The sequence below is a fragment of the Treponema sp. C6A8 genome (genome assembly GCF_000619925.1).
GTDB lineage: Bacteria > Spirochaetota > Spirochaetia > Treponematales > Treponemataceae > Treponema_D.
Genome location: NZ_JHVB01000006.1, coordinates 1 through 115,343, shown reverse-complemented (window position 1 = coordinate 115,343; position 115,343 = coordinate 1). Strand labels below are relative to the sequence as shown.

General features: G+C 38.2%; 110 protein-coding genes and 4 tRNA genes (1 of these 114 running past the window's edge). 50 read left to right on the top strand and 64 right to left on the bottom strand.

The genetic code is table 11. From position 1 onward, the window contains the following. The 18 genes from T530_RS0106505 to proC form a co-directional block, all read left to right on the top strand. Positions 1-446: the 3' portion of a DNA replication/repair protein RecF gene (locus tag T530_RS0106505; RefSeq protein WP_027728313.1), read on the top strand. 655 nt of this gene lie to the left of the window's left edge; the window shows 446 of its 1,101 coding nt (coding positions 656-1,101); the start codon falls outside the window, past its left edge; the stop codon is at positions 444-446. Further along, positions 439-993, top strand: a complete 555-nt coding sequence (locus T530_RS0106500; RefSeq protein ID WP_027728312.1) for a DciA family protein — start codon at positions 439-441, stop codon at positions 991-993. The genes T530_RS0106505 and T530_RS0106500 overlap by 8 nt, the downstream gene beginning before the upstream one ends. Before the next feature lie 80 nt (positions 994-1,073). Next, positions 1,074-1,229, top strand: a complete 156-nt coding sequence (gene rpmH / locus T530_RS0106495) for a 50S ribosomal protein L34 (RefSeq protein ID WP_009107591.1) — start codon at positions 1,074-1,076, stop codon at positions 1,227-1,229. Positions 1,230-1,238: 9 nt separating this feature from the next. Beyond that, a complete protein-coding gene (gene rnpA, locus T530_RS0106490) occupies positions 1,239-1,610 on the top strand; it encodes a ribonuclease P protein component (protein ID WP_027728311.1) in 372 nt (123 codons plus the stop codon). A 2-nt stretch (positions 1,611-1,612) separates the two neighbouring features. After that, on the top strand, positions 1,613-1,834 hold the full coding sequence (gene yidD, locus T530_RS0106485; RefSeq protein ID WP_038073912.1) for a membrane protein insertion efficiency factor YidD: 222 nt from the start codon (positions 1,613-1,615) through the stop codon (positions 1,832-1,834). A 10-nt stretch (positions 1,835-1,844) separates the two neighbouring features. Continuing rightward, a complete protein-coding gene (gene yidC, locus T530_RS0106480) occupies positions 1,845-3,614 on the top strand; it encodes a membrane protein insertase YidC (RefSeq protein WP_027728309.1) in 1,770 nt (589 codons plus the stop codon). Between the two features lie 147 nt (positions 3,615-3,761). Further along, complete coding sequence (gene jag, locus T530_RS0106475) at positions 3,762-4,463, top strand: RNA-binding cell elongation regulator Jag/EloR (protein WP_027728308.1); 702 nt, start codon at positions 3,762-3,764, stop codon at positions 4,461-4,463. 122 nt (positions 4,464-4,585) lie between these two features. Further along, the gene (locus tag T530_RS0106470; protein ID WP_027728307.1) at positions 4,586-5,359 is read left to right on the top strand and encodes a DUF6675 family protein; all 774 of its coding nucleotides are present in this window, start codon (positions 4,586-4,588) and stop codon (positions 5,357-5,359) included. Positions 5,360-5,379: 20 nt separating this feature from the next. After that, positions 5,380-6,447, top strand: a complete 1,068-nt coding sequence (locus T530_RS0106465; protein WP_027728306.1) for a peptidylprolyl isomerase — start codon at positions 5,380-5,382, stop codon at positions 6,445-6,447. A 93-nt stretch (positions 6,448-6,540) separates the two neighbouring features. After that, the gene (locus tag T530_RS0106460; protein WP_027728305.1) at positions 6,541-6,762 is read left to right on the top strand and encodes a tautomerase family protein; all 222 of its coding nucleotides are present in this window, start codon (positions 6,541-6,543) and stop codon (positions 6,760-6,762) included. 27 nt (positions 6,763-6,789) lie between these two features. Further along, positions 6,790-7,146, top strand: a complete 357-nt coding sequence (locus T530_RS0106455; protein ID WP_027728304.1) for an arsenate reductase family protein — start codon at positions 6,790-6,792, stop codon at positions 7,144-7,146. 24 nt (positions 7,147-7,170) lie between these two features. Beyond that, positions 7,171-7,416: a DUF1653 domain-containing protein gene (locus tag T530_RS0106450; protein WP_027728303.1), complete on the top strand. Its 246-nt coding sequence runs from the start codon at positions 7,171-7,173 to the stop codon at positions 7,414-7,416. 27 nt (positions 7,417-7,443) lie between these two features. Continuing rightward, a tRNA-Ala gene (locus tag T530_RS0106445) sits at positions 7,444-7,517 on the top strand. 131 nt (positions 7,518-7,648) lie between these two features. After that, complete coding sequence (locus tag T530_RS0106440; protein ID WP_027728302.1) at positions 7,649-8,170, top strand: hypothetical protein; 522 nt, start codon at positions 7,649-7,651, stop codon at positions 8,168-8,170. A 63-nt stretch (positions 8,171-8,233) separates the two neighbouring features. Beyond that, positions 8,234-9,481 carry a glutamate-5-semialdehyde dehydrogenase gene (locus tag T530_RS0106435; RefSeq protein WP_027728301.1) on the top strand — a complete coding sequence of 416 codons (1,248 nt, stop codon included), beginning with the start codon at positions 8,234-8,236 and terminating at the stop codon, positions 9,479-9,481. 91 nt (positions 9,482-9,572) lie between these two features. Beyond that, complete coding sequence (proB, locus tag T530_RS0106430; protein ID WP_027728300.1) at positions 9,573-10,373, top strand: glutamate 5-kinase; 801 nt, start codon at positions 9,573-9,575, stop codon at positions 10,371-10,373. A 4-nt stretch (positions 10,374-10,377) separates the two neighbouring features. Beyond that, complete coding sequence (locus T530_RS0106425) at positions 10,378-10,761, top strand: hypothetical protein (RefSeq protein ID WP_215904673.1); 384 nt, start codon at positions 10,378-10,380, stop codon at positions 10,759-10,761. A 45-nt stretch (positions 10,762-10,806) separates the two neighbouring features. Beyond that, positions 10,807-11,604, top strand: a complete 798-nt coding sequence (proC, locus tag T530_RS0106420) for a pyrroline-5-carboxylate reductase (protein WP_027728298.1) — start codon at positions 10,807-10,809, stop codon at positions 11,602-11,604. 72 nt (positions 11,605-11,676) lie between these two features. On the opposite strand, the gene T530_RS0106415 is transcribed toward proC, so the two are convergent. Together T530_RS0106415 and hrpB are read right to left on the bottom strand one after the other, a co-directional pair. Beyond that, a complete protein-coding gene (locus T530_RS0106415; RefSeq protein ID WP_027728297.1) occupies positions 11,677-12,516 on the bottom strand; it encodes a YdcF family protein in 840 nt (279 codons plus the stop codon). Between the two features lie 44 nt (positions 12,517-12,560). Further along, positions 12,561-15,119, bottom strand: a complete 2,559-nt coding sequence (hrpB, locus tag T530_RS0106410; RefSeq protein ID WP_027728296.1) for an ATP-dependent helicase HrpB — start codon at positions 15,117-15,119, stop codon at positions 12,561-12,563. 37 nt (positions 15,120-15,156) lie between these two features. Between hrpB and argA the strand changes: the two genes are divergently transcribed. Then, complete coding sequence (argA, locus tag T530_RS0106405) at positions 15,157-16,467, top strand: amino-acid N-acetyltransferase (protein ID WP_027728295.1); 1,311 nt, start codon at positions 15,157-15,159, stop codon at positions 16,465-16,467. 25 nt (positions 16,468-16,492) lie between these two features. On the opposite strand, the gene T530_RS0106400 is transcribed toward argA, so the two are convergent. The 12 genes from T530_RS0106400 to T530_RS0106345 form a co-directional block, all read right to left on the bottom strand. Continuing rightward, positions 16,493-17,656, bottom strand: a complete 1,164-nt coding sequence (locus T530_RS0106400; protein ID WP_027728294.1) for a GGDEF domain-containing protein — start codon at positions 17,654-17,656, stop codon at positions 16,493-16,495. A gap of 90 nt (positions 17,657-17,746) precedes the next feature. Next, on the bottom strand, positions 17,747-18,619 hold the full coding sequence (locus tag T530_RS0106395) for a TatD family hydrolase (RefSeq protein ID WP_197018248.1): 873 nt from the start codon (positions 18,617-18,619) through the stop codon (positions 17,747-17,749). Between the two features lie 81 nt (positions 18,620-18,700). Then, positions 18,701-19,108 (bottom strand): (deoxy)nucleoside triphosphate pyrophosphohydrolase, encoded by a 408-nt coding sequence (locus T530_RS0106390; protein ID WP_027728292.1) that lies wholly within the window; start codon positions 19,106-19,108, stop codon positions 18,701-18,703. 17 nt (positions 19,109-19,125) lie between these two features. Then, entirely contained in the window at positions 19,126-21,591 is a 2,466-nt protein-coding gene (locus T530_RS0106385; protein ID WP_027728291.1) for a DUF2357 domain-containing protein, read from the bottom strand. 28 nt (positions 21,592-21,619) lie between these two features. Next, positions 21,620-22,423 (bottom strand): KilA-N domain-containing protein, encoded by an 804-nt coding sequence (locus T530_RS0106380; protein WP_027728290.1) that lies wholly within the window; start codon positions 22,421-22,423, stop codon positions 21,620-21,622. Positions 22,424-22,458: 35 nt separating this feature from the next. Continuing rightward, positions 22,459-24,510 (bottom strand): McrB family protein, encoded by a 2,052-nt coding sequence (locus T530_RS14715; RefSeq protein ID WP_051537867.1) that lies wholly within the window; start codon positions 24,508-24,510, stop codon positions 22,459-22,461. Beyond that, the gene (locus T530_RS0106370) at positions 24,503-25,450 is read right to left on the bottom strand and encodes a PD-(D/E)XK motif protein (RefSeq protein WP_027728289.1); all 948 of its coding nucleotides are present in this window, start codon (positions 25,448-25,450) and stop codon (positions 24,503-24,505) included. Before T530_RS0106370 ends, T530_RS14715 begins: the two co-directional genes overlap by 8 nt. 4 nt (positions 25,451-25,454) lie before the next feature. Continuing rightward, on the bottom strand, positions 25,455-27,596 hold the full coding sequence (locus T530_RS0106365) for a Z1 domain-containing protein (RefSeq protein ID WP_027728288.1): 2,142 nt from the start codon (positions 27,594-27,596) through the stop codon (positions 25,455-25,457). A gap of 2 nt (positions 27,597-27,598) precedes the next feature. Continuing rightward, positions 27,599-29,227: an ATP-binding protein gene (locus tag T530_RS0106360; protein ID WP_027728287.1), complete on the bottom strand. Its 1,629-nt coding sequence runs from the start codon at positions 29,225-29,227 to the stop codon at positions 27,599-27,601. A 5-nt stretch (positions 29,228-29,232) separates the two neighbouring features. Next, positions 29,233-30,519, bottom strand: a complete 1,287-nt coding sequence (locus T530_RS0106355) for a DNA cytosine methyltransferase (RefSeq protein ID WP_027728286.1) — start codon at positions 30,517-30,519, stop codon at positions 29,233-29,235. 16 nt (positions 30,520-30,535) lie between these two features. Beyond that, positions 30,536-32,317: an ATP-dependent endonuclease gene (locus tag T530_RS0106350; RefSeq protein WP_027728285.1), complete on the bottom strand. Its 1,782-nt coding sequence runs from the start codon at positions 32,315-32,317 to the stop codon at positions 30,536-30,538. After that, positions 32,310-33,413, bottom strand: coding sequence for a DNA cytosine methyltransferase (locus tag T530_RS0106345; RefSeq protein ID WP_051537866.1), 1,104 nt, complete (start codon positions 33,411-33,413; stop codon positions 32,310-32,312). The genes T530_RS0106350 and T530_RS0106345 overlap by 8 nt, the downstream gene beginning before the upstream one ends. A gap of 195 nt (positions 33,414-33,608) precedes the next feature. On the opposite strand from T530_RS0106345, the gene T530_RS13745 reads away from it, so the two are divergent. Then, the gene (locus T530_RS13745; protein ID WP_051537865.1) at positions 33,609-34,064 is read left to right on the top strand and encodes a very short patch repair endonuclease; all 456 of its coding nucleotides are present in this window, start codon (positions 33,609-33,611) and stop codon (positions 34,062-34,064) included. A gap of 103 nt (positions 34,065-34,167) precedes the next feature. Here T530_RS13745 and T530_RS0106335 read toward each other — a convergent pair whose 3' ends face one another. Beyond that, positions 34,168-34,989, bottom strand: a complete 822-nt coding sequence (locus tag T530_RS0106335; RefSeq protein WP_027728282.1) for a DUF72 domain-containing protein — start codon at positions 34,987-34,989, stop codon at positions 34,168-34,170. Positions 34,990-35,067: 78 nt separating this feature from the next. Here T530_RS0106335 and T530_RS0106330 point away from each other — a divergent pair, with 78 nt between their 5' ends. Next, the gene (locus T530_RS0106330; RefSeq protein ID WP_051537864.1) at positions 35,068-35,511 is read left to right on the top strand and encodes a peptidyl-tRNA hydrolase; all 444 of its coding nucleotides are present in this window, start codon (positions 35,068-35,070) and stop codon (positions 35,509-35,511) included. 1 nt (position 35,512) lies between these two features. Here T530_RS0106330 and arfB (T530_RS0106325) read toward each other — a convergent pair whose 3' ends face one another. Beyond that, positions 35,513-35,923 carry an alternative ribosome rescue aminoacyl-tRNA hydrolase ArfB gene (arfB, locus tag T530_RS0106325; RefSeq protein WP_027728280.1) on the bottom strand — a complete coding sequence of 137 codons (411 nt, stop codon included), beginning with the start codon at positions 35,921-35,923 and terminating at the stop codon, positions 35,513-35,515. Between the two features lie 95 nt (positions 35,924-36,018). Between arfB (T530_RS0106325) and T530_RS13740 the strand changes: the two genes are divergently transcribed. The 3 genes from T530_RS13740 to T530_RS0106310 all read left to right on the top strand — a co-directional run bounded on the left by T530_RS13740 (position 36,019) and on the right by T530_RS0106310 (position 37,875). Beyond that, the gene (locus tag T530_RS13740; protein WP_038073909.1) at positions 36,019-36,531 is read left to right on the top strand and encodes an O-acetyl-ADP-ribose deacetylase; all 513 of its coding nucleotides are present in this window, start codon (positions 36,019-36,021) and stop codon (positions 36,529-36,531) included. A 438-nt stretch (positions 36,532-36,969) separates the two neighbouring features. After that, a complete protein-coding gene (locus T530_RS14710; protein WP_051537863.1) occupies positions 36,970-37,389 on the top strand; it encodes a helix-turn-helix transcriptional regulator in 420 nt (139 codons plus the stop codon). 42 nt (positions 37,390-37,431) lie between these two features. Continuing rightward, positions 37,432-37,875 (top strand): peptidyl-tRNA hydrolase, encoded by a 444-nt coding sequence (locus T530_RS0106310; protein WP_051537862.1) that lies wholly within the window; start codon positions 37,432-37,434, stop codon positions 37,873-37,875. Here the strand turns inward: T530_RS0106310 and T530_RS13730 are convergent. Both T530_RS13730 and T530_RS0106300 read right to left on the bottom strand, forming a co-directional pair. After that, positions 37,844-38,176 carry a hypothetical protein gene (locus T530_RS13730; RefSeq protein WP_051537861.1) on the bottom strand — a complete coding sequence of 111 codons (333 nt, stop codon included), beginning with the start codon at positions 38,174-38,176 and terminating at the stop codon, positions 37,844-37,846. The two genes, T530_RS0106310 and T530_RS13730, sit on opposite strands and share 32 nt — an antisense overlap. Before the next feature lie 153 nt (positions 38,177-38,329). After that, positions 38,330-38,406: transfer RNA gene (locus tag T530_RS0106300), tRNA-Met, on the bottom strand. 169 nt (positions 38,407-38,575) lie between these two features. Between T530_RS0106300 and T530_RS0106295 the strand changes: the two genes are divergently transcribed. After that, a tRNA-Ala gene (locus tag T530_RS0106295) sits at positions 38,576-38,649 on the top strand. A 1-nt stretch (position 38,650) separates the two neighbouring features. Continuing rightward, positions 38,651-39,157, top strand: coding sequence for an O-acetyl-ADP-ribose deacetylase (locus tag T530_RS0106290; protein WP_027728278.1), 507 nt, complete (start codon positions 38,651-38,653; stop codon positions 39,155-39,157). A 3-nt stretch (positions 39,158-39,160) separates the two neighbouring features. Here T530_RS0106290 and T530_RS13725 read toward each other — a convergent pair whose 3' ends face one another. The 27 genes from T530_RS13725 to T530_RS0106165 form a co-directional block, all read right to left on the bottom strand. Further along, complete coding sequence (locus T530_RS13725; RefSeq protein WP_051537860.1) at positions 39,161-39,721, bottom strand: RloB domain-containing protein; 561 nt, start codon at positions 39,719-39,721, stop codon at positions 39,161-39,163. Positions 39,722-39,723: 2 nt separating this feature from the next. Beyond that, complete coding sequence (locus tag T530_RS0106280) at positions 39,724-40,995, bottom strand: ATP/GTP-binding protein (protein WP_027728277.1); 1,272 nt, start codon at positions 40,993-40,995, stop codon at positions 39,724-39,726. A 24-nt stretch (positions 40,996-41,019) separates the two neighbouring features. Beyond that, positions 41,020-41,151 carry a hypothetical protein gene (locus T530_RS15300; protein ID WP_256380935.1) on the bottom strand — a complete coding sequence of 44 codons (132 nt, stop codon included), beginning with the start codon at positions 41,149-41,151 and terminating at the stop codon, positions 41,020-41,022. Between the two features lie 314 nt (positions 41,152-41,465). Beyond that, positions 41,466-41,894, bottom strand: coding sequence for a hypothetical protein (locus tag T530_RS0106275; RefSeq protein ID WP_027728276.1), 429 nt, complete (start codon positions 41,892-41,894; stop codon positions 41,466-41,468). After that, positions 41,891-42,460: a hypothetical protein gene (locus T530_RS0106270; RefSeq protein WP_156011564.1), complete on the bottom strand. Its 570-nt coding sequence runs from the start codon at positions 42,458-42,460 to the stop codon at positions 41,891-41,893. Before T530_RS0106270 ends, T530_RS0106275 begins: the two co-directional genes overlap by 4 nt. 457 nt (positions 42,461-42,917) lie before the next feature. Continuing rightward, on the bottom strand, positions 42,918-44,345 hold the full coding sequence (locus tag T530_RS13720) for a P-loop NTPase fold protein (protein WP_252507356.1): 1,428 nt from the start codon (positions 44,343-44,345) through the stop codon (positions 42,918-42,920). Continuing rightward, the gene (locus tag T530_RS0106260; RefSeq protein ID WP_027728274.1) at positions 44,308-47,454 is read right to left on the bottom strand and encodes a type I restriction endonuclease subunit R; all 3,147 of its coding nucleotides are present in this window, start codon (positions 47,452-47,454) and stop codon (positions 44,308-44,310) included. Before T530_RS0106260 ends, T530_RS13720 begins: the two co-directional genes overlap by 38 nt. A 4-nt stretch (positions 47,455-47,458) precedes the next feature. Next, a complete protein-coding gene (gene fic / locus T530_RS0106255) occupies positions 47,459-48,337 on the bottom strand; it encodes a protein adenylyltransferase Fic (protein ID WP_027728273.1) in 879 nt (292 codons plus the stop codon). Between the two features lie 64 nt (positions 48,338-48,401). Continuing rightward, positions 48,402-48,551 (bottom strand): RhuM family protein, encoded by a 150-nt coding sequence (gene rhuM / locus T530_RS15235; RefSeq protein ID WP_081773682.1) that lies wholly within the window; start codon positions 48,549-48,551, stop codon positions 48,402-48,404. A gap of 12 nt (positions 48,552-48,563) precedes the next feature. After that, positions 48,564-48,812, bottom strand: a complete 249-nt coding sequence (locus T530_RS15230) for a hypothetical protein (protein WP_081773681.1) — start codon at positions 48,810-48,812, stop codon at positions 48,564-48,566. 106 nt (positions 48,813-48,918) lie between these two features. Beyond that, positions 48,919-51,339, bottom strand: a complete 2,421-nt coding sequence (locus T530_RS0106245) for an AAA family ATPase (RefSeq protein ID WP_027728272.1) — start codon at positions 51,337-51,339, stop codon at positions 48,919-48,921. Between the two features lie 10 nt (positions 51,340-51,349). After that, on the bottom strand, positions 51,350-52,504 hold the full coding sequence (locus T530_RS14975; protein WP_081773680.1) for a restriction endonuclease subunit S: 1,155 nt from the start codon (positions 52,502-52,504) through the stop codon (positions 51,350-51,352). Beyond that, a complete protein-coding gene (locus T530_RS0106235) occupies positions 52,505-53,371 on the bottom strand; it encodes a Bro-N domain-containing protein (RefSeq protein ID WP_027728271.1) in 867 nt (288 codons plus the stop codon). An 11-nt stretch (positions 53,372-53,382) separates the two neighbouring features. Further along, a complete protein-coding gene (locus tag T530_RS0106230; RefSeq protein ID WP_027728270.1) occupies positions 53,383-54,948 on the bottom strand; it encodes a class I SAM-dependent DNA methyltransferase in 1,566 nt (521 codons plus the stop codon). A 24-nt stretch (positions 54,949-54,972) separates the two neighbouring features. Next, entirely contained in the window at positions 54,973-55,650 is a 678-nt protein-coding gene (locus tag T530_RS0106225) for a retron system putative HNH endonuclease (RefSeq protein WP_051537856.1), read from the bottom strand. Continuing rightward, on the bottom strand, positions 55,647-56,870 hold the full coding sequence (locus T530_RS0106220) for an AAA family ATPase (protein WP_027728268.1): 1,224 nt from the start codon (positions 56,868-56,870) through the stop codon (positions 55,647-55,649). Before T530_RS0106220 ends, T530_RS0106225 begins: the two co-directional genes overlap by 4 nt. A gap of 55 nt (positions 56,871-56,925) precedes the next feature. After that, entirely contained in the window at positions 56,926-57,132 is a 207-nt protein-coding gene (locus T530_RS0106215; RefSeq protein ID WP_027728267.1) for a helix-turn-helix transcriptional regulator, read from the bottom strand. Positions 57,133-57,197: 65 nt separating this feature from the next. After that, positions 57,198-57,704 (bottom strand): hypothetical protein, encoded by a 507-nt coding sequence (locus T530_RS0106210; RefSeq protein WP_027728266.1) that lies wholly within the window; start codon positions 57,702-57,704, stop codon positions 57,198-57,200. Positions 57,705-57,707: 3 nt separating this feature from the next. After that, complete coding sequence (locus T530_RS0106205) at positions 57,708-57,917, bottom strand: hypothetical protein (protein ID WP_027728265.1); 210 nt, start codon at positions 57,915-57,917, stop codon at positions 57,708-57,710. A gap of 3 nt (positions 57,918-57,920) precedes the next feature. After that, positions 57,921-58,121, bottom strand: a complete 201-nt coding sequence (locus T530_RS0106200) for a hypothetical protein (protein ID WP_027728264.1) — start codon at positions 58,119-58,121, stop codon at positions 57,921-57,923. 193 nt (positions 58,122-58,314) lie between these two features. Further along, positions 58,315-58,578: a hypothetical protein gene (locus T530_RS13705; RefSeq protein ID WP_038073905.1), complete on the bottom strand. Its 264-nt coding sequence runs from the start codon at positions 58,576-58,578 to the stop codon at positions 58,315-58,317. 11 nt (positions 58,579-58,589) lie between these two features. Then, positions 58,590-60,185 carry a hypothetical protein gene (locus T530_RS0106190; protein ID WP_156011562.1) on the bottom strand — a complete coding sequence of 532 codons (1,596 nt, stop codon included), beginning with the start codon at positions 60,183-60,185 and terminating at the stop codon, positions 58,590-58,592. Positions 60,186-60,411: 226 nt separating this feature from the next. Beyond that, positions 60,412-61,113 (bottom strand): ATP-binding protein, encoded by a 702-nt coding sequence (locus tag T530_RS14700; protein ID WP_027728262.1) that lies wholly within the window; start codon positions 61,111-61,113, stop codon positions 60,412-60,414. A gap of 27 nt (positions 61,114-61,140) precedes the next feature. Next, entirely contained in the window at positions 61,141-61,854 is a 714-nt protein-coding gene (locus tag T530_RS0106180) for a helix-turn-helix domain-containing protein (protein WP_027728261.1), read from the bottom strand. Next, the gene (locus T530_RS0106175; RefSeq protein ID WP_027728260.1) at positions 61,832-62,029 is read right to left on the bottom strand and encodes a hypothetical protein; all 198 of its coding nucleotides are present in this window, start codon (positions 62,027-62,029) and stop codon (positions 61,832-61,834) included. Before T530_RS0106175 ends, T530_RS0106180 begins: the two co-directional genes overlap by 23 nt. Further along, the gene (locus tag T530_RS0106170; RefSeq protein WP_027728259.1) at positions 62,029-62,277 is read right to left on the bottom strand and encodes a helix-turn-helix domain-containing protein; all 249 of its coding nucleotides are present in this window, start codon (positions 62,275-62,277) and stop codon (positions 62,029-62,031) included. The genes T530_RS0106175 and T530_RS0106170 overlap by 1 nt, the downstream gene beginning before the upstream one ends. A 364-nt stretch (positions 62,278-62,641) precedes the next feature. After that, positions 62,642-63,280 carry a hypothetical protein gene (locus T530_RS0106165; protein ID WP_027728258.1) on the bottom strand — a complete coding sequence of 213 codons (639 nt, stop codon included), beginning with the start codon at positions 63,278-63,280 and terminating at the stop codon, positions 62,642-62,644. A gap of 421 nt (positions 63,281-63,701) precedes the next feature. Here T530_RS0106165 and T530_RS0106160 point away from each other — a divergent pair, with 421 nt between their 5' ends. The 5 genes from T530_RS0106160 to arfB (T530_RS0106140) all read left to right on the top strand — a co-directional run bounded on the left by T530_RS0106160 (position 63,702) and on the right by arfB (T530_RS0106140) (position 66,923). Next, positions 63,702-64,031, top strand: coding sequence for a helix-turn-helix transcriptional regulator (locus T530_RS0106160; RefSeq protein WP_027728257.1), 330 nt, complete (start codon positions 63,702-63,704; stop codon positions 64,029-64,031). 107 nt (positions 64,032-64,138) lie between these two features. After that, positions 64,139-65,317 carry a hypothetical protein gene (locus tag T530_RS0106155; RefSeq protein WP_027728256.1) on the top strand — a complete coding sequence of 393 codons (1,179 nt, stop codon included), beginning with the start codon at positions 64,139-64,141 and terminating at the stop codon, positions 65,315-65,317. Between the two features lie 18 nt (positions 65,318-65,335). Then, on the top strand, positions 65,336-66,166 hold the full coding sequence (locus T530_RS0106150) for a metallophosphoesterase (RefSeq protein WP_027728255.1): 831 nt from the start codon (positions 65,336-65,338) through the stop codon (positions 66,164-66,166). A gap of 11 nt (positions 66,167-66,177) precedes the next feature. After that, a complete protein-coding gene (locus T530_RS0106145) occupies positions 66,178-66,498 on the top strand; it encodes a hypothetical protein (protein WP_022932411.1) in 321 nt (106 codons plus the stop codon). Beyond that, positions 66,495-66,923, top strand: a complete 429-nt coding sequence (gene arfB / locus T530_RS0106140) for an alternative ribosome rescue aminoacyl-tRNA hydrolase ArfB (protein ID WP_081773678.1) — start codon at positions 66,495-66,497, stop codon at positions 66,921-66,923. Before T530_RS0106145 ends, arfB (T530_RS0106140) begins: the two co-directional genes overlap by 4 nt. A gap of 66 nt (positions 66,924-66,989) precedes the next feature. On the opposite strand, the gene T530_RS0106135 is transcribed toward arfB (T530_RS0106140), so the two are convergent. The 8 genes from T530_RS0106135 to T530_RS0106100 all read right to left on the bottom strand — a co-directional run bounded on the left by T530_RS0106135 (position 66,990) and on the right by T530_RS0106100 (position 73,905). Next, the gene (locus tag T530_RS0106135) at positions 66,990-67,568 is read right to left on the bottom strand and encodes a GNAT family N-acetyltransferase (RefSeq protein ID WP_027728253.1); all 579 of its coding nucleotides are present in this window, start codon (positions 67,566-67,568) and stop codon (positions 66,990-66,992) included. 180 nt (positions 67,569-67,748) lie between these two features. Then, on the bottom strand, positions 67,749-68,138 hold the full coding sequence (locus tag T530_RS0106130) for a hypothetical protein (RefSeq protein ID WP_156011560.1): 390 nt from the start codon (positions 68,136-68,138) through the stop codon (positions 67,749-67,751). Positions 68,139-68,624: 486 nt separating this feature from the next. Further along, positions 68,625-69,203: a hypothetical protein gene (locus T530_RS0106125; protein ID WP_156011558.1), complete on the bottom strand. Its 579-nt coding sequence runs from the start codon at positions 69,201-69,203 to the stop codon at positions 68,625-68,627. A gap of 76 nt (positions 69,204-69,279) precedes the next feature. Then, positions 69,280-70,506, bottom strand: coding sequence for a hypothetical protein (locus T530_RS0106120; protein WP_027728250.1), 1,227 nt, complete (start codon positions 70,504-70,506; stop codon positions 69,280-69,282). A 323-nt stretch (positions 70,507-70,829) separates the two neighbouring features. Then, positions 70,830-71,642, bottom strand: coding sequence for a ParB N-terminal domain-containing protein (locus T530_RS0106115; protein WP_027728249.1), 813 nt, complete (start codon positions 71,640-71,642; stop codon positions 70,830-70,832). 15 nt (positions 71,643-71,657) lie between these two features. Then, positions 71,658-73,004: a site-specific integrase gene (locus T530_RS13695; protein ID WP_081773677.1), complete on the bottom strand. Its 1,347-nt coding sequence runs from the start codon at positions 73,002-73,004 to the stop codon at positions 71,658-71,660. A gap of 130 nt (positions 73,005-73,134) precedes the next feature. Then, positions 73,135-73,207: transfer RNA gene (locus T530_RS0106105), tRNA-Met, on the bottom strand. A gap of 23 nt (positions 73,208-73,230) precedes the next feature. Beyond that, entirely contained in the window at positions 73,231-73,905 is a 675-nt protein-coding gene (locus tag T530_RS0106100) for a PrsW family glutamic-type intramembrane protease (RefSeq protein ID WP_027728248.1), read from the bottom strand. A 79-nt stretch (positions 73,906-73,984) separates the two neighbouring features. Here T530_RS0106100 and T530_RS14695 point away from each other — a divergent pair, with 79 nt between their 5' ends. Further along, positions 73,985-74,545 (top strand): shikimate kinase, encoded by a 561-nt coding sequence (locus T530_RS14695; protein WP_051537854.1) that lies wholly within the window; start codon positions 73,985-73,987, stop codon positions 74,543-74,545. A 55-nt stretch (positions 74,546-74,600) separates the two neighbouring features. Here T530_RS14695 and T530_RS0106090 read toward each other — a convergent pair whose 3' ends face one another. The 4 genes from T530_RS0106090 to T530_RS15100 form a co-directional block, all read right to left on the bottom strand. Continuing rightward, complete coding sequence (locus T530_RS0106090) at positions 74,601-75,140, bottom strand: peptidylprolyl isomerase (RefSeq protein WP_027728247.1); 540 nt, start codon at positions 75,138-75,140, stop codon at positions 74,601-74,603. Between the two features lie 27 nt (positions 75,141-75,167). Then, positions 75,168-75,437: a NifU family protein gene (locus T530_RS0106085; RefSeq protein WP_027728246.1), complete on the bottom strand. Its 270-nt coding sequence runs from the start codon at positions 75,435-75,437 to the stop codon at positions 75,168-75,170. Positions 75,438-75,741: 304 nt separating this feature from the next. Then, positions 75,742-77,967 (bottom strand): flagellar assembly lytic transglycosylase, encoded by a 2,226-nt coding sequence (locus T530_RS0106080; protein WP_027728245.1) that lies wholly within the window; start codon positions 77,965-77,967, stop codon positions 75,742-75,744. Between the two features lie 29 nt (positions 77,968-77,996). Continuing rightward, the gene (locus T530_RS15100) at positions 77,997-80,108 is read right to left on the bottom strand and encodes a LysM domain-containing protein (protein WP_038073893.1); all 2,112 of its coding nucleotides are present in this window, start codon (positions 80,106-80,108) and stop codon (positions 77,997-77,999) included. A gap of 134 nt (positions 80,109-80,242) precedes the next feature. Here T530_RS15100 and rbr point away from each other — a divergent pair, with 134 nt between their 5' ends. Further along, the gene (gene rbr, locus T530_RS0106065; protein ID WP_027728244.1) at positions 80,243-80,782 is read left to right on the top strand and encodes a rubrerythrin; all 540 of its coding nucleotides are present in this window, start codon (positions 80,243-80,245) and stop codon (positions 80,780-80,782) included. A gap of 164 nt (positions 80,783-80,946) precedes the next feature. On the opposite strand, the gene T530_RS0106060 is transcribed toward rbr, so the two are convergent. Next, a complete protein-coding gene (locus T530_RS0106060; protein ID WP_027728243.1) occupies positions 80,947-81,777 on the bottom strand; it encodes a hypothetical protein in 831 nt (276 codons plus the stop codon). 66 nt (positions 81,778-81,843) lie between these two features. Here T530_RS0106060 and ilvY point away from each other — a divergent pair, with 66 nt between their 5' ends. The 6 genes from ilvY to T530_RS0106030 are packed head-to-tail and all read left to right on the top strand — an operon-like array spanning position 81,844 to position 86,757. Continuing rightward, positions 81,844-82,737 carry an HTH-type transcriptional activator IlvY gene (gene ilvY, locus T530_RS0106055; protein WP_027728242.1) on the top strand — a complete coding sequence of 298 codons (894 nt, stop codon included), beginning with the start codon at positions 81,844-81,846 and terminating at the stop codon, positions 82,735-82,737. After that, positions 82,730-83,548 (top strand): hypothetical protein, encoded by an 819-nt coding sequence (locus T530_RS0106050; RefSeq protein ID WP_027728241.1) that lies wholly within the window; start codon positions 82,730-82,732, stop codon positions 83,546-83,548. The genes ilvY and T530_RS0106050 overlap by 8 nt, the downstream gene beginning before the upstream one ends. 10 nt (positions 83,549-83,558) lie before the next feature. Beyond that, on the top strand, positions 83,559-84,203 hold the full coding sequence (locus tag T530_RS0106045; protein WP_027728240.1) for an HAD hydrolase-like protein: 645 nt from the start codon (positions 83,559-83,561) through the stop codon (positions 84,201-84,203). Then, positions 84,200-85,372: an SLC13 family permease gene (locus T530_RS0106040; RefSeq protein WP_038073888.1), complete on the top strand. Its 1,173-nt coding sequence runs from the start codon at positions 84,200-84,202 to the stop codon at positions 85,370-85,372. Before T530_RS0106045 ends, T530_RS0106040 begins: the two co-directional genes overlap by 4 nt. Before the next feature lie 42 nt (positions 85,373-85,414). Beyond that, the gene (locus T530_RS0106035; protein WP_027728238.1) at positions 85,415-86,026 is read left to right on the top strand and encodes a hypothetical protein; all 612 of its coding nucleotides are present in this window, start codon (positions 85,415-85,417) and stop codon (positions 86,024-86,026) included. After that, positions 86,023-86,757, top strand: a complete 735-nt coding sequence (locus T530_RS0106030) for a hypothetical protein (protein WP_156011555.1) — start codon at positions 86,023-86,025, stop codon at positions 86,755-86,757. The genes T530_RS0106035 and T530_RS0106030 overlap by 4 nt, the downstream gene beginning before the upstream one ends. Positions 86,758-86,808: 51 nt before the next feature. Here the strand turns inward: T530_RS0106030 and creD are convergent, their stop codons facing one another. Next, positions 86,809-88,137, bottom strand: coding sequence for a cell envelope integrity protein CreD (gene creD / locus T530_RS0106025; RefSeq protein WP_027728236.1), 1,329 nt, complete (start codon positions 88,135-88,137; stop codon positions 86,809-86,811). Positions 88,138-88,307: 170 nt separating this feature from the next. Between creD and htpG the strand changes: the two genes are divergently transcribed. Continuing rightward, positions 88,308-90,287 (top strand): molecular chaperone HtpG, encoded by a 1,980-nt coding sequence (gene htpG, locus T530_RS0106020; protein WP_027728235.1) that lies wholly within the window; start codon positions 88,308-88,310, stop codon positions 90,285-90,287. 102 nt (positions 90,288-90,389) lie between these two features. Continuing rightward, a complete protein-coding gene (locus tag T530_RS0106015; RefSeq protein ID WP_027728234.1) occupies positions 90,390-90,704 on the top strand; it encodes a hypothetical protein in 315 nt (104 codons plus the stop codon). 2 nt (positions 90,705-90,706) lie between these two features. On the opposite strand, the gene T530_RS14690 is transcribed toward T530_RS0106015, so the two are convergent. Next, positions 90,707-91,564, bottom strand: coding sequence for a GNAT family N-acetyltransferase (locus T530_RS14690; RefSeq protein ID WP_027728233.1), 858 nt, complete (start codon positions 91,562-91,564; stop codon positions 90,707-90,709). Between the two features lie 91 nt (positions 91,565-91,655). On the opposite strand from T530_RS14690, the gene T530_RS0106005 reads away from it, so the two are divergent. The 7 genes from T530_RS0106005 (at position 91,656) to T530_RS0105975 (ending at position 100,025) form a co-directional block, all read left to right on the top strand. Then, the gene (locus T530_RS0106005; RefSeq protein WP_027728232.1) at positions 91,656-92,324 is read left to right on the top strand and encodes a TetR/AcrR family transcriptional regulator; all 669 of its coding nucleotides are present in this window, start codon (positions 91,656-91,658) and stop codon (positions 92,322-92,324) included. After that, on the top strand, positions 92,324-92,959 hold the full coding sequence (locus tag T530_RS0106000; RefSeq protein ID WP_027728231.1) for an epoxyqueuosine reductase QueH: 636 nt from the start codon (positions 92,324-92,326) through the stop codon (positions 92,957-92,959). Before T530_RS0106005 ends, T530_RS0106000 begins: the two co-directional genes overlap by 1 nt. A 34-nt stretch (positions 92,960-92,993) precedes the next feature. Beyond that, positions 92,994-93,512: a hypothetical protein gene (locus T530_RS0105995; RefSeq protein ID WP_027728230.1), complete on the top strand. Its 519-nt coding sequence runs from the start codon at positions 92,994-92,996 to the stop codon at positions 93,510-93,512. Positions 93,513-93,550: 38 nt separating this feature from the next. Further along, positions 93,551-95,275 (top strand): carbon starvation protein A, encoded by a 1,725-nt coding sequence (locus T530_RS0105990; protein ID WP_027728229.1) that lies wholly within the window; start codon positions 93,551-93,553, stop codon positions 95,273-95,275. Positions 95,276-95,502: 227 nt separating this feature from the next. Beyond that, the gene (locus tag T530_RS0105985; RefSeq protein ID WP_027728228.1) at positions 95,503-96,960 is read left to right on the top strand and encodes an NAD-binding protein; all 1,458 of its coding nucleotides are present in this window, start codon (positions 95,503-95,505) and stop codon (positions 96,958-96,960) included. Positions 96,961-97,001: 41 nt separating this feature from the next. Then, positions 97,002-98,447 carry a TrkH family potassium uptake protein gene (locus T530_RS0105980; protein ID WP_027728227.1) on the top strand — a complete coding sequence of 482 codons (1,446 nt, stop codon included), beginning with the start codon at positions 97,002-97,004 and terminating at the stop codon, positions 98,445-98,447. 75 nt (positions 98,448-98,522) lie between these two features. Beyond that, entirely contained in the window at positions 98,523-100,025 is a 1,503-nt protein-coding gene (locus T530_RS0105975; RefSeq protein WP_027728226.1) for a hypothetical protein, read from the top strand. Positions 100,026-100,083: 58 nt separating this feature from the next. Here the strand turns inward: T530_RS0105975 and T530_RS0105970 are convergent, their stop codons facing one another. The 4 genes from T530_RS0105970 to rsmI form a co-directional block, all read right to left on the bottom strand. Further along, positions 100,084-100,917, bottom strand: coding sequence for a TrmH family RNA methyltransferase (locus tag T530_RS0105970; RefSeq protein ID WP_027728225.1), 834 nt, complete (start codon positions 100,915-100,917; stop codon positions 100,084-100,086). Between the two features lie 26 nt (positions 100,918-100,943). Next, on the bottom strand, positions 100,944-102,092 hold the full coding sequence (locus T530_RS0105965) for an iron-containing alcohol dehydrogenase (protein ID WP_027728224.1): 1,149 nt from the start codon (positions 102,090-102,092) through the stop codon (positions 100,944-100,946). Positions 102,093-102,213: 121 nt separating this feature from the next. Then, a complete protein-coding gene (locus tag T530_RS0105960; protein WP_027728223.1) occupies positions 102,214-102,504 on the bottom strand; it encodes a flagellar biosynthesis anti-sigma factor FlgM in 291 nt (96 codons plus the stop codon). Positions 102,505-102,527: 23 nt separating this feature from the next. Then, positions 102,528-103,235 (bottom strand): 16S rRNA (cytidine(1402)-2'-O)-methyltransferase, encoded by a 708-nt coding sequence (gene rsmI, locus T530_RS0105955; protein ID WP_027728222.1) that lies wholly within the window; start codon positions 103,233-103,235, stop codon positions 102,528-102,530. A 209-nt stretch (positions 103,236-103,444) separates the two neighbouring features. On the opposite strand from rsmI, the gene T530_RS0105950 reads away from it, so the two are divergent. Together T530_RS0105950 and T530_RS13675 are read left to right on the top strand one after the other, a co-directional pair. Further along, positions 103,445-114,868 carry an Ig-like domain-containing protein gene (locus T530_RS0105950; protein ID WP_027728221.1) on the top strand — a complete coding sequence of 3,808 codons (11,424 nt, stop codon included), beginning with the start codon at positions 103,445-103,447 and terminating at the stop codon, positions 114,866-114,868. Positions 114,869-115,005: 137 nt separating this feature from the next. Continuing rightward, a partial coding sequence (locus T530_RS13675; protein ID WP_156011553.1) for a helix-turn-helix domain-containing protein occupies positions 115,006-115,343 on the top strand: 338 nt, incomplete at its 3' end.

The window sequence follows — 115,343 nt, the reverse complement described above, 5'->3', positions numbered from 1 at the left end:
ACGATCCTTCCTGGAAAGAGATTCAGACAGAAGACGGAAAGCGCTTCCCTACCCCATCGGATATTTGCAATCTGCTTGGAGAAAAACGCGAAAATGATAAATATCTGGAAACTACAATGAGCGGTCCGCACCGCGACAGAATTAATTTTGTTCTTGATAAAAAACTCTTTGTTCCGGTTGCATCAACTGGTCAGTGCCGCCTGATTTCGCTGCTGCTACGGGTTGCCCAGTCAGTTTATTTTACGCGGACAACGGGTCTAAAGCCCGTGCTTTTGATGGACGACGTTCTTCTGGAACTTGATCCGAACAAACGTGCAAAACTTACAGCAATGCTTCCAGAATACGACCAGCTTTTCTGTACATTTTTGCCGGGCGAACCTTACGAGCGCTACATGAAAGAAACTACAAAAATCTATAAAATTGAAAACGGAGAATGGCATGAGTGATTTTAATATTGTAAACGCTGCAGATATAATTTCCGCCGTAACCGATTTTTCAAAACGCGATGACAATGACTTGGGCTGCGTATGGACAAAAGTAGTTTCAAAAATCGGATATAAAGAAGGCGTTACAGATTCCGAAAATAATTTTATTGGAAGACGCCTGGCTTCAAATTCAAAAGTTGTAGATTTGAAGAACGGTGTTGTTCTTGTGGAAACAAATCATTCTGGATGGATTCAGTATTTAAGAATGTACCAGAATTTTATTTTGAAGGGATTAAAATGGGCATTACCAGACCTTAAAATCTCTTCTCTTGCATTCAGGGTGCGAGGTACAGAAGCAAGTTTAAGCGACGTTTACGAAAATCATCTGGAAAAAGCAAAAGTCTTTATGGACCAGAAGATTGAAAAAACGGAGAAGGAACTTGAAAATAAGTTTGCCCAGAATTCATCGTCAGAAAAAAAAGATAAAAATTCGGCAAATTCCGGCAAACTTCCGCAAGATTTGTTCAAAATTTTGGAAAACATGAAAAATGACATGTTGACCAATTAAAAAAATAAATGATATATTTTATTACTATTTTTATATCATAATAGAAATCTTTTTTTTAAATTATATAAGGAGCATGTTCCATGAAAAGAACTTATCAACCAAGCAAAGTAAAGCGTAATAGAAAATTCGGTTTCCGCGCTCGTATGGCTACAAAAGGTGGACGTAAAGTTTTGGCTCGCCGCCGTGCTAAGGGTCGCGCAAAATTGTCTGTTGCAGACGAGCACAACAAGTACTAATTTTTAGGGATGGAAACAGATTTAATAGAAACAGGATTTTTTGGACGTTTCGAACGAAAAGAGCGGATAAAAAATCCTGTGGATTTTAAAACGCTGTTTAAAACTGGAAAAAAGATAAGTATTCCGGGAGCTAAATTATTTTTCTTGGAAAATAATCTTGGAATGAACAGAGTTGGTTTTCCTTTAATTCGTGGCTACGGTAACGCGGTTGAAAGGAACTTATCAAAAAGATACAGCCGAGAAGTCTATCGTTTATTTAAATCACATCTGAACACCGGTTATGATATGTTATTTTTAATCTATCCCGGAAATGATTCGTTCCACTCGCGATGTGATCAAATTCGTCAATTGTGTCAAAAGGCAGGATTAATTCGGGAATAACTATGAAAAATTTACTGTCTAAATTTTTCTGTTCTCTTATTCGTGCTTATCAAATTTGTATTTCTCCTTTGCATCCGCCGTGCTGCAGGTTCACCCCGACGTGTTCTGAGTACGCAATGGAAGCAATTAAAAAATATGGACCAGGTAAGGGTCTTGTTCTTTCAGTTAAGCGAATTTTAAGATGCAATCCGTATTGCAAAGGCGGTTACGACCCGGTTCCTTAGGTGACAAAGAATGGATAAAAATACTATTTGGGCTATTGCCCTTTCTACTCTGGTAATTATTGGTGCTTTTGTTATTCAGCCGATGCTTTTTCCTCAGAATCAGCAGATTGTTCCTGAAAATCAGACAGCACAGATTGAAGAGACAGCCGGCACAGAGACTCCGGATTCTTCAATGTATGATGTAAATGTAATTTCTGCAGCTGATTCAGAAGAACAAGTTGAAGAAAAAACTTTTACAGTAAAAACAGATAAAGTTGAAGTTATTTTTACAAACAAGGGTGGAGACATCCTCAGCTACAAGCTTTTAGATCATAATGACATTGATACTAAAGATTTTGTTCAGCTTTCTGACAACATCACTGATTACAACAGAACTTGTTCTCTTGCAATCGGAAGTGCTGATGCAGCAATTTTGAACGAAACTTTCAATACAGAAGTGATTGATGAAAACACAATCCTTTTCAAACGTTCCCTCACTTACGACGGACGCAAAATCACACTTGGTAAAAAATATACTTTCAAACCTGGTGAATATCTTTACCGCCTGGACATCTTAGTTCACTGTGATGACAACTACGGTCTTAACAGAAACGGTATTGCCTACACTCTCCGCACATCCCCACAGATTGGTCCTAAATACGATCCTAAAAAGAACCGCTACGAAAACCGCCAGTTTGTAACTTACAACGGCACAAAATATAAGCGTGTAATTTTGGGAACAAATCAGTTTAAGGCTTATGACAAAGACATCAACTGGGTGGGAATTGCCGGAAAATACTTTGTTGAACTTGTAATTCCAAACGATACAACTACCATTGCAGACAGCTGGTATTCATCAAAAGTTGAAACTGGAAATTATGCAAACGCTCAGGCATTTGTAGAACGCGCAGCTTTCAGCGGAAGTGACATGCAGGACACTTACTACATGTACTTTGGTCCTCGCAACGACAAGGATTTGAAGCGTTACAATGTTGCTGAAAATAACGCATGGAAGTTTGGCGGTCACAAAATTTCTGACTGTGTTCAGTCGAGCGGATGGCTTAACTGGCTTGAAGCTATTTTGAAAATTGCTATGGAACTTTTGAACAAGGTAATCCATAACTGGGGCGTTACAATCATTGTTCTTACAATCATCCTTAAGATTCTGCTCTTCCCTCTTTCTAAAAATCAGTCGATGGGAACTTTGAAGATGCAGGCAATTCAGCCAAGAATGCAGGCTATTCAGGAAAAATACAAGAACGATCAGACCCGCATGCAGATGGAAGTACAGAAACTCTACAAGGAAGCCGGTTACAATCCTGTAAGCGGATGTCTTCCAATGCTTTTCCAGTTCCTGATTTTGTTCGCTATGTATAACCTCTTCAACAACTACTTTGAGTTCCGCGGAGCTATGTTCATTCCAAATTGGATACCAGATCTTTCAACAGGTGATTCAATTTTTACTTGGGAAAAGAATATTCCTATCATTTCAACTTTCACATTCAATCATTTCAGATTACTTCCAATTATCTATGTAATTTCTCAGCTTTTGTTCGGAAAAATTACTCAGTCTTTCCAGCCAATGGGAGCTAATCAGAGTCAGGCAAGCATGAAGATGATGATGTACGGTATGCCTCTCTTCTTCTTCTTTATTTTCTACAATGCACCTGCAGGACTTATCCTTTACTGGACTGTAAGTAACGTATTCTCACTTTTCCAGCAGATTATTATCAACAAGATGATGGCTGAAAAGAGAGCTGAGATTGCGGCTTCAGTTAATAAAAAGATTGGAAAGAAGTAATTTGTAAACCTAAAAATTGCTTTCGCAATTTTTTTAACGGTTTGCTATTGAACAGAGCGCACCAGTGCGCTCACACACCTTTGCTTAACTTCCGCTTCGCGGAAGTTGTTGCAATGTATTAAAGACATCTATTTTAGGAGATATAAAATGACTTACGAGTACGAGGGAAAAACAGAAAAAGAAGCTATTGAGCTTGCTGCAAGCGAACTCAATCTTGAGAGAGATCAGTTTGATGTTGAAATTTTGGAAACACAGAAAAACAGCCTTTTCAAAAAAGGATATGTAAAAATCCGCGTTCACACTCTGGACGACGATGATGACGATAAAGGTTCTTACAAAAAGGATTTCAGCGAAAATCACACAAGAATCGTTGCTGACCCTCTTCCACAGGGCGAATTCGAGCAGAAGCTTGTAGAATTCATTTCTTCTATCGTTGAAAAAATGGGTTACGATATTAAAGTTTCAGTTTCTTACCGCGAAGAAAAGAAAATTGGTGTACGCCTTGAATCATCACATTCTTCAATTTTGATTGGCCGCAAGGGAAAGAATCTGGACGCTCTTCAGCTGCTTGTAAACATTTACGCAGGCCGCCTTGGTCACGAAGAAGTTCGCGTAATTTTGGATACAGAAAACTACCGCATCCGCCGCGAGGAAACTCTGGTTCGCCTTGCCTACACAACTGCCGACAAGGTTCGCTCATCACACAAATCAATTTTGCTTGAGCCGATGAATCCTTTCGAGCGCCGCCTTATTCACACAACTCTGAACGATATCCCTGATGTAGACACAAAGAGCGAAGGCGAAGGTGTTTACAAACAGGTAAGAGTTCTTTATAAGGGAATTCGTTAACCTTTTGATGAATTGAGTGTTATTTAAGTAAAAATATGTCATTCCCGTGCCAAACACGGGAATCTTTTTTATAGACAGATTATCGGGTCAAGCCCGATAATGACATAATTTCAGGAGGAGAAATGAAAAAACTTATTTCATTAGCGATTGCTGCAGGGCTTTCTGCCTGCCTTTTTGCTGAGTTGAATCTTAAGAATCTGGTCAATCCAAAGTATTATGACGAGCTGATTTCTAAGGGACAGGTTACTGTTGTTCACGATGATGAAAAAGATGCGGGAACTGTGCTTTTTCCGAACGATGCTACAAAAGATATTTTTGTAAAAAATGCGATTAAAAAGGATCCGAAAGGTTATTCTTATTTCCACGAGTGTCTTTTTTACAAAAATAAGGCTGATTTGAAAAAATCCGGTGATGTAAGTCTGGATGAAATTGGAAAGATTATCCGCTCGGTTTCTAAAATGCAGGGTATGACTTACGTTGACAAAAACGGTAAGGAAAAGGTTCTTTATGACAAGGCCTTTATGATTGCAAGTCCTGATAATACTGCTCCGATTGCTGATAAAAACACAGGTAATGCGGACGGTCAGGTTTCTTACAGCCTTCAGAATGATACAAAATTCGGTGTGTGTCGTTACAAAATCAACTATTATCAGACTGCTGATACTTTCTATACAATGCTGAACAATCTTGATGATTATAAATCGCTTGGCGTTGTTGGAATTCCTGCTCAGAGACTGAATTTTACTGTAGTTGCCTTTGACTGTGGCGAGGGCATTCTTGTTTATTTGAGCGCTGATGCTGACTGTAAAAAGGTTCCTACAATCAAAACTCAGGTTCCTGAATCTATGGGTCAGCGAATCGGGGCAATTTACAACTGGTTTATCAAACAGTTCTAGGCAAAATTAGTGAGGGGAATATGAAAGCAATTAAAAAAATAATTTTAGGAATAACATTCGGAAGTTTGATGATGGGCGGGCTTTTTGCTGCTCCTAAGGCTTCTAATAAGGGGAACGCAATGGACGTATTAAATGGAAAAGAAGGTATTTTTGCTGTAATCGATACTGACGGCGGCGAAATTGTATTGAACTTGTTTTACAAAGAAACACCTATGACTGTAACTAACTTTGTTGGTCTGGCAGAGGGAACTTTGGATGCAGCTAAGGGAAAGCCTTTTTATGATGGTTTGAAATTCCACCGTGTTATCAGCAAGGCTAACGGCGACGGTCAGGACTTTATGATTCAGGGCGGTGACCCTAAAGGTAACGGAACTGGTGGTCCTGGATACAAGTTCATCGATGAATTTGTTGACGGTTTGACTTTTGATAAGGGCGGAAAGCTTGCAATGGCTAACAGCGGTGCTAACACAAACGGCAGCCAGTTCTTTATTACAATCGTTCCAACTGAATGGCTCAACTACAAGCACACAATTTTTGGTGAAGTTCTTGCGGGCCAGGATGTTGTAAATGCTCTTAAACAGGGCGCAACAATGAAATCTGTAAAAATTATCCGCCAGGGTGATGAAGCTAAGAAATTCAGCGCTACTCAGGCTGATTTTGACAAGCTGCAGAAGGAAGTTGCTAAGGCTAACGAAGAGCGCGAAGCAAAAAAATGGGCTGAAGTAATTGACGGTTGTACAAAACATGCAAGCGGTGTTTACTACAAGGTTCTGGAAGAAGGTAAAGGCGCTGTTGCAGGAAAAGGTAAGAATGTTTCTGTTGATTACAAAGGCTACCTTACAGACGGTCAGATTTTTGATGCATCACGCGGTTTCCATCCACAGGGACACGAGCCTCTTGATTTTAAGACAAACGGCGGTCAGATGATTCCTGGTTTTGATATGATGGTTCAGGAAATGAAGGTTGGCGAAACCCGCAAAATGGTAATTCCACCGGAGCTGGCTTACGGTTCTCGCGGTATTCCACAGGCTGGAATTCCTGGCGGTGCTTACATCTGCTTTGATGTAAAATTGCTTTCTGCAAAATAAGCTTGCATATAAGTAAAGTCGTAATACAATGATTTTAGGGCTGTCCAAAGGGGCAGCCATTTTTTATAATACAAGAAAAAAGCGAGGAAAACTATGCCACACATTACAATTCAGATGTACCCTGGCCGCGATGACCAGACAAAAAAGAGACTTGCAGATGCAATTCTGGAAACAGCTTCAAAAGAACTTGCCCGCGGTAAAGAGCATTTTTCTGTAAGCATCGTTGATGTTCCCCAGGATGAATGGAAAGCAAAGGTTTACGACAAAGTTCTGTCAGACAAAAACACAATCATCCAGCCTGGATATAAGATGTAACTTCCGGGTGGAAGAAAGGAAATTTGAATGATAAAAGTTTACTGTTATGACCGCTGTTCGACTTGTAAGAAGGCTCTGGCTTGGCTGGATTCTAACAACATAAACTATGAAAAGATTGATATTAAAGGTCAGCATCCAGATGAAGCGACTTTGAGGGAGCTTCATAAAAAGTCTGGACTTCAGCTGAAAAGATTTTTTAACACAAGTGGAATTCTCTACCGCGAAATGCAGCTTTCTTCAAAACTTCCTGTAATGAGTGAAGACGAACAGTTTGTCCTACTTGCAACTGACGGAATGCTTGTAAAGCGACCGCTGCTTGTTACAGATGACGCTGTAATTCCGGGATTTAAGGAAGTGGATTGGAAGAAGGAACTAAGTATCTGACTGTAAAATATAGAAAAGGAAGAAATGAATACATTAAAAATACACGGAATTTACAAGCATTTTAAAGGTAATCTTTATATTGTTGAAGATGTTGCGCTTCATTCGGAAACAAAAGAGGAATATGTTGTTTACAGAAGGCTTTATGATGATTGTTCTCTCTGGATTCGTCCAAAAGAAATGTTTTTAAGCGAAGTAGACCATGTGAAATATCCTTATGTGAAGCAAAAATACCGTTTTGAGCTTCAAAATATTGACGCTAAGAATAAATAGTAATAATTTTAACTATCTAGTATTTTAGGGGCTGTAGCTCACCTGGCTAGAGCGTTTGAATGGCATTCAAAAGGTAGTGGGTTCAAGTCCCATCAGCTCCATTAATAATTTTGAACACTTTTACTTGTAACAAGCGAAGGTTGCGACACACGCCCTTATTCTTACTTATAACAAAAAATAACTATTTTTTATGGTAGTTGAAAAAATCGGGGAAAAACTTTATAGTAACGGCATGACTAATCAAGAAGAGTTTATTTCTGAATTTTTGGATGAAGACACAGTTAAGGCGCTACCGAAGTTTATTGCTGAGCCGGATAATTTTTATGAGGCTGCGGATGCGATTGCGGTTGCGTTTGGGGCAGAAAAAGGCTTTTCCAAGATGCCGGAAGACGGCGTAAATAAACTTGTAATCAGTTTTAAAAATAATCTTACACTTCTTATTCAGAAAACATGGGTTGAAAAATCTGATATTGCTTTGAAGGATGAGCTTTTGTATCGTCTGGAAAAATTTATTACTGAAGACGGCTGGAAGGACAGCTACGAACTTTTCCGCAATATTATTAATCAGGCTGTTTTCCTTATGTTTGGTCAGTCTACTGACTCTCCTGATTTTGCTGAATACACTATGCGTATTGATCCGGAATTTGGTATTTTCTGGTGGTATATTTCTAACCTTCCTCCCAAAACTGAATGGTCTGAAGAAAAATCCCGGATTGCAATGATGGTGGGAATGTATTTCCTTGCCAACTACTAATTTTGATAGTTAGATGAGAATGCCGGGGCTGAAAAAGTTCCGGCGTTTTTTTTAGGAGTCAGTATGGATATAAAAAAAGTTTGCGAAGGATTGAGGGCGTCGAGTCAGAAGCTGGCGATGCAGAATGCCTGTGAGAAAAATGCGGCTTTGTGTGCTGTGGCTGATGCTCTGGATAAAAACCGGGCTTCGATTATTGCGGCTAACGATGTGGATGTGAAGAATGCGAGGGCTGCCGGAATTTCTGAATCGGTTATTGACCGCCTGATGCTGAATGACAAGAGGATTGACGGCATTGTTGCAAGCCTTCGCGAGGTTATCGCTCAGACTGATCCTGTTGGCGAAGAGGTTGCCGGCTGGATGACTCCTAACGGAATGTCTATTCGTCAGGTGCGTGTGCCGCTTGGTGTTGTGGCTATCATTTACGAAAACCGCCCGAATGTTACTGTTGATGCTTTTAGTCTTGCCTATAAGAGTGGAAATGCGATTTTGCTTCGCGGTTCTTATTCATCATATAATTCTAATAAAGAGATTGTCCGCGTGATTAAGGGAGCGCTGTCTGGTGTTGCCGGCGGTCTTCCTGAATCAATTGAGCTGGTTGAGGTTCGTGAGCACGACCACAGCGATGTTGACCAGATTTTGAATGCGGTTGGCTTGATTGACGTTTGTTTGCCGCGCGGAGGAAAAAAGCTTATTCAGAATGTGGTACAGAATGCGCGCGTTCCGGTGATTGAAACTGGCAGCGGTGTGTGTCACTTGTACGTTGACAGCGAGGGTGACCTTGATATGGCTTGCCGTGTGGCTGAAAATGCTAAAATTCAGCGACCTAGCGTTTGTAATGCGATTGAATGTATTGTAGTTCACAATAAGATTGCGGCTGACTTTTTGCCAAAGCTGGAAGCAACTTTTGCGGGTCGTGTAAAGCTTCATGCGGATGAAAGGGCGATAAAGTATCTGAAGGACGCTGTTCCTGCAACGGAAGCGGATTTTGGAAATGAATATCTTGATTATGAGTGCTGCGTAAAGGTTGTTGATTCGATTGAAGAAGCAATCAGCTATATTAATGCGCATAATACAAAGCACAGCGAAAGCATTATTTCTGAAAGTCGGGCTAATACACGTTTGTTCCAGGCTATGATTGATGCAAGCTGTGTGTATGTGAACGCAAGTACACGCTTTACAGACGGCGGCGAGTTCGGATTTGGAGCAGAACTGGGTATCAGTACACAGAAGCTTCATGTGCGTGGGCCGATGGGAATTAAGGTTTTGACAACGACAAAGTATTTAATCGATGGAGAGGGTCAAATTAGATAGTCAACTTTACGAAGTAAAGTTGATGTGCAGCCGAGGAAAAATAGCGTTGTAGTGACGATTAAAAAGGCTGCACAAGGGAAGGACAGATAAGATGAGTGAAAAAATTGCTGAAGTAATTAAAGGGTCGCGAAAAATTGTTATAAAGATTGGTTCGAATACGCTGGCACTGCCGGATGGAACTCAGAATACGGAGTTTATGGCTAGTTTTGCGGCTCAGTGCGCGGAACTGATTAAGCAGGGAAAGCAGATTATTCTTGTGTCTTCGGGGGCGCAGGTTGCCGGAGTTTCTACCACTAAGGAATGGGCGCGAAAAAAGGACGTTCATTATCGTCAGGCGCTCTGTTCGATTGGGCAGGTGGAGCTGATGCATCAGTGGAGAAAGGCTTTTCAGAAGCAAGGACTTCATATCGGGCAGCTGCTTTTGACTAAGGATGATTTTAAGAACGAGCACCGCTCACTTAATATCCGTAATACGCTTTTTACTCTTGTTGATGAGGGTGTTGTTCCTATTATCAATGAAAACGACAGCGTAAGCTTTGATGAAATAAAAATCGGTGATAACGATAACCTGAGCGCTCTGACTGCGATTTTGTGGAGTGCGGATCTGCTGATTTTGTTCAGCGACATTGACGGCGTTTATTCGGATAATCCTAAGACTAACCCGGATGCTAAGCTGGTTGATGAGGTTACTTCGATTCCGGAACTTCGTAAAGAGATTAAAATCGGCGATACTAATGCCTTTGGAACTGGTGGAATGGAGACTAAGCTTCAGGCGGCTGAAAAGGTTACGGCTTACGGAATTCACATGCTGCTGGCAAACGGCTCCAAGGACGAGGTTCTGATGAAACTGGCAGACGGCAGTTCTAACGGAACGATTTTTCTTGCGGAATAGGATGATGAAATACAAACGAAGTCTTTTTGGAAAAGTTGTTCCCAAAAATGAAGATAGAAATCGTATAAAACGCAGTCTGGAGCATAACCCGGATCCTTACACTGAAAGAAATATAATTCAACTTCATGGTCTTGTTGGAGTTCTTTTTGTATGGTGTATTTATATTCTTTTGGATATGCTTTTTGGAATTGAAATCCAAGTTCCGAAAGGAAATGCTTTTTTGGCATTTTTATGGGTTATGGGAATACCGGTACTTTTTGGCGTAATTAAAGTAAAAATTATTGATAAGTTTTTGGACACTTTTGATTACAGAATCAAATGGTTTTTTATGATTTTTGTTTTTGTACTGTTTGCAGCGCTGATTGTAATTTTGGTGAAATCAAAATAAGATAAAAAAAGAAGAAGGACAGCTTCTTCGCTCAGGGGGCTTAAAATGAAAGCAAAAATTTCTTGTATTGGTACTGGTGCTATGGGCGGTGCGATTATGCGCGCAGTTTGTAAAAAGTTTGATGCCTGGAATGTGGCTGTGACAAGCAAAAATCCGGAGCACGCAAAGGCATTTGCTGAAGAAAACGGCTGTAAGAGCTTTGAAAAAAATACTGATGCTGTAAAAGATTCAAAATATGTTTTTATCGGCGTAAAACCTGTAATGGTAGAAGCCGTACTTAAAGAAATTGCCCCTGCCCTTTCTAAGGATGCCCTTGTAATTTCAATGGCAGCAGGAATGTCGATTGAAAAACTTGAAGGCTTCGTAAAGGGCGTTCGCTTTGTAAGAATTATGCCTAATGTTCCGGCTCAGATTGGTCAGGCAATGACAGCCCTCAGCTGCGGTTCGAATATCAGCGAAGAAGAGCTTGCCGAAGTGAAAGTCATTCTGGAAGCGGCTGGTAAAGTTGAACAGGTGCCGGAAAAACTGATGGACTGTGTTACTGCCGTAAGCGGTTCAGGCCCGGCTTTTGTATTTATGTTCATTGAAGCTCTTGCCGACGCTGCCGTAAAGTGCGGAATGCCACGCAGCCAGGCTTATATTTATGCAGCCCAGACTGTGAAGGGCTCGGCTGAACTGGTGCTGGAAAGTGGAAAGCATCCGGCTGTATTGAAGGATTCTGTTTGTTCGCCGGGCGGAACTACAATCGATGGTGTAGCGGCTCTGGAGAACAAGGGATTGCGTGACGCAGTGATTTCGGCAGTTGTTGCGGCTTATGATAAGTCGTCTAGTATGGGGAAATAGATTATAGGCGCTAGCCAAATAATGACAGGTGAATAGTAAGAAAGGTGATGACAAAAATGTCATCACCTTTTTTTATGCCTCTATCTTTTTTGGTTTGCCGGTCAGAAGGATGCGGAGGTTTAGTTTGATGTAAGCGCAGATTTCGCGGGAATAGGCGTCTAAGAGTTTGATGGCCGGGGTGCGAGAGCCTAGGCCTGTGGTGCGGGTAAAGCCCATGCGGCGGGCAAGATGCTGTGATCGGGCCAGATGGAAGAAGCTTGTTACGATAAGTACGTCACTGTTTAGAATTTGCGACTGCGGACAGTTGTAATATTCTGAAAGGACTTTGCAGCTGTACTGAAAGTTCTGGATTGTGTCGCGGGCATTTGGTTCAATGAGAATTCTGTCTGCTTCAAGTCCTTGATTTATCAGATATTCTTTTGTAGCGGGTGCTTCTGCCGGGAGGTTTTTAAGTGCGCCTCCTGTTGTAATTAAAATGGCATTTGGATTGCTTTTCATGTAATCCATGGCGGTTTTGCAGCGGGCTTTAACTGCATCCGGGAGTTGACCGTTTTTATCGATTCCGCCGCCAAGCAGGATTACGATATTTGCATTCGGGGTTTTTGCGATGGCAGGATGACGGATAAAATAAAGGTTGATAGCGGAAATCGTTATTCCTGCCCCAAAAATGACCATGAATGACACTTTTTGCCACTTTTTTAATGCAAACCAGAAGGATTTCTGATGATTTTTGCGATAGGTTGAAAGGAAAATTAGCAGTGCGCCAAGAAATAGCCAGATATTGCTGAAAGAATACAATTCACTGAGAAGAGTTCCTGGATTTATAAAGTGCAAAATCATGCAGTAGATGATGAAAAGTTCGCCAAGAATAAATTCTGAAAGATAGATGATTTTTGATTTATTAAAGTTCATGGGGAAATTTTATATCTTTTTGAGGATGACGTCAAAGGATAGCACTAAGAATCCTTTTTCGACAGATCCCAGTTATGCTTGGGATAACGTCCCTTCATTTCCTTGCAGATTTGAGGCCAGGTAGATGACCAGAAGTTTTCCAGGTCGTCGGTGATTTGCAGGGGGCGCTGGGCTGGGGAAAGTAAACGGAATAGGACTTTCATGCCGGCGATTTTTGGGGTGACGGTGACGCCGAAGGCACGCTGGATTATGATTTCGATGACCGGACGAAGAACGAGTTTTGTTTTGTCTTCCGGGGATGCCAGGCTTTCGTATTTTACTTTGGCGCGGTTTCCGTTCTGCAGGGTGATTTGAGTTGGAACGGTGGTGTCTATATTTTGATAGGTGAAATACCAGGTCAGGGCGTTATATACCATTTCGGCTGTGAGGTTTGTGCCGGTGATAAAGGGTAAAAGCCATTTTTCAGGTGAGTCCGTAAGTTCAGTGATTTTTTGAGAAAGCTCTGCATCATCAGGATTTTGCTGGGCCAGGAAGTTCAGGCGTTCTAAGAAGGAAGTGATTTTTGCCTCCTGTGGAAGCGCAGGAATACCTTTTGAGCGGATTTCTGTCAGCCAGGCTTGGGCGTAATCTTCCTTTGATGACGGAAGCTTTTTGGATGACAAAACGAGTTCGCCATAAGCGAGGTTTTCAGTCTTTATGATTTTTCCGTTTTCGAAGCGGCAGCTCTGACTTGTGCTGGCGTGAGCATAAAGCCAGTTTTCTGCGGCCTCTGTGTCGAGTTCTTCAAAGTCAAAAATTAGGCCTTCTGTCTGACCGGCCATAACTTCTGGGGCAAGTATCCATTTTGAAGAGGTGTGCTTAGAATTATGGATAACCGCTTTACGGCCGCTGGGGAACTGATATTCCGGGATTGGAGTTCCGTCCGGAGATTTTTTCATTTCTGATAAACGAAGGGCGATTCTGTCAGGGAATCCTGAAAGCAGCAAAATTGGCGAGTTTTTTTGATTAAAATCGGCTGAATTTGAGCAAATTTTCTGAAAATCTGTGAAATTCTGGCAAATTTTTGAGAATTTTTGTTCAAAATTTCGCAAAAACTGCGACTGAATATTAGCCGGACTTTGCGAATATTGACCGTATTTTATGAGAAATTCTGCGGCATTTTTAGCTAAGACTGGCGATTTTGATGAGTTATTTTTATCAAATCCTGTCATTCCATCGATGCCAATGCAGGCTAATCTTACGGAAATTCCAAGCTGTAATGTCGCCTTCCCGCGCGGCAGAATGTGATTTTTATCATCAATACAGCCTAAGCTTTTCAGCAATTCGGCGGCACTTTTCCAGGCATTTGGCTGCGGGGAATCCAGCCAGACGATTTTTGAAAGATCGTAAATGCCGCGGTCGCAGCATTCAAGAACCAGCTGAGTCAAATCAGTGCGGAGAATTTCGGGCTGCAGGGATTTGGCGCGAACGTCAAACTTGTTCCATAAACGGATGCATTTTCCAGGGCCTTCTCGGCCGGCGCGGCCTGTCCTCTGTGCGGCTGAAAATTCACTTTCATTTTCGGTTACGAGGTTTTCCATGCCGGTGGAAAGATTTATGCGGTTGACGCGGGAAAGTCCTGAGTCGATGACGACGCTGACGCCAGGAACGGTGAGCGAAGTTTCTGCGATTGCGGAAGATAAAATAACGCGGGTAATTCCGGCTGGCGGCGGTGTGAGAATGTGCTTCTGCTCGGAAAAAGAAATTGACGAATGAAGGACGCAAAGTTCGACGTCTGAGCGGCCAGTTAGTTCGGCGGTCAGATTTGCCTGCACTTTACGGATTTCTGAAATGCCGGGAAGAAAAACTAAAATGCTGATGGGGTCATCTTTTGCCGCTTGCCCCGGGGCACTGCCGGCCGGGTTGTGACTGATACGTTGGAGTTGGCCTAAAACTACGCTTTCGCAAGAAAGCTTATCATCATAAATAATATCAACCGGGAAAGTGCGGCCCGGGATTTCAAGGACAGGGGCACCGCCGAGAAAATCAGCAATTTTTTTGCTTTCGATTGTAGCCGACATTATGATGACAAAAAGGTCGTCGCGGAGTTCCATGGCCTCGCGTAAAAAAGCAAGAGCAAGGTCGGTGTTTACGGAGCGCTCGTGAAACTCGTCGAGGACAACAAGATTTACGCCTTCAAGGGCCGGGTCAGACTGAAGCATGCGGATTAAAATGGCCTCGGTCATCACTTCAAGGCGGGTCTGAGGGGAAACGCGGTTTTCAAGGTGGATACGGTAGCCGACGGTGGAGCCGGTCTGCTGGCCCAGGAGTTCTGAAACGCGGTTAGTGACGCCGACAACCGCAAGACGACGCGGCTCTGTCATAAGGATTTTTCCCGGGGCGGAAGGGGCACTGGCGGTGGCAGTTGAACTTCCCGCGGAGTTGTTGCCCCCTTCCCCGCCCGCGAATGCCTGCAAAAGTGCCAGCGGCAATACGGTAGACTTTCCCGCACCAGTTTCTGCCGTCAAAACCAACGCCCGGGAAGGCGACGCTTTCAAAGTTGAGCAGATTTCTTCAAGATGTGCAGTTATTGGAAATTTTGAAATGGATTCGGGAAAAGTCATGCTGAAATTATAGCATTTTTTGTGATATAATAAACTTATGAGCGTCAAAAGTGCAGAAAATATTCGTAATGTAATCCGCTATTTGCAGAAGTTTAAGAATGCAACGGTCGTAATTTATCTTGATGATAAAACGATTGAGTCTCCGCTTTTTTCAAGTCATATCCGCGATATTGCCCTGCTTCATCAGGCGGGAATTAAGGTTGTAATTATTCCGGGGGCCCGCAGTCGAATTGATCAGCTTTTAAAGGCAGAAAAAATTGAGTGGACTTACAAAAACGGCTGCCGTGTTACGGAAACTGATGCCATGCCGGTTATTAAAATGGCGGCTTTTGACGTTTCAAATATCGTGATGACAAGTCTTGCGGCTAACGATATTAACGCGATTATCGGGAACTGGGTACGTTCACGTGCCAAGGGTGTTCTGGATGGTTTTGATTACGGAACTGCCGGTGAAATTGATAAGCTTCAGGCAGATGCAATAAAAAAAGTTCTGGATGATGGTTTTATTCCGATTTTCCCTTGCATCGGATGGAATACCAGTGGACGTCCTTACAATATTTCTTCTGTTTCACTTGCCCAGGCGGTGGCAATCAGTCTGAATGCGGATAAGCTTTTTTACGTGATGGAAGGTAAGACTATTAATTCGGCCAACTGTCATGTGCCGGAACACTTTGCCCTTGCTGCTAACGGTGATGTTCCTGCTATGAACCTGGAAGAAGTTGACGAATTCTTGAGCGCTAACGAAGATGCTGATTTTGATGTTATTTCGGTTTTGAAGCTTGCAAAGGATGCCTGCCGACGCGGAGTTACCCGTGTTCACCTTGTAGACGGAAATCTTGACGGCGTTCTTCCTTGCGAAATTTTCAGCGATCTTGGTTCGGGAACCATGATTTATACCAGCAACTACGGCAAAATCCGCGCCATGGAACAGACAGATATTCCGGCAGTTTTGGGAGTTATGCGGCCTTTTATGGAAAGCGGAAAGCTTTTATCGCGAACGGAACAGCAGCTTGCCAGTGAACTTTCTGATTTTGTGGTATACGAGATTGACGGTGGTGTTCACGCCTGCAGTGCCCTTCATTTTTACGGCGATGGCCAGGCAGAAATTGCGGCTGTTGCGGTGGATGAAAACTTTGCCCACATGGGAATCGGCCTCAAGCTGGTAAAGCATCTTATCAATATGGCAAAGATGAAAAATGCCGCCAGCGTCTTTATTATGACAACTCAGGCTGCAGACTGGTTTGAAAATCTGGGATTTGAGCTTGGAAATATTGACGACCTGCCGGCAGAAAGAAAAGCCATCTGGAATACAAAGAGAAATTCAAAGGTTTACAGACTGAGAAAATAAGCGGGTGGCACTTTTGGCCGCCAGTTTAGTTAGCCAGCTTTTTATGTTCCTGCTTGTTGTGATACATTGCTTCGTCGGCGCTTTTTAAGAGGTCAGCAACCGTAGAGTTGTTGTCGTCTTTTTTGGCAAAACCGATTGAAGCAGAAATTTTGTATTTCTTTTCTGTATTGCTGCTGTCCTTCATAATCTGATTTCTGATTGTTTCAGAAAGATTTTCAGCAAGGCTATCATTTTCTTTTTCCGTAACAACAACAAATTCATCACCGCCAAGACGCGAAATAAAGCAGCTTGTGTTTGCGGCAACCTTTTTAAGGGAATCAGCAACAAGTTTAAGGGCAAAATCACCTTCCATATGACCGAATTTGTCGTTTATGTGCTTAAAATCATCAACATCAAGCACCATCAGATAGAGATTTTTAGAAGAATCATTTCCATTAAAGGTCTTAAACTTTTGTGAAAGATATTTTAAAAGCTGGGTTCGGTTGTTAATCTGGGTAAGCTGGTCAATCGAAATGATGGAATTTCGGAGTTCAACATAAACGCTGAAAAGCGCCATTACAAGTCCGATTTCTATTGTCGGATAGCCCGGAATGCAGACCTGAATCATCTGCGCGGTGAAAGCCCATAAAATCAGTGTGGAAATAGAAATATATTTCTTTTTCATCGCGATTTCGTTTTTATCAAAAAGGCGGATAAGGCCCTGAATGCTTGTGATGATAAAGTAAATATTCATGCAGAAAACCTGAAGAATGTGGTAAGGGCCGCGCTGGTAAACATTTGCATCATCAATGTAAAAAATATAGTGTGTGAGAGGCGAAGAAAGAGACATAAGGAAAAGAGCCAGGAAAGGAAGATGGAGAATTACAAGAAGAGGTTTATTTTTCTTAAAATCAAAGCCAAGAATAAACTCGCAGAACCAGAACCAGGTAATTCCAATAAAGGCCGATGAAATAAAATAAACAATGTTAATCAGATAATTAACAAAAATATTGCCCGGAAAAAGCAGGGAAGTAAAAATAATCCAGCCCGCATCAGAAATTGTAAAAATTGTTGTAGAAAGCAGAACATAAGAAAAAAGGCGGGATTCATATTGCGATTTGTAATCATAAAATACAGTTCGCCAGAGTTTAGCCATAATCAAAAGGCAAACAAGGTTTACTTGAAAATAGAGCCAGTCGACTTTTTCCATTTTATCTCCAAATTTTGCTACTTTAATTTTATCACACTTTGGAGAAAGGACAAATTTTATGAAATCAGGACTTTTCTTCTATATAAATAATTACTTAAGCCCGAAAAGAGTCTTAAAATTCGTATCTACGATTTCGCTGAGTTTGCGGCTTGTGAGATTTCTTTTTGAAGCAATGTATTCATAGATGTATTTGATATTTTCAGGAACGTTTGAACCGCTTTTTACAGGAACCGGCGGATAAAAAGGACAATCTGTTTCAATTAAAAGGCGGTCTTTTGGGACGTAGTTGAGCAAATCTGACATATCAGTGAAGTTCTTTTTGCCGGCATAAGTGACAGTTCCGCTGAAGCTGATATACCAGCCCAAATCAAGGAAAAATTCCAGTTCAGACTGACTGTAGGAAAATCCGTGAAGGACTCCCCTATTCCATTTTACAGCTTTTAATACGTCGGAAGTTTCTTTAAATCCCTTGCGGCTATGAAGAACAAAAGGCATATTGAGTTTTTTAGCCAGAGTCAGCTGAAGGGCAAACAAATCTTTTTCATCATTTACAGTATCATAGTCAAAATATTCGTGGTCGCGGCCTTTAAACTCAAGAGAATCCCAGTCGTGGTCGATTCCGCCAGGCCCGATTCCCACAAGATGAGAGGCAAAAATGCTGTCGCTTTCCTTAAAATCATTGATTACATTTTCAAGATTTTCGATGACTTCAAAGCGATTATCCACAGAATCAGAATCAGGCATAACACCGGCCGTAAAATACATCATGTCCTGGATATGCTTTTTTTGAATGTCATCATCGATTAAATCAAGGCATTCTTCCACGCGTGCAGTTCGCGCCCAGATGTCATCCGTGTGAATTCCGCTATCCAGTGCAAAAGTGACGCCATTTCCTTCCATCTCAAAAAGGCTGTCTGCCCCCTGCTGCGTGCCGAGTTCTTCCGTAATTTGAAAAAAATTCATCAATGAATCAGAATACATAAAACTACTCTATTAAAATATAACACGCATTACCCGCCAGAGCAATTTTTAAAAGCGGAGATTTTATTGCAATATTTCTTCGATTTTATCCAAAATCAGCTGGTCTGCCGGGAGCCAGTTAACGGAACTCAAAGTGTCGCGTGTGAGCCAGCGAGCCGCTTCGTGTTCCAGAAGTTTAAGTTCGCCCGAAACGATAGTGCATAAAATGCAGTGCATAGTCAGGTGGAAGGCCGGATAGTCGTATTCGACCACGCTAAGGATTTTTTCAGCACGGATTTCTGTTGCCAGCTCCTCGCGGATTTCACGGACAATGCAGGCTTGAGGAGTTTCTCCGGCTTCAAGTTTACCGCCGGGAATTTCCCACCACCCTTTCCAGTCGCCGTAGCCGCGCTGGGTCGCGAAGATTTCTTTTTGGTGGGTAGTTGGATTTGTGCGGAGGATGATGGCTCCGGAGACGGTGATGTGGTTCATATACTTATCCAGTTATTTTAATCTTGTAATTCAATAATTTTTGGAGAATAAGGGCTTATAGCCATATTTCCAGAATCTTTCTGTGAAATCATATCTCCGCTAATTTTTAAATTCTGCAAATTTTTTAATTTTACCAAATAATAGAACTGAGCTTTGAATTCATTATTTGGAACATATCCGTTCCCGTTATTCATTTCTTTTAACTTTCTACCTAAGTCGTCGGCAGAAACAAGTTGCGTAGAAATAATATCTGCAAGGAAAGGAAGAATTTTATATTTTGAGATATCTGTTTCTGTTCCGAAATCTGTTGTCGAGGCACAGAATTTTGTTGCTTTGGAAATATCTTTATGTAATGGATAAACATATCCATCGCGAATTGCATGATAATAAAAATAAATCCCGTCTTCTAATTTTGTAAAGTTATTGTCAGTTTCGTTTGTTGGAATTAAATGATTATTTTTTAGCCATTCAAAATAGTCATTTCTCAAGAATCCAAGCATACATAATTCTTCATTTTGAAGCGGCTTTACAGCTGTTTTCTCAGATGCAGAAGAGAGTATCATGTTGTCAAAATAATTCTTTCTTGCTAAACGACCAGCAGGATTTGATTTAAAATCTATGATTTTTTTTATAAATTTCTTGATTTCATTATGTCCTGCATCTTCATTGCCAGGCCTGATTGCAAAAGCTCCAACACCAGGAAGAATTTCATCATAAGAAGAAGATACTTCATTTTGCCCTGAATTGTTATTATTACCAGGATAAAGGACATAACTACCCACGGTTTTACGGATTGCGTCATTGTAAGTATGCATTTTTAACAAATCACCGCGTTTGTAGGTATTTATGATTTCATCATTCTTTTCTTGAACAATTTCTTCGTTTTCTTTGTCTGAAATTTGTTCTTCTGTTTTTTCTAGGACTTCTTCTGAAATCTGCTTTTTATCTGAATTTATGAATTGAGTTAGATCTTGGATTCTATATTTTGCATCAAAGTGAATGTAAGAAACATTTCCATCTTTGATAGCTTCAATTTCTTTTTTATATTTAGATGAAAAAATTGCCAGTGTATAATCAGGGCGGAATGGGCGGGAATAGGATCCCCAATAAACAGAGCCGTTGAATTGAGATGGCGAAAATGTTCTGTTGTAATAAAGATTTATAGTCAACTTTTCATTTTCAAAGATAAAACTTTGTAAAGAAGAATTTCCCTGCTGTAAAGAAATTGTTAATCCATTTGTATCATTAATGAATTGAGTATATGGTTCAACAGCATTTTTAGTTTTATCTTTTCCAGAGAGTTCATGTATTATTTTACGAAGTTCAAAGAAAAGCCAGTATTCATACAACAATGCTGTATTCTTTGATTCCCCTGAATACACATCATCTTTGCCTTTCCAGTATAATTTCAATGCCAGGTCAACCATAGAGAATGCATTAAAAATCTGGCTGTACCCTTCTCTTTTTTCTAAGACCTGATTGTTTACAGGCATTATCGTCAGTTCATTAATATCATCAAAAAAGGAATCATTCAGAATATCATCTATCTGATTAAGAATCTTTGAGGCTTCTGAATAGTATTCAATCCCATTTTTATCGATGAAAACTTTTTCTAAAACTTTTGTGCAGATTTCGCTGAATGTGATTAATGCAAATTTTATGAACCTATTTGCAGAGGTATCATAACTGTCATACTTATGAATGGTTGCAACTTCACTTGGTAAATAATTGCCATCAGCTGTTTTTATCCAGCCACGGCTATGAGTAAATGGATTTGAAAAGAATTTTTGGGAAGGAATGCCTGTGCCAAAAGGTTTGAGTTCTTCTTCTTTTACGAGAATTCTGTCTGGATTTCTTTTTATTGATGCGAAAAGGCTTTCTAAGTTATCTGAAAAACAGAACTGACGTAGAAATATAAACTGCTCAAGTATGTTAGATTCTTTGGATGAATCTTGCTGAAAATTTAATGAAGTAGGACTTGTATAATCAAGTAGTAAAGCAGAACATTCTTCTGCTATTGCTTCTGTAAGTTTTACATAATCTTCCTCATAGTTAATCTTATCAGGAACGATTTCAAAATCGAATGAACATTCTTTTTGCCCGTCATTAAAAAGTATGCTTGTTTTTCCAAGATAATTAATAAACTGAAAAGTGAAAGAGTTTTTTTCATCACGTTCAATTTTTAAAAGCTTGTTTGATTCATTTTTAAAATGAGGACTAAAATTGTCAGAGTCATCTTCTGATTCAATTCTGCATTTATAGCGGACAGTTTCCTTTAATCTTAATGGATGAATGTTCAGTTCTTCAGCATTAGAAAATTCGATGTAATTTTCTTTACACTGGCTTTCCTTAAAATTATAAAAGGCAAAGTATTTTTCAGAAAATGTCGTTGATGTCCAGTCAATCTTATTATTGAGCCCTGCTGGAAAAATCCTTATACAAAGAGAAGAATCTACATGATATAACAGGCCCGCAAAATTCATTGTCTTCAATTACCTAATGCTTAAATTCCTAATTTAACAATTTTCTCTCTTCAATATTATTCAGAACCTTCATCTGCTGGATAGCAATAGTATTTAATTCACGAAGTCTTTCACTTTGAGGCATTCCTTTGTTTATAAAAACAGCATTTATGTTCTCAAGATTTGAAAGACAGATAAGCTGATTTATAGAAGCATAATCTCTGATGTTTCCTTTTAACTCTGGATTTGATTTCCTCCATTCTAGTGCTGTAATTCCAAAGAGAGCAACATTCAATACATCAGCCTCTTCGGCATAAACATAAGCTATTCTCTGAGGAGAAAGTTCCGGTGGAATGAGGTTTTGTTTTATAGCATCCGTATGAATATGATAATTAAGTTTTGAAAGTTCACGCTTTACAGACCAGCCAAACTGTTGCTGTTCTTTTTCTTTAAGGCGGTCAAATTCTTTGATGAGATACAGCTTGAATTGAGGCGAAACCCAGCTTGCAAATTCAAAAGCAATATCTTTATGCGCATAAGTTCCACCATAACGACCAGCCTTTGCAATTATTCCAATTGAATTGGTTTTTTCAGTCCATTGTTTTACAGAAAGAATAAATCTGTTCAAACCTGCTTCATTTTTAATTCCCTCGAATTCGGGGGAATTAAAATTAGGATTGTACATTTCTTCCCAGATACCAAGAAACTCTATGGTATTTTTATTGCGAAGCCATTTTTCAATGAGGGCAAGACCGTTCTCAATGCCTTTTACCATATCTGTCAAGGAAATATAGTCTTTTTCGTTAATTTCAATAACAGTAATTTCAGATTCTTGAACTTTTATTTTTGACATATTCTGCACCCTCCACTAGGATTTTTTATTTTTAACTAGATAAAGCTTGTGTACTGGTATTTTTCAAGTTTATCAATCATTGAATTAACTTTTTCCTGGCTGAGTGTTAGTTTTTCATATTTTGACAGCATCTCTTTTAATTTGAACAAAAGTTCTCCTATTTGTTTCTTGTTTCCATGTATTTTTGGTAAAATCTTTTGAACAATTTGATGATCAATAATATCTAATGTAGTTAATTCATTGTTAAGAGATTTTGCTGCACAGTAATAAAGTACAATTTCTTTTGTAGTTCTGTATGCAAATTCGAATCCTGCTGGTTTTAGAATATCATATAATTCACCAAATATTCTGTTTAACTCAGCACCAGCATCAGTTAAAGGAGCATTTTCAAAGTTACTGATTTTTTCAGAAAGTTCTACAAAAGCTTCTGCCATGCCATCTGGTGCTGGTTGAATTTCCTGGATATCTGGTTTTTGGCTGAATATTTTTAGAACATCATCTCTATTTGGTGTAAATTCAATGACATTTGCTCTATCTAATACTTTTGGACTGAACATATAAGTTGTTTCATCAATATTTACAGTTCCAGTTACAAACAGATTTTTCGGAAGTGTAATTGTTTCGTCTACAGTTGATTCGCAATTCTCTGGCTTTTTGTATAAAAGAATTGGTTTACCAGATTCCATGGCACTTAAGAAGTCTGAAAAATAGCGTTCTACATGGGAAAGATTCATCTCATCAAGAATCAGAAAGAAAGGAATCTTTGAATTATCTTTTGCGAGTTCTATAAAATTTAAAACTTCAGATTTTATAAAATCTCCAGTTCCATTATTTGCAAGAGGATTAAAATAACCAAGAATTTTTGTGTTATCAGTCCAGTCTGCACCAACCGGAACAAGAAGGGTATTCCTAAAGTTTTCATAACGAACTTCTGATTTATTTTCTAGAACTTTTTTCGCCATTACACGAATTGTTGCATCAAAACCGTATAAAAATTTGTCAAATCTTGCATTCGGAGACTCTTTTATAAGATTTCTATCTTCATTTCCTTGTTTAGTAAGATATTCAGGATTTGTTGCATAAAAATCTATAAATTCTTGAAGTAAATCTTTTTGAATTGGACGGAGTCTTGCAGGTTCTTTTTCATTAGAAAGATAAATAGTATCATCTGTAATATTTCGAACAGTCCATTCATTCAATGAATCTCCTATTTTAAATAAATCATCAGGATTTCTTTCATTGACACTTGGAACATTTAAATATTGTGCTAACTGTAAAGCAATTCTTGTTTTTCCTGTTCCAGAATTTCCTGTAAGAATAACAAATGGTTTTGCTAATAAAGAAGCTGTAAAGCGATTTATATATTTATTTTTTTCAAATCCTTTTAAGGTAAATGGAATTGCTGGTGATGATTTGAAATAAACTTTAGTTTCATTAGATGTGTCAAACTCATTATCTTCTATAGCTAATTCTTTATCAGTTTGATTCTTACCTTCATCAGATTCTAACCATTCATTCCAAAGTTCAGAAGAATAATCAAATAAGTTTTTACCATGAGCCTGTGATATTAGATATGATTGTATTTGTGAAATAGGTATTTTTTTATAATTTTCAAGACCATGTTTCTTTGCAATAAAACGAATACCTACTTCTTTAAAAAAATTAAGCAGGGACATATTAGAATAGAGATATGCAATTTTCCATTTATAGCTACATCCTAAATCAATTGTATCTATAATTGAATATTCTTTATTTTGAGCTGCTTCGGCAACTTTTATAATATTTGATAGGACTTTTTTATAAGCTTCGTCTCTTGTATTTCCATATTTTTTATACCAGGCATATACACCATCATCCATTGTCTTATTTGATGGTTTTATTTTTCCAGATGCCTTGTAGATTCCAAATTTATATGCTGATCCACCCCCAAAACTTCCTAAATCCTCTGTTTTTGTTTCAAGCCAATAACAAAATGAATCATCCCGATTTAAATTCGTATATTCTTCAATAGGCAAATTTTTTAATTTTTCAATTGGGAATTGTTTATGGAAATCATTATAAAGGGATTTCGCTTCTTCTTTAGTCATTTTCTTCTCCAGTAATTAAATTAATCCTATCTACAAAATCGTTCGTTTCTAAAAAAGATATGTTTTCTAAAGAACAATCATATTCAGCTTTTGATACACCAGATGGCGTTTCTTCTTTAAATTTAGGAATATCAAATGCTTTAAAGAAATGCATATTTTCATCTGTGTAGATTTGATTATATTTTAATTCTTTTAGATGTTCGATACTTGTATTTTTCTCTAAAAATGTTAATCTCATATACAATTCTTTGTTATTTGAAAGAATTGGTTTTACAAGATTTATTAACTCAAATAAAGATAGTCCAGTATCATCGTATCTAAACATATAGGATAAAATAAATATTTCAAAATATTTAGAGTTTAACTGTTCATGTAAAAAATGATGCTGACGAATTTCTTTTGTTGTCGCTTTAATTTCTAGCTTAACTTTTTCACTAAAAGAAAAATCAAATTTTAATCTATCTTTTGATTGCCAATATTGTTCAATATTTAGTAATTCATGGAATTTGTATATCGTATATAATTCAGCATAAAAACCGCTTAATTCATTATCACTTAACTCTTTTTTACTCGAAAAAAAATTTTGTAATGTATTAAAAACTTCTATAATATATTTATCTGAATAGTCATCATTTATAAAGAGTTTTGAAATCTCTAAAAAGATTTCCTTCTCTTTTGTTGTATGTAAAAGGCATTTCAAAATATGGACAGTTTCTTTATTTTCAGATGAAAATGAAACTTTTGCATTACATTCTAATGTTAGAGATTTTGTCGATATATTGTAAGGTCTTCCATTTTGGTTATTAGGTTTAAAAACAATTACAATATTATTTTCTTTATCAATTCCAACAAAAAAATTCTTTTCATATTCTGCAATTTTATAATCAGAAATATTGTCTACTTTAATAAAATTTGTTTTGAAAAAATCTATAATTTCCATAATTTTAAATATCCTTTTGTACGATTAATCCTGTTAGTTTTGAAATTATTTCATTTGGTAGATAGATTGCTAGCGTTGGACTTATAAATCCAGTTTCTTTATTTTCAATCATATGAATCTGTAATTGCATTGTATTAGCTCTAATGAAATGTTTGTCATCGCCCTCATAATTAGCAGGTTTAGATAAGTCTTTAGGGTTTCTACCAACAAAATAATTTGAAATAATTTTTGTTTCATTATTTACAGGATGCTTTGAAGTTTTCCCATCTCGCATCCAAATTACATCAATATTTGGAGTTAGGTTTTTATATTTTAAAAGTTGATATAGTTTTGCAAGTATACCTTGGTTAAGTTTAGATGCTTCTGGAAAAATAAACTTTTCTAAAAATTCAGAATAAACTGAAAAATAATCAGCATCTCTGAGAATTAAAAAAGGAGCTCCATTTCGTTGATTAATAGTTTGAAGTTGTTGTTCATTATTTTTTTTATATCTGTTAATGATATTTATGTTGCTTTTTGTATATGCCTCATCATCTTGGAAAACTCTTTGTTTATTCCAAGAATAAAATGTATAACTTTCTACTTCTGCTACTGAACTTCTTGTAGGCTTTAGATTGTCGCTAAGAGAAAAAATTCTAGGCATATTTTTAAAATCAATTCCTTGAGAATTTGTCATTTCTATTGTTTGCCATAAATCTTCTTCATGATCTCTAATATCCATAAATTCATTTAAAATTTTTGAAACAGCAAAAATTCTACATAAATCTAGATATTTAGTTTTATAACCGAACCATCTTGCTCTTTGTTGTACTGTATCCACATTTGATGAATTTTTAGCAGTTCTTGTTATGTATGTAATACATAGACCTTTTATAGTTAATCCACGACCAAGCATCGTACCGCCAACATAAATATTATAATCATAGAATTCATCTTCACCGTTTAAGGTATTATCTCCATTGATTTTGTGAACATGACTATTTTTTATAGCAAAAATAATTTCATCTTCAATTTCATCAAATTGCGGAAAGTCTCTTACAACTCCTTTTTCATATTCCTCATATGCATCCTTCATTATTTTGTAGACAGATTGATATGATATATCTTTTTTGTTACTTGTTTTTTGTGTCCACTCATCTATTAATGTTTGTATTTTTTCATATTCCACATTATGATCTTTTTTGAACTGACTAATATGAATAAGCATTGAAAGTTTATCTTTTCTGTGTGTTCTATGACCTTGTATTGCACAAGCCACAAAAAACATTGCTAATGATTTTTTTAATGATGCTGGAATTCCTACATCAATTAAAGGTTCCTCATTTGCCGGGATTGTAACTGTGTAGGTATTATCTGTATGAAATACATCCAAACCACAATAGCCCTCTCCTGGTGGTACTAGAACTCCAAAATCTGGAGAAAGTTCATCAATTTTGTTGATTAGTAGATTTGCCTGTGGCGTTGCCGTTACAGAAACATAACAATGTTTTTGTAAAGTATTCTTAAAACTAAGAATTGCTGAATAAGTCGAACTTTCCTTTTTCTGTTTTACTTTAGTGTTTAAGGAATACTCATCCCCTTCATCATCAATTATTAATACAGGTTTTTCGCATAAATCATTATTTTTAAAAATATTTATAATTGCATTGATATGTTTTACATGTTTCAAACCAACGATGATTATTTTCTTACCCCTTTGGATAAATTTTCTTATATTCTCCTCTGTTAGATGATCTTCATTTTCTTTTGTATTTAAAACAAAGACTTCATTTTTAATTGACGAAAAATATTCTTTAATTCTATCGGAATTCTGCTGTAGAAGAGGTTTCTTTGTTCCACCAAGTACTATTGCTATATCATAACTATTATCAAATGCAAGAGATATCAAGGATATAAAATTTGATGTTTTTCCGCTTTGTACCTTACCTATGACAATTCCCGTTTCTTGTTCATGAATTATTGTATTAGGATTGGGACAGTAACTAAGAGTTTTTGCTGCATTTGAGAAAATTGTAGAAATTCCTTCCTCCGGTATTCCGGTTTCATTTAAGTATTTCTTAATATTATCGGAATAAAAACCTTCTAAAGAAATATTCCATGCTTCTGAGAGATTATTTACATAATTCATATCAAAAAGATTTGTCATTACTAACTCCTAATTACAGCTTTTAGAGTTTCATTCATTTTTTCTCGAATATCAAAAGGTGAAATTTTAATTTTAGTATAATCTATATCTGCAGGAGAATCTGATTTTAAAGTTTCAGATGACGTGTAAGTTGATTCAATCTCTGATAGAACTAATGCAAATACAAATTTTTTCATGGAGTCAAAATTCTCTTGTGTTACAAAACAAGATGTAAAGAAAGGATGAACAATATTCCATTCTACATCTACTTCTATTGCAGAATTATTATTTTTCTTTGGCGATACAACTAACCATTTTTCATCTGAATTATTTTTTTTAATGGTGAAATTTAAGATGTACTTTCTGCTTGAAATCTCAAAAGAAATTTGTGTATTATCATTTCCTTCAACTCTAATTTCATCCATTTGGGGAAATAATAAACAACTATCTGATTCATCTTTAGAAGGAATTTGTATAACAGATTCTGTTTTTTCATCTTCTTTTTCGATTTGTTTTACAATTGCATTTTGAATTAATCCCGCATAGGCAAATTCGTTGATTGTTGTATTATCTATTCCAACATTCACAGTTTTTTTAGGTGGATTTTTATTTTCAAGAGCTTTGCGCTTAAAATCAGTAGAAACTTCTACAAGTTTTTCAATTAATTTGTCTTCAAGTCCATTATACCAATCAAAAGAATCCTTTGTCTGTGTTACAGGCCAATCGTCAAGATTTAATTCTCCAAATAGGCGTTGATAAGCTCCTGTAGTTGATGATGAAAAAACTTCTCTTGGACGATAACAATCTTCATAACCACCCGTTATTACTCTTCCTCGACGAATGAGAGTAAATCCAGCACCATAAGTATCACCTTTTTGTAGAATACCTATAAAACCATTTACATGATAAACCTTATAATTATCACCAATTATTTCAAAGGAAATATCTTTTTTCCATTCTTTTACATTTCCATCTGGAAGAGTTTCTTTAAATATTTGGGGAGTCTCGTATTTTAGAAGTTCAATTCCATTTCCCCCATTATAATAAATTCTAATTTCTTCCGTTCTTAAATCGACTCGATACATACCTCTCAGTTTATCTTTTGTATTTTGTATTTGTCGACCGAAAAGTTTTCTATTCAAATTCCATATTCTAATAATAGTACCATGTTCGTTTTTATCGCATTCGATTTCTTCATATGATATTTCTTCGTCTTTTGTTCGACTAAGTTTTTCTACATCTACGGAAGTTTTATACTTCTTACAACTATTAAGTTCTACTGTTTCAACACTCCAGTTAAGTCCAAACCAACAAGCCGCAGTTTTTAGTCCCATTCCAAATTCTGAACGTGTTGATTTTTCTGGTTTACTATCTAATATAATTGCACGCTGAAAATTCTTAAAATTCATACCATATGCATTATCTTTTATTTCAATAAAAGGATTTCCTTGAGCATCTTTTTGATAAGTTATATATATATCAAGGCTGTTCCAGTCTTTTAATGCTTTTAATTCTTTTTCATGGTCATAATAACTCTGTGTAGAATTATCAACGAATTCTGCTATCGCAGTCCATGCATCATATTTAATATTTTTGTAGGTTGCATATACACCAGTTGTCGGTCGGATATTTATAGTTTTTGTATTACCCATGTTTATCACTCCGATATATTGAAAAGTCCTTCTGAAATTATTTTTATCACTTTTACATTTACAGAATTTCCAAGCTGCTTATAAGAAATATTGTCATTATCAGAAAACTTGAAATCAGGGTCAAAACTTTGAAGTTTTGCACATTCTTTAACTGACAAATAACGATATTTGTTTATATGGAAATCCCAAATAATGGGTGTATTATTCATAGCGACGAGTGATGGGAAAACAGAAGGACTTTTTACTCTAACTCCTGATTGGCGAATTTGAATTATTCCTTGCTTTATGGATTGGCAATCTTTTGAAGCATTCCATTCGAATTTTTGATGTATTAGGAATTTCTCTGTCATATTATATTTCTCAACCCATTTATCAATGAATTTCTTATTAGATGTGTACATTATTCTTGACTTAAAAAGTAGGCATCGTTTCCATTTTGGGATTTTCTGCCAATCATATTCTTCGGAAAATATGTATTCCAAATTATATTGTTTTCCTACACCAGCATGGAAAAGCCAAAATGGTGATTTTATTGTATTCGTTTTTCTAAGTTCCTGTAAAAACTCTTCCCACAAATTTAATACTTTTGCGATTTCTGTATTATTGTCAATTATGTATTTAGGATTAACAAATTTATCAATTATCCAATCTATACAATTTCCACTAAAATATTTATGTTGTATATCGATTTTTAAATCATTCCGTGTAATTTTATCCTTTCCAGTTATAATACCTTTTTTTATTCCAAGTATATAAACTCGTTCTCGAGTTTGAGGAACATTAAAATTCTCTGGAGATTCTATAATGGGTTCTTCAGTTATTATAAAGTTTTGATTTTTTAATTCAGAACATACGATATTCCAATTGTCTTTATTGTCAGCCAAATTCCTAACATTTTCTAATATGAAATATTTACATTCTGTATGCTCTTTAAGAATGTCAATTATGCGAAAAAATAATTGTCCGCGTTCATCTTTTTCACCGTTTTCTTTTTCAACAATATTAAAACCTGTACGATTACCTGATTTTGAAAATGTTTGACAAGGAAAACCTGCACATAAAACATCGAATTGTGGAATTATATTATTTTCAATTGCTTTTTTAATATCCCCTTCAAGTATGAATTCTTCATTTGGACAAAAATTTTTTTTATATACTTTACGACAATCTGCATTAATATCACAAGCAAACACACATTTTCCACCAAGTTTTTTCATTGCTTGATGAAATCCGCCAATACCTGCAAATAAATCAATAAAAGTAAAATTTGTTTTTTTATTATCTTCATTCATTTATAAACATCTCTTATTATTTTCCCATTAAAACTATTTTGATAATCTTCATAAATTCTTTTATATATTCATTGTCAAAATCAAGACTCTTACATAATCGCTTTCTGTATGTTTCAATATCAGTGGATTTTACGTCTTCTCCGATTTCGCTCTCAACCCAATTCTTTATACGCTCTTTATAATTTTCTTCTGTTAAATTAGGTTTTTCGCACTTACTCGCATTCCATATAATTTCTTCTGGAGTATCTGCTGGGATAAAGAATAAATGTGTTCTTAAAAAAGAAAGATAGTTTCGCTTTTCAAGTTCTAATTGATTATTTGATTTTCCACTATCAGCTACAAATCCTAATTTATTTGTCTCAACACCTGTTATTTCTTTTATTTTAGAATCCAAGTTTGACGTAGCAATATCTTCATTGTTCGGAATACTGCACTTATTCATATCACCATCAAGTATTAAATAAACATTTTTTTCATCCAATCTTGATAATATAACAGCTTCTTTTAATATATCCTTTGCGCCACCAGCATGATATGTAACATCAACAGATTTTTCCGCCTCAGCATCATATAATTTTAAACAAGATACAACTAATTCTTTTGCAGCATTATCTTCAACTATTATTTTTGCTTTTTGCGTATTTGTGTGTCCAATATACTGGAATGTCAAATCTGGTTCGATTCCAGATTTTGGTAAGAACATGCCATCTGGAGTTTGATGTAAAAGAACTATAGCTTCTTTTGGCAATTCTTCTACAATAGCCGGACTATGAGTTGACAAAATAACTTGAAGCCCTTTTAAGAAAACTTGATTTAATAAAAAATCTAATAAGCGCTTTTGTGCACCTGGATGAAGAGAAACTTCGGGTTCATCTAACAAAACAAGAGACCCTTTTTTTGCTTCATATACCTGATGTACTAATTTAACAACTGCAGATTCACCACTACCAGCAAAAGCTTCTGTGTAATTACCATTAAAAGTCTCTGTATTGACATTTTTTAATTTAAAATAAACACTGTTTCCCCATTGTTTATAAAAGCTATGATTCATTATTGTTATTTCTAAATATTTCTTATCAAGAATTTCTGAAATAATACTAACTTCTTCGGTAGATAACTTAGAAATATTATCAACTTTTTTAACATTTCTATAAGTAAAACCAGATTTTACCCAGCCATCAATAATGCCTTTTAAATATACAGAATAATAACGAATATAATCCTGCTTGGTCTTTAGAGTAATGGTATTAGGTTTATCGCCAAAATAAAAATATTTATCAAATGCACTTAATTCTCCACGAAAATCCAAATATATTACAGGTCTTTTTGTTCCATTCCAACGAGTTCCAGATGCCCCTGCAGTTTTTGCCATTTCCTTTGGAAAAGGTTTCATTCCGTATTTTTCAACAGGACGAGATGGTTCCCAATAGTCAGGATTATTATCATGCTTTATGCGAGTATTCAGAACTTCAACATTTTTTTTTGCAAGTAAACTATTGTATGAATACCAAAATGCAGGACGTGGATTCTCAGGTATCGGATCAACTCTTGTAGAAAACCATTTTTGAGAATAAGAACTTCCTCCTGGTGCCGTTTCCAGCGCCTGTAATACAGAAGTCTTGCCACATCCATTTTCACCAACTAAGACAGTTAATGGAAACTGAAACTTTATTTCTGAATAGGGAACAAGCCCCTTAAAGCAAGGAAAGTGAATATCCGTTATAAAATCTGGAAACTTTTCAAAAGTGTTATCATGTTCAAAAGTTTTTTTTATCTTTTCTATTAATTCTTTATTCATTTATTAATTCTCCGATTTTCCTTGCAAATTTTGGGGGTACAGCATTTCCTATCAGTCTAGCAGCAGTAAGAAGACTTTTTGTTTTAAATTGATAATTAAAAGGAAATGACTGCAAAGTCGCTCCTTCTCTGATAGATAGACCTCTATTCTGGGCTGGATGCCCAAATCTTCCGTTTGAAATACTTAAAAATTTTGTTGTTATAGTTGGTGATGGAGAATCCCAATATAGTCGCCCATAAACATCTGTAAAAGATTTATCATGACCTATGTAGCATCTTTGAACTAAATCTTTATTGTCTTTGTAAGAAAGCCTTGTTCCTCCATCTTCAGGAGTATTTTCTAGTCTCGTGATATTTAAGTCCGATAATTTTTTTGCAGAATGAAATCTTGCAATATTAAAATCTAATTCTCCAGCAGAAATTGGCGGAAAAAGATTTTGATTACCTATGGTTTCACGAACAGTGTAGATATGATTTTCTGTTTCTGGTAAATGAACTTTTCTATCTAAACGAGTAGCAATTAGTGAAAATCTTCTTCTATTCTGCGGAATGCCGTAATTCTTCATGTTGACGACATCATAAACACAACGTCCATTTTCTTTGTTGCCGTAGCCCAATTCATCAAGTTTCGCCAAAAAATCATTTAAAATTGTTTCTTTATTACTCATGATTCCAGGAACATTTTCAACCAAAATATACCCCGGGCGGTAATATTCAATGAACTTTTCAAAATATAAAAGTAAATCTTTTGTTTTCCTAGATTTTTCTTTTGAAGAACGGATAATGCTGTAGAACTGGCATGGACTGCAACCTACAAAAATCATTTCATCATCGTTACACTGAACTCCGAATTCGTTTTTAAAATATTCTAATGGAAGTTTTGTTATATCAGCATTTACAAAAGTTGCACCATGATTATTATATTCATAAGTTTCTTTTGCTTCTGGGTCTAAATCCACACCTGCAATGACTTCTATTCCAGCCTGAATGAGTCCGTTTGTCATGCCACCGCCACCGCAGAAAAAGTCAATTGCTCGCAAGATATTATCCTCCAATTTAATTGAACTTATTATATCACTAAAAGTGTGTTTTTGCATATAATATTAATATAGTAAACTTATAAATAGTAAAATATTTTATTTGAAATAACTTGCTACAAATTTTTAGCTATAATGGCGTTGCGGGCAGCGATTGATCCCGCTTGTTGGAAAGAGGAAAACACAGATGGCGTTTGAAACTAGGGGGGGCCTTTCCTTCTTAATAAATCGGGAATTCTGCATTATACTTTCCTTATGGACACCCTGTCTCCTGAAAGTCGTCATAAGAATATGTCTCGAATCCGGTCGAAGGATACTAAGCCGGAAAAAGTTATCAGGAAGGTGCTTTTTAGGGCGGGATTTCGGTATAGAATCTGTGACAAGAGGTATCCGGGGAAGCCGGATCTGATTTTTCCTCATTATTATGCGGTGATTTTTATAAACGGGTGTTTCTGGCACGCGCACGAAGGCTGCCGGTATTTTGTTTTTCCTAAGTCGAATCAGGAATTCTGGAAGAAGAAATTTGAGCGTAATAAGGCTCGGGATGCGGAAAATATAAAGTATTATAAGGATCAGTGCTGGCGGATTTGTGTGGTTTGGGAATGTGCAATCCGCGGGAAAAACTCCAGGCAGAAAATTGAAAGGGTCACTGAGCAAATTATCCAGTGGCTGGAACTTCCGGAAGAAGCATTCCTGGAAATAAAGGGATAATAAAACGGGGCGTTGCGGGGTGTCCCCGCAGAGGGGTTAGCGGAAAACGGGAGCGCGCTTGCGTGCGGACGGTTGGAGCGAAGGGGAGACTTCCCCTTCCTTTCTAAATATTTAACAGTTCTTTCAGCTCCTGGGCATTTTTGGCGCCGTGGCCTTTGGGGTGGTTGTTGAAATAGACCTGGACTTTGCGGCCTTCGGAGAGGGCGGCGCGGATGACGGGGACGAAGTTTTGGAGTTCGGCGGGGGAATAGTCATATTCGTAGCGGGCGCTTGGGTTGGGAGCTGGCTGGGCTGGAGAGGGGGAAGAAGCGTACCAGGCAGCGGCATTGCGGCCGTGAAGTCGGATGTAGGCGTTGGGGCCGATGAACTGGGAATAGAGGCTGGTTTGAAAATCGGCATTGGGGAGGGCTTTCAGCAGGGGCATATCGCAGAAGGCAATCGAGGCTTTTCTTTGAATCAGGCCGGCAAAAACGGTTTCGCGGATCCATTCCTTGTGGCGGAACTCGATGACGACGGGGAAGCCTTCAAAAGCGGCGATAAGGCTTGCAAGGTAGAGTCGGTTTTCCTTTGTGTAATGAAAGCTCTGGGGAAACTGGAAAAGGACTGCGCTTAGGGTGGATTTTTCCTGCAGAGGATTGAGGGCCAGCTTGAAGTCGCTGGCGGCGGTCTGCCAGTTTGGGGCGATTTCGTGTGTGAGGAGGCGGTTTGCCTTGATGCTGAAGTGGAGTTTGCCCTGGCTTCGGTCGTAAAATGAAAGAAGGCGGTCGGCGGTGGGCATGTTGTAAAAGGTGGAGTTGAGTTCCACAGCGTCAAACTGTGTTGCGTACCAGGCGAGAAAATCTGCTCTTTTTAATTCCGGCGGATAGAAAACGCCTTTCCATTCGGGGTAGTCGTAGCCGCTGGTGCCGATCAGGATATGGGACATAGGGGTATTATAGGGGATTTTGAAAATATAAAATATTGCTGAGGGTATTATTTTTCTAAAATCTATTATAATGGACTTATGGGAATGCGACGTTTATTTATCATCAGAAAAGATTTGCATCTTTCTGCGGGAAAACTTGGTGCAATGGTAGCGCATTGTGCGGAGGGATATTGGATCTGGCTTATCCGGAAAAATCTTTCAGAGCAGAATGGGCGCGTTCATGTTTCTTTTGATTTGGATCGCGAAATTTATGACGATTATTTGAACGGACGGATTACAAAGACGATTTGTGAGGCAAAAAATCTGAATAAACTGCTGCAGGCGCGCGATATGGCACTGGAGCTGGGCCTGGTTGAAAATCAGGATTTTGGGATGATAAACGATGCCTGCCTTACTGAGCTGACTCCTGAATGGGTGGATGAAAACGGCGAAGGCCGATGCACTGTGGGAATCTGGTTTAAACCGCTTAAGGATGAAGTTGCTCATATCATCAGCAAGAAGTTTCAGCTTTATAGGGATTAACCTACCAGATTTTACCGCGATTTTTCTTGATTTCGCTGCGGATTTTCTTTAGTTTTAACTTTCGTTCTTTGCTTGCACGGGTCGGCTTTGTTTTGATTCGCTTTTTGGGAATGACCAGAGCCTGCACGATCCGGTTTTCCAGGCGGGAAAGTGCGATTTCACGATTGCGTTCCTGGTAGCGTTCGTCGTCAGCGTCGAGGAAAAGGCAGTCTTCTTTATTAATGATGGCGGCAAGCTTTGTGCGAAGGCGAATAAGTTCTGTATCGGTAAGCCCGCCGAGTGAAGTAACTGGAATTACCAGATGAACTTTTGTGTTTACTTTGTTTACATTCTGCCCGCCGTTACCGCCACTGCGTGCAAAAGTCATTTGAGAATTATTGATTATGGATTCGTGAAGTTTTGTTCGGTTCATTTTGTGATTTTTGAATTTAATTTAGCAAAAAAAGTTTGATTTGTCATTAAACTGTTGGTTTTAAAAATTCTCCGGACATGTGATATAATGTGGATATGGGAAAAATCAAAATTATCAGAGGTGACATTACTAAGTTAGCTTGTGATGCAATCGTAAATGCTGCTAATTCAAGCCTTCTTGGAGGCGGCGGTGTTGACGGTGCAATTCATTACGCAGCCGGTCCGGAGCTGCTTGCTGAATGCCGTACACTTGGCGGTTGTAGAACTGGGGAAGCTAAAATTACGAAAGGTTATAAGCTTCCGTCGAGATTTGTAATTCACACTGTTGGGCCTGTTTATTATGAGCATACTCCCGCAGAGGCTGAGGCGCTTCTGACTTCCTGTTATGAAAATTCGTTGAAGCTCGCTATGGAGAAGGGGCTGAAGACTATTGCATTTCCGCTGATTTCTGCCGGGGTGTATGGTTATCCGCAGCGAGAGGCGATAAAGGTTGCGGTGGAGACGATGAAAATACACCAGGGGGATTTTGAGGAGATTACGCTGGTGCTGTTTGGGGAGAGGGAGTTTGGAATTGCAGAAGATGACTATCCTGAGTTTGTAGAAAAATAGCGAAAAGCTTGCTTTCGGTTCTAGCTTTTTTTAACTTGTAATAAATTGTAGGTGTCTTAGGGCAGAATGCCACTATTTTTGGTCTTATTTGTCTATTGAGGTTCAGTAAGCTTCATGTTAAAACAAAAAACCACTCATTTATGAGTGGTCTGTTATAGCGAGGGCATGACTCGAACCTGCGGCCTCCGGGTTATGAGGGGCTTGGAAAAGCTCTCAAAACCTTTTCACATGTTTCAGCATGTCACAATATGCACAATTTAGCATCGTTTTACATATTTTTCAACTCAAAAATTTCAGTAAATTTCAGAAAACTACATTTTTTGCTTAAAATGTTTGCTTAAAATGCTGAAGCCTTCGGGCTAAAACCCGACAGTAGTCTTCTAATTTTAAACTAACAGTTTACTGTTTCTTTCTGCAGATTCCTTTTATAATGTGCGTATGGAATATTCATATTCAATTCAACCAGCAAAACGGACTGTTGTTGATATACCGGCAACCTCGAGACTCTTAAAAGATTTGCGCAATAAAAATGGATATAGCGTAAAGCAGCTGCAGGAAATTTTTGGATTCGAGACGCCAGTGGCAATTTACGCCTGGGAAAATGAAAAGTGTAAGAATATTCCATGCATCGAAAACTTTGATATTTTGTCGAAACTTTATAAATGCCATGTTGAGGATTTGTATGTTCTGAAGCAGGTTGATTTTTCTGATTTGCAAGTGCGCGAAAATACTCCTGAATATAAAACTTATAGAACTCTAGTTAATCAATTGCTTGAAGGTCTGGCAGATATTGAAGAAGGTCGGGTTCAGGATTTTGAACAGGCGATGAAAGAGATTCGGGAAGAGCTTGTAATATGAACCGGTCACAATTTGTTACCAGTTGAAAAGGAAAACAACTTTATGGGAATGCGAAGATTATTTATCATCAGAAAGGATTTGCATCTTTCTGCAGGAAAGCTTGGGGCAATGGTTGCTCATTGTGCAGAGGGATACTGGATATGGCTTATCAAAAGAAATCTTATGGAACAGGATGGAAGAATTCACGTCTCTTTTGATTTAGACCGCGAGTTATATGATGACTATTTGAATGGCCGCATTACAAAAACAATTTGTGAAGCAAAAAATCTTAATAAATTACTACAGGCTCGTGAAATGGCTCTGAATCTTGGGCTGGTTGAAAATCAGGATTTTGGAATGATAAACGATGCCTGTCTTACAGAGCTTACTCCTGAATGGGTGGATGAGAATGGCGAAGGCCGATGCACCGTCGGAATCTGGTTTAAGCCTCTGCAGGATGAAGTTGCTCATAGCATCAGTAAGAAGTTTCAGTTGTATAAGGATTAATTAATTCGGTTTGCTCGTAAACTAATTCATCAATTATTCTAAAATCATAGATACTATTTTCAATGCAGAATTGATAAATAGTATCTATAGTGTCTACTGGTGAAAAAGCGAAGCCCGCTCTTGATAACAAGTCTTCTGCTTCCACCAAATTAAGATGTAATGCAATAATCAAAGAAAGTATTGTTTGTTTTTGCGGATGATAATCTGCATCGGAGCGGATTTTAGAAAACAATCTGCGGTCGATATTTGCAGTTTTGTAAATCTGGATTTCAGAAAGACCTTTATTCCAGATTAGATGCATAAGCCGTTCCTGAAAAGTTTCATTTTTTCTGGCTAAAATGTTTTGCAATGAAGGATAGTTTTCAATAAGACTCTTTTGTTTTCTTAAAATGCAATTTGTGAATACCTAATCTCCTTATGAAATGAAAGTATCATTTTGAAATAAAAAAATCTATAGCGGGTGGAAGAATCGAACTTCCCCGACGTCGAGCTTATGAGGCTCGTGAGCCACAACCAGTGCTCCAACCCGCTGTGATGTCTAAACTATAATAGATTTGCTTTGTTTAGTGGTCGCCACGGTGGGGACATTTTTTAAGATGAAGTTTGCACTTTTTAAGTATGGATTTAGTGCATTTTTTGCACTTTTGTTATTTATAAAAAGTGCAAATATACCCTATAAATGTGGTATAATAAAATCATCGGGGCTGTAGCTCACCTGGCTAGAGCGTTTGAATGGCATTCAAAAGGTAGTGGGTTCAAGTCCCATCAGCTCCATATGGGAAAAATCAAAATTATCAAAGGTGACATTACAAGACTGCGCTGCGATGCAATCGTTAATGCTGCAAATTCTTCGCTGCTGGGTGGCGGCGGTGTTGATGGAGCGATTCATTATGCTGCCGGGCCGGAACTTCTTGCTGAGTGCCGTACACTTCATGGGTGCCGAACCGGCGAAGCTAAAATCACAAAGGGTTATAATTTACCTGCCAGATTCGTGATTCACACTGTTGGGCCGATTTATTTTGAACATACTCCATCTGAAGCAGAGGCTCTTCTTACTTCCTGCTATGAAAATTCTTTGAATCTTGCAAAAGAAAAAGGACTTAAGACAATTGCTTTTCCTCTAATTTCTGCCGGTGTTTATGGTTACCCGCAGCGAGATGCTATTAGGGTGGCAATTGAGACGATGAAACTGCATCAGGATGATTTTGATGAGATTACGCTGGTGCTGTTTGGGGAGCGGGAGTTTGGATACGCTAAAGAAGATTATCCGGACTTTGTTTAGTAGTTAGGACTTATTCTTTTCTTCTTCAAGAATATTAATGAACTGATAAATGGTACTGTAAGTTTTATTTACTTCTGTTTTATCCTGCATATTTGTAACAGCTGTCATACGATTATCCCAAAGCGAATCCTGCTGTTTGATCGTAAGCACTGCCTTTTTATACTGTTCCCATCCAACAATTGAACATAATTGTTTTACACAAGCCTCACTGGCAAGTTCTGTTTCAGGAGCTTTCTTGTAATGCGAAATAAACCAGATTTCAATGCACGGTTTACTAATCAACATGATACCATCACATTTTTTTAGAGAATCCAGCACTTCTGGAACATCTCCATCATACATTAGGAATGTTTTGATTTCAGATGGATTTCCAGATAGTTCTTCTTTATGTTTCTTAATTAAACGGGGAGAAATATTGCTTCCTATAATCTTAGAAACAATTTTGATAGGAAGTCTGTATCGTTGTTTCAGAAAGTTGATGTATGCTTCTTCAGTTTCTCCTTCACAGAGAACAAGAAACTGAGGACGCATTTTTCTAGGATTTGATTTTCTCTCTCTTCCCATGCTTATTCCCCCAAAAGATTTTTAATAATACTGATGGAAGAATTAATGTAAGGCACAGCATCGAATCTTCCCTGGAGATAACATTTTTCGGCATCCATGTTTTCCCTAAAATCTTTGAAATCAAAAAGAGAATATACTTCTGTGGAACCATCTTCTTTTTTGTTTGTAAAAAGAATCTGATCCCTTCTCATCTTTTTGATGTCCAGGAGATTTGTATTATGACTTGTAAAAAGGAATTGAGCTGATTTAGATGCATTTACCATATCGAGAATGAACTGAGCCAGTTCAGTGTGCAGGCTAGCATCAAACTCATCGAGGATAAGTGTTTTTCCATTTTTACAAACATCAAGAAGAATTAAGAGAAGGTTGAATATTTGAATTGTTCCGGCGGATTCTTCTCCTTCAAGATGGAATGAGATATCAGGATTCCGTTTATGAGTAGTATAGAAGTTGATTACATCTGCAACTTGAGTCACTGTATTTGATGGAACAGGGATGCCATTTCTTGTTACTTGAGGTGTAACTGAGAATAATGGAGTTCTTTCTATTTTGACATTAATATCTGTGATATCACTATCTGCCATTTTTAATGCCTGAAGAATTAAATCTTTGTTCTGCTTGAATAATTCAACTGCATATTTTCCAGAAAGCTGCGGAAGACCAATTAATAATTCTGTTCTGAAATAGTTGTAAATTTTCTTTGCAAGCTCTCTGTCCATTTGACTTGCCCTACTAATGAACAAAGTATTTTTTCCAGTACTTTGAGCTACATCCAAAGGTTTTACAAACTGTCCTTCTCCAAAAGAATAAACATCGGTTTTAGATGGACCTTTGCTTTCATCTCTTGTAAAAATCTTTACCTTTCTTTTATTTGGATGATAGTACAGTTCCTCTGTAAGAATCGCATTTCTAGTTATAGAGAAGGAATATTCATATTCTATTCCATCTGTTATGAAATCAATATAAAAAGTACTTGGCTTTTCAAAATATCCATCAAACTTAAAAGGCATAAAGTTGAAAATAGTACCTTCATTGTTCTGGAATGAATCCAAAACCAGGAGTCTACAGAACATTGCTGCTTTTAGAATACTAGATTTTCCTGAAGCATTAGGTCCAAAAAGTCCCTGAACCTTTATGAGTGTTTCATCATTAAAAGAGAAGATATTATCTGATAATTCTTTTGCACCTGCTGTATTGATATTGCCAGCCTTAAAATCGATGCAAACTTCATCTTTGATAGAAAAGAAGTTACTAAATCTCATTTCTAAAAGCATAAACACCTCGTATTTGTAGGATTACTACAAATATAGCACTTTTAGACGGATAAAACAAGGATTAAGTATTGTATTTTCGAATTTTACTATCGTTTCATAACTTTCATCTTTTCCAAAAGTTTCTTCGTGATGTTCTTGCAGATTATTCTTTTTCATACAGAAATTGTAATTTGATTGAAAAAGAAAAGATATAAACTGTTAGTTTAAAGATGTAAAAATTTTTATGTCCCGAAAAATATACAGTTTTCGGGACATAAACATACTTTGCTAATAAAAATATACAAATTATGTGATTCTTCAGCGATAACTTCATTTTTTTGACACTTATCGCTGAAGAATCTGCATATTTTATGAGAAAATATTAGCACTTATCTTCCTGATGATGACAATTTCAGTTTGTGACAATTTGTCACAAACTCACTTCCCTCTGATTTTAAGTGCTACTTTGTTCTGGATTTCTTCCTATAAGGTCATAGACTTTCTACTTCTTCGTAAATCTCTTCAAAATCGTAGCAATCAGATGCATCTGCTATTCTTTTTTCAAAACTTTCTTTATCCATATATTCCATCTGCCAGTGATTAGTACATCTTTTGCCATTAAAATATTTACATAGTGGGCATCTTTTTAATTGCGGCTCAATTATATCAGGATTCTTTTCCAGTTCTTCTAACTCTTCTTTTATGCTTTCGAGAAACGAATCATCACCGTAGTCACCACTTAAAAGCCATTCAACATCATGAGAATAAACCTGCGCAATTTTCAAATATTTTAAGGCATCTTGGAATTCTGAAAGCACTTCTGGAGACCACTTGTTTTTTCCCCATTTTATTTCTTTAGAAATCTTTTCAAGAGGTTCATCAAATCTGCTATAGAAGTAATCTAAACTTCCACCGCTCATAAGACCACCTGATTATCCATATTTAAGTCCTCAATGCTAAATACAAATCCTTCGCAAAAAGTTTCTCCTCTATATTTTGCAAAAAAAGATTGATGAGGGATTTCTGTCTTATATGTCCATGGTATTACTTCTAAATTCTCTGCTGTTTTATTCTGGTCATACCAGATTGCTGAAATATTGTTACAACCATTTCCTTTTTTCAAAAGCCACTCGTCATTGTATTTTTCCAGATGAAAATTTTCTCCATTAAAACAGTCTCCTTCCTGTTTAATTGCTCCATCAAGTTCAATTAAATCATCAGAATATCCTGTGACTATTACAAGATTATTCTTTTCAGCACATTTTAGTTCAAATCTAAAAAATCCATCTTCTAATTCCCGGTTGCTAAGTGCTGCAGCGAAAGCTTTTGCATTAAACTTTTCATTTTCCAATAGAAGGAGATAATCAATTAATTTTGAATATTCAGAGCCAAATCGTTCTTTGACTTTTTTCGTAATTAAGTTCTTGTCATTGCAGACAGCAGAAATACCTTCGATGAAATATTCAATATCATTTGCTTTATTCATTAAGTAGCTCATTTTGTTTTACCTCTTTCATCATTTTATAATATGTAAAACAAAATTCATTAAACCTATAATTTAAAATTTTTTTTACAACTCACTTAGAATATTTTAGAAATTATTGTAAATTTACAATTGAATGGTAGAATGTCTTTGTGTCGCCGGCTGTCGTCTTCTATGTCGTCTGGTGTCATTTCCTTATAGAATAGGTTCTGTTCCTGTTTGCACCATTTGAGATAATTTTTCCTTCTCCAACAAGTTCTGCAAGATAGTCTTTTGTTCGAGATTGCTTTAATCCTATAAAAAACGCAATATCTTGTGTACGGGCCTCTGGCAAAGAACTCAAATAAGCACAAATTTTTTCTTTGTAGTTTATCGCCGATTTGTGAGTTTATCGCCGATTTATCGCCGATGCTTTTATATGATGGACGATAAAAGTTCACACGGAGCATATCACCAATTTTTAAAAGTTCTTTAATATTTCCTTAAAGTATTTCAAAAAATCTCTTTCAGAATTAAAAACTTCATCCATCATATATACTTGAGGCCACTTCGTTGCAACATAATATTGTTTAACAAAATAGTTCATTAGCTGTGCAGATCCTTTATCACAACTAAAAGCAGATAATTGTTTATCTTGTGCTCTAGGTCCTAAATAGACATCATAAACTGTTGTGTATTCATTTCTAAATATTGATTCAATATTTGAAGAAAAAAGTTGTGGACTAATAATTTCACATTTTAAACTTGTACTACAAACTCTTAAATTGTAGATTTGGCCTTCTTCTTTAAGAATTTCAAAGTCTGAGTTTTCCCTTAAGATACAGTATTTTATGCAGTACATTAATTCACAGCAGAGAAGCCCATAAGAATAATATTTCATTTCATGTCCGCTTAGAACTGTTAATTTATGAGTTAACGAAACTTGTTTACAAATATACTCCTGAGTTCTTGGTGTAATTCCATTCATCAGTTTTTTATAAAACTCAATTAAGTATTCTTTGTTGATTACTATAGCATCAGAAAATCCCTCATCAATTCCATTAAGAATATCGTCTCCATTATTCAAATTTCCATTTGTCAAAGGAATAAATAGTTGAATAAATTTTTGTAAATACTTATCAGCAAATTTTATTCTATCAATTTCTGGATTATTCATTCCAAAAACTTTAGTAATTCCAAAAGACAAATCTTTTTTGTTTATTGCAAGAATCTGAATTACAGGTATTTCATTACATATATGATGAAGCCTTTCTAAAACCTTAATAGCATATTCAGGTAAGCAACGGTCTAATTCATCTACTATAAAAATAATTTGCTGTTTAACTGCTAGTTTATTAAGAACATCTTGTATTTGTTTTAAAGCATTTTCTAACGAAAGCATTTTATTAAAATCAGATTTTGTAAGTTTTGCGTCTGAAATATTTTTTCCTGAATCTTTTACTGAATCAATAATTTCATTAGGATTTAAATTATATTTTGCTTCAATTATTGAACCAGCAATTTTTGTAAGAGTTGTAATAGAAGACGAAAATATTTTCCCTAAACTACCTTTTTCTTTTAGGCTCTTATTTTGTAATTTTAATGTTTCAATTATTACAGAAAGAATTGCAACTAGCGGTTCATCATAGAAATCATTTTCCCAGGCATTGTAGTGAAAGATTAAATATTTATTTTCTTTCTCTTTTAAAAGCTGTTTTTCAAGCTCCTGTAAAATCCATGTCTTTCCAGAGCCCCATTCACCGTCAATCGCAAAAGAATAGCCGAATGGATTTTTACTCTGATTAGCGATGATTGATTTGAGAAGGTTAAGATATGGCTGACGGGAAAGGTAATCCTGCTTCATTATTTTTCTATTCTGCATACTTCTTAAAGTTTTCAGCCTGTTCAAAGACCTCATTGTAAACTTCGTTACGAGGTACCGGTGGATAACCATTTTCATCCAGAAGAATCATTAAGTCGGCTTCCATTTCAGCTTTTACATCAATTCTCTGGTCCCAATCAGTATACTTTGTCTTATCATCTACAAGAGCTTTAACTTTCTTTGCAAGATCTTTCATCTTTTCATCTGGATATTGATTCTCGAAATGGAACTTCTGAGCACAGCTAACAAGAATGTCATAGAAAGCTTTTTCTTCAAAACTGATTCCTAGTTCCTTAAAGTGTTCTTTATCTTTCTGAATATCATTGAGCAATTCATTTAACTGTTTGGTAACTTCATCAAGAACCTGAACAGTAAAATCATCAAGGTGACGGTTGTTGTATTCTTCAACTAGCTTCTTCATTCGCTCGCTGAATTCCATAGCCTTGATTTTATTTGTGCGTTTATAATCTGCAATTACCTGCTGAAGTAGCTGTTGCAAGATTTTGATTTTGGTATTTGGAAGTTGAATAGCATTTATCTTTTCAAGATATTCTGGTGTAAAGATGTCAAAGTTTACATTCTTTCCAACTTGGAAGAGTTCTTCTACTCCGTCGGCTTTAATTGCTTCATTTATCAACTGTGCAACATGATGATTCATTGTTGTAATATCTGGAGCATCACCTTTTGTGAGCTTAAACAAAATTGAACGAATCGCAATATAAAAATTGATTTTATCTTTATCACTTTTGGTAATATTCTCGCTGGAAGAACAAAGGTTAAATGCTTTTTTCATTCTGCGAACTGCATCCATAAATCTCTTTTCTAATTCTTCACTTGCCTGAACAAATTCAACTGCTTTATTCAAACATTCAAGCTGCTTAAGTGGACTTTCATTGTAATAATCAGAAGAATCAAACTCATTAAACATTGCATCCAGAACGCTAATCTGGTCTTTTACAATTGCAACGGCTTTATCTGTATCTTCAAACTCTTCATTATCATCGCCGGTATATTTTTTGAGGGCTTCATTCATGGCTCGTTTGATTCCGATGTAGTCTACAATCAAACCGCGGTCTTTGCCTTTGTATGTTCTGTTTACACGGCTGATTGTCTGAATCAAAGTATGCTTCTGCAATGGCTTGTAAATGTAGATTGTATCAAGAGAAGGAACATCAAAGCCTGTTATCCACATATCAACTACAATTGCAATCTTAAAGTTTGATTCAACCTTCTTAAACTGGCGGTCCAGTTCTCTTCTGTATTCATGATTTCCGAGAAGTTCAAAAAGTCCTTTTGTATCTTTTGCCTTGTTCTCGGTCATAACCATTTTGATTTTTTCGATTGATTTATAGTCTTTGTCGCCCCCTTCGACATGCTCAGGGAGTGCACGAGGAACATTCCATTCAGGACGAAGCTCAACAATCTTCTGCCAGAGCTTATAAGCAATCTCTCGGTTTGAGCAAACAAACATTGCTTTGCCTTCAACCGTTGCGCCTTCACGGACACGAGTTTCATAATGATTAATAAAATCCTGGGCAACTTCTGCAACTACATCATCATCACCAATAATTGCATCAAGATTTGCAACTGCCTTTTTACTTGCGGCAATCTGAGCTTCGTTTGCACCTTCATCCTCGCACTGAGCATAATACTCTTCAATCTCGCGGACTTTCTTCTGATCCAGAATTACTTTAGCGGCACGACCTTCATAAACAAGATTTACAGTAATTCCGTCGGCAACTGATTCTTTCATCGTGTAGGATTCAACAACATCACCAAAGACTTGAGCCATTTCATCAATTGGAGTTCCTGTAAAACCGACATAAGTTGCGTTAGGAAGTGAATCATGCAGATATTTTGCAAAGCCGTATTTGTGTTCAACGCCGTTATCTGTAATTACAGTTTTCTCTTCAAGATTATTCTGACTACGGTGAGCTTCATCACTAATACAGATAATATTAGAACGCTCAGAAAGAAGTTTTATATCCTCACAGAATTTTTGAATTGTAGTGAGGAAGACGCCGCCACTTTTTCTGTCCTCAAGTTTTTCTTTTAATAGTGCACGGCTTTCAATACATTCAACATTTTCATCGCCAATATAGTTTTTACTTTCAATAAAGATTTTGCTAAGCTGAGCATCCAAGTCTGTTCGGTCAGTAATTACAACAATAGTCGGGCTGTTCAATTCGCGCGACTTCATCAAAAGCCTGCTTAAGAAAACCATGGTATAGCTTTTACCACAGCCGGTAGCACCAAAGTAAATACCGCCTTTACCATTTCCATTTGGTCGAATTGCAGAACCAATGCTTTTATATAAAGATTCAGCAGCAAAGAACTGAGGATAACGGCAGACAATTTTTGTTTCCTTATCGCTGGAATCAGGAAAGTAAACAAAATCTTTTATAACTTTTACAAGCCTGTCTTTTCGGAAAAGCCCTTTTATCATTGTGATAAGAGAAGAGATTCCATCAACTTCCTTGTCTGTGCTTTCAACTTTACGCCAGGCATAAAAATATTCGTAAGGGCTAAAGAGCGAGCCAATCTTATTATTTACTCCATCGCTGATTACAACAAAAGCGTTATATTTGAAAAGTTCTGGGATATCGCGGCGGTAGCGGATTGTAAGCTGTTTATAAGCATCTTCAATTGTTGTGTTTTCTTTGATTGCCGACTTAAACTCAAGAACCACAAGAGGAAGTCCATTTACATAAACAATACCGTCTGGAATACGGAGCTGTTCCCGCCCCTGAATCTCAACCTGATTTACAATTTCAAAAAAGTTTCGTTCAGGCTCTTCAAAATCAATAAGCTGAATAAAAAGGTCTTTCTGCCAGGAACCTTTGGTTCCTGTGTCTTCCCGGCGGAAAGTAAAACCGTTGCAGATTAAATCCAGCATCCGCTTATTTGCATCGTAATCAGAACCGCTTATGTTTTTGAGCTGAGTAATAATGGAAGAGATTTCACTTTCAGACAGAAAATCAGTAGCATATCGATGGCGCAAAAATGTCGCAAGCAATTCAGGCAGAAGAACATCAGTCTTTTGGCGGTGAATATCCTGCCCAGTCTGGTGAGTATATCCTTCGTTTTCAAAGAGCTCCATTATGGAAAGTTCAAGACTGTGTTCGGTGAATTGCATGATTTTACTCCTCCACTTCCTCATAATAATATGAATAATCAATGCCTTTCATAAACATTTCGCGGTCATCAATTTTATCGGTCAAAGCGTTTTTTAAAAGGTCACGAATCTTTGTACTGTCAGAATGACTTTCCATCATAGCCTGTAAATATTCATTCTTGCCAATTTTACTCCAGTCTACGCACTTTTTAAGGCGTTTTTTCAAAATCAAATCAAGCCATATTCGTGTGCTGCGACCATTTCCTTCCATAAAAGGATGAGCCACATTCATTTCTACATATTTATCTACAATTTCATCAAAAGAGTTTTCGCTCATTTTGTCTATATTCGCCAATGCCTCATTCAGATACTGAGCAACGCAAAAAGTAAAATCCCCTTTGCTTATAGTTTTTGTTCTTATTTTTCCTGCAAAATCATAAAGACCGCCAAAATTATACGCATGAATCTGTTGTAAAGCCTTTGTAGTTCCAACATCTTCATCCGAAACCAAATCACTATTTAAAAATGTATAGGCTTTTTTCTTGCTTTGTCCGTCAATCGTGTTGTTGCTGTAATTGAACCAATCAAGAAATTTGACGGCATTGTTATTAGGAAAATGCTTTGCAAGAATCTGAACACAGTCATAATCAAGGGCATCTGCCGCACGCTTTTTACCGTCTGGAGCTGTAAATTTGAAGTCGTGAGTGATACTCACGAGTTGAACTCCTTCTGAGCTAAATTTCTTTTTTAGCCATCGCCAGTAGTTTCCTGCCTTTACATAATCTTCTTCATTGTTTATTGCCCTTATAATATCAATCGCAGAAAACCACCATTTAGAATTCTCCTCATCCCAAACAGCGCGAACTTCGCGGTCATTAAAAAAGCGAGTTGAAATTTTACTCATAACATCAGTCTCCCTTTATTCCTTCTTACCCTTATTTTCAATACTCTTTAATTCTTTAAGAGTTTCAATATAAATGGCTGATTTTACCAGCTTCTTTCAGCCGTTCGTCGTCCATAGTAAAGCCTTTGCGGATATATTCATTTAGTCGTTTTGTTGCCCACTGGCGGAACTGAGTTCTCCTCAAAGACTTAACCCTATACCCAACCGAAATTATTACATCAAGGTTTTAGTAATTGGTAGGCTTAGTAGAAAAATCGGAATTTCCGATTTTTCTCACTACGTTTTCCTTTTCAAGCTCTCCTTCTTCAAAAATATTCAGAATATGCTCATTTATAGTTGAACGAGATTTTTCAAAAAGAGAAGCCATATCGTCAATAGTAAGCCAGACAGTTCCTCCTTCAAATCTGACATCTACTGAAACTTTGTCATCTGAGGTCTTAAAAATTACAATTTCGCCAGTTTTATTTTCTGCCATTTTCATCCTCTTTTTTTTTTAGGAGGGGGAAGTCTCCCCCTCGCTCGCACTTCGTTGCTCGCTACCCCTTCTAGCGGGGATACCCCGCAACGCCCCTCTAATCTAATTAACTAGATGTAGATTCTACAGTGACGCCTATACTATTTAATAACGCATTATATTGTTCTAAATCTAATGCTTTTAATCTATTTAGAATTAATTGTGCATCTCTTTTTATTTCTGGGACTTCTATCGGCAAGGTTGCTCTTTCTATATCCCCATTTAAATGTGAGTATTCATTGTTTATCCGCTCGTTCAAAAATACTGGTAATTCAGATGAATTAAAAAACTTTTTTTGCTTTTCACGATCATCTGAGTTATCAGGAAATTTATAAAACAAATATATCTCTAAAAATTTTCTTGCATTATTGCCAAAATTAAATATTGAAGAATAGTTCTCATCGTTTGGATTTTCTATATTTGCACATTTATAAACTTCGTTAAATAAATAATTAAATTCAGTTACAAAGTCTTTCATATATTGAGGCATCAATTTAATTGTTGATGTGTTGCCATTTCTAGAAATTAAAAAAAACGCTTTATTTGTAGGTATCAATCTAGCATCTTGTTGCAAAAAATTACATTTTAACCTTTTCAAATATTTCAAAAAATCCAAGTTATGTGTAGAAATAAATAATTGTTCAAAATTTTTATTTAAAGCAATTTTCTCAGAGATAAGAGAATACATAAAGAATATATGATTGCTATCTAGACTAGAAATTGGGTCATCAATCCAAATAATTGGCTTTTTCCCATTTGTATTTATATCCTCAAGTTTTGCCATAAAATAGCAGAATGCAACTAGACTACATTCTCCTTCACTCATATTATAAGCTTTTTCTCCATTTCTTTGGATTTCAAAGTACAAATGCCTATTATCATCTTCTTCTTGAATCTCTTCTTTGCGTACAGCTTTTAATTGTAAAGAACTATTTCCAAAAAAATTAGAGAGATATTCATTTACTTTTCTTGCTCCCTTTTCTTCATCATTTAGTTCTTCTTGTTTTTTTGAAATAGCATCTAACTTTTTTAGAATTATTATGTTTAATCTGTCTAATTCTGCTTTCTTTGAATTAGCTGCATTCAACTTTTTGCATATATCTTTTTCTAGCTTTGTATAATTTATTGTCTTGATAAAATTATAGACCTCATTAAATTTTAGATTTTCTCGAGCTTCTTTTTTATTTGAACTTAGTTTTTTTGCATATTCGTTTGTTTCAGAAACTAAATTATTATAAGAATTTTTAATATTTTCAAAAGTCTCTGAGAAATTATGCATATCCGTAAATACAACAGTATCAAAAACGTGTTCTTTCTTATAAACAACTTTATCCATTAATTCTCTTATAGCTTCTTTGTATAAGCTTGAAAAATCTGTAAATAATTGTTTTATTTCATTTAAAGTAGACTGTTGAGCATAATAAAAGTCTTTTTCATCAATACTACATATTTTATCAATGTTTAAGATTTCGCTTTCTAATTTCTTAATCAATGAAACCGAATCTAAATCTAATTTTTCGACTTCTTCATTGAAATGTTTTTGTAACAACTCCCAACGTTCATGAGAAATTGGATTCCCACAAAAAGCACAAACGGTTCTACCTTTTTGAAGTTCTTTTCCTTTCTTTACCCAATCATTCAAAAGAGAATTTTCAACTAATTCTTGAATTTTTTGAGACGATTCTATTTTACGTTCAACTAATTCTTTTACACTTTCTGAAAGTGATAAATACTTTAAAATGTCCTCTTTTTCGCTTATTGTTGGTTTTATTTCTTCCTTTAATAATGCCTTAAATTCTTCTACTTGTTCAGTTGTCAAAGGAGTGTAGGTATTTTCCAAAACTGTTTGAATATCATTTTTTAGCTTTGCAATTGTATAATTCTGATCACCGTATAAATCTGACTGATATTTTATTCCCTTTTGGGTATCAAGAGCCTCAATTTTTAGCATATTTTCTAAACCTTGAGAGGCAGTTTTATATTCATCATCTAAATTTTTGTATTGGGATTGTAATTCTTCTAATGTTTTATACAATCCAGTCTTTTCTTTTCCTTCTTCATTATCCCCAAGCTCAGATTTGAGCACATCTATTTCGCCTAGTATACGATTATTATCATCTCCTAATATTGCAAATGATTTTATATCCTTTTCCGAATCAACTATAAATGATAAATTATCTTTTATAAAATCTTCATTAAAAACTCTGAAATCTTTTTTATTTGAAATATCGTTTTGTGTTAGTTTTGTATCTTCACCCTTCAGTTTTAATGAAAATTCTGGCAGTGTGTATTTATCAGAAATTGAACCTGTTTCAAATGCTCTAAAAATTCTAGACAGTGTTGTTTTCCCTGAATAGTTTCTACCATAAAAAATATTTATATCCGATAAATTTACTTTTTGACCTTCTTTTGTTTTAACAGAATTTTTCCAAACAAAATCCTTAAATACAGCAAGATTCTTTATATTGATTTCTTCAATCTTATTCATATATTATCCCTTACATTCCGCTTATGCGAGAAATTACCAGCTGCCCAAAAGATTGTAATTTTATAATCTCTTCCAAATTATTTGAAATACAAATGAAAGTTTTTCTTAAAAAATCATTGTATTCTTTTATAATCGAATCTTCGAAAAATGGAATATCCAAATTCAGAATATTTTTCAAAGGTAACTTTGCTTGAACAGCTCCAACTGTTGCTTGAGAAATTGCAGATTGTCCAGCTTTAGTTCTCAAATAGATGAGAACATATTCTGGAATAAGTTTTTTCATCTTTGTAAGTTTTACACAATTTTCCGTAAGATTTGCTTTATCAAGCGATTTATGAACTAGCGCGGTAAGTCCAATTGTACCTACAATCGAAATCAATAAATCATTAGTTTCTGTTATATATCTTGCAATTTCTTTTTGGGTTTCTTCATCAACATATAGAAATTCTTTGTTCAACATAACAAAGCAATTTTCTTTTAAATCACGAATTCGTATATACGGATGAGAATTCCTATTTTCAATTAAGTCTGAATCTAATGGTAATCTCTTGCCACCTTTTACTTCACAAATTGATTCGACCTTAATACTTCTCTTTTCAAGAGACTCATTATCAAGCATATTCTCAAATTTTAGTATTGCCGTCTTTTCCAGATTTTCATTTATCTTCTGCTTAAGGTGGATGCGTTTTGTGATGGTGTTGTAGGTTTTTACGATTTTTTCTTGTTCTTTTAGGTCGGGAACTGGAAGCTCTACTCGGCACATTTCATCCCAGTCAAAAATTTCACGGACACTTCCGTGAGATTTATAGCGGGCATATCGGTCAAACTCTGGGCGGCTGAACCAAAGCATAAGATATTCGGGCAGAAGTTTTGTCGTATCAGTGATTTCGAAAACAGAATAGGAACTGGAAATAATGCAAACATCGGCTTCTTTCAAAAGCGCAATTGTAATTTTATCACCATTGCGAGAAGTAACTGGGCCATAGGCAAACTGGCCCCTTTTGACAATTTTGTATGGTCTAAAATCAGTTCCGATTGTATTTGCAATAGATTCGATAAAACATTTTTCTATGCTTAATCCAAGCAAATGAGAAACTTTTAAATCAGAATTGCGTACATCAACAGTCTGTATATAATCCCCAAGTTTTTTATAATTTGCACTCATCTACTTTTCTTCCTCATCTTCCAAAAAAACAGAGGCCTTTGTATCTTCTGTAAGTCCGATGCCGTCTCTTGCATTGAGTGGCGTAACGACTTTCTTACCTGTTTTCTGCTCGAGTTCAATGCGGGCATTTTTTGCAATACTTGCGCCGTCTACTGCATTTTTTACATGGTCGCTAAAATTTTTAGGGTCGTTGGATTCAGAAATTTCTTTTGTAGAAAGTTCTGCCAGCATATTCAAGACAAGTTCCTTGTTTGTCATGTTATCGCGTAGATTCTCTTTTTTAAGCCCTTTGTATTCCTTGTATTCTTTTGCAGTTTTGCCTGCCCAAGTTTTGTAAATAATGTCGGTAAGAGTGGCAAACTGAACGCCTTCTTTTAGGCCGCGCTTTTTCCATTCGTCAGTAAGGTCTTTGCGAATTTCTATAGATTTGAGTCGCTGATTTATCCAGTTTTCCGAGTATCCTAAAGCCCGGTATTCTGCCAAAGCCCGCTGAATTCCCTGCTCAGGATCCTGCATTTCATCAAGACGTTCTTTTGCTACCTGCGCCATCCAGAGTTTAAATGGTTCAGCCTTTGGAGAAGGAATTGACTGAATCAGGCGAAAAAGCTGCTCGGTATTAAGGCAATCCGTAAGACGCATTTTTCCATCTGGAGCTGGCATTTTCAAAGCGTGACAATTTGTCACGGTTTCATTTCCTTCTTCTTTGAGACGCTGTTTTAATTTTCGCCAATAGGCTGGAGCATCTTTGCTTTCCGTCAAAACAGCAACGACATCCACAACCGAAAAATACCATTCTTCGCTTTCTTTATCCCAAAGGGTACGGACTTTTTTGTCTTCAAACAGTTTTATCTGTGTGTTTTCTGTCATATTCCGTACTCCTACAGCTTAATTTCGTAGCCTAAGTCTTTGAAAACACCAAGCAGTTCTTTTTTGCTTTCTTCTTCCTGTTTAAGGAGGTCTGTCAATTCTGATTGAAGAGCCTTCATTGCTGAATCATAGTCCTGTGTTTCATCGCGGTTTACAAATTCAATGTAGCGGCTTGGAAAAAGATTGTAGCCTTTTTCTACAATTTCCTTTTTATTTGCGCTGTAGCAGAATTCCGGGATATCTTTGTAAGTTTCGTTTGCTCCGGCCTGCTGCCATGCGTGGAAGGTTGTTGTTACTTTGTCTCGGTCTTCCTGAGTAAGCTCGATGTATTTTTTTTCGAATGGACTTCCCATCTGGCGAAGATCCATAAAGAGAACTTCATCTTCACGGTTGCGGTAATTTTTGATTTTTCCATTTTGTTCAACTGTTCGGCTTTTTTTGTTTTTGTTCAAAATCCAGAGAGTTACGGAAATATCAGTTGTATAAAAAAGATTTCTTGGAAGAATTACAATTGCTTCTACAAGATTGTTTTCAATCAGCTGCTTGCGGATTTCTAATTCCTGTCCTTCGCCACTCAATGCACCGTTTGCAAGAAGAAAGCCTGCGGTTCCGTTAGTGCTGAGTTTTGAAACCATGTGCAAAATCCAGCCATAGTTTGCATTGCTTGTTGGCGGAACTGAATAGCCGTTCCAGCGGGCATCGTTTACAAGTTCATTTTCTGCACGCCAGTCTTTTTGATTAAAAGGTGGATTAGCCATTATGTAATCAGCGCGTAAATCTTTGTGAAGGTCGTTTGTAAAAGTGTTGGCAGCTTTTTCGCCAAGGTCGCAGGGAATACCACGGATGGCAAGATTCATCTTTGCAAGCTTATAGGTTGTAGTTGTTCCTTCCTGACCATATACAGAAATGTCTTTTGAATTTCCGGCATGATTTTCTACAAACTTAAGCGACTGAACGAACATACCGCCAGAACCGCAGCAAGGGTCATAGATTTTTCCCTTGTATGGTTCAATCATTTCTGCAATCAGGTTTACAACGGATTTTGGCGTATAGAATTCTCCCTTTCCCTTACCTTCCTGGAGAGCAAACTTTGTAAGGAAGTATTCGTAAACACGGCCCATAATGTCGTTTTCTTTATCTGTATTTGTCTGAATGTTGTTTATTTCATCTAAGAGCGCCGCAAGCTTTGAAACATCAATTCCAAGTCGAGAATAATAGTTATCTGGAAGTGCGCCTTTTAGAGATGGATTTTGCTTTTCAATTGTGTTTAATGCTGTGTCAATTTTAAGGGCAATATCATTCAGCTTTGCATTCTGCATGATAAATGACCAGCGGCTTTCTTCCGGCACAAAGAAAACATTCTTCATTGTGTAGAATGACTGAACATCGATGTATTTTTCTTTCCCTTCGTCCTTTAGTTCCTGACGGCGGGCATCAAATTTATCATTTACGAATTTTAAGAAGATTAGACTAAGTACAACGTGTTTATATTCTGCTGGTTCAACTGTTCCGCGAAGCTTATCGCATGCGCCCCAGAGAGCGTCTTCAAAGCTGACTTGTTTTTTTGCTTTTGCCATCTATGTATCCTTTTTTTGATTTTGTTATTTCGCATTCTTCAATTTCTTTTCCAAATAATACACAGCAGCTCCATAGTACGGCTTATGCTGTGTTTTGTATTTCTGAATCAGTTTCTCTATAAAAGCTTTACTTCTAGAATTATTTTTATAGTTGAGTTGCTGCTTTGCGGAGTCTATCATTTCTTTGCGTTTTGCTTTTAAGGAAGCTGCATTTAAGTTTAAAACATCATCAAGTTCTTTATTAAAAGATTCATTACGAGAAGAAATTGTTCCATCCTCAAGGTAAATCAGTTCCATCTTTTCAAAATCTGCTTTTACAGATGGATTTAGTGACAGTTCCTTGTTTCCCTTATAAGAATCACAGGTTTGAAGTTTATTCGGTTTCCCTTCATTTCCTTTGCAGCAGCCTAGCATATTTGAATAATCCAGTTGATATTGTGGATATACAGATTGAGATTTGAAATGTTCGATTTTCATATCATCTTTTGAGATGGAAGCCATGCAATAAGCGCATAAATTATTCTGCTCGTCTAACAACGATTCTCTAATAGGCTCTTTATCAGAAATATTGTCATAAAAATCAACAGTTTTGTTTTGACTTTTCAGAGTTTCTATTACTGATTCAAAAGATTTTCCTTTGGAGATTTCTTTTTTAAGTTCTATCAAAACTTTTGGAGAGCTATGCTTTTGAATATAAATCATTCTTCGCTCTCCATCATTTCAAGGGCAATTTTGCAGCTTTCTGCTTCGTGAAGATTTGTACCTGTAGTTTCTTCAATTTCTGCAATTATCTTTTTCGCTTCAGCAAACTTTTCAGTCTCCATTGCAAGATTTAAATCCTGCAATTTTTTTGCAATTGTAGAATCCCGGCTTAGAGAGAAATCTCCATCTATTACATCCATAACCTCATCAAGAATCTGGTTTGAAGTAAGACCAAAACTTGAATCCGGATGGTAAACATTAAAGTCATTCAAAAGCCAGATTTCATCAGTTTTGAGTTCACCAAGAATCTGAGGTGAATGAGTTGTAATTACAAACTGACAGTTAGGAAATGTTTTAACTAATGCGTGGCAAATCTTTCTCTGCCAGCTTGGATGCAGGTGCAAATCAATTTCATCAATAAGGATTATTCCATTTCCTTCAAGTGGATTTTCAAAAGTTTCATTTGCAATAGCCAAGCGTCGAGCTATGTCGCCGAAAAGGGTGATAACGCCTTTTTCACCGTCTGATAAGGTTGAAAAATCTATAGAAGTATTTCCTTTTGTGATAAGAACAGACTGTCTGTTTTTATCCATTTTCATTTTTGAAAAATCAGGTGTCAAAACAGAAATAGCATTGCGCACTGCTTTTAATTCAATATCTTCAAAGATTGTTTTAGTATCGCCGTTTTCGTACTTTTCCAGTTTGATGGCATTTTCACGGTCTTCTCGATCACGGAACCACTGGAAGAATTCTTTATAATGTGTAACAGAATTGAAAGCATTTGTCATTGCCTCCTTTTTGTCACTTAAATCTTTTTCCTGATCTATAGATACATCAACATCAAGTTCTGAGCGATTTACACTATAATATGAGATAATAAAATTATGAGACTTTTTATAATCTGTAAAAGATTTATCTTCAAAAAATGTAATTCCCTTGCTATTTATCTGGCGGATACAGTTTTCATCATCTAATAAAAGACTAAGTTCAATTTTTGCTTCTTTATCTTTTGCATTTTTATTAATATCCGTAGATTTTATAAATGCTTCCTTTGGAAAAGATGTATATAATGATTCCAAGACTCTAGATAAAGCACATAAAACAGAGCTTTTTCCAGCTCCATTAATACCTGCAATACAAGTTATATGATCTCCAAATTCTATTGTTGTATCTGTAAATCCTCTGTAATTTTCCAGATGAAGACTTCTTATTTTTATCATTTTACACCTTCTAATACATTGTATCATGATTTAGTGTCAAATACTGTCACTAAACTTATTTTTCTTCAAACGTAACAATATCTCCAATGTCACATTTAAGGGCCTTACAAATCTTATGCAGGCTTTCCATAGAGACATATTCACCTTTGTTCATTTTGGCCAGAACATTTGTAGAAATACCTGCCAAAGGAATTAAATCTGATTTATTTTTAATTCCTTTCTCAATAAGCAGAATCCATAATTTTCTATAGTCTGTATTCATATAATATGATTATAACATACATTTTTGTTTCTGTGCAGAAAATCTCACGATTTCTCAAGAAATAATTATTTATCCAAATAATACATTTCCATTCCCATAAACTCTCCGAAAGTCCATCTATCCCAGATATCCCGTGTCTGGAGTTCATCGTTTATCCGCAATGTAAGCCGGTCGGCAACGAAATTATCAATCAGCTCACCATTAACACCTTCATGCCAGTTTATTTCCGGGAACTCTTTTTCAAGCTGGAAAGTAATTAGGATTTTGGAATCAGGGTCTCTGTCGAAAACTGAAAGAACTTCTAAATCAGCAACATGAACGATTTTGCCTGTTTTGGGATTTAACCTTTCATACGGAGCAGATGCGAATTTTCCAATCATGGCAATTCCTTCGTTGGCAGTATTGTACTGAACTAAAACGAATAGGTTGCCTTTTTCGGCTTCTTCCCATTGTTCAATTTCCCAGCGGAGAGAATACTCAATACCATTATTAAAGTCTGTTTGGAATTCTTCAAAATCTTTCTGCTTAAAAGTATTACGTTCGGGATTCCATCGGAGAATATAGCACTTCATAGTTTATTTCTCCTCTTTCCAAAGTTTATAGATTTTTCTGTCTGGATTATATGTGTGTAAGTCGTAAGGAGCTGTTGTATGTATGACTGTTCTTTCTTTGTAGGCTTCCGACACTTTTGGCTCTGCAGCAAATACATCTAGAAATGCGCTTGCTGCCATTAGAAGCATTAAAAGTATAACTCCATAAAATCCATATTTTAGTAAATTGAACATAGACTACCCCTCATCATTCATATTTGCAAATCTGTCTAAAGATTCGATGCAATAGGCGCTTAGTGTCATATTTTTTTCTTTTGCCTGTGTGCGTATTTTCTGAGCCAACTCTTTTGGCAGGGTAAGGGTGATATATTCTGTTGTCTTGCCGGTTGCAGGTCTTCCGGCTCCTGGTCTTGCGCCGCCGCGTTTTGATTCTGACATTGGAACCTCCGTTTGTTTGAATTAAACAATGTGTTTATCAAATATAAGATAATGCCAGATGATGAATATGTCAAATGTTATTTTCCGCCGGCCGGCGTATTTTATGATTTCATCCGCCATTTGGCGGTTAACATAAAAAACACCGGCATTCAATAATGACACCGGTGAAGGCTGTAATAATCAATTTTTATCGTTAGTATTCAAATTCTGAAAGGGGAATCATATCTTCTATGTTTCCGTCACATTCAGGTGCATTTTTACAAAGGATTTCATATTCTCTGGAACCCGTCTTTGCAACTCTCATTTCATCTGCAGCAAATGTTTGCCCACAATGCAAACATTTTACTGTGAAATAAATAGTTACTACATCATTGAACATAAAACCATCTCTATTTTTAAATTCTCTCTTGAAAATTTTATCAGTGATATTTGAATTGGTAATAAATTTGTAATCCATAGATTTTCCTCCTATCTTTCTATTGAATTGCTTCTCTTAAACTCTCTTTCGATTTTTTGTCCATTTTCAAATTCCCTATACCAGGGATTAGTTTGCATCCATTCTTTTACGTCTTTACAGCCTTTTTCTGCCAGAACTCTAGCTATCTTGCTAAGTAATTCAGGCGTTGCTTTTTCAAACATTTCACAGATTTCATTAGCACCAAAGACACGGACTTTTCCGTTTGCGGTCTGCTTTGTATATCCGTTTAATGCTTTGTCATATTCCATGATTTGAGAATCGTATCCGTCTTTAATTGCCTTTGTGGAATTTGCAAATGCAGCTACAAATTGGTTTACGATTTTATCTAACTGTTCATCTCTATAGGTAAGCTGAGCATCCTTACAGCGCTCCTTTGTCCATTCCTTGAAGTTCTGAATACTTGGCATAAGTTCATCCCATTTGGAAATCTCTTCAAGAACATCGATATTCTTTTCGGTCAGCGCAGAAAGAAGTGTGAAAACCAGATTGCGCTGCTTGTCTTTATCTTTCTGAAATTCTTCCAGCGTTTTTCCAACTTCATCCCTTGGCTTTGGCGTATCCTCAATCTCAAGGCCGTGAGAACGGGCTATGAAAATCCACTTTTCCCGGCACATTTTGTCAAAGGTCATTTTGGGATTATTCTTCTTGCTGATTTTCTTTTCAGGATCTGGAGGCAGGATTCCGGCTTTGAGCAAAGCCTGAGTCTGGTTACTTGTGGTAAGTCCTGTCTCTTCGTCCTTACAAGGCCATGCACGACGCAGGTGAAAATGAGGAGCTCCCATTTCATCCTGATGCATTGCCCAGTTTAGAATGAAGAAGGGCTTTCCGTGTTCTTCGTTCCACTTGTTCAGCCACGTTAAATATTCCTCAAAGCAGGAGAGGGAAACTTCAACTTCAGGATACTTTTCCATGCGACCAATCTGGAGAATCTGTTCTTCAGGAGCATGCATGGTTTTCTTTCGCCATTCGTCCATAGTTACCACGCGTTCCTTGTGACGGCTTTTGATGTAGTTCAGATTTGTCTGTTCAAGCTGGGCACCGAAGGTTTCTTCGTAATATTTGAGTTCGCCTTTATCAAAGCTGATATCAGTGCCGCACCAGGACCAGATGACATTCTTGTCAGATTTATCTTTTGCAATGTGTTCAGGATTAGAATCAAAGTCCCGGTCATTGTGTCGTGAAGAAAAAGCCTTTTTGTCAGTTTTGCGCTTGCGGCCTGAGTTCATAGTGCAGCGCATTTTTCCCTGCGGATTTGTCTTGTAATCAGGATTAAAGCCGTAATCTCCGCCAAACTCTTTCAGCTGATTCATAATGTTCCTCAAGGCTTTCACATCATCTTTTGCATGATAAGCTTTGCGAGAATCAAAAAGATGATTATCCATCTCAGGATCATTTTTATAATCATGTCCTGTCACAGGATTTTTCCAGGCTGGTTCTGAACCGCCGGCCGGCGCATTTTGTGTTGTTGTTTTGTAAGTTGTATAAGTCATAGTGCTCCTCTTGTTGTAAAAATTGACTTTGTTGTAGCAGTGCCATCTGGCACTCTTTTCATCCGCCATCTGGCGGATAAGTTCGCGAGTGTGCATTTTGTTTTTTTTAGGGGCCCCAGGTGTTGATGCTTTGCGTCAACACATATGGGGTTATGCACACGCGTTGAAGTCTCTCTAGAGACTTTTTTCCGTCACGTGACGGAGATCCGCCGGCCGGCAGATTTGCAGAAACTCTGCCATCCGCCAAATGGCGGATTTCTTGTCAACCGCCGGCCGACGGTCCATCCACCTGCCAGCTCTTGCGCAGTGCCAAATGGCACTCTTACGCAATCTTTCTTTTTTCAGGACGGTAGCTTTCTCCGACGAACTCTACGCACTGGCAGGTTTCTTTAAGCCGGTCCACAACTGCGTCGCCCAGCTTTTTCATCAAATCAGTTTTCTGGAGATTTGAAATCAAAACTGTTGGAAGCATGTTTTCGTAGCGACGGCGAAGAATATAGTTCAACAGAGAATCTTCTCTTGCTTGCTGCATCGACCGGCCGATTTCATCAATCACAAGCATTGGCGTGGTTGAATAAAAGTTCATAAGATCCACGCGGTTAATTTTTGCATGATAATCCGAAGAACATTCATATTGGAAAATCATTTCTTCAATCGAAATAAAAGTACCGCTTGCATCCCGGATAATCGAAGAACCAAGATGAGTTTTTCCTACACCCTTCGGGCCGAGCATCAGAAGAACTGAATCATTGTTTTCTTTGTGCGAATATTCGATTACCGCTTGAAGGCGTTTCTCATCATCTGCATTTCGTACCTTCCATGTTTCAAAAGATTCATTCCAGTAACGCTTTGGAACTCCGCTGTTCTCGAACTCCAGCTTCTTTTTCGCAAGTAATTCTTTTTCACGTTCACGCTCAGCTTCCTGTTCGCGCTGGCGGATTATTTCATCCTGTTCCGGGGATGCCAGCAATGTAAACTGTGGAATCATAAAATCCCGGATTGTTTTAATATTGTCTTTTTCCATTTATGATGCTCCTCCTTTGCTGCAAATCTAAAATGGTAAATTGTCCAGAGTTTCCTGGCTTACTTCATCAACGCCTGTCTCTTTTACAGCTGTTGTGTTTGTTTTGTAAGCCACATTTGTTCTTTTTTGATTAAGCCATTTTCGTAAAGATTCATAATCTGATTTTGGATGAGCATTCTTTTCTTCCTTCCATCTGGAATATTCCTGAATTGAAGAAAGGACAGTTGTCTTTCCAAAATCATTAATCAGTTTTTGTATTTCATCTTTTGTCATAAAAACATTAGTTGTATTTCCAGCTGACTCTTTTAAATATATAGTTTTATTATTCACACCTTTATTATTCTCCTGGACATCTGTGACTATAGGGGATTGGACATTGTTGTCCTGACCTTGTTGACACTGGTGTCCATACCATGACATGTACTCCTTTAAGGATGGAATACATGTATTTATCATGATCTGACGTTCTGTGACCTGTAGAGAGTTTTTCTGATAAATCATGTTTGTAATTATCAGATTTCGCCTCTTCAAATCATTAATCCATCTGGAGATGGTTCTGGAACTCACTTTGTATCTTTTCTCAAAGTATTCGTTTGAACCCCAGCAATAGCCCTTTTGTTTTGTGTGTGAAGCTATATCTCCAAAAAGCAGCTTTTCACCAATTGGAATTTTTGAATCAGTAAGAATAAACTCTGGAACAATAACGAACTGTATCTTTTCAGGCTGATTTTCTTGCTCCATTGATACCGTCCTTGACAGTAGTACAGCCTTTACCAATGTTTACGCGCTTATGACTTGTAAGTTCATAAAATTCAATCCGCCCGTCATGAAAAGTGAATTTAACTTCGCATGAACCATGTACAATATGTTCATCATTAATCTGATTCATCAGCTGGATTAAAAGTTCTTCAGTCATTATTGAGCCTCCTCAAGTTTTGACTGGCCGCGAAGAACAGGAGCAGTTACTGTGCACTTAGTAATATATTTTTCCAGTTCTTTACGATGGATAAATACACGTTTGTGGATAACAGTTCTTGGTAAATCTGAATAAGAAATCAGACTATCTAAAGTGCTGACTCCAATTCCCATAATCTGAGCAGCTTCCTGACGTGTAAATAGAGTTTTTTCAGGCCACTCAGTAATTTCATAAGGTGTAGTTTTCATTGACCTTTCTCCTTCAAACTTCTCTTGCAGAAAGAAGTTCAGTTAGTTTTATTCAAGAGAATCTCTCTTGTTCTGCAACTATCTGAAGGATAAAGGAAGATAAAAATCTTTAATAAGGAAAAATTAAGGAAAAAACAATAATCAAGATATTTGTATAATTGACAATTAGCTATAATATTTTTCTGTTTAAAAAACAGACCTCACCAAGGTTAATGGCTTGACTGATCATCAAAATCAGAGGGGTATTTTTTTGCGTTTTATTTGTTTAAGAAATCTTTGAAGTGACATTGAACTTACTTCAAAGTCACTTCAAAGTAAACTTCAATGTCATTGAACTAAACATAGACAGCCTTAAAGCACAACTTCAATTGGGAAATACGTTTTCCCATATTAAAGCTTCTTCCAGTTTATTCAAATTTATTCTTTCAACAAATCCATATCTAATTACTGAAAGTCCAAGCAGAAAAAATATATTGTCTTTATTCTTCAAAAGAAATTCTTTTTGCTGTGAATTCGCGATGGAAAGCATTTTTTCGTAATACCATTTAGCCTGTTCAAATGTTGTAAGCTTAGTTAAATTGACTGCATCATTCCAATCAATAATAAAAGGTAGATTATTTACTTCTTCGGTGAGGGTAATATAAAATTCAGATCCCTGGCCTACGAGATAATGCATTTCAATTACATCTTCAGTCTTTAATCTGATATATAGAATCTGTTCCGGAAATGAACCAGAATTATCAATATGAAAATAGCACAACTCTGAAAATAACAGTTCTAAATCTCCCATGACATTAAAATATTTTTCAAGAGCCATATTAACATCCCCATTTTTGATAGCATCATCTATCCATTTCTGAGGAAGAATTTTTTGCCAGTCACTATATTGAAAATCATCCGTATATAATGCACATGTAAGTTTTCCTGATTTTTGATTCTTTGCACAATATTCCATAATCCAATATGGAAGCCCATCATAATCTATTTCTTTTTCTTCTTTCATGTTTTTCTTTCCTTTCAAAAAATTGTAACATAGAAAAAAGTTGTGATGCATTAAACTGTTAGTTTAGAAGAAAATTGCGTAATCATAATTTTAAACTAACAGTTTAATGACAAATGAAAATTTATTTGTTAAAGTGAAAATACAAAACACAAATTAAAGTCGCTGGCCCTAAGAAGCCGAGCGCCGTGTCTCATTGGTTTGACAGGCCTGAGACAAAAACCCGCTGCGCCGTTGGCGTAAAAATATCTTTTATGAAAGGAGTGCGTAATGAGCACAGACACATTTGACATTACAAAATTATCTCGTGCAATGATTGGCAAAAAGAGATGCTATTCGACAATTCTACGCACACTTTGGAATTACAAAATGCCTGGGCAGGCAATAAAAGATAATGGAGTTTTTGTTAAAGGAGTTAAATCATATGAGGATCGTAACCATTCAAAGGCCGGTTGTTGATCTGAAAGCAACCGGTGCACAAATCAAATCACTCAGAATCAAAAGTGGATACACTGTCCACGATATTCAGGCTGTATTCGGTTTTGAATATCCTCAGGCTGTTTATGCCTGGGAAAGTGGAAAGTCAATTCCAACAATCGACAACTTGCTGGTGCTTGCTCACTTGTTTGAGAAGTCAGTCGAAGAGATTGTAATTCAGCACATGATAGAAGTCGAAGTTTCATGCGTTTCAAACAAGATTGAAAAGCTCTGCAACAAGAATTGTAACGATTGCAAATTGCGCCTGAGTGCCTAATCTTTTCTGTCTGTAAGCCTTTTAAATTAATGGTTTACAGACAGACTGAACTTCCAATCATACAATTAAATCATCGCTACAGCTAAATTCTAACTCTGGAGAATTATATGAAAAAACAATTATCTGCACAGGCAATTTCTCATTATATTGAGTGGCTTTCATTTGACCATATTAAGTCCACAAATCTGTCTGAAAAGGATTTAATACTGTTGGACAAACTTTATGAAATATTAAATCAAATAAAACCAACCGGTAAAGATAACTGTCATGAATTATGGTTATATGCATTAAATAATCGAAATAATAAAGTATGGTTTTCTCTTTGTACGACTGAATATCAGAAAAGTCGAGCAGTTTTCTTGGGAGGAAAATTTATCATTGGTATTAATCCTCATCTTGAAAAAGATTGGCAGTCTGAAATTACGGATTTACTTGAGTGGATGATTAGTGCTGTAAATGAAGCAATTGAAATGTTGAAACAAGGAACATATAACTCTTTTGTTGAGGAAAATCTCCCTTATAAATATAGGCAGGGAGCTATTCTGCGGAAAAAATATTATGAATTGTTCCCAGAAGAAAATGAAGATGATGAGGATAAACTCACAAAAGAAGAGATTGATGATTTTGTGAACTATGTAAATCAATTCGGATTATCAGAAGATGGAAACATTATTTCAGATTTTGTTCTTCCTGCAATGACATCTGGAAAATATTTTGAAATCTGTTCTTATGGATATTCAGAAAACAAAATGAAATATTACGACAAGTGGCCCCCAATTGAGATGTATAAACGTTATGCAGACGACAGAGACGGAGGGTTAACAAAAATCAATCCAGATTCTGAAAGCGATTTTCTTAACTGGTTTTCAAAAAGCGATGATGAGAAATGGAAAGAAGATGAAAATCCGAGTCATACTTGGGAAGTAATAGAAGGCGGTTCTCGAACAAGAATGCATCTTTATTTGGAAAAGACAGATAGAGGTTGGAGTCTTGAACTTGCGGGAAGCAGAAGCTATTGCACAGTAGAATCAGTAAGATTTTATCTTGGTCTTGTTCATCATGGTATTTTTCCAACTTTTTATGGTGTAAAAGAATTGTTAGCCAAGATTAAGGAGGAAGATAAGCTTGGTGTTGTTGGCTATGAAGGTTCAACATTTGCTTATGCGTATGGAGGTTTTCCGGACCCAGATATTGTCAATTTTATTTATATGCCAGAAAAAAAGCAAAAGACTTTTATAAAAAATACAATCTGGTATGAACTTCAAAAGATTGAATTGCAAAACTAAAAAAAAGGAAGGAAAAAAATGACAATCTACATGACAAGCGACCTGCACGTTGACCATTACATAAATCAGCGTGTAAACCTGGAAAACTACATAAACAATGCTCTCAAACCAGCGGATGTCTTTTGCGTGGCAGGTGACACCTGCGATGATCCGCATCTCTTTGTGGAATTTTACAAGGCAGTTTCACCACGTTACAAAAAGATTTTTGTAGTCTTTGGAAACCATGATTTGACGGTTCATAATGAATCATATTTTAGAAACAATCCCTTTACCGAAACACAGGCAAAGCTGGACTTTCTGAAAGCAGAAGTTTTAAAACTTGGAAATGTTTCAATTCTTGATGGGACAGTCGAAAAGTTTGAAGGCATGAAGTTTGGCGGAACGATGGCATTCAATGATTTCTGCTGGGCTTATAAAGTTGAACCTGAGCCGGAAGGAAATATGGCAAAGTTCCTTCGCTACTGGAAACGCTGGTTTGATTACCGACACTGGGAATATATGGGAAATGTTCATAAGGATATTCTTGCTTCTCAAATGAAAAAACTGGATCACGTGGTTTCGCAAAAGCCAGATATCATACTGACTCACTATATTCCACTTTTCTTTGGCGTTGAGAAGATTTATGAGCATGATGTTTATACAACCTTCTTTTATTTTAATGGCCAGAAATATCTGGATCAGTTGAAGGATCAAAGCATCTGGCTTGCAGGGCATACTCATTCTGTACGTACAAAAGATTTACTACAGGATAATGGAAGAACAATTCATCTGAAGCTGAATCCGGTTGGTTATCCTGATGAGGATACGGGAAATGCTGAAAGGATGGATGAGTTTTTGATTAAACAATAAGGAAGAAAAATATGGAAAATGAAGATAAGATTCAAACGATAGAGTTAAGTGACGACTTAGAACTAATGCTGAATTGTGCTATGCGATATTGTATAGGAAGAAGGACCTACATAGTTTCAGCTTTCTGTCATTTCGTGGGTCCCTTATTGAACCGATTATCACACAAAACAAAGTTTGTTATGAAGGAAGATTTAGATTCATTTCAAAGAGATGTCGATACTGGATTCTATTCTTGGGGTGACAAATGTGATAAGGATGAATGGGAGAATTTCAGAAAAAAGCTGGAATTAGCTCTAGCTAAAGAAAAAAGTAGAGAACCTTTAGAAAAATGACTACAATAGAAGCAATGAACCGTGCAAAGCTGCACGAATCCATAATAAATAATTCTCAGATGACTTTTGCCCGCAGTGGCGGTAACGGCGGCCAGAACGTAAACAAGGTGAACACAAAGGTTCATCTTGTTATTCCCGTTACTTCTCTGGGTGGACTTACTGATGCAGAACTTATTCGTCTTCGTTCAAAGCTAGCCGCTATCATCAATAAGGAAGATTGTCTTTTTCTTGATGTAGATGATGAGCGTTACCAGGAACGTAACCGTGAAATTGCACTTTCCCGTTTGGAAAACAGAATTGTTCAGGCTCTGGTTATTCCTAAAAAGCGAATCAAAACAAAGCCGACTAAGGCCAGCAAAGAGCGCAAATTAAAATTGAAAAAAATCAGAAGCGAGATTAAGAAGAACCGGGGGAAGATTATATAACAAGAAAAATAATGAAATTGAAATATAACAAAGAATAAACAAATCTCTGAGTATTGACGGAGCTGATTATATCCTAAATGTCAGAGCATCAAATTTCTGTCCATTATGCTCACGAATATCTTTTTTTGTATCAACTAAATGAAAGCCGATTTTTTCGGCAAGTTTTATCATAGGAATATTTCCGCTCCAGGTTTGAGTGTACACGTCATCTATTCCAATGGATTTGTAATATTTGATTGCTGCTGAAAAAGCCTGTTTTCCATATCCTTTTTTTCGAAATCTCATCTCTGGAATATCAATACCAAATGCATACAAGGAATCTTCATCTGTTGCTTCAAAATTTAAATCTATGCAATAGCAGGAAATCCAGCCAATAAGCTCACCAGTATTTTTTTCTTCTATTTCGAAAGCATATCTTCTATCATTCGGCTTTTTTCTAAAAATCATTTTATAGAATGCAGTTAAACCAATCTTTTGATTTTCAATTTCTTTATCTAATTCATTGCCAGTTAATTCCAGAAGATACCAGTAAGCAGCATCCCAGTTCCACCACTCTTTTTCAGTAGTGAACCAGCGCATGTGTTTTTCTATATCAGCCTCAACCATATCTCTTAAAATGAGATTTTCTGTTTCTATTTTAAACATTTTATAATTATTTTCCCATCAGATTTCTGAATATCTATATAAATCATTATAGCATAAGTTTGTTCTGGACAGGCAAAAAAAGCCTCGTGGAGAATGTTTTTACCCAAAACTAGCACTATAGAAACTGGTAGACTGATTTACGCGAATTAATCAGTGTGACTCAAACGCAATGTATCTTATTCATTCAAATTTAGGAAGCCGATTTATTTTTTCTTGAATTGGTTTGCAAAATAAGTCTGAATCCTTAAATCCTATTTTACTAAGTTTTAATAAACGTTCCTGCAGCTTCAGGCGAATCTTTAAGATTTCTACTTGTGTTGATGCATCATAATGTTCCAGATTTTTATCTTTCCAGGTATTGATGAGTTCATCTTCCTGTTTCTCTTTTTCAAGGGATTGAAAGCTTTCTTCCAGCTTTTGCTCAAGTTCTTCTTGAGAAGTAACAATAAAACCTGGCTTTTTATAATTTTTCTGCATGCTGTCTACAAGTTCTTTCAAGAAAAGAAGCTTCTGTTCTGGAGACATTGAATGCATTTGCATGGAGTAATCAATAAAATCGACATCTTTCATGGTTTTTATTTTAATAATGCGAGTAGAGAAAAGATATAAACTGTTAGTTTAAATTCGTTTTTACAGGAGCTTCTCTTCATCTGAAAACAAAAAAGCACCGGAATCCATTCCAAAGAACTTCAACCGGTGCCCCAGATTTGCAGTTTCCAACTGATATAGAAATAACTGTTGAACTTTTTAAGTTTTTAATTGTTCCTTAATTATTAAAAAGCCATCGACATTCAAAAAGATAAAACCAAGAATACGGAAAATCCGGTTTATAAAATAATATAGTTTTACATTTTTAAAGGCGACAAATGAAGCTATCTTTACTCGGGGGATTCCCAAGAAGACGGCCTGTTATCCAAGTAGCTGGAGGTCTTACCCTCCTGGCGCGGATACCAGCTGGAACTTAGTTTGAAAAACTGATAATCAAAAGATTAAAAGTATTTTCCAAACCAAGTGTGTTTTCCCCCACTAGAAAAACACCTTTCCTGCATATCTGTACTATAGAATACCTTCCGGCAATTCATAGTCAATTTTGTGTGTAGCATTGAAAGCTGTAAGTTCATCACGAACAGCTTCAAGCTCACGGTTAAGTTGCTTTTTCAATCCAATCAGAGAAAGACCGAAAGTCTCGTCTGTGAGCATTGGATAGTTGTAAGTAGTAACTTTTATACGTTTGTAATTTCCCTTTTCATCCATGTGTTCATAATCATACTCAAGACTTTCTGATTCTGAGTCAACAGTTCTCTCCATATTGATCTGATATTCAACAACAGAGAGTTTTGATTTTATTGCAGCTTCCTTGAAAAGCAGATTATGACCTTCGCGGTTTGCTTTTTCAATTGCTGTATTTAATTCAAGAATTGCATCTGTGAGAGTAAACATTCTCTTCACAACATCTTCATAACTCATACCATCAAGAGCAGCAACTTTTTCAGCACGTTTTGCTGCAATTTCTTCAGCTTCAGGAACTTTACCCTTAAATGAAATCTGATGAGGATAATCATGGATAAGTTCATTCAAGTTGCTGACTTCTTTCTTAAGCTCAGCTCTAACACGCATTGCTTTTTGTAGTGTCATTTTTCATTCCTCCTTATCTTTATGGTTATAAGATAATGGAGGGGGAGAGAAATTTCATTAAACTTATAATTTAATCCTATCTATTTTTCAGCATCTTCCTTAATGGTTCTCTAACATAAATTTCATATCCCATGTAAGTGTCACCATACTGGGCTTTTAGTTTCAAGGATTCTGGAAGACCAAACAACTTTCTGTAGGAAGCTTCAATCACTTTTCTTACTTCAAGAAGTTTTAAAAATGGATCATAGAGCAGATTAGAATAATAGTATTTGGACCAGTTATCAGTACGACAAAGACAGCATCCATTATAAGTAAGTAATTCATTTTTTAAGAGGAAATCGCAGTATTTTTCAAAATCAGGGACAAGTGAAACAATCGACTTGTAATATGGATTTTCATGAAGATTAGCTATCATTTCTTCCTTGGTAATAATTTCTTTTGGAGTAGAAACTTTCTTTCTCCAGTTTTCAAAAGCCTCTGATAAGTTATAAATATCCTGCTGATTTTCATCGACGATTTTTCTCAAATTATGCAGTTCACTTTTTAGATTATTGATATCAGCTTTACTCTTTGCGGTATCTCCAAAAATATAAAAGCCTAGTTGAATAAAGTTTAAAATCGCTTCTTCCGCGCAGAGCTTATAAAAATCACTTGTGTTTGAAATAGGGGTAAGTTCAAGAGATTCATTGAAAGTGCATAGAGTGCCATTCAAAAAATCATAATTTGGTTTAAGAGCATTGTTTTGAAGGGTTGTATCATATTTGCAGGGACCTGATGGAAAGATTCTGAGAGAAGTCCATGTTCCCTGAAAGAGATAAAAGGAGAGTGCTGAATCAAGAAAATCTTCTTTTTCAAAACCTGGTTCTGAATCTTTTACAACTCTAGATGCTTTTACAGTTTCCTTAAAAGCATTTGAAAAATCAGTAATACATTCTTTATAAAGCGTCGTAAGGTTTTCTTTTAGAAGTTCTGGATATAACTTAAATTCTGATTTAGAAAAATAATCAAAACCAAAAAAGAGGAATTCTGAAAGTTTCTTTTCCCTGGAGAAGTTTTTGAAGAACTTACTTTTTTCGTCAGGATTTAATGTTACCCACCTGCTGCAAATTCTTGAATCAATATATAATTCCATTAATTGATATAAATGAAATTGTGCATCTTGAATTATTTCTGGTGTAAGTTCAGTTTCCTTTATGGAAGCCAGATATTTATCAAACGGTTCCAACATTTCCTGCAGATATACTGCAATATTAAAATCTTTATCAGGAAGAGCGTTTTTTCTAACTTTTTTGAGCCAAATCATGCAAAAATCTCCATTATCTGCTCAATTATACCTGGTAATTGTGCCATAGAACGGCATTTTGATTTTTTGGTAGCAGATTCTTACAGATTTTTCTATTACGCAGATTTGCGTTTAAATGTTTTTGGGGAAGTAGATTTTTAAGGTTGATTTGAAAGATATTTCAAAGAGCTTTAAGAGGGCTTCAAAGGACTTTGTTGTTAAATGAAAAAAGCTCCCAGCCTGTATTAAGCAAACTGAAAGCCCCATTTTAATTCAATATGTTGAGTTAAAACTCAATTCTAACTCAACATTCGAGTTAGAATTGAATTAAAATCGAGTTAGAATCACGCAATTCCAAATCTTTGTGAAATACGACCTGCATCTTCTTCAGAAAGAACCAGTTCTCCAAGTTCCAGCTTTGCAATTCTCTTGTCTTTCAGAATCTGTCCCTTCTTGCGACCTTTCTCCAGTTCAGAAAGAACAAATAAAACTCCAAGCTTAAACGAATCCTGATTTATACCTTTACCTGTGTTAGATGTTGTTTCAGCAAGTGTTTCAACTTCTCCCGCCTTCTTCTTAGCCTCTGCCGCTTTTATCAACTCATACGCTTTATTTATAGAAAGCGATCCGTTCTGAATCTTCTCTAGAAGTGAAGCGTCCGCCTTCTTTGCAATCTCTCTCATTTTGCACACCTGGCGAGCAGATTTATTAAGCTGACGTCCAATTGCCTCATCAGAAGAGCCCTGCGCATTAGGATTTGAACGACGTATTTCATCAAGCTTCAGAAATGCTGCAAAATACTCACCATCCGTCAATCGTCTAGAATTAAGCTGCATCTTGTATTCATACTCGATTGTTTCATCACGACTATCAAACTTTTTGATGATAACAGGCACCTTCTCAAGTCCTGCTTTTTTGGCTGCCATATAACGACTATGTCCATCAACAATGATATATGCCTCAGTTACGATAATTGGCCTTGACTTATCAAATCCATTGGCCCTCATATCGTTCGCTATCTCCGCCACCTTGTCGTTTTCCTGCTGGAACACGTTCTTAAAATCTCTGTCAAAACGAAGCTGAGAAACTTCAACTAGTTTGATTTTTGCATTGTCTTTATCGTTAGCCTTTTTATTCTTATTTCCAAAAATACTCATATATTCACCTTAATCCTATGCCGAGATTTTATCTTTGAATGCCTGTTTTGCAGCATTATCAACAGAATCCTGTTCATTATCACCAAAGAGTTCTTTCATTGCCTGACGAACAATTTCCAGAGTTTTTTCATCTTCAAGATGCTTTGCATAATGATCAAGCATTGCAGAGGTTTTATGTCCACTTAATGCCATAACAATTCGCTTATCAGGGATAACGTCTAACATTCGGGAACAGAAGAAGTGTCTCCATGAATGGAATACAATATCATTTGGATTTTCATATCCAATCTTTTCGAGCGCACGGCGTAAATATTTAACCCAGCCAGAATTATCCATAGGAGAATTGCATTTATCGCTGCAGAAAATATAAGCTTTATCTGTTTCGCAGAATGGATTAAGTTTTCCGAGGAACAAGAGTTCTTCTCTAAGTTCTTTTGAAATTGGAATAGGAATTTGTCGGGCTTCTCCATTCTTACAACATTTATTAGCCCTTGCGTAACGGTCCCATGCATGATCAACAATAATACCTTCCGCATGAATATCACAAATTCTTAAACCTCGAATTTCACTTGCACGCATTCCTGTTTGCATTGCAAGTTTATTGGCAAGTTTTGCCTTATCATTTTCCCAGCCAATATTCATAACCTTATCTGCTTCTTCCATGGTGAGAATGGCTCTTTCCTCACTCTTGGTGTTACGACGTTTAAGACCGTAAAAATTGATGTTTTCGATATACTGATTTTTCATTGCCCATTTGAGAGGAGTTGTAATTGATTCAACAATTCCATTAATAGTTTTTCCGGCAAGCTTCTGGATTTTCTTATCTGAAACAATATCCTTAAGCATATCGTTTGTAATAGAACCAATACATTTTCCTTTGAGTTTTGGAATCCAGTAGTTTTCTACACGGCTTCTTTCATTTTTTACATGAGAGCGTGAAAGAATTTTTCCTTCAAGAGCAAGTTCCTGGACATAAGGTGATTTTTCATAATTCCAGAACTCATCCAAAAACTCTTCGATAGGAATACTTTGTTTTGAGTTCGGTTTTACAGCAGAAAGAATGAATCCTCTTTTCTGCAAGATAGAAATCATCTTGTCGATTTCTTCAGGAGAAAAGTCATAGGTGGACATAGAATTAAAGAAACTGATTCTGTCTACAGATTGAGATTTTGCTTTCTCTGCTTTTGAATTGATACGTTCTGGTATATCGCCAAGGACAGCCCATCTCATAGCAATGGATTCTGCTTCTTTGCGGTCTTTTGTACCAGTAGATTTGTTTTGTGAACGGGATCCATCGGCTAGTAAGAATTGTACATAATAATAACCGTTGGACTTCTTAAATAACGAATAAGGCCTGGTCATAGGCACCTCACTTTATGACAATCGATTTGCTTAAAATCGTTGCTTAAAATCAGTGAATTGTCTACGCCAAGCCTTACTAATTGGGATTGGTAGTAGTGCTAACTCTATATAACATATAGACTTAGCAGTATAGCGGGGGCAGGACTCGAACCTGCGGCCTCCGGGTTATGAGCCCGACGAGCTGCCAACTGCTCTACCCCGCGTCGTGTTCGTGTATAGTACACCCTTAATAGAATATTGTCAAGCGATTTTCGCAGAGATTTTGCAAACTTACGTATTTATTGCGGCATTCGATGAAGGCAAGAATGATTACGGCGATTGAAAAATACTTGAGGTCGTTCTGGAAACCGGCGAAGAAGTCGTAGATTCCGTGAAGGACAACTGCAAGAATAAATACCGAAATGCTTACCGGTTTGTTTCGGCAGCTGTAAAGGAAGAGTCCGCCGAGTCCTGTGCAGGCCATGTGAATCAAATCTGATGTAAAAATGCGGATAAAAATCTGTGAAAGCAAAAGCTGGGCGCCGCGGGATGCTGCTTTCTGCAAATGGTCAAGGAAGTAAACTGTAGATTCAAAACAACCTAAGGTTAATCCCATGAAAAATGCCAGGAACAAAAAGTCGCTTTCTGAAAGCTTTTTGTGGGGAATTGGAATCAGGAAAAGCATTTTAATCAGCTCTTCTGTAAGTCCGTAAATGATAATCGATTTTAAAAGGGTCTGTAAAACAGGATTGTTTTCAAAAAGTTCGAAATTTGGAAGAAAATACTGAATCAAGGAAATTGGAAAAACAGCAATAAGTCCTAAAAGAACAGCAATCAACTGGTCTGTGATCCGGATTTTTAAGAGAAGGGTGTAAATTACGAAGCAAATAATTATGGGTAAAAAACAAAGTGCTATAGTCATAAACCACCTGTTATTACAATACAACAAAGACTAGACTTTTACAATTCAAATGCTATAATTTTCTTATATTGAGGAAAGTATGAATAATTCTATTGTATTAATGGGTCTTAAACATTGCGGCAAAACTACTCAGGGTAAGCTTCTGGCTGAAAATTTTTCTGTTCCCTTTTTTGATACAGATAATGTACTGGAAGAAATCGTTGGTACATCTTTCCGAAAATATTATGCAGATAAAGGTCCTGCAGCATTTGCTCTTGCTGAAGAAGAGGCCTGTCACAAAATTGTAAGTGAGCATCCGGATGACAGAATTGTTGTAGCAACCGGAGGGGGAATCTGTGATAACGCCCCTGCCCTCAATGAGCTTCGTCAGCTAGGAAAATTTGTTTTTCTTCGTATCGATATCGAATATTCTGTTGCCCGAATTATGGCAAAAGTTAAACAGGATGTATTTGGAAAATTTGAAGGCGCTCCAGCCTGGGTAATGAAGGAAAATCCAAAAAATCTTCACGAAGTAAAAGAAATTTTGACAAAGCGCTTTGAAGAACGTAACGAGCAGTATAAGAATATTGCTGATGTTGTTATTTCAATAAAAAATGCCCCGATTCAGGACAATTTTAAAACTATCCTCGGGGCAATTTAATAAAACTGATGATGAATATAATTTAATCGGTCGCGTAAAGTGACCGATTTTTTTTTTAGTTTCCGCAGCCTCCACAGCCACTATCGCAACCACAGTCTCCACCACAATCGCCGCCGCATCCTCCGCAGCCACCGCCGCAACCGCAGCTTGGGTTGAGTTCTTCTTCTGTAGGTTCACGAACTTCTACAACCTCTACATCAAAAGTAAGGGTTTTTCCTGCCAGCTCATGGTTTCCATCGATTTTTACCTTGTCGTCGCCAACTTCAACTACACGAACGATTGCAGGACCGCCCTGTGTCATTACCTGGAACTGCTGTCCAACTTCAATAACATCAATTCCTTCAAACTGAGCGCGGTCTACGTCCATAACCATGCGAGGGTCAAATTCGCCGTAGCCGTCTTTAGGCTGAACAACGGCTTTGAATTTGTCGCCAACTTCTTTTCCTTCAAGCTGAGCTTCAAGACCTGGAATCAAATAACCGTTTCCGTGAATATAGCCGAGCGGTTCTTTTCCAACAGAAGAATCAATCTGAAGACCGTCTTCGCCGGTAAGGGTGTAGTGAATACTAACCCATTTGTCTTTTGAGATTTTCATGTCTTTTCCTTAAAAAGTGATTAAAAATTAGTAGGGCATTTCTTCGCCGTAGTCTGGTGCATTATCCTGAACAACTTCTGTAACTTCAGGGCATGCATCCTTAAGATAGCGTTCGATTCCCATTTTGAGTGTCATAAGTGCCATAGGGCAGCTTCCGCAGGCACCAGTAAGTTTAAGATGAACTTTTCCGTCGTCATCAATTCCTACATATTCCATATCGCCGCCGTCTGCCTGTAACTGTGGGCGGAACATTTCAAGGGCTTCTTTTACTGTAGCTTCCATTGCTTCGTTTGCCATAGGGGTCCTCGCTTAATATTGATTTGTTTCGCTATAAATGTACTAAAATATAGAAGAAAAGTCCAAGAAAAAATGCCTTCCGGTCATGGAACATAGTGCAAAACCTAGGGAGCGACGGCGCTAGCCGGCAAAACGCTCCAGTGAAGCGTTTTGAGCGAGTCTCCGAGCAGCTGTGCTGCGAAGGCCGGTACCTCGCTACATGCTATTTTTGTAAGGAAACTATTGCATGCGCCGCTAGCGCGGCAGACAAAAATAGAATGTTTTTGCCCTATGTCCCATTCCCTCACGGCATTTTTTCTTTGTATTATTCTACCATTTCGTTTATTAGCGAAACAGAATCTTCATACAAAAGCTGATAGAGGACGGCGGCGGAAACTAATTTGCGGCCATATTCCTGAGTTTCGGCATAGGGAATTGTTTCAAGAAAGAGATCATGAGGCATATTCTGTTTTTTGCCGAATTCAATCAATGAACTCTGAAGCCAGCGGCGCACTTTTGTAATTCCGGCGTTATAAGAGAAGAATGATAAAAGATATGAATTATCACAGCGGCGGAAAAGTTCGCTGAAATAGTATGTTCCAAACTGAATGTTTGTATCCGGCTCATTCAAATCATATTCAGCCTTTTTTACTCGGCGGGAAATATCGTTGGCGGTGGCAGGCATGAGCTGTGTTAATCCTACTGCCCCAGCGTGGCTTTTTATATCAAGGTCAAAAAAACTTTCGCTGCGGATAAGGGCATACATAACTGCCGGCTCAACATTGTAAGTCTGGCACCAGTTTTCTACAGAGGTAGAAAATCCCTGAGGATAAAGCAGCTTCATCTCTTCTGAAGAAAGATCCCTTTCGGAAAGCAGGGCTGCCCGGCTTGCAATTCTTATGCTCTGAACATAATAATCATTATTTTCTTCGCCGCATTTATTCAAAAAGTCCGCAATATGAAAGGAAGATTCTGCAGAAATCCCTTTTTTATATAATTCCATGTAGGCCGGATACACCTGTTCTGGAAATCCGAATTTTACATAGCCTTCAAGAAGATTTTCTGCCGCAGTATCAGGCTTAAATCCTGCAGAAAGATTGATACCGCCGTATTTTTCAGAATAATTGAAAATTACTTTTTTAATCTGTTCTAAATTATAGCCAAGTTTTTTTGCGGCAAGTATTTTGTAGTAAATGTGATTTCCATTTTTGATTGCAGTAAGATAGGCGGCTTTTATTTCTTCTTCTGTGGCACTTGCATAACCCTGTTCACAAAGGCGGGCATAAATATAGGCAAATTGACCTGTAATCTGAGGACTTGCAAGTCCGTCCAGGTTTCTGTAGAGACTGCCGAATTCATTGAATTTACCTGCTGCAAAAAGAACTGGAACCAGATTAGAAAAAATATCATCAAAATAGGCCGGGTCTGACCATTCGCGGCAATACTTATTAATAGAAGAAATTGTTTCATTTGTGAAATTCTGAAAATCTGAATTCAAAAGATACCAGAGAGCATTGTCTTTTTGCGCTGCTGAACGAGCTGACTGAACTGCGGAAAGGAAACAGTTTTTTTCAAGAGTTTTGTAACGGTGAGTTTTTTCAAAAAGCCGGCCGGCGTAAAACCAGAAGTAATATTCAGCCTCGCTGCCTGCATAATTTTTTGCACTGGCTCTGAAAAAATTGGCGTTTGTAAGAAAATCCTGGCTTCCGTACAAAAAGGCTTTTCCAATATCTGAAAAAAGCTGGGGTTTTACGGGAAGAGAGCCTTCTTTAATGAAATCAAGCAGATAATGTGCCGTCTCAAAAGCCGGAGTGTAGTTTCTCTGATAAAGGAGAATTCTGTAATTGATTGCTAAATCTTCCGGCGAAAGGGATGGTAAAACTTCCGATTGTAAGCCGTCTGCCGCTTCTGAAGCGTTATTTGCAATACCTGCGTCAGCAGCATCATCAAAAAGAGAATCTATATCATCGTTTGATAAAGGATTATCTTCAATTCCGTAAATTGCCTTTTCAAAATCAATTTCCAGATTTTCCTTGTAATATTCCAGGTGAAGTTTAGAAAGCGAGCGCAGGGAAAACCAGTCAAAAAGTTCCTGACGGTAGCGGGAATCTCCGCGTTTTTTCATGGCTTCAAGGCGGATTTTTATAAGCTCGTTGGGAACTTCGGTAAAATCAAGATTTTCGGTAATTTCTATTACTTTATTGATTTCATCTGCGGAATAAAACTGGCGGGCAGCAATCAGAAGATTGGGGCTCTCAGGGAATTTTTGAATCAGTTTAAGGCAGGCAGCGTTTCTTTCCTGCACCGAGCCCAGTTTACAAAGCTCCCGGGCACTTTTCTGCGCGCAGTAGAAGCTACCCTTTTTAGCGCAGGCAGAAAACTTTTGAGCCGCTTCTTTTTCGTTTCCAGCCTGTAAAAGTTTAAGGGCAATAAAATAATTGGCATCTGGTCCAAACTTTTTTTGCCCTGGGCTTTTTAGCCCTATACCGGAACAACTTGAAAAGCAGAGCGAGAAGAACAAAAAAAGCGAAAGTCGGGACGCAGCTGTCACAAAAATCTCCGAAGAAGGCTGGCGTTTTATTACTCGGCCGGAATTGTAATGTAAGTTCCCGAAATGATGTAATCAGGATTTTTAATTCCGTTGTAGCGGGCAATATATTTGTAGCGCCATGGATTTTTATAGTAAGTGTCAGAGATATCCCAGAGGGTATCGCCCCACTTAATTTTATAGTTGATGTCTTTTGCTTTTACAGGAGTTACCGGCGGTGGAAGAGGAACAACATCCTCTGCATTTTCGATAACTACAACTTCTTCTTCCTGTGCCTGAGGAACTGGAGGAAGAGGCTCTGGAGCTGGCATTGGTTCCGGCTCAGGAGCTTTTTCTACAGGCTTAGCTTCTGCAGGACGTAAATCTGGAAGTTCTGTAGAAGTTACCTGAGTTGAAACATTTTCTGCCTTGTCTTTTTTGCCAAAAAGCTTGAAGTTTGGTGTAAGCACCATAAGAACAAACATAGTTGCAAGTACACAGATGATTGCGCACAAGATACAGATGATAACTGCTGCCTTTGGATTTTTTCGCTCGTCATCATCAGAATTTGCAGCGGAATTACCCATTGCAGTTTCTTTATCATAAAGGCCGGTAAAGCTTAAGCCTTTTCCTGCCGGTTGTGAAGATGTAGAAGTATCCAGATCATCAAAATCAAGGTCATCAAGATAAGCGTTTGAATTATCTGAATCAGAGCTTGTGCTTGATGCAAGAGTAGAATCAAGGTTGCCGAAATCCAGATCATCGGTATTGAATACATCGCTTGTTGAAGGCTCTGGCTCTGTGCTGTCAAAAGAATCTGAAAGATTGAGCTCGCTGTCTCCAGTAGAAAGATTTGAAGAGTCTGTGTCGAAATTTGTCTCAAAGGAAGAGTCAAAATCTGGTAAATCAAGGTCGTCTAAAGAGTTTGAATTTGAGTTTGTATCTGGCATATCAAAATCTCCTGACAAAGCAGCAGATTCTGTTGCTGTCTCTGCTTCGTCAGTTGAATTCTGAGCCTTTTCTTCAGGAATGTCAAATGATAAATCAAGAGGATCTGAAGAAATGCTTTCGTCCGGAACGTCTTCGCTTGAAAAATCTTCAACGAGAGCTTCATCAGCGGCTGCTTCCTCAGAAACGACATTTTCGTTAGCAAAGCTGTCGCTGACAGGCTCTTCTGCAGCTGGCTCTTCCGACACGATAGTTGCATCTTCAGCTGGAGAGGCTGCAAATGTATCTGTATCAGCTGGCACTTCTTCCTCGTCATCACTCTGGAATTCATCAATTGTAAGCGCGTCATCTTCCAGAATAGGTTCATCGAGCGGATTAAAATCAGACATTGGAGGCAGTTCAAATTCATCCGAAGCAGCTTCCTGCTGAATATCTGCAATGTCTGCGGCATCAGGCTCTGCAACAAGCTGGTCGCGGATGCTGTCCAGTTCTGTATCTGTTGGAGGCAGTTCCGGTTCTGGAAGTGTATTTTCTTCTATAGTAGTTTCAATTATTGCAGGCTCTTCCTGCGGTGCAGCTTCCTCGGAAATTGCATCTTCATCAAATGAAACTTCTTCAGAAATCGCTGTTTCTTCAACCGGGGCATCGAATTCATTTATAACATCCGGCTCAGATTCCGGCTGGTTTTCATCCGGGTTTGTGCTTTCAGGAGCTGACTCGTTAAAATCCGGCAAGTCAGGGTCAAAATTAAAATCAATAGACTGGTCGGCTTCGGGCTGCACTTCATCATTTCCAAAAAGCGTATTTTCTTCAGTCTCAGAAAGAGAAACTCCTTCAATTGTCGGGTCTTTGATGTCGTATTCGTCGGGAAGCAGGCGTTCTTCAAGGGTTCGGGAAACAAGTGTGATAGTTGCATTGCTCTGAAGACCGGTTTCGTTATCAACCATTTTGGCAGAAAGCTTGTTATTTTCATCAATAGATACGGTAAAAGTGAGGGTTGGAACTCCGTTTGGATGCTCGTTCAAATCTTCAATCTGGAGGGAGTCTACGTATTCTGCATCTTCCATAGATTCAAGTTCTGAGCGGTACAAATCAACCATTACCTTTGTCTGATTGTTGTGGGCTGTTGTGAGCTCAAGAAGTCGTTCTGATGGACTTCCTTCCTTTAAAACCGGATAAAAAGAGCCGTCTGCAAGTTTAATACCAATCGTTTTCATGTTTTTCCCCGAAACAAAAAAGAGTATTCCCTTTTTTATCGGAAAAAACGAATTTTTATTGAGAGAAAATTTTACTTTTGCGTGATTTGCCCTTATATTTAAATGCAATATATCTTTTATAGGAGTAAAAAATTATGGCAAAAGAACTCAAAGGAACTCAGACAGAGAAAAATCTGCAGACTGCATTTGCAGGTGAATCACAGGCTCGCAACAAGTACACTTATTTTGCAAGTGTTGCGAAGAAAGAAGGTTATGAGCAGATTGCCGCACTCTTTTTGGAAACAGCTGATAACGAAAAAGAACACGCAAAGATGTGGTTTAAGCATTTAGGCGGAATTGGTGATACTGCAGCTAACTTGAAGGCCGCAGCTGAAGGCGAAAACTATGAGTGGACTGATATGTATGCAGAATTTGCAAAAACAGCCCGTGCAGAAGGTTTTGATGCAATTGCTTTCCAGTTTGAAAAGGTTGCAGAAATTGAAAAGCACCACGAAGAGCGCTACCGCAAGCTTTTGAAGAATGTTGAAGACAAGGTAGTATTCTCTAGTGAAGGTGACGCAATCTGGCAGTGCAGAAACTGCGGTCACATTGTAGTTGGAAAAGAAGCTCCAAAAGTATGCCCGGTATGTGCTCATCCACAGGCATACTTCCAGATTGAAGCACAGAACTATTAATTCTTATAAAAAAAACTGGCTTACAGTCGTAAAGTGTGGTTCAAAACCGCGCGATATCGCGCTACACGCTGTTTGTGGTAAAGAAACTATTAAACAGGTCGCTCCCGCGACCTCCACAAACAGAGTGTTTTTGCCCCACACTTTACTCCTTCACGCCAGTTTTTTTAATATACGTAACTAAATTCTGCGATTCCAATTAATTCATTAACAGTAGTTCCGAACTTGTCGGCAATGTTGTATTCAGAAATGCGGCTGACATTAGCCTTTTCGTCATATTTTACAAGGGTGCGTTTTACAACCTTGTCATTTTCGTAAGTTGTAACTTCTGTAAGAAGACCTACATCATCATAGCGCATGCTTTCAATGCGGCTTTCCTTTAAATCTTTATCAAAATAGGTAATGGCATCAAGAACGCCTTCCACTGTGTAAGCGTAAGTCTGCTTTTCGCGAAGTGCGCCGTCATCACCGTAGTTGCTGAGGGTTGCAATTTTTCCGCTGTCTGTATAAGCGTAAATTGTCTTTTCTAAAAGGGCACCTTCCCCATCGTAAACGGTTTTATCAGTCATAAGGCCGTCTGTGTAAGTGTAAATTGTGCGGGCCTTAAGGTTTCCAGTGCTGTCGTATTCAGAATGATCCTGCTGAACGCCGTCTTTATAAGTCATTGCAGTTTTCCATTCAAGGTCATTTTCTGCGTTTGAACATACCTTTTCGCTCAAATCACCGTTATCATCATAAGTAAAAACAACCTTGCGGATAACAACATCGCGTGGAGTCAGGTGGATTTCTTCAGTTTCTTTTCCATCTGTAAAATTATGAGTGGTTTTTGCAGCCGGAGTTCTGAAATAGTTTCCGAATTTTGTAGTTACAGAATAATCTGTGCGGGTAAAACTTTTTACTTTTCCGGTCTGGCTTACAGCGCCAGTGGTGAAAATATCAATGGCAAAAATCTGAAAGCTTAAAAGTGCAGCTGTTGCAAAACAAATTAGTTTTTTCATACATACCTCTCGAATGCTTTGTAATTTTATTTTATAGTATAAACAAGGCGGAATAAAGCAGATTTTATGAATTTTTACGAACTGGAATCGTTCATAACCCTTTCAAAACTACTCCACTTTGGAAAAACGGCAGATAAGATGAACTTAAGTCCGTCTGCCCTTAGCCGAATTATTTCCCGCCTGGAAGAAGAAACCAATACAGTTCTCCTTGATAGAAATAATCGGCAGGTTTTGCTTACAGAACAAGGAAAAATATTCAAAAAATACGCCCAGGAAATGCTTGATAAGCGCAAGGAACTGGACGAACGACTTAGCGATGTTGGTGATGAAATTGAAGGAACCCTGCACGCCTACGCTTCGGTAACTGCCTGCTATACGATTCTGCCGGATTTTATTCAGAAGCTGACGACCCGCTACCCGAAAATTCACTTTTCTGTAGAAACCGGTGACCCGGCAGGTGCAATTGCAGCTGTAAAGGAAAACCGCGCTATGATTGCCGTTGCCGCCATCCCGGAAAGCGGGCTCAGCATGATGGAAACTAAGAGCGTTGTGCAGACTCCGCTTGTCTATGCGGCTGCAAAAAATGGCCCTTATACTTCTCTGCAGGGTTCTCCTCAGGATATTCTTTCTTCTGTTCCGCTGGTTCTTCCAAAAACTGGCCTTGCCCGCGTTCGTTTTGATAAATGGATAAAATCGCGAAACGTAAAGCCAACGATTGCTGCAGAAACAGAAGGAAATGAAGCGGTTCTTGCACTGGCTGCTTCTGGCCTTGGAATCGGGCTTGTTCCTCAGATAGTGCTTGAAAACGGGCCTTACAAAAATGAGTTTGAAATTTTTACTGCCGGAAACATTCTTGGCTACTACAATGTCGGCTTTATCCGCAAGTCTGAATTTTCTGGTACAATCACAAATAAAAAGATTTTTGATGCAATGGTAAAGGTGCTTAATTCTTATGACTAATAAACAGTGGCAGGCTTTCTGCGATTTTAAAGAGATTTTTAAGGCAAAAGTTGAAGAGTGGAAGGCGTCTGCGCCGGAACTGACTGAGTTGCAGAGAGAGGCTGCTAAGGCTGCAAAAACTCCCGACTACCCTTTTGAAACAAGCGTTGTTTATAACCGCGACTTAGACCGCCTTACAAAGGAAGATGACATTCACCTTATTGTGATTGGCGATAACCCCGGAAAAGACGAGCAGCTGGCAAAAAATAACCGCTATCTTGTTGGTCAGGCTGGAAAAATTGCAGATGGATTTTTTAAGAAAAATCCCGAATTGCAGACGGACTTTCGCAAAAATGTGATTATCCTTAATAAAACGCCGGTTCACAGTGCAAAAACTGCCCAGCTAAAAAAGATAATGAAGGACGGTGGCGAAAAGATTTGCCTTCTAGTAGAAGAAAGCCAGCTTTGGATGGCTGAGCAGACGGCTAAACTGCACTGCGCGCTGGTAGAAGGCGCTTGTGGGTCGGCAGGAGGCACTTCTTCAGCCTTCCCTCTTCCCGAACTCTGGCTTGTGGGCTATTCTGAACTAAAACCAAAGCACTTTTTTGTTCCCTATCGCGACAGGCTCTTTTCAACTTATCAGGCTCAAAATTCGTCTGTATGGAATAATGTTTATGTTTTCCAGCATTTTTCGATGAACCGCTTTACGATTGATTTGGGCGACTTTATTGAAAAAAACGGTGCGGGAGTCGGTACTGGCGGTGAGTCAGGCAGTCTTCTGAAAAATATTCATTCCCTGGGGGAACTTCATAAAAACGAGATTTTCGGTTAGGATAGCACAAATGAAATTTGAATACATCTTTTTTGACCTGGACGGTACCCTTACTGATTCACAGGACGGAATCTTAAATTCTTTCAGAAGTATTTTTAAGCATTTTGATATTAAAGAACCTGAATATGAGGTTTTAAGAACATATATCGGACCTCCGCTTGTTTTGACAGTGGGACAGACACTTGGCTTCACTGGTGAAAAACTGCAGGAAGCCGTAAAAGTTTTCCGTAATTATTATGATAATCAGGGATATAAGGAAAACCGCCTTTATGATGGAATTCCCCAAACCTTGCAGCGCCTTAAGGCACTTGGCTGTAAGCTTTCTGTGGCAACTTCCAAGCCTGAACATACCGCAATAAAAATTATGGAACATTTTGATATTGCAAAGTATTTTGACAATATTTGCGGAAGTCTGCCGGACGAAAGCCGCAGTAAAAAAACTGATGTAATTGAGTATGCAATAAAACTGAACGGAATTACCGACCGCTCAAAAATCCTTATGGTTGGTGACCGCAAATTTGATGTAGAAGGTGCCCATCAGTCAGGTCTGAAATGCGCAGGAGTTCTTTTTGGCTACGGAAGCCGTGAAGAATTTGAAGCTGCCGCTGCTGACTATATTGTTGAAAAGCCTGAAGATTTGGAAAAATTAATATGAAAAACGCATTTTCTTCTATTATAAACTTTATTAAAAAGGAGCCTGTTCTTTCTGCGGCTCTATTCCTTGCTGTGGTGGCAGTTGCCGCTGTCCGCCCTGCTCCAAGCCTCTGTCTTGAAGCAATCGACTTTCGTACAATCGCAATCCTTTTTTCTCTGATGATTGTAATTAAGGCTTTTCAGAGTCAGAATTACCTGGATTTTATTGCGGCAAAACTTTTGCGCCTCTGCAAAACCCGCCGCTCACTTTATTTTCTTTTGACATATCTGGTCTTTTTCAGTTCAATGTTCGTTACAAACGACGTTGCCCTTTTGACCTTTGTCCCGATTTCCCTTTTGATTTTCAAGCGAATCGGACTTCCTTCGATGAAACTTGTTGTGCTGGAAACTCTTGCCGCAAACCTTGGTTCCTGCATCACCCCAATGGGAAATCCGCAGAACCTTTATTTGTTCTCATACTATGGATTTTCTGCCCTAGAATTCTTTGCCCTCACTGCAAAAATCGCCCTGCCATCGCTTTTCATCCTCGCCATAATGATTTTATTCCTTACAAGAAAAAAGCTTGCAGAGCACGGTGGCGCTGAAGAACCTCACGAGCTTTCGGGTAATGTTCTTCAAAATCAGCTTACTTTTATCAAAATTGATTTCCGTACCTTCCTCTATGTAGCAGATTTCATTATCTGCCTTTTAGCCGTTTTCCGCGTAATAAATTATCTTTACATGCTGATTTTCACTGCCGCAGTAATGGCAGTCTGCAACTTCCGCCTTTTCAAAAAAGTTGATTACAGTCTTTTGTTCACATTCGCAGGCTTTTTCATTTTCACAAAAACACTTTCAACGGTGCAGGCTTTTTCAGATTTCATAAATTCCATGCTTTCAACCCAGCTTTCAACCTACATTACAGGAATTGTCACAAGTCAGGTAATCAGCAACGTTCCCGCCGCCCTGCTTCTAAGCGGCTTCACCCAGAATGGCGCCATGCTGCTTCTAGCCGTAAACGTCGGCGGCCTCGGCACCCTCATTGCTTCCATGGCCAGCGTAATTTCCTTCAAGCTCTACTCTGTCAGCGACGAAGCAAAATCTCACACCGGCGGAAACTACTTCGGCACATTTACGTTCTACAATGTGGTTCTACTGGTGATTTTGGGAATTGTTGTTTATTTGCTGTAACGTTTAATTGCAAGAATGCTAAGTTTTTGATAGGCTTTTATTATGAAAAAAACTATGAAACTTGGCGTTCTTGCCATAATCTTAACGACAATTCTTACCGGCTATTCGTTTGCACAGAGTAAGAATTCTAAACAAAAGGAAACAATTGACCCGGAAATGACTCCGGAAAACAGTTGTGTATTTTTCTTTCCAATGTCCTGGTATATACCAAGAGATTTAATTCAGATTGATCCTGAATTTCCTCATAACAGGGAAACCTTAAAGCTGCCAAAGTTTTACTCAACTCCTCTTATTCCTGGCTCAACTTATATTTTTGAAACCATGCTGATTGATGCAAAAGTCTGGGATGGTTCTCCGGTTATCGAAGATTCAATGACACCAAGCTATTTAAATTATTGTGAAAATGACACTTTTAAAGGCTATAAATTAAAAGTTCCAGAAGAGCCTGGCTTTTACTACTGTTATAGAGCAACTATAAGAAATGAAGATGGTCAAACAAAGGATGTTATTGTTGTTTCTAAAACAATAGACGAAGACTTTCTTAAATACTACGGAGGATATTATAAAGGTTTTATTAAAAAATGCGCAAAAGTATACGCAGGAACCGCATGGGAGTCTGTAATAAATGAACAGGTTGAGGTATGGACAAAATGAAAAATAAAGTATTAATTCTTTCCATAATCCTTGCTGTTTTTACAAATATCAGCTTTGCACAGTCTGACAGCAAGAAAACAATAGGAACTCCTTCGGAAGATCAGGTTATAGTTGTAGGCAGAATTCACTTTAGCACTGATATAGACAGAAACTATTTATATGATGCATTTGAAATCCCGGAAGAAAGACGAGATTTTAAGGATATTGTAGTACTTCCTTTTTATACACCTGGAATGATACAAAAACCGTCAAAGAGCGGCTCGATTTCTTACACTACAATACTTAAACCAACTTTAAGTTTGTTTAATTCAAAAGCATGGGTTGCAAACAATAATTACTTCTATATTAAATACACAGTTGGCCCAGACAGAATACTTTACTTAACAAGTGCAACTGCATTTATAGGCGGTTCACATCTTCTTCCTGTAATGCTTCCTATGTACTTTAAAATTAAAATTCCAGAAGATGAAAAATACATTTACATCGGGGATTTTTATTATCATGCAGAGGGAGTTGATTTTAAGCTTTCTGCAAATGTAAAAGATGATTTTGATTCTGCAAAAGAAGCATTAGACACTGTAACAAAAGACGAGGTTTCTCTCTGTCGTGTAGTTAAACAGCCATTCGACGCTGATGACCGTCTTGGTTTTGCACATTCTCCTATTCAAACACTAATCAATCAATGGTATTCACATGTAGAAGAAGTTTCTGAAGAAGCTGAATTACAGTAGGACAAGGAATAGTTATTAAAAAAGCCGCTCTTTTCAGAGCGGCTTTTCTTTTTATTTTTTTTCCAGCATCAATTCGTTTCCAAGTTCATACCAGTCAATTTTTCGGGTAATGAACATCAAAAGAACTACAACTATGAACAATCCGATACTTCCAATCAAAAGTGCATAGTCTTCGGCCTGCAGGGTTCCGTAAAGGAAGATGTATGATATGAACTGAACTCCGCTCAAAAGACCGCCCCATTTGATTTTTCTGAAAATTGCCGAGGCGTAGAACAAAGTCGAAAGGCTGACACAAATCGCACAAATTAAATAAGTAAAGTCAAAAGGAATATGCTCGGAAATCGAAAGCAAAAGAAGATAGAAGATTACGTCGGCAAAACCAATCAGACAATACTGAATAGGGTGGATTTTGATTTTGGAGAAAATTTCTGAAATCAAAAGGGCAATAAATGGAATGATTAAGAACAAAAGGGCGTATTTTACGCTGCGTTCAGTTTTCTTGTAAGCGTCCACAGGAATAATAAAGGAAACGTTTAATGATTCCGGACTAAATTCTTTTTCGCTCAGCCAGCTTTTTGGATAAACGGTGCTCAAACCGGCAATGTTCCAGACAGCGTTAAATCCTTTATCTGTAATATTGCGTTCTTTTGGAAGCCAGCCACCTGAAAAACTTGGTGAAGTCCAGTCAGATTTCATAGAAAAATAGTTGTCTGTGGCAATAGGACGGATTTTAATATTTTCGCCGCCCTGGAATTCAATTTTTCCTGTAAGCGCCATTTTTTCTTTCAAATTAATTCCTGAAAGAGTGTAATAAACTGATGTCGAAAATGGAGAAATTGAATCATATTTGATTGGTGATAAAGAAAGCTGATTTCCGTTTATGCTGATTTTTGGCTGAGCAGTCAGATTTTTTGTATTTGAAAAGCCCATAATCAAAACGGCATCTTTTTCAATAATATCTTTTGCTTCAATGCCAAAGTATGAAAAATCAAAATTACTGAATTCTGCCTTGAGGTCTATGTCGCCGTTAAAAACAGGAACTTTGAAAATTCCGCGGGTCAGATAGTAAGGATTAACTGAAAAATCCGCATTGTAGCTGTCAGGCGCAAAAATTGCGTACTTTGTCATAACGTCTATATGAGTTTTATCCTTGGAATCAACCCATTCTTTGTAACTTTTATAAGGAACTGCAATTACAAGCCCCTGGATTTCAGCTTCGCCGCCGAGTGGCTCTGTAATAGACTCAATTGCTTCGCGCTGGTAGCTTTTTCTGTCGTAAATCAGATTATCGATTAAGCCGATTGGAATCAAAAACAAGAGTACAAGGGCAAAAATTATTCCCAATTTTACTGTTGAACTTGAAAAGTTGAACTTTTTCATTTTCTCACCGCCTTATAGTTTTTTTATAGAATAACACATGATTTTTAAATGAGGAATATGGTATTATTTATTCTCTTTAAAATTGTCTTTTTTTCTTGCCTCTTATATCGCTTTATTATTATTTTAATTAGTGAATTATTTTGATTTTAAATCGTATAAGAGGTTATAAAATGGCAACACATCAGTTTAAGACAGAAGTAAACCAGCTTTTGCAGCTGCTTATCCATTCGCTTTATTCGAACAAGGACATTTTCCTTCGCGAAATTGTTTCTAACGCATCGGATGCTTTGGACAAGCTCAAGTACCTTACCGTTTCTGATGAAGCGTACAAATCAATTTCCTTTACACCGCGCATCGACATCACTTTTGATGAAAAAGAAAACATTCTTACCGTTCAGGATTCTGGTATCGGTATGACAGACAGCGACCTTGAAAACAACATCGGTACAATCGCCCGCTCAGGCACAAAATCATTCTTTGAAAAATTAAGCGGAGACGCAGCAAAAGATTCTGCTCTTATCGGTCAGTTTGGTGTAGGTTTCTACTCTGCATTCATGGCTGCTAAAAAAATCGACGTTTATACACGCAAGGCTGCAGGCGACGGAAAAATCTGGCACTGGTCTTCTGACGGTACAAACTCTTACGAACTTGATGAGGTTGCTGCAGACAGCGCAGTTGCTAAAAAATACGGCTTTGATAAGCCAGAACTCAGCGGATCAGCAATCGAAATGCACTTGAACGACGACAGCAAGGAATATGCTAGTCGCTGGAAGATTGAAGAGCTCATCAAAAAATATTCAGACCACATTGCATTCCCAATTTTCCTTCACTATGAACAGAAAAAATATGATGACAAGGGAAAAGAAACAGGCAGCGAAAGCAAAATCGATCAGGTAAATACTGCATCAGCTTTGTGGAAACGCTCTAAATCTGAACTTAAAAAAGAAGATTACAACGAATTCTATAAAACAAACTGCCACGACGGAAATGACCCTCTCCACTACGTTCATACACATGCAGAAGGAACTCAGGAATATACAACTTTGTTCTACGTTCCACAGAATGCACCTTTTGACATGTATCAGGCAGACTACAAGAGCGGCGTAAAACTTTATGTAAAACGCGTTTTCATCACTGATGATGACCGTGAGCTTTTGCCATCTTACCTGCGCTTTGTACGCGGTATTATCGATTCAGAGGATTTACCTTTGAACGTAAGCCGCGAAATCCTTCAGCAGAACAGAATTCTTGAAAACATCAAAAAGCAGTCTGTTAAAAAGCTTCTTGGTGAATTCAAAAAAATGGGTGAGGATGCTGACAAGGCCCGCAAAACCGAGGCTGATAAACGAAGTGATGATGAAAAGAAGGCAATTGAAGACTGGAATAAGTTTGTAAAGAACTTCAACCGTCCAATGAAGGAAGGTCTCTATTCAGACTACGAAAACCGCGACGAAATTGCAGAAATCATCCGCTTTAAGTCTACAGATGCAAGCGGTACCGGCGACGGCAACTACACAAGCTTTGCAGACTATGTTCAGCGTATGAAGACTGACCAGAAGGCAATTTTCTACATCAGCGGAAGCGATGAAAAGAACCTTCGCGCAAACCCACTTGTAAAAGCTTACACAGACAAGGGCTTTGAAGTTCTTATCCTTGATGATGATATCGATGACATTGTTATTCCTGGCTTTGGCAAATACAAGAATGAGTTCGAGCTTAAGGCTGTAAACCGCGCCGGCAGCGACGAGGACCTTGGCGGTGACAAAAAAGAAGCTGAAAAGAAAGAAAAAGAGTTCAAGCCGGTTGTAGAAAAAATCAAGAAGGCACTTGGCGACAAGGTTAAGGAAGTTAAACTTTCCAAGACTTTGAGCGGCGAAAACCCTTCATGTATCGTTGTTGATGAAAACGATCCTAGCTACCAGATGGAACGCATGATGAAGGCAATGGGGCAGATGGGACCGGAAATCAAGCCTATTCTTGAAGTAAACGGCGACCATCCTATCCTTGCAAAGATTAAGGAAAGCGATGACGAAGCATTGATTGCTGATGTTTCTGAAGTTCTTCTTGATCAGGCTTTGCTGATTGCAGGCGTTGAGCTTAAGGAACCAGCTGAGTTTGTTAAACACTTGAACAACCTGCTTTCAAAATAAGCCGATAATCGAAGAACCGTTAAAAACTGAGCCGAAAGGGTCAGTTTAGGTTCATCGTGAAAATGGCTCGGCAAAACTGTGTTTTGCCGTTTTTAGAGATTTATGAGTATTAAAATTGTAGTTCTAATTATTTTAGCTTTTCTTGCAGGGCTGGCTTTCATCGGGACAGGGATTTACTTTCTTTCCGGAAGTTTCCTTGAAAAACTGAATGCAAGTTCTGTGGCAGACGAAGTAAGCCAAAGAAAAAATGCTTTTAGGGCTAAGGGAAGCGGAATGACTGCCATTTCGCTTGGAGCGCTGACTCTTGTCTGGGCGGCTATGCTTTTAAGCTTTCCTCAGATTGCGGCGACGCTTGGCCTTGTTTACATGTTTTTTTTAATCGGTGCCTTTGCTGTAATAACTGTCGTATTTAAATAGAACTAAAAATAAGTGATGGAATAAGATCCGCACTCTTTGAACCCCAGCTTTTTGTATAATTCAAGGGCTGGGGTATTTTTTTCTTTAACGTAGAGGGTAACGGTGCGGCCGGTACGCAGAATGCGGGCGCAAAGGTTGTATACCAGCTGGCAGGCATAGCCGTTACGGCGGTAAAGAGGATTTGTGTAAACACCGCCAAGCTGTACACAGTTCCAGCCGATGGCATTTGTGTTTGCCTTTGCTACAGGTTCTCCATCGCTGAAAAGGGTGAGACAAATCTGGTTTTTGAGTATTTGCTTTAGAATTACGTTGATTTCTAAATCGCCGGGATTTTTGCCCGCTGGAGCGACTTCTTCCATTATATAGTGTTTTTGCAGGTCAAAAATGATTTCTGCGTCGTGGTCCGGATTTGCCATGCGGCGGATTTCATCGCAGGGCTGAAGGGGCTCTGCTGGCGGGGTAAGCTGGTCGGCTGGAGAAAGGCACATGAGTTTGTAGCGGTTGGTTTGAGGCTGGTGACCGCCAGCCGGCACTGAGGCCTGGGTAGACTGCAACAGAGCTTTCAGGCTTTCTGACACAGTAAGTTCGCCGTTGATGCATTTGACGGGGTGGGTAAGCAGGAAGTTGCCTAAGACCTGAGTAATTTCCGCTGCGTGTGCGGAGAAATCCGGTATACAGTGCAAAAAGGTGCCTTTTGCGTAGAAGACGCCGCAGATTTCATCATCATTATCCTTTATTGCAAAAATGTCTGCGCGGTTTTTTCGCACGTAAGAGGAAAGCTGGACGCACATTTTTTCGTGAGGACTTAGAAAATTCTGAATGAGGGCAGGAGGCAGCTGCTCTGCGGGAATAATTTGCATCTATTTATAACTGTCCAGCAAATCAAAAAAAAAATCAACTAATAAAGGTTTTGTTCTAAACTAATACCCGTTAGTTCCCGATAAATTTTCTATGAGCAAAAAGAATATCTCACAGGAAAAAATCATACAGTCATTCATATCATCTGCCTTTGAAAAAAGCCCGGGTGCTACCTCACTCAGCGACATCAGCGACATGCTGGGAATTAAAAAGGCTTCGCTTTACAATCATTTTGAAAGCCGCGATGCAATGTACGATGCAACTCTGGAATTCTGTGCTTCGGAAATTGCAAAAGTTGGATTTAAAACCGAGCAGACCATCGATGCAATCATTAAGAATAAAACCGCACCGAACGTGCTTTTTAAAAAGCTGATAACCCGCTTTTTTAATCTTTTTGAAAACGAGCCGCTTTTTGAAATGTACAGCTTTGTACGAACTGAACAGTATTTTAATATTAAGGCTCTGGAAATTGTCCGCGCTGAAAACAAAAAGATTTATGATGATATCTTCCATATTATTGAAGCCTTTAACGCTGTTGGAAAACTGAAGGTAAAAGATAAGGAAATTGCCGAAACTTCAAATGTTTTGAGCGCCTTTATAATTCATAACCGCGATTTTTACATTGCAAACCGCAAGGAAATTGTACGCCAGAATCCGGAAAGCGGAGCCGGAAGCCTTTTTGCCCTTCCTACCGACGGCCAGGCGTTGAACAAAATTACAAAATCCTGTGAAATAATGATGAAAAAATATCTGGGATTTTAGTGGCTAAATCTATCTATCAAAAGGAACTGGATGAACTTCTCTCTTCGCTGGAAAAAAGCGGAAAAAAGCCAAGCCTGCTGCTTCATGCCTGCTGCGGGCCGTGTTCTTCTTATGTTATTGAGTATCTGACGGGCTTTTTTGACATTACCATTCTATATTACAATCCCAATATTTATCCTCAGGAAGAATATGAGCGCCGTCTTGCAGAACTTGAGGCCTTCCTGCCACGTTTCAGCCCGGCTGTGCTTGGCAAGGTGAAGCTTGTAAAAGACGAATACCTGCCGGACCACTTTTACCAGGCAGTTGGCACTGATCGCGAACCGGAACTTGCCCGCGAGCCCGAAAAGGGGGAACGCTGTCGCCGCTGCTATGAATTCCGCCTGAAGCGGGCATATCAATATGCCGCCGCCCATGAATTTGATTATTTTTGTACAACGCTCAGTATCAGTCCTTTTAAGGATGCAGAGAAAATCAATGTAATTGGGGAATGCCTTGCGAGCCAGGGCTCTCCTAAATGGCTGCCATCTGACTTCAAGAAAAAGAGCGGCTTCCTCCGCAGCCTGCAGCTCAGCGAAGAATACGGCCTCTACCGCCAGCAGTACTGCGGCTGCGTGTTTTCAATGCAAAGGGACTAGACAACTTTAATTATACTTAATAAAATTAAGTATTATGAAAGTCAATGGCGGCGCACAGGAAGCTCATAATTCCGAAAATTTATTACAAAAGCTTCTTCATTCTTTTGAACGTTATTACAACGTCCGGGAGGAATGTGTTGCTGCACCTTTTTCTGCAGAAGCAGAGTTTCATTCCCACAGTGAACAGTATTTTTTAGTAAAAGCCGCACATGTCGCAGATATTGATTCCAACGAATATGTCTTCTTTGCAGAAGCAGACGAGTTGGACTATATCCTTTTTGAACAGCTGGCAAACCGTGCCTGGGAAGAAGGCCTTTCCCGCGTTCATCCTTGCAGCGGACACCGCAATTCAGACGTAACACTTATCATCCTTGCTGACAAAATTTCAGACAGCGCCTTCCGCTTCATCAAAAAAGAGAAAAAATCAAAATCATATAAATTCAGCATTTATGGCTGGAGTAATTTCAGGGCATTAGCTTACGAAACTTCAACAGGCCGAACCGTTACAAACCGTCACGGCAGCGTCCTCAAAAAGCTTGTAAGCTCGCTATAAAAAAGTAAATTTCCGAAAGGAAAAAAGGAGAACAAAAAATGACAGCATTATTGATTATTCTTGCTGCTCTCGCTCTGCTTTTCATCGGCTATGTTGGATACGGCTCTTGGCTTGCAAAGCAGTGGGGAATTGACCCTGCAAAAAAAACTCCTGCCGTAGAAAAAGCTGACGGCGTGGATTATGTTGAGGCAAAACCAGCGGTTTTGATGGGACATCACTTTTCTTCTATTGCTGGTGCCGGTCCAATTAACGGTCCAATTCAGGCCGCAGTTTTTGGTTGGGTACCAGTTTTCTTGTGGTGCGTAATCGGTGGTATTTTCTTTGGTGGACTTCAGGATTTCGGTTCGCTTTTTGCTTCTGCCCGCCACGACGGTAAATCTGTAGGCGAAATCATCAAAGACTCAATGGGTAAAACCTCAAAACGCCTTTTCATCATTTTTGCCCTTCTTGTTTTGATTCTCGTAATTGCTTCTTTCGTAAATGTTGTTGCCGGAACTTTCCTTTCTAAAGACGGACGCTTTGGTATTGTTGCTAATCCTACTGGAAGCCAGACAACCGCTATGATTTCTTTGCTCTTCATCGTACTTGCAATCGGTTACGGCTTCCTTACTAACCGCGCTGGCGTAAGAACTGTTCCTGCTACAATCGCCGGAATCGTTGGAATCGTTGTTGCAGTTGTAATCGGTTTGAACTACGGTTTTGCAATGAGCCGCACAGCATGGATTGTTTTCATCGGCGCTTACATCACAATTGCTTCTCTTGTTCCTGTATGGATTTTGCTGCAGCCACGTGACTACCTTTCTTCTTTCCTTTTGTACGCAATGATGGCTTTGGCTCTGGTTGGTATCGTAGTTTCTGCAATTACTGGAAATACAACATTCGAACTTCCTGCTTTCACATCATACACAACAAAAATCGGACCAATGTTCCCGGCCCTCTTCATCACCGTTGCCTGCGGCGCATGTTCTGGTTTCCACTCACTGATTGCAACTGGTACAACTTCAAAACAGCTGGACAGCGAAAAGCACGCAAAAGCAATCGGTTACGGTTCAATGCTTATTGAATCGGCATTGGGAATTATTTCCCTCATCGCTGTTGGTATGGTGTCTAAAGGATTTATCGTAGACGGCGCTTTCAAAGGTGCTCCTCCGGTAGCTTTCGCATCAGGTGTTGCAAAAATGTTCGGATTTGCTGATCAGAACAACGCAATCTACGCTCTTTTGACACTTGCAGTTTCTGTTTTTGCCCTTACATCTTTGGATACAGGTACACGTTTGAGCCGCTTTATGTTCTCTGAGCTTTTCCTTAAGGATAACGAACGTTCTTACAAAGATGCAAAAGGTTTCCGCAAGGTACTCGCATTCCCATTGTTCGGAACCTTCCTTATGGTTGCAATCGGTTGTGTTCTTGGCGGATTGAGCCTTTCTCAGATCTGGGGACTCTTTGGCGCTGCAAACCAGCTTCTTGCCGGAATTGCTTTGATGGCAGTTGCTGCATGGCTTGGACAGGTTGGAAAGAACAATAAAATGTTCATTATTCCAACTGTATTTATGCTTGCTGCAACACTTACACAGCTTATTCGTACTGTAATAGCTAAAGTTTCTGCAATGAGTTCACATGCTGCAAATGCCTTCCACTGGGGCAACTGGTTCCAGCTGGTATTCGCATCTGCAATGGCAATTCTTGCTGTTGTTCTTGTAATTGAAGGTGTAAAAACTTTCGCTACACAGCGCAAAAGCAAAAAAGCCGCAATTGCTGCCTGAATATAAAGATAGAAAACGCTTTATATAAGTAAAACAGGCGCGAGGGCGGGTGCGTGGTTCAAAAACACTTTGTTTGTGGCGGCCGCGAGAGCGGCCAAATCTATAGTTTCTTTACCACAAACAACGTGTAGCGCGATATCGCGCGGTTTTGGACCATGCACTCGCCCGGGAGCCCGCTTATATTTTTATATAGAATTCCTGCCTTATCTGCTTTATAATAAATCATTATGAAAATTGTAATTGTGGGCGCAGGTTTTACCGGCATTCAGCTCGCTAAGCTTCTCATCAACGAAAAAAATCAGGTTGCCTTAATCGACAATAACGAAGATACAATCCGCCATGCACAGAATCAGCTGGACTGTACTGTTTTGTGCGCAGACGGAAATAATCTTGAAACACTTGAAAGCGTAGGACTTCAAAAGGCAGATGCCCTTGTCTGCGTAACAAGCTCTGACGAAGTAAACATGATTACCTGTTCCCTTGTGGACGCAGTTTACCCTGATTTGCTTAAGATTGCCCGCGTACGTAACTATGCCTACTACGTAAATACAGCTTCCGCTGAAAAAAAGCACAGCGACAGCTTTGGCGCAAAGCATCGTCCTCTTTACGGCATCAATTACATGATTAACCCGGATGTTGAAGCGGCAGACGCAATTGTAAAGGCAATTGAAAACGGCGCTGTCGGAAATGTCCTCACCTTTGATAATTCAGATCTGGAAATTGCCCGAATTACCGTAAATGAAAAATCCGATTTTGACGGAATCAGCCTTAAGGAAATCCGCTCAAAAACTGACATTAAATTCCTGGTTGTTTATATCGAAAAAGACGGAAAAACATCACTGCCTTCAGGACATACTTCTGTAAATGCTGGTGATATTCTTGGCGTTCTTGTTCAGAAAGACCAGCTTGCAAACGTGATGAAGCTTTGCGGAACTTCGCCTAAGGAAATGCGCAGGGTTGCCCTGATTGGTGCCGGGAGAATCGGAACTATTGTTGCAGATAAATTCTTAAATCCTGAAAAAACTGATGTGCAGAAGGGCTTCCTCAAAAAAATCTCTGCCTTTGTAGAAAAGCGAACTCAGGATTTTGTAATTATCGATTCCAACGATGCCCTTGCCAAGGCTGCAGCTGAACGCTTCCCTGAAGCTCGCGTTATGTGCGCTGATGCTACGGACGAAAGCTTTTTGCGCGATGAAGGAATTACTTCCTACGACCTGGCAATCTGCGCTACTCACAATCATGAACTCAATATGGTTCTTGCAGCTTACCTTGAATCACTGGGCGTCGGCCAGACAATCAGCCTGGTTACAAGTTCTGCCTTTGAAACAATTGCCTTAAAGCTTGGAGTTGACGTTCCTGTTGCCCTCCGCGATGCGGTTGTAGACTCAATTATGAGCCATCTGCGCGGAAAGTCGGTAAAGGAAATCCACACAGTAACAAACGGTCAGCTTGAAATTGTTGAATGTGAAATCGGGGCTAAATCTAAGGTTTGCGGAAAGGCCCTTAAAGAAATTTCAAATCCTGGACTCTTCCTTGTACTTTTGAGCCGCCAGTCTGGCATTGAAGAATACAAGATTGTTGACGGAAACACCAAGCTTTACGCAGGCGACCACGTTGTAATTATCGTGCCTGGTGAGCAGAGTAAAAAAGTGCTCTCCTATTTTGCAGGAAGCGACGATAACTAGGGCCTGTCATCGGCAGTGACACATTCTTATTGGAGCGAATTTTGTTTGCAATTTATTTTATAAAGATAATTTCAGTTCTTATCGCGATTGTTGGAGCAATGATGATTATGCCGTTGGGACTTGGACTTGCCCTTGGCGAAGAAAGTGTAATCCTTCCTTTTTTAGTGCCGATGCTGGTAAGCTTTGTAATCCTTGCGGCTGTCTTCTTTCCGACCAGAAAAGTAAAAATCAGCATTAATACCCGCCAGACCTACCTGATAGTTGCGGGTTCCTGGATTTTTATGAGTCTTTTCGGCTCAATTCCTCTTTTTGCAAGCGGCGCTTTTCCTGCAATCACCGATGCCGTTTTTGAAAGCGTGAGCGGTTTTACAACCACCGGTTCCACTGTCTGCGGCCACCTGGAAGAGCTGCCTCGCTCAATAAACCTCTGGCGTTGTATTACCCACTGGATAGGCGGTATGGGAATTGTAACTTTGACAGTTGCCCTTCTTCCTCTTCTTGGTGTGGGTGGCTTTCAGCTGATTAAGGCCGAAACTACCGGACCGGAAAAAGGAAAAATTACCGCGCGAATTACGACGACTGCCAAGTATCTTTGGATTATATATGCGGGATTTACCCTTGTAGAAGCTCTCCTTCTTAAAATTGCCGGCATGGATTGGATTGATGCTTTTACACACGCGTTTTCAACGCTGGGAACCGGCGGCTTTTCTTCAAAAGATTCCAGCATAGGCTGGTATGATTCTGCCGCAATCGACGCAGTAATCACTGTATTTATGTTTTTTGCGGGCATAAACTTCAGTCTTTTCTATTATATTATTGTCCGCAAGTTTGATGATATCCGCGAAAACTCCGAGTTTAAGGCTTATATTGCCATCGTGATATTTGCAATTCTTGCCGTGGCCTTCAGCCTGGGCGGCATTTACACAAACTTCCCTCAGAAGCTTCGCTATTCAGCCTTCCACGTTGTTTCCCTTCTTTCAACAACGGGATTTTCAACTGCTGATTTTACCCTCTGGACTCCTGCAGCCCAGTTTTTCCTTTTTCTGCTTTTCTTTATCGGTGGCTCTTCGGGTTCTACATCCGGCGGCGTTAAAGTTGTGCGCTGGGTAATTTTATTCAAGCAAATCAGCAACGAAACAAAGAGAATGCTTCATCCTCACGGAATTTTTGCAATCAGATTGAATAACAGAGTCGGCCGTAAAGACGTCGTTTTTAGCGTGACTGCCTTTATGACTCTCTATTTTTTCCTTGTTGCCATCACGACCCTGGTTGGCTGTATCGGTCATCTGGATTTGTTTACGGCCTTTACGGGCGCCCTTAGTATGGTAGGAAACGTTGGTCCTGCTGCGGGATTTTTAGGTCCGAGCGGAAATTTCGGTTTCCTTCCTTCTTTTGTAAAGTGGTGGTATTGTTTTGCAATGCTGGCAGGCCGTCTGGAACTTTATACTATGATTATGTTCTTCCTGCCTTCTTACTGGAAAAAATAATTGACAGTTATATAACAAGGGATTTGTCAATTTGTTTTACAATTTGTAATAATTGGATTAAAATTATTAGAATAGATGATAAGCGATTTTGATGAGAAGCTTGAAGTAGACCGGGAAAAAATTCGCAACTCTGTCCGACTTCAAATGCCGCTGGAAATTACGACATATACTCTTTCACGCAACATGGAGATTTATATCTATGATATTCTCACTGTGTTCCTTGAAGAATGTCATCAAGAGCAGCTTATTCAAAATCTTAAATACTGTCTGGGCGAACTTCTTACCAACGCCAAAAAAGCCAATACAAAGCGCGTTTACTTTAAAGAAAAGGGTTTAAACATCAACAATCCTGAAGAATATGAACGCGGTATGAATGAATTTAAGGTTGATACTCTTTCAAACATCGACCATTATCTTGAACTTCAGAAAAAAGCAGGGCTTTATATCAAGCTTGTACTCCAGCTTTGCGGCCGCACTTTAAAAATTCAGGTAAAAAACAAGGCTGTGCTTACACTGGACGAAGAGCAGAGAATCAGGCAGAAAATACAAAATGCCAAGAAGTTCAATAGTATTGAAGAGGTTTACGCTAAGGCGCTGGATCCGTCTGAAGGTGCGGGACTTGGTATTATCATCATCATCCTTATGCTTCAGAAGGCTGGACTTGGAAAAGACAGCTATACCTGCTATTCAACAGATAAAGAAACAATTACGGAAATCGTTCTGCCATGTAACGAAGTTGTTTATTCGGCAGTGCAGATGCTTACTTACGAATACATCAACCTTCAGGAGCAGATTCCAATCCGCCTGGCTACCTATCGTCAGGTTCAGGGGCTTTTTGCCAAGCCTTCGATTGACCGCGACGCACTTTTGAAGATTGTCATGCATGATGATACGCTGGCGCTTCTGATTTTGAAAAATACCGTAGATCATAACCGCGAGCAGTTGAATTTGAAAAAAGCAATCGCCCAGTTTACGGATGACGACCTTAGAAAAATTATTTCTTCCGACAACAAAGAAGTTGAGATAATGGAATTTAAGGATCTGGAAACTTCAAAGCAGCATTCACAGAAGGTTGCCTTCTACGCCTATAATCTCTGCAAAAATCAGCCGGACTTTCAGATTATCTTCTCGCCGGAAGAATATTATTCAATCGGCTTGATAAACAATATCGGCTTTGAGCTTTTGCGAAACCCGACCCAGGTTCAGGAAAAATACATCACTGAGCTGAGCCAGCAGTATGAAGAAGCTGAAAAAATCCGCGAAACCTTCTACCAGGGAAATGCGGGAACCTTTATTACTTACGGCTATTTGAAAAAGCTGAAATTCTCAGAGGAAACTTTGAGTCTTGTTCACGGCTGGAATAACCCTGAGCTTGCTTCTGACAAAATCAAGCAGTTCCTTCCGCCGCTTTATATTGCCGAAGTTCTCCTTGCTTACAGCGAAAATCAGCTGGATTTCTATCAGATTGACCCTAAGCAGCTGGCTAAGTTCGATATTTTTACGGAAGACCAGTTTGTTTATGTGCTCAATAAGCTGAATGACGCCTTTGCGGAAGAAAATCCTGAAGAAAAACTTTAAGAAATAGTTAACAGCAAAAAAGACTCACGCTCTGCTCCTTCCGTCTTTTTTGCAATTATTAATGCTTCTGGTTTTCTGTCAGTGCTTCCACCCACTTTTGCATTAGTATTCCAAAGGCAACACCTACGTTCAGAGAGGCTTTCAGGCCCTTCATAGGAATTGTAACGCGGCCGTAAGTTGCACGGGCTAATGCCTCTGGACTAACGCCAAGCTCTTCACTTCCAATAATGCAGATGCCCCGCTCCGGGAACTTAAACTCATTTATATCAGTGCCGCCAGTTTCCAAAGCAAAAACCGGCAGGTCATCAGGTAGTTCGTCCAGTGAACAGCGTTCCCAGCCCATAGTTTCAATGCAGCCCATGCCGCTTCTGATTGCGCGAGGCTGTTCCGGGTCTGTGCAAAATGGCGAAATATATACTTTTTCAGCGCCCATAGCTTCAGCGGAGCGGAAAATTGAGCCCAGGTTAAATGGCGAACGGATATCTTCTGCGTAAACAGCTACACCCGGGAAAAAATCACGCTGGCGGACAGTGCCGTCTTCATCCACAGGGGCTGCGTGAGGAGCGATAACTAAGTCCCATTCGGCAGGGAAGGTGCCGATTAAAGTGAGCAGGTGATTTCTGGTGCAGTTACAGAGGCGGAGTTCGTCAAATGGGTCGGCCGCAAGAAGGCGCTTTAGTTCGTCGGCGGCACCCTGAGGCAGTTTGGGATCCTTGAGCAGAACTTCCGTGATTTTTTTTACGTATTCTGCGCGGGTCATCGAAGTAAAGTTATATTCGGTTCCTTTTTCTGCAATTCCCTGAATGTCGCGTTCGAGAGCGCCAAAAGTTAAAGCCAGCTTACGGCGTTTTTGTCCGCCTTCCAGCTGAAAGAGTTTTCCTGGTTCAATCATAAAATCTCCGGGCAGGGCAGAAAGCCCTAGTATGCCTGCTTAATAAATGCGAATAAGTCATCGGCAGTCATGCTGCGCGGAAGCTGATTCATTATTTCGGTGTCTTTAATATCTTCGATTACAACGGCAAGCTGTTCAATAGTAAGCTTTGTATCCTTTAGTCTTGTCGGCAGGTTTGCAGCTGCAATTCTCTGGCGGACAAAATCAATAAAGGAAGCTACGGCTTCTTCACCAGTCTGTTCTTCGGTAGCGGCGCCAATCAGGTGAGAAAGTTTTTCAAGCTTAGCGGCCTTGAATTTTCCTGCATCTTCCATTGCAAAAGGAAGGAGGATAGAAGAAACAAGAGGCTTTTTAATCTGATAGCGGGCATTTATTCCGATAGAAAGAAGGGTGTTCATTCCCAAAGCCGAAGTTGATGCTGCCATGCTAACCATAGCGCCTGCCTGGGCAAGAAGAACTTCTTCCGGTGTTGTAATATCAATTGAAGGCGAGCCGTTGAATGCGTAATTCAAAATCTCAACCGCTTTTTCTGCAAACATATCGCTGAAAAAGTTTGCCTTCTGAGAGATATAGGCTTCCATTGCCATTCCCAAAAGCTCGAGAGAAAGAGTTGCCTTCTGGTTATCAGTCAAGGAAAGCATTAGGTTAGGGTCAACCAGAGCAAGCTTACATACGTTAGGCTGAATCTTCAGGATTTTTATCTGATGGTTTCGGCTGTCCGCAATCGGTAAGTCTGTTGTAAAGATGAATGGAAAGCGGTAAACGGTAGGCACACAGATACAGTGAATAGGCTGAGTATTAGGCTGGGCGCCTCCTACAAATGTGTAGAAATCGTGGACTTCGTTGTAGTAAGCGGCAACTGCGCGGCCGATAGTCATAGCCTTCATTCCGCCCACAGCAATAACTCCGTGAACGTGAGCCTCGCGGGCAAGTTTAAGGGCGCGGGCAACGGCCTTTGTAGATGTCCCGTCAGTCAGCTCTGAATAAACGATAGTTTCTATTTTGTGTTCGCTGAGCGCCTGCTGCACTTTTTCGGCAAGCTTTACCTCACGTAAAATCGGGTCCAGCACGACAAAAAATCTTGTGCCCCATTCGCGAACCTGCTGACCAAGTCGCGAAACTGTATAGTCACCAATTATGATATTTGGATTAATTCTGAAAACAAAGTCAGACATTTTAAACTCTCCTGCGGGCCGGGAGCCCTAACTTTTTAAACAAAAAAAGGCGGAACGACAATGCGTCCGCCTTATAATAGCTTAATTAAGCGATTTTTTGAATTCCTTTTTTTACAGTCAATTAAAGTCCAAGAGCAGTAAGGAATTTGTCTGCGGCAGAACCGAATACTGAATCATTCAAGTAAGAAGGATCTTTAATCTTTTCTCTTACTTCAGCAATTCTGTCAGCACGAACATCCGGGGTCTCTGCAGCAACTTTGTCCAAGTAATATGCTTCTGCCATTTTTTCAGCTTCTTTTGAAACTGAAATCGAATCTGATTCCGTTGAACGAACTTTTGCTGCGCTTTCAGATTTGCGAGTTTCCTGAACATTGTTCAAAGGATTGATTGAATTAATTCCATTAATCATCATAATTTCCTTCCCCTATACCTATTTTAATTATCGGCAGATTCTTCCGAATGTTTATCTTTTTTTGTACCAGAAATGAAAACTGCAAACTCTCCTTTTATGGATTGTCTTGAAGCGTAATCCTCATACAGTTCCTGTGCGGTTCCGCTGGTGATTTCTTCGTGCAGCTTGGTCATTTCACGTCCAACTACAATACGTCTGCTACTTTCAGTATCGGAAATATCTTTAAGAAGCTTAACGATTCTGAAGGGACTTTCGTAAAAAATTATTGCATTTCCACTGTCCATCAGCTCTTTTACGCGGCTCTTACGTTTGCCCGGTTTTGGAGAAAGGAAGCCTTCAAAAACCAGAGTTTTTCCGCCCGAGCCGGCAACACTGACTAAGGTTGCAAAGGCAGCTGGTCCCGGAATAGGAACAACTTCAAAGCCAGCCTCACGCACAAAGTCCACAAGAACTGCGCCCGGATCACTGATTCCAGGAGTTCCCGCATCGCTTGCATAGGCAACGTCATGCCCTTCTTTAAGCAGCTTAATTACATTTTCCGAAGCAAATTTTTCGTTCTGCGCCCGGCAGGAAATCAGCGGCTTTTTAATCTCAAAATGATTCAAAAGCTGGAGAGTATGGCGGGTATCTTCTGCCGCCACGTAATCAACGTTTTTAAGCGTCTCAACCGCGCGGTAGGTAATATCACCAAGATTTCCAATCGGAGTTCCAATAACGTAAAGCTTTGCCACGCAACTATTATATTCTATATAGAAGAAAAGCGCAAATCATAAATTTTTGTTCAATCATTCACAAAATTTGAAAATTTACCGATAAAGGTTTATGATAAGAACTAAATAAAAAGTTTAGTGATCCTAAATTGTTCTTATCTATTGTTTTGCAACTAGTCCTTATCAAATTTAAATTTTGAGTTTTTCAGCACAAGTCTGACGAGGTTTTTATGAAGTTTAGAAATTTCTTCATCGGTGCCCTGGCAGCACTATCTATATTTATTATTTTCCCAACCTGTGAAATCGGTTTAGGTGAATCGGTTGATACGGAAGCCCCGAGTGTAAGAATCCTCACACCGGAAACAAGCGCCGTTTTGCGCGGAAGTGTAAATTTAACAGGTTCATGGTCAGATGACCAGGGAATCAGCAGAGTTGCTGTAAATATCACAAATGTAACAAAAGAACAGGCCGTAATTAGCGGAGCTAATGCCAATGTCGGCACCAACAGCACCTGGGACTATCAGCTCTACACCCAGACAAGCACTTCAGTTCCATCCGGAGCCGCAGTCCTCCCTGACGGCAAATACGAAGCCAAAGTTTCCGCCTTCGACCGCGCCGGTCACGCATCCGGCGAAGCAAGCCGCACTTTTGAAATTGACGGCACCGCTCCTGTCGTTGCACTTAGTAAACCGGCGTCGGTAAATGCAGCTTCGCCAAGCACTTACGGCCGCACTATAAAAATTACGGGATTGATTTCGGATGACCATGCAGTTCCAACTATAAAAATATCTGTTTATAAGAATGATGGTACCCTTATAAACCTTAAAGATAATGGTGGAAAGGACTCTTTTACAGATTTTGATCCAAGTGATACATCAGTCACAATTGCAAAATATTATACAGATGAACAATTACAAAATATTGATACAAGTAGCGATGAGTATAAGCTTTATAAGAACTATCTTTTAATGTTCGATGATACTATTAAAACTGACGGAAAAAATGATTCCAAAACTCTTACAATTGTTGTTACAGCAATAGATAAGGCTGGTAATGAAACAGAAAGAGCCTTTTTAAAAACAAATATGCTTAATCTTGTTCAGAAAAAGGCTGGTAAATCACTTGAAATGGCGGATTTAAAAAATATTTTGAATGGTTCATATAATGGAACTGTTCAAAATATGGATGTTATTAAAAGCATTTTAAATGGTGAATATGAGATAGATACAACAATAACAGATGAAACACAGATTGAACGACCTTATGTTGCAGATTCAAATACAAAATTAGTTTTTTCTATCAATCCTGATGCAAATCCTACCTATGAATTTAGAAATTATACATATGACACATCTTTTACTGAAATAGAAGAAGCTGGAATTCTTACGCTTTTGGTAAACTGTGGTTTGGACGGTACTTCATTCTATCCAAAGACATTAGGACTAAAAATTACAAAGATAGATAATGGTTTGTCATTTTCTAATTTGGATGCAAAATTTATTAGTAATGGTCAGACAGATATTTCCAATGATGATAATGCAACAACTGATGCAACATATTCTGTAGATTTGGGAAAAATTTCTACATATATAAATGATAATTATGTAACAGCTTCTGATACTACTTATAAAGATTTTATAGAGAACGGTAAAACCTATAAAATTGAAGTTACAGGTAAAGATGGTGATGGAAATGACTTTATTCCATCTGGTAATAAAAAATATGGATTCTTAGTAAAAGCTTCTACTGCTTCAAGTGAAATTGATTGTTCCTGGGATAATACTTATAAAAAGGCTGACATCCTAAGTTCTACTAAAAACATCCCAATTATTGTAACTGATGATTCTGTAAATGCCTCAGTTACAATTAATGCCTGGGTTAACTACTACTATGATTGTGATGTTGATGAAGATGAAAATATAAAAACAGATGAAAATAAAATAACTTTGTCAGGAAATCCTTATACAGGTTCCAGAAAGGAAATATATATTCCTATTAAAGATATAAAAGAAAGTAATACAACTTTCAAAAACTGTACAATTAAGCTTACTGTTCAATCTGTAAAAACTGGTGCCAAAACAAAAGAAAAATCATTCATTATATATGCAGATAATGCAGCTCCTGTCTTAAAATTCACTAATAAAGAGCTTCAGGATACAAGTAAAGAAATCTATGTTTTTGATGATGAATCATATTATATGGATGGTTCTTCTAAGGTAAGCGGTAATTATTATTACGGTGCAATAGAAGAAAACACTTATTCTATAAACGGTACCTGGGAAGACAGATATTCTTATACTACACAAGGTGTTACAACAACAAAATATGGTAATGGTTCGGGTGGTAAACAGCTTTATTATATAATAGATTCTGGGGAACCGAAAAAAGTATCCGAGGAAGATTCTTATGTAACAAAACCGGCAACATGGTCTTTGGATTTAAAGAATACTGTTATTACAGAAGGTGAACATTCGATTATTTTCAAGACTGAAGATGCCGCTGGTAATACAACAAAAGATACATATAAAATTAATAAAATTATTTTCGATTTTTCAAAGCCAGCTATTGACGTTTCTGAAGTTAAAAAAGGTGAAACGGTTGTCACTGATTATACATATTTAAAAAATGACGAAACCCTTACAATTACTGGTGCATATTCTGATACGTACGGAATTTCATCTCTTTCTTGCACAGCAAATAAAGTTGGTGAGTCAGCTCCAGTGACAAGCGGAAACAGCGGTTACAATTTTACGGACACTCGTGCCGAAGATGGAAAATCAGGCACATTTACAATTACGCTCGCTGCAGATGATAATAACAATGGTAAATGGACTTTTGATCTTACAGTAGTAGACAAAGCTGGAAGATCAAGAAAGCTCGATACTATAAAAACTATTGTAGACACTAAGAAGCCAGTATGGAAGGCTGATTCTTTCACTGTAAATAAAGTTGCTTATTCAGAATCAGAAACAAACTGGTACAAATCTTCTGCCTTGCCGTTTACTGGTACTGTCGCTGAAAACGGAAGTGGAATCAAAGAAATTAAATACTCAGTAATCAAGGCGGGCGAAGCGGACAATCCGACTTATGCTGAATCCATTGCATCTACAAAAGATAAAGATTCATCTAACAAATATACAGGAACAGAAAGTTTCTCTGCAAACCTTGGAGAATTTATCTCAAAACTTGACGCAGATGGAAATGCTGCTGCAAACAAAGTCTACATGAAGGCTGTGGATTATGCCGGAAATGAAAGCGAAGTACAAATTTTCAAAATATTCGTTGATTCAGAATCTCCTACCTTTACATGTGAACAGAGTGGAACTCAGGTAACTAACGGAACTACAAACATTACTGCAAACGGAACATTCGATGATGACGCTTCTGGTGTAAAAACTGTTACCCTCGAAGTTTCATACACAGAGAACGGAACAAAGACAACTAAAAGTTTTGAGGCTGAACTCGATTCAACTGCAAAAACTTGGTTATGCACAATTCCTGTAAGCGAACTCAATATTGATACAACATACGATGTAAAGTTAACTGTTGAGGATGTTGCAGGAAACAAATCTTCTTCTTCAGTATTCAATATTCAGAGAGATACTACAAAACCTGTATTCAAGACTCCGAGTGTTGAAGGAACTTCGATAAAATATTCTGTTTACAAGCCTAATTCTAGTGAAAACACTTACTTCATCAACAATACTGACGGAAAATTCACGATTTCTGGTATTGCAACAGATAACTTTGGTGTTGAGAAAGTTGAACTCTCAATAAGTGGTGGTGGCGGAGAATCTTATACTCCGCTGGCTGATACAAATGGTGGAGTTTACTCATTCGAGAATATTGATTTTAGCGACTGGACGGGAACAGCTACTGCAATTCTCACAGTTACGGATAAAGCTGGCAACACAAACGCAACTCCTCTTACAATCACTCTCAATTTCGACTCGACCGCACCAAAGGGAATCCATGCACTCGACGACAAAAACAAGGACCTTTACTTCCGAATTGGCGACTACGACAATGAACTTACAACATTAGGTGATGATGACAAGGATGTCGGCGGAAAATACAGCGAAAATACATTTGGAAATGCAAATACAATCAAAGTCCGCGGTAAATTTGATGATACGGATTCTGGCAGCGGTGTTTCGATGATTTACTACAAAGTTGTAAATGCTGCTTCTGCAATGACTTATTCAGAATTGAAGAAACAGGCGGATAACTTCCTTGCTAAATACAATGACAATACTGAATATACAGGCTACTTTGCTCCGATTGCTGCCGCTAAGCTTCCAAAAGAAAAGCGAAGTGTTCCTTATACTTCTTCAACTGGAAAAATCAAAGAAAAAATCATCGATTCAGACGGAAAAATTGCAGATGGCGATGATTTGGTTTCTTCTACTACTAAAAAGACAGATAAGAATGGAGTAGAACAATATTACGCAGATATCACGACGAATTATTCTTCAACGCTCTCAGGCTTTACAGAAGGACTCAACTATCTGATTCTTGTTGCTGTTGATAACGTAGGAAATGCGGCACTTGATAAAGTAATTACCGGATCAGTTGGCGACGATGCAAGTACAAGCGAAAAAATCTACTACAACGCTTCTCTCAATGTAGACACTGCAACTCCATCTTCTACTACTACATCTGAAATTCAGTATACGAACGGTGAGGAAGGATGCGCAGATATCACTGTAAGCGGAACTGCAACTGATGCAAGTGCAGGTGTAAGAAGTGTTGAAATCAGCGTGAACGGCAAGACAATCAAAGTCGGAGAAACGACTTACGGAACTCTCACGTTGAACGGAAATGTGGGCGATAAGAGCCGCACATGGTCTGTTACAATCAAGGCTCACGAAGTATTCGGTGATTCTTCAACGACAAATGGAAGCAAGAGTATTTCTGCAGTTGTAATAGATAACGCAGGTTCTGGAAACAAAAATACTGTTCCTGTTGCAAGCGTGATGGTAGACAAAACTGCTCCGACAGTAAAACTCACTGCTCCGACAGACGCTGACTCGGAGACTGCGGACATTCAGGTTAACGGAAAGATTTCTATGAGCGGTACAATAAGCGACGGAAACGTTCTTCCAGCAACTGCAATAACAGGCTTGCAGTACATTCAGAGCGACTCAGAACCGGCTTCAACTGCGTCATGGACAGACGCAACTTTGTACCAGGCTGCAAAAGAAGCCGAAGGCGACACTCCGGCACAGGCTGAAGTACAAGGAGTCAAACTTTCTGGAAGCTACACTTTCAAGATTGAAGACTTTGACACAACAAAACTTACAGACGGCAAGACTTACTGGATTCGTGCCGTTGCAAAAGACAAAGCCGGAAACACAGGATATTCTTCTGCACAGAAAGTAATCGTCTCACAGGACACAGATCGCCCGAAAATCAACATCTCAAATCTTTCTTATGACTCAACAATGGGTTATCTCTTACAGTATGGAACAAATGCTCAGGTTAAAGGTCGAATTTCTGATGATGATTCAACAAGTACATCTGTGGTAAAAACCTTTATTCTTTCTTCTACGAGTTACAATGGAGAAGGTACTGCTCCGACAACTCTTGTAAAATCATACAACGCAACAACTGGTGAATTCACATTTGAGCCTGCTGACACAAATGATGGTGAAAAGACCTTCTATATTTATATTGAAGATAATGGAGACGGAAAGTTCTATTCTAAATACACTTCTGTTTCAGGAGCTGTCACAAAGAATGATTATCTCAAAAATCCAAAGATTTATATAAATGATGAACGGCCTACAAAAACAGAAGGAACTGGAAGTAGCGCCAAAACTGTAATCGATGAATCTGTGAACGAAAAAGAATTTACCTATCATTCAGACAGTAAATCTCCAACCCCAGGTGTTGGAAAAGGATTGCCGTATTATTTAGATGGTACAACAAAAAATCTTGCTAAGGATGATTCAAATGTTGAATTTGATTTGAATAAAGATAATTCTAATCTTAATGCAAACTTTGCTTTGGGTGGAAGTGCACGTAAATACGTAAAATTCTACTTTACTGCAACCGATGCCAGCGGTATTGGTGGAATGACCCTTAAAATTTCTGATATGGAAGCAAGTCCGACAGTAAAATTAAGACTCAAAACTGCTGATGCAATTACAGGAGCTTCAACAGATTCATCTGATTCGGAGCTTTATACTCTTGATGTAGGTGCAGGTAAAGGAAACTGGTCAGGTACTACAAATGAAAGTTCAGCTGCTTCATGGACAACTGATTATATCGATATTTCTTCATGGACAACCGGTCAGTACACAGTAGAAGTTAAGAGTTATGACCGTGTTGGAAACTCAGCAACAGATTCAAAGACCTTCTATGTTGATAATACAGCACCGTCAATAACAGTTGGCTCGCCTGAAAATGGTGAAGAGAAAACCGGTGTAATTAAAATTGCCGGAACAACAACCGAAACAGGAAAAGCAGGCCTTGAAAGTATAAAATGGTTGATTCCTACCTCAGCTCAAGTTTTTGAAGCTACCACAAAATCAACAGAATTGAATAATACAGAAAGACTGGAATATCTCAGAACTCTTACTGGCTGGAGCAATAAACTTGCTGCACAGAAAACCGTAAGTGCATGGCAGTTTGATTTTGATGGTGCAGAAGGCGGAAACCCAACTTTTGAAACATATGATAATTCAATTTATGCTACACCTGTAAACGGTATTTATAAGCTGCCTGTATATTTTATGGCAACTGATAAATTCGGTAATTACACAATAAAACAGAATTATACAATCAATCACAATCCGGATGGTGATAAGCCAAAGGTAACAATCACATATCCTACAAAGGAAAATTACGATACAGGTTTAACTTATGCTACTCTTGGAGGTGCTATTTCTGTAACAGGTAGTGCAGAAATTCCTTCTGGAACCACAACTGTAAAGAAAGTATATCTGCAGATTGCAAATGATACAGGTGCTTTCAATACGGCTGATAAAACTATAGCTAAAGATAATTACGGATTTACAGTAGTTAATGCTTACGATGTAATAAAAACTATTAAGGGTACAGAATACACTTCTTCTGGTACTGGTGACAACGTAATGACAGATGCCATTGCAGCTACATTTGGTTTTGCAGATAAAGCTGCTCTTGATGCCTGGTGGGGAATTGAAGTTTCTAATACAACTTCATGGCGAATTCAGATTAATGCAGATAGTAAAATGAATCCAACCGGAACTAATGATACAAATGATATAAAAATCCGTGCCTGTGGTGTAAACGCAAACGGTAAGTTTGGTGCATGGACTACAGAAGATGGAGTTGTTTCAATCCATATTGATAATAAGGTACCGGTTCTTTCTGTTGTTGTAAAACAGTATAGTTCTGCAATTACTCCTACTTCGGAAGAAAATCCATCTGTACTTACAGAAGATCCTCTATCAATTGCAAGTCAGAACTATGCTGCAGATATGTTCCTTCGTGGTGATAACTGGTATCTGGTTCTTGATTCACGCGATGAATCTGGAATTGAAACAGTCAGTATAAAAAATAATGGAGCAGCAGTTTCTGGTTGTTATGAAATGGCACTTGGTGCTGTAGATGGAAAGAGTGGCAAACGTGTATACATTCCTATTAATACATCCCTTACATCCGTTGCTTACGATGTTGTAGCAACAGAAGTTCAGGCTGCAGGGGCTAATTCAGCTCATTCAACAAAAGCCTCATACAGTTTCAAAATTGATAACAGTGCCCCATCTCTTGATGATATTAAAAATGGAAAAGAAGAAGATCTTTCTCTAACAGAACAGAATAGTGTAAAGAATAACAACTATATTTACACAATCAAGGGTTCTTCAGACGACGGGGAAGATGGATCTGGAGTTGAAAATATTGTCTTCTACTATATGAGAAAAAAAGGAACCACCCAGACGACAATTTCAAATGAAGTTCTCCTAGATTCTATGATTGCACCAACAACAACCACAACAAATGGAGTTACTACTACAACCTATGGTTCAAAAGTAACGTTAGGAGAATTAACTTCAATAGACTTAGGTCTTGGAGATGGAAAACCAGTTCTATACGCAAAATCTGTTTCTGGTGCTGTTAGTGCAGATAATAATGGTTCATTCAATACATTCACTGCAAGTTCTGCTCTTGGTGACCATATCCGTGTAGGCGGTCTTGTAAAAATTGACGGACTGCTGCGAAAAATTTCTGCAATTGACGGAACAAAAGTCACATTTACACCTGCAACAACAGCCGAAAATGCAAGTGCAACAGCTCTCTTCCCGATTGCTCAGGTAATAGATGCAAACAACACTGCAAAGCAGAATCAAAAGAAAGACGGTAAATTTGAATTTGATACTGGAAAAGATGACGGAGACGGAATGCCGGAATCTTTCTCAAAGAGTGGATCAAAATGGAGCTGGGATGCTTCAATTCATTCCGACAATATCCCTGACGGTCCTGCAACTCTCGTAATCCTCGCATTCGACAAAGCAGGAAATGTTGCTGGAAAAGCTTACAAGATGATGGTCTCAAACAACGCACCTCGCCTTGCAAAAGTATTCCTTGCTACAGATTTGAACCACGATGACGCATATACTGACAACGAATTTGAGACTTACAACATTGCCGCTGCAACAGGAAACACAGATGGTGAAGAAGCCTACGAGTTAACAACTGCAGATTTCAAAAAGTATAATATGAATTCCAAACTTGAATGGGCAGAAACAACAGGAACGCGCAATGCATTCACAATCAAGAAGAATCTTGCAATCCTTCCTGAGTTTGTTGGTGGTAATGGAGACGTAAAGCTTGTATTTAAAAAAGATGATACAGGTACAGATCTAACAGGTATTACTGGCTCAGGAACAGAATTACGTTCTGCAACTGGAACATTTACTCCAACTACTGCTATGGTTGGTGTTTCTGACGTTTCAGAAGAAGATAGAAACAAAACAGATTCAATTAAGAATTCTCTTACAGCAAAGAGCTATTGGGTAATTCCTGCCGATTCATTAGGTGATGATGTAGCCTCTAAATCAATGTCTTTCACCTTCTGGGATACGACAGAAGAATGTACTCAGGGAACAAATTCTCAGTACGCCTTCTTGCGTGTAAAAGACTTTATCGTTGACCAAGTTGACAATGTTGCTCCGAACGTAGTCGTAAATCCGTTCTTCTGGGAAGGAGAGGGCGAAGGCAAAAACAGCCTCTACGGAGGAAAAGCTTCTAACGGGCACATTGAGCTTGAAGATGATTTATCTGACACAGTGAAAACTCTCTATGGCGATGACCCTAAAGTTTCTGGTAAGATTGTTCTTCGCGGAAGTGTATATGATGATACACTCCTGGGCGGCTTGTCATTTAGTATGACAAACTTTGATTCAAGTACAACAACCCCTATTTCTGTCGCAACCTACGGAACTACTGGCTGGACTATTTCAAAAGTTGGTGAAAATAATCCAACAATGGCATCTAACTACTATGAAGTTACAGTTGAAGATGCATATATAAATCAGAATGGACACAAGGCAAACTGGACAATCGCCATCGATACAGCCCACTTAAGCGACGTTGCCCACCTGAACGCCGAATTCACAGTAATCGCCGTCGATCAGAAAACAGATACAGCAAATAGTTCTGCAAACAGCACTGGCACCTCTGAAGGCACAACTGATGCAACAAAGCATAAGCCATCTTATACAATGGACGTTGTGCCGTATATTACAGCAATCCATACCTCAAACCGCACAAAGAGTGGTTTGAAGGATAATAATATCCGATCAGCAAGCGGCAAGTACAGTATTATGTATGCTGCAAGTACAAGTGCCTCAACTTATGCCGAAGACTTTATTACGGTAAAGGGATTCAACTTGAGTCCAAGTGCAGTAAGAGTTGTGAATTCAACAACAGCTGCAGGAACTGTTACAGATTCTAGTGGTGTTGGAGTGACAACCAAGGCAAGCAGTATTGCAGCTCCTTATACAAGCTTTACTGCAAGCAACGTTATTTCAAAGAGCGGATATCTTGAAGTGTTTGTAACAGATAGTTCAAGTAATAAGATTCGCAGTTTGAACAACATCAACAATAACGATGCACACGGAAGCTTTACACGTACTTCAAGCGTTGAAGATTACAAGTCAATGCCAAACCGCGTTAACGAGGCAGATTTCTACACAACGAAGAATATTAGACTGACAGATGACAGATATCTGCGTGTATTCGATATGAAGAGTACAACAATCAAAAACGGATATTATCCAGATATGATTGTAAACCAAAAGAACACAACTGATGGGGCAGGTAATATTGTCTTTAGTTATTTGAATCCGACTGGTGGAAGTGGAATGTCTTATTCTGCAAACTTCCAGCCGCAGCGTTCTGTAGTAACTGTTGGTACAGGAGCTACTAAGTCAACTGAATATCTTATTGGTGGAATGGCTTGGGATCAAATGTCTATGGCACAGGATGACAGCGGACGTTATCTCCATGTTACATCTTACAACTACAATGAAGCATCTATGTCTTTGATTTATGACAGATTCTCGGCTTTGACTATGAAGACTTATAAGCATGGAGATTCAAGTACCTATGGTTATGATGATACATATGGTGGGTGGGGTAGTGGTACATTCTGGAATGGACAATATTTAACTCCATCTCATTTGTCAAACAATAATGCCCTTACATTAGATTCTGTAAATTACAGTTCTCTTCTTTTGGATAGATACAAAAATCTCAGACTGATTGCACAAGGAGATTCAACTTCTTCAACAGATCCTGCCCGAGTATATTTTGGTTTCTATGATGATAACTCTGGAACTGTATATTTCCGTAATATGAAGATTGGTACGGAGTCAAGTCTTGGAAATCAGTTGTATAAATCTTCAAGTTATAACAATGGAACTAGAAAGGCTTCTGACGGTGGAAACTATACACAATATACAAACTTAAATGAGAATAGCAGTAACAGTACAACCTGGACAAATGGTAAGAGTACAGTTGCAACTTCTTCAACAGAGCATTTTGATATTGGTGTAGATTCTAACAAAGTTGCTGTGGTTGTTTACTATGGTGCCGATGGAAAACTGCACTTAAAGTACAAAACTGGTGTTGACGGTTCAAGTCCAAATACAGCTTTGACATTTACAGAAAATACAGATGTTTCATTCCCTGATGGTGTTGGTCAGTATGTTTCTATGGCAATTGATAGTAGTAACGGTATTCATATCGCGGCATTTGATGCTAACAACAGTGACCTTATGTATATCTATATGACTGCTTACAATGCAAAGACTTATACAAAAATGCTTGTAGACGCTGCTGGTTCTGTCGGAAACTGGACACAAATTAAAATTAAGAATAATAAGCCGTATATTGCTTACTACAATTCAACAGAAACAGGTGGTAGAGATACAATCAAACTTGCTTATTCAAATGCTGCAATTGGAAGTATATCGGATGGTATTGATTCAAGTACAAATTATACTTCAACAGGTTGGGAGTATATGACAGTTCCATCTATTACACCAGCACAGGGTGGTAATGTTAAGTTCCGTCATGTAAACCTGGACTTTGATTCAAGTGGAACTCCAGTTGTTGGTTATCTTGGATCTTATCTTGAATATGGTAAGTGGCTAACAGAATAGTAGTGTTGCCTAAGAGAGCTTGTTTCCCCCGCGCCAAGAAATGAGGGGTAATGGTTGGGCGATTGTCGCCCAACTGAGCGTCTAGCGAACCCCGAATTTGAACTGAACCCCAAAAGTTGGACACTTTTGGAGGAAAAATGCAAAGAAAATTTGATGTAAATTTCAAATTATCTGTAGTTCAGATGTATTTAAAACATGATGAAGAACTACATGTAATAGCAGAAAGGATGGGTATTCATCCCTCAGTAATTTTGGATTGGGTAAAACTTTACCAATATCACGGAGAGGCAGGTCTGAAAACCAGAAGTTCTCATGCGAAATACGAAACAGCCTTCAAGGAAAAGGTTAAGGCAGAAATAAGAAAAAAAGCCTCAATAAATTCCCTTAGCATGAAATATCACATATCCCCTTCCACAGTTAAGAGATGGAAGGTAGAATGCGGTATGGCAGAAGAAAAAATAATAAGTGACAGTGA

Bases quoted from the DNA above. Each gene is read 5' to 3' on its own strand.
- T530_RS0106500 (WP_027728312.1), top strand. From the start codon at position 439: ATGAGTGATTTTAATATTGTAAACGCTGCAGATATAATTTCCGCCGTA.
- rpmH (WP_009107591.1), top strand. From the start codon at position 1,074: ATGAAAAGAACTTATCAACCAAGCAAAGTAAAGCGTAATAGAAAATTC.
- rnpA (WP_027728311.1), top strand. From the start codon at position 1,239: ATGGAAACAGATTTAATAGAAACAGGATTTTTTGGACGTTTCGAACGA.
- yidD (WP_038073912.1), top strand. From the start codon at position 1,613: ATGAAAAATTTACTGTCTAAATTTTTCTGTTCTCTTATTCGTGCTTAT.
- yidC (WP_027728309.1), top strand. From the start codon at position 1,845: ATGGATAAAAATACTATTTGGGCTATTGCCCTTTCTACTCTGGTAATT.
- jag (WP_027728308.1), top strand. From the start codon at position 3,762: ATGACTTACGAGTACGAGGGAAAAACAGAAAAAGAAGCTATTGAGCTT.
- T530_RS0106470 (WP_027728307.1), top strand. From the start codon at position 4,586: ATGAAAAAACTTATTTCATTAGCGATTGCTGCAGGGCTTTCTGCCTGC.
- T530_RS0106465 (WP_027728306.1), top strand. From the start codon at position 5,380: ATGAAAGCAATTAAAAAAATAATTTTAGGAATAACATTCGGAAGTTTG.
- T530_RS0106460 (WP_027728305.1), top strand. From the start codon at position 6,541: ATGCCACACATTACAATTCAGATGTACCCTGGCCGCGATGACCAGACA.
- T530_RS0106455 (WP_027728304.1), top strand. From the start codon at position 6,790: ATGATAAAAGTTTACTGTTATGACCGCTGTTCGACTTGTAAGAAGGCT.
- T530_RS0106450 (WP_027728303.1), top strand. From the start codon at position 7,171: ATGAATACATTAAAAATACACGGAATTTACAAGCATTTTAAAGGTAAT.
- T530_RS0106440 (WP_027728302.1), top strand. From the start codon at position 7,649: ATGACTAATCAAGAAGAGTTTATTTCTGAATTTTTGGATGAAGACACA.
- T530_RS0106435 (WP_027728301.1), top strand. From the start codon at position 8,234: ATGGATATAAAAAAAGTTTGCGAAGGATTGAGGGCGTCGAGTCAGAAG.
- proB (WP_027728300.1), top strand. From the start codon at position 9,573: ATGAGTGAAAAAATTGCTGAAGTAATTAAAGGGTCGCGAAAAATTGTT.
- T530_RS0106425 (WP_215904673.1), top strand. From the start codon at position 10,378: ATGAAATACAAACGAAGTCTTTTTGGAAAAGTTGTTCCCAAAAATGAA.
- proC (WP_027728298.1), top strand. From the start codon at position 10,807: ATGAAAGCAAAAATTTCTTGTATTGGTACTGGTGCTATGGGCGGTGCG.
- T530_RS0106415 (WP_027728297.1), bottom strand. From the start codon at position 12,516: ATGAACTTTAATAAATCAAAAATCATCTATCTTTCAGAATTTATTCTT.
- hrpB (WP_027728296.1), bottom strand. From the start codon at position 15,119: ATGACTTTTCCCGAATCCATTTCAAAATTTCCAATAACTGCACATCTT.
- argA (WP_027728295.1), top strand. From the start codon at position 15,157: ATGAGCGTCAAAAGTGCAGAAAATATTCGTAATGTAATCCGCTATTTG.
- T530_RS0106400 (WP_027728294.1), bottom strand. From the start codon at position 17,656: ATGGAAAAAGTCGACTGGCTCTATTTTCAAGTAAACCTTGTTTGCCTT.
- T530_RS0106395 (WP_197018248.1), bottom strand. From the start codon at position 18,619: ATGAATTTTTTTCAAATTACGGAAGAACTCGGCACGCAGCAGGGGGCA.
- T530_RS0106390 (WP_027728292.1), bottom strand. From the start codon at position 19,108: ATGAACCACATCACCGTCTCCGGAGCCATCATCCTCCGCACAAATCCA.
- T530_RS0106385 (WP_027728291.1), bottom strand. From the start codon at position 21,591: ATGAATTTTGCGGGCCTGTTATATCATGTAGATTCTTCTCTTTGTATA.
- T530_RS0106380 (WP_027728290.1), bottom strand. From the start codon at position 22,423: ATGTCAAAAATAAAAGTTCAAGAATCTGAAATTACTGTTATTGAAATT.
- T530_RS14715 (WP_051537867.1), bottom strand. From the start codon at position 24,510: ATGACTAAAGAAGAAGCGAAATCCCTTTATAATGATTTCCATAAACAA.
- T530_RS0106370 (WP_027728289.1), bottom strand. From the start codon at position 25,450: ATGGAAATTATAGATTTTTTCAAAACAAATTTTATTAAAGTAGACAAT.
- T530_RS0106365 (WP_027728288.1), bottom strand. From the start codon at position 27,596: ATGACAAATCTTTTTGATATGAATTATGTAAATAATCTCTCAGAAGCA.
- T530_RS0106360 (WP_027728287.1), bottom strand. From the start codon at position 29,227: ATGGGTAATACAAAAACTATAAATATCCGACCGACAACTGGTGTATAT.
- T530_RS0106355 (WP_027728286.1), bottom strand. From the start codon at position 30,519: ATGAATGAAGATAATAAAAAAACAAATTTTACTTTTATTGATTTATTT.
- T530_RS0106350 (WP_027728285.1), bottom strand. From the start codon at position 32,317: ATGAATAAAGAATTAATAGAAAAGATAAAAAAAACTTTTGAACATGAT.
- T530_RS0106345 (WP_051537866.1), bottom strand. From the start codon at position 33,413: ATGCAAAAACACACTTTTAGTGATATAATAAGTTCAATTAAATTGGAG.
- T530_RS13745 (WP_051537865.1), top strand. From the start codon at position 33,609: ATGGACACCCTGTCTCCTGAAAGTCGTCATAAGAATATGTCTCGAATC.
- T530_RS0106335 (WP_027728282.1), bottom strand. From the start codon at position 34,989: ATGTCCCATATCCTGATCGGCACCAGCGGCTACGACTACCCCGAATGG.
- T530_RS0106330 (WP_051537864.1), top strand. From the start codon at position 35,068: ATGGGAATGCGACGTTTATTTATCATCAGAAAAGATTTGCATCTTTCT.
- arfB (WP_027728280.1), bottom strand. From the start codon at position 35,923: ATGAACCGAACAAAACTTCACGAATCCATAATCAATAATTCTCAAATG.
- T530_RS13740 (WP_038073909.1), top strand. From the start codon at position 36,019: ATGGGAAAAATCAAAATTATCAGAGGTGACATTACTAAGTTAGCTTGT.
- T530_RS14710 (WP_051537863.1), top strand. From the start codon at position 36,970: ATGGAATATTCATATTCAATTCAACCAGCAAAACGGACTGTTGTTGAT.
- T530_RS0106310 (WP_051537862.1), top strand. From the start codon at position 37,432: ATGGGAATGCGAAGATTATTTATCATCAGAAAGGATTTGCATCTTTCT.
- T530_RS13730 (WP_051537861.1), bottom strand. From the start codon at position 38,176: ATGCATCTAATCTGGAATAAAGGTCTTTCTGAAATCCAGATTTACAAA.
- T530_RS0106290 (WP_027728278.1), top strand. From the start codon at position 38,651: ATGGGAAAAATCAAAATTATCAAAGGTGACATTACAAGACTGCGCTGC.
- T530_RS13725 (WP_051537860.1), bottom strand. From the start codon at position 39,721: ATGGGAAGAGAGAGAAAATCAAATCCTAGAAAAATGCGTCCTCAGTTT.
- T530_RS0106280 (WP_027728277.1), bottom strand. From the start codon at position 40,995: ATGCTTTTAGAAATGAGATTTAGTAACTTCTTTTCTATCAAAGATGAA.
- T530_RS15300 (WP_256380935.1), bottom strand. From the start codon at position 41,151: ATGAAAAAGAATAATCTGCAAGAACATCACGAAGAAACTTTTGGAAAA.
- T530_RS0106275 (WP_027728276.1), bottom strand. From the start codon at position 41,894: ATGAGCGGTGGAAGTTTAGATTACTTCTATAGCAGATTTGATGAACCT.
- T530_RS0106270 (WP_156011564.1), bottom strand. From the start codon at position 42,460: ATGAATAAAGCAAATGATATTGAATATTTCATCGAAGGTATTTCTGCT.
- T530_RS0106260 (WP_027728274.1), bottom strand. From the start codon at position 47,454: ATGCAATTCACCGAACACAGTCTTGAACTTTCCATAATGGAGCTCTTT.
- fic (WP_027728273.1), bottom strand. From the start codon at position 48,337: ATGAGTAAAATTTCAACTCGCTTTTTTAATGACCGCGAAGTTCGCGCT.
- T530_RS15230 (WP_081773681.1), bottom strand. From the start codon at position 48,812: ATGGCAGAAAATAAAACTGGCGAAATTGTAATTTTTAAGACCTCAGAT.
- T530_RS0106245 (WP_027728272.1), bottom strand. From the start codon at position 51,339: ATGAATAAGATTGAAGAAATCAATATAAAGAATCTTGCTGTATTTAAG.
- T530_RS14975 (WP_081773680.1), bottom strand. From the start codon at position 52,504: ATGAGTGCAAATTATAAAAAACTTGGGGATTATATACAGACTGTTGAT.
- T530_RS0106235 (WP_027728271.1), bottom strand. From the start codon at position 53,371: ATGACAGAAAACACACAGATAAAACTGTTTGAAGACAAAAAAGTCCGT.
- T530_RS0106230 (WP_027728270.1), bottom strand. From the start codon at position 54,948: ATGGCAAAAGCAAAAAAACAAGTCAGCTTTGAAGACGCTCTCTGGGGC.
- T530_RS0106225 (WP_051537856.1), bottom strand. From the start codon at position 55,650: ATGATTTATATTCAAAAGCATAGCTCTCCAAAAGTTTTGATAGAACTT.
- T530_RS0106220 (WP_027728268.1), bottom strand. From the start codon at position 56,870: ATGATAAAAATAAGAAGTCTTCATCTGGAAAATTACAGAGGATTTACA.
- T530_RS0106215 (WP_027728267.1), bottom strand. From the start codon at position 57,132: ATGAATACAGACTATAGAAAATTATGGATTCTGCTTATTGAGAAAGGA.
- T530_RS0106210 (WP_027728266.1), bottom strand. From the start codon at position 57,704: ATGAAGTGCTATATTCTCCGATGGAATCCCGAACGTAATACTTTTAAG.
- T530_RS0106205 (WP_027728265.1), bottom strand. From the start codon at position 57,917: ATGTTCAATTTACTAAAATATGGATTTTATGGAGTTATACTTTTAATG.
- T530_RS0106200 (WP_027728264.1), bottom strand. From the start codon at position 58,121: ATGTCAGAATCAAAACGCGGCGGCGCAAGACCAGGAGCCGGAAGACCT.
- T530_RS13705 (WP_038073905.1), bottom strand. From the start codon at position 58,578: ATGGATTACAAATTTATTACCAATTCAAATATCACTGATAAAATTTTC.
- T530_RS0106190 (WP_156011562.1), bottom strand. From the start codon at position 60,185: ATGCACACTCGCGAACTTATCCGCCAGATGGCGGATGAAAAGAGTGCC.
- T530_RS14700 (WP_027728262.1), bottom strand. From the start codon at position 61,113: ATGGAAAAAGACAATATTAAAACAATCCGGGATTTTATGATTCCACAG.
- T530_RS0106180 (WP_027728261.1), bottom strand. From the start codon at position 61,854: ATGGAGCAAGAAAATCAGCCTGAAAAGATACAGTTCGTTATTGTTCCA.
- T530_RS0106175 (WP_027728260.1), bottom strand. From the start codon at position 62,029: ATGACTGAAGAACTTTTAATCCAGCTGATGAATCAGATTAATGATGAA.
- T530_RS0106170 (WP_027728259.1), bottom strand. From the start codon at position 62,277: ATGAAAACTACACCTTATGAAATTACTGAGTGGCCTGAAAAAACTCTA.
- T530_RS0106165 (WP_027728258.1), bottom strand. From the start codon at position 63,280: ATGAAAGAAGAAAAAGAAATAGATTATGATGGGCTTCCATATTGGATT.
- T530_RS0106160 (WP_027728257.1), top strand. From the start codon at position 63,702: ATGAGGATCGTAACCATTCAAAGGCCGGTTGTTGATCTGAAAGCAACC.
- T530_RS0106155 (WP_027728256.1), top strand. From the start codon at position 64,139: ATGAAAAAACAATTATCTGCACAGGCAATTTCTCATTATATTGAGTGG.
- T530_RS0106150 (WP_027728255.1), top strand. From the start codon at position 65,336: ATGACAATCTACATGACAAGCGACCTGCACGTTGACCATTACATAAAT.
- T530_RS0106145 (WP_022932411.1), top strand. From the start codon at position 66,178: ATGGAAAATGAAGATAAGATTCAAACGATAGAGTTAAGTGACGACTTA.
- arfB (WP_081773678.1), top strand. From the start codon at position 66,495: ATGACTACAATAGAAGCAATGAACCGTGCAAAGCTGCACGAATCCATA.
- T530_RS0106135 (WP_027728253.1), bottom strand. From the start codon at position 67,568: ATGTTTAAAATAGAAACAGAAAATCTCATTTTAAGAGATATGGTTGAG.
- T530_RS0106130 (WP_156011560.1), bottom strand. From the start codon at position 68,138: ATGAAAGATGTCGATTTTATTGATTACTCCATGCAAATGCATTCAATG.
- T530_RS0106125 (WP_156011558.1), bottom strand. From the start codon at position 69,203: ATGACACTACAAAAAGCAATGCGTGTTAGAGCTGAGCTTAAGAAAGAA.
- T530_RS0106120 (WP_027728250.1), bottom strand. From the start codon at position 70,506: ATGATTTGGCTCAAAAAAGTTAGAAAAAACGCTCTTCCTGATAAAGAT.
- T530_RS0106115 (WP_027728249.1), bottom strand. From the start codon at position 71,642: ATGAGTATTTTTGGAAATAAGAATAAAAAGGCTAACGATAAAGACAAT.
- T530_RS13695 (WP_081773677.1), bottom strand. From the start codon at position 73,004: ATGACCAGGCCTTATTCGTTATTTAAGAAGTCCAACGGTTATTATTAT.
- T530_RS0106100 (WP_027728248.1), bottom strand. From the start codon at position 73,905: ATGACTATAGCACTTTGTTTTTTACCCATAATTATTTGCTTCGTAATT.
- T530_RS14695 (WP_051537854.1), top strand. From the start codon at position 73,985: ATGAATAATTCTATTGTATTAATGGGTCTTAAACATTGCGGCAAAACT.
- T530_RS0106090 (WP_027728247.1), bottom strand. From the start codon at position 75,140: ATGAAAATCTCAAAAGACAAATGGGTTAGTATTCACTACACCCTTACC.
- T530_RS0106085 (WP_027728246.1), bottom strand. From the start codon at position 75,437: ATGGCAAACGAAGCAATGGAAGCTACAGTAAAAGAAGCCCTTGAAATG.
- T530_RS15100 (WP_038073893.1), bottom strand. From the start codon at position 80,108: ATGAAAACGATTGGTATTAAACTTGCAGACGGCTCTTTTTATCCGGTT.
- rbr (WP_027728244.1), top strand. From the start codon at position 80,243: ATGGCAAAAGAACTCAAAGGAACTCAGACAGAGAAAAATCTGCAGACT.
- T530_RS0106060 (WP_027728243.1), bottom strand. From the start codon at position 81,777: ATGAAAAAACTAATTTGTTTTGCAACAGCTGCACTTTTAAGCTTTCAG.
- ilvY (WP_027728242.1), top strand. From the start codon at position 81,844: ATGAATTTTTACGAACTGGAATCGTTCATAACCCTTTCAAAACTACTC.
- T530_RS0106050 (WP_027728241.1), top strand. From the start codon at position 82,730: ATGACTAATAAACAGTGGCAGGCTTTCTGCGATTTTAAAGAGATTTTT.
- T530_RS0106045 (WP_027728240.1), top strand. From the start codon at position 83,559: ATGAAATTTGAATACATCTTTTTTGACCTGGACGGTACCCTTACTGAT.
- T530_RS0106040 (WP_038073888.1), top strand. From the start codon at position 84,200: ATGAAAAACGCATTTTCTTCTATTATAAACTTTATTAAAAAGGAGCCT.
- T530_RS0106035 (WP_027728238.1), top strand. From the start codon at position 85,415: ATGAAAAAAACTATGAAACTTGGCGTTCTTGCCATAATCTTAACGACA.
- T530_RS0106030 (WP_156011555.1), top strand. From the start codon at position 86,023: ATGAAAAATAAAGTATTAATTCTTTCCATAATCCTTGCTGTTTTTACA.
- creD (WP_027728236.1), bottom strand. From the start codon at position 88,137: ATGAAAAAGTTCAACTTTTCAAGTTCAACAGTAAAATTGGGAATAATT.
- htpG (WP_027728235.1), top strand. From the start codon at position 88,308: ATGGCAACACATCAGTTTAAGACAGAAGTAAACCAGCTTTTGCAGCTG.
- T530_RS0106015 (WP_027728234.1), top strand. From the start codon at position 90,390: ATGAGTATTAAAATTGTAGTTCTAATTATTTTAGCTTTTCTTGCAGGG.
- T530_RS14690 (WP_027728233.1), bottom strand. From the start codon at position 91,564: ATGCAAATTATTCCCGCAGAGCAGCTGCCTCCTGCCCTCATTCAGAAT.
- T530_RS0106005 (WP_027728232.1), top strand. From the start codon at position 91,656: ATGAGCAAAAAGAATATCTCACAGGAAAAAATCATACAGTCATTCATA.
- T530_RS0105995 (WP_027728230.1), top strand. From the start codon at position 92,994: ATGAAAGTCAATGGCGGCGCACAGGAAGCTCATAATTCCGAAAATTTA.
- T530_RS0105990 (WP_027728229.1), top strand. From the start codon at position 93,551: ATGACAGCATTATTGATTATTCTTGCTGCTCTCGCTCTGCTTTTCATC.
- T530_RS0105985 (WP_027728228.1), top strand. From the start codon at position 95,503: ATGAAAATTGTAATTGTGGGCGCAGGTTTTACCGGCATTCAGCTCGCT.
- T530_RS0105975 (WP_027728226.1), top strand. From the start codon at position 98,523: ATGATAAGCGATTTTGATGAGAAGCTTGAAGTAGACCGGGAAAAAATT.
- T530_RS0105970 (WP_027728225.1), bottom strand. From the start codon at position 100,917: ATGATTGAACCAGGAAAACTCTTTCAGCTGGAAGGCGGACAAAAACGC.
- T530_RS0105965 (WP_027728224.1), bottom strand. From the start codon at position 102,092: ATGTCTGACTTTGTTTTCAGAATTAATCCAAATATCATAATTGGTGAC.
- T530_RS0105960 (WP_027728223.1), bottom strand. From the start codon at position 102,504: ATGATGATTAATGGAATTAATTCAATCAATCCTTTGAACAATGTTCAG.
- T530_RS0105950 (WP_027728221.1), top strand. From the start codon at position 103,445: ATGAAGTTTAGAAATTTCTTCATCGGTGCCCTGGCAGCACTATCTATA.